The 88714-nt window shown below is 61.0% G+C and carries 87 protein-coding genes, 1 tRNA gene and 2 pseudogenes (1 of these 90 only partly in view); 56 read left to right on the top strand and 34 right to left on the bottom strand.

Going from position 1 to position 88714, the window contains the following annotated elements:
- Together CI807_RS14220 and CI807_RS14225 are read right to left on the bottom strand one after the other, a co-directional pair.
- Positions 1–174 carry the start of a peroxiredoxin gene (locus CI807_RS14220; RefSeq protein ID WP_016975173.1) on the bottom strand. The gene continues 300 nt to the left of window position 1, outside the view, so the window shows 174 of its 474 coding nt (coding positions 1–174); its start codon is at positions 172–174; the stop codon falls past the left edge of the window.
- Positions 175–184: 10 nt separating this feature from the next.
- Positions 185–745, bottom strand: a complete 561-nt coding sequence (locus CI807_RS14225) for a glycine cleavage system protein R (RefSeq protein WP_003189463.1) — start codon at positions 743–745, stop codon at positions 185–187.
- A 273-nt stretch (positions 746–1018) separates the two neighbouring features.
- Between CI807_RS14225 and dapA the strand changes: the two genes are divergently transcribed.
- The 5 genes from dapA to CI807_RS14250 all read left to right on the top strand — a co-directional run bounded on the left by dapA (position 1019) and on the right by CI807_RS14250 (position 4708).
- Complete coding sequence (gene dapA, locus CI807_RS14230) at positions 1019–1897, top strand: 4-hydroxy-tetrahydrodipicolinate synthase (protein WP_016975174.1); 879 nt, start codon at positions 1019–1021, stop codon at positions 1895–1897.
- 17 nt (positions 1898–1914) lie between these two features.
- A complete protein-coding gene (gene bamC / locus CI807_RS14235; protein WP_095015083.1) occupies positions 1915–3030 on the top strand; it encodes an outer membrane protein assembly factor BamC in 1116 nt (371 codons plus the stop codon).
- Positions 3031–3034: 4 nt separating this feature from the next.
- Complete coding sequence (locus tag CI807_RS14240) at positions 3035–3793, top strand: MBL fold metallo-hydrolase (RefSeq protein ID WP_016975176.1); 759 nt, start codon at positions 3035–3037, stop codon at positions 3791–3793.
- A gap of 27 nt (positions 3794–3820) precedes the next feature.
- Positions 3821–4534 carry a phosphoribosylaminoimidazolesuccinocarboxamide synthase gene (purC, locus tag CI807_RS14245; RefSeq protein WP_028619348.1) on the top strand — a complete coding sequence of 238 codons (714 nt, stop codon included), beginning with the start codon at positions 3821–3823 and terminating at the stop codon, positions 4532–4534.
- Positions 4535–4618: 84 nt separating this feature from the next.
- Positions 4619–4708 (top strand) — tRNA-Ser (locus CI807_RS14250).
- 62 nt (positions 4709–4770) lie between these two features.
- Here the strand turns inward: CI807_RS14250 and CI807_RS14255 are convergent.
- Positions 4771–5997 carry an MFS transporter gene (locus tag CI807_RS14255; RefSeq protein WP_095015084.1) on the bottom strand — a complete coding sequence of 409 codons (1227 nt, stop codon included), beginning with the start codon at positions 5995–5997 and terminating at the stop codon, positions 4771–4773.
- Positions 5998–6279: 282 nt separating this feature from the next.
- Between CI807_RS14255 and CI807_RS14260 the strand changes: the two genes are divergently transcribed.
- Positions 6280–6534: a hypothetical protein gene (locus tag CI807_RS14260; RefSeq protein WP_016975185.1), complete on the top strand. Its 255-nt coding sequence runs from the start codon at positions 6280–6282 to the stop codon at positions 6532–6534.
- 142 nt (positions 6535–6676) lie between these two features.
- The gene (locus tag CI807_RS14265) at positions 6677–7291 is read left to right on the top strand and encodes a hypothetical protein (protein ID WP_095015085.1); all 615 of its coding nucleotides are present in this window, start codon (positions 6677–6679) and stop codon (positions 7289–7291) included.
- On the opposite strand, the gene CI807_RS14270 is transcribed toward CI807_RS14265, so the two are convergent.
- Positions 7281–8243, bottom strand: a complete 963-nt coding sequence (locus CI807_RS14270; protein WP_095015086.1) for a LysR family transcriptional regulator — start codon at positions 8241–8243, stop codon at positions 7281–7283. The two genes, CI807_RS14265 and CI807_RS14270, sit on opposite strands and share 11 nt — an antisense overlap.
- A gap of 158 nt (positions 8244–8401) precedes the next feature.
- On the opposite strand from CI807_RS14270, the gene CI807_RS14275 reads away from it, so the two are divergent.
- The 3 genes from CI807_RS14275 to CI807_RS14285 are packed head-to-tail and all read left to right on the top strand — an operon-like array spanning position 8402 to position 12004.
- Positions 8402–9721, top strand: a complete 1320-nt coding sequence (locus tag CI807_RS14275; protein WP_095015087.1) for an MFS transporter — start codon at positions 8402–8404, stop codon at positions 9719–9721.
- A 13-nt stretch (positions 9722–9734) separates the two neighbouring features.
- Positions 9735–10964: a Zn-dependent hydrolase gene (locus CI807_RS14280; RefSeq protein ID WP_095015088.1), complete on the top strand. Its 1230-nt coding sequence runs from the start codon at positions 9735–9737 to the stop codon at positions 10962–10964.
- Positions 10965–10975: 11 nt separating this feature from the next.
- Entirely contained in the window at positions 10976–12004 is a 1029-nt protein-coding gene (locus tag CI807_RS14285; RefSeq protein WP_095015089.1) for a histone deacetylase family protein, read from the top strand.
- Positions 12005–12050: 46 nt separating this feature from the next.
- Here CI807_RS14285 and CI807_RS14290 read toward each other — a convergent pair whose 3' ends face one another.
- The 3 genes and pseudogenes from CI807_RS14290 to CI807_RS14300 form a co-directional block, all read right to left on the bottom strand.
- Positions 12051–12923, bottom strand: coding sequence for a hypothetical protein (locus CI807_RS14290; RefSeq protein ID WP_095015090.1), 873 nt, complete (start codon positions 12921–12923; stop codon positions 12051–12053).
- 44 nt (positions 12924–12967) lie between these two features.
- Positions 12968–13284 (bottom strand): annotated as a pseudogene (locus CI807_RS14295) (type II toxin-antitoxin system RelE/ParE family toxin).
- Entirely contained in the window at positions 13281–13562 is a 282-nt protein-coding gene (locus CI807_RS14300; RefSeq protein WP_177409629.1) for a type II toxin-antitoxin system ParD family antitoxin, read from the bottom strand. Before CI807_RS14300 ends, CI807_RS14295 begins: the two are co-directional and overlap by 4 nt.
- A gap of 330 nt (positions 13563–13892) precedes the next feature.
- Between CI807_RS14300 and CI807_RS14305 the strand changes: the two genes are divergently transcribed.
- The gene (locus CI807_RS14305) at positions 13893–14795 is read left to right on the top strand and encodes a LysR family transcriptional regulator (RefSeq protein ID WP_095017547.1); all 903 of its coding nucleotides are present in this window, start codon (positions 13893–13895) and stop codon (positions 14793–14795) included.
- Here CI807_RS14305 and CI807_RS14310 read toward each other — a convergent pair.
- Positions 14787–15545: a substrate-binding domain-containing protein gene (locus CI807_RS14310; RefSeq protein WP_095017546.1), complete on the bottom strand. Its 759-nt coding sequence runs from the start codon at positions 15543–15545 to the stop codon at positions 14787–14789. The genes CI807_RS14305 and CI807_RS14310 overlap by 9 nt on opposite strands.
- Entirely contained in the window at positions 15545–16849 is a 1305-nt protein-coding gene (locus CI807_RS14315) for an MFS transporter (protein ID WP_016975196.1), read from the bottom strand. Before CI807_RS14315 ends, CI807_RS14310 begins: the two co-directional genes overlap by 1 nt.
- A 197-nt stretch (positions 16850–17046) precedes the next feature.
- On the opposite strand from CI807_RS14315, the gene CI807_RS31425 reads away from it, so the two are divergent.
- The 9 genes from CI807_RS31425 to CI807_RS14360 all read left to right on the top strand — a co-directional run bounded on the left by CI807_RS31425 (position 17047) and on the right by CI807_RS14360 (position 25089).
- Positions 17047–17193: a hypothetical protein gene (locus tag CI807_RS31425; RefSeq protein ID WP_177409578.1), complete on the top strand. Its 147-nt coding sequence runs from the start codon at positions 17047–17049 to the stop codon at positions 17191–17193.
- A gap of 147 nt (positions 17194–17340) precedes the next feature.
- Positions 17341–18063 (top strand): GntR family transcriptional regulator, encoded by a 723-nt coding sequence (locus CI807_RS14325; RefSeq protein ID WP_016975198.1) that lies wholly within the window; start codon positions 17341–17343, stop codon positions 18061–18063.
- A complete protein-coding gene (locus CI807_RS14330) occupies positions 18060–18848 on the top strand; it encodes an SDR family oxidoreductase (protein WP_095015093.1) in 789 nt (262 codons plus the stop codon). Before CI807_RS14325 ends, CI807_RS14330 begins: the two co-directional genes overlap by 4 nt.
- A 67-nt stretch (positions 18849–18915) precedes the next feature.
- Positions 18916–19848 (top strand): 3-keto-5-aminohexanoate cleavage protein, encoded by a 933-nt coding sequence (locus tag CI807_RS14335; protein WP_016975200.1) that lies wholly within the window; start codon positions 18916–18918, stop codon positions 19846–19848.
- A gap of 201 nt (positions 19849–20049) precedes the next feature.
- A complete protein-coding gene (locus CI807_RS14340) occupies positions 20050–20928 on the top strand; it encodes an SMP-30/gluconolactonase/LRE family protein (protein WP_095017548.1) in 879 nt (292 codons plus the stop codon).
- A gap of 73 nt (positions 20929–21001) precedes the next feature.
- Positions 21002–22324: an MFS transporter gene (locus CI807_RS14345; protein ID WP_095015094.1), complete on the top strand. Its 1323-nt coding sequence runs from the start codon at positions 21002–21004 to the stop codon at positions 22322–22324.
- 55 nt (positions 22325–22379) lie between these two features.
- Positions 22380–23696: an MFS transporter gene (locus CI807_RS14350; RefSeq protein ID WP_095017549.1), complete on the top strand. Its 1317-nt coding sequence runs from the start codon at positions 22380–22382 to the stop codon at positions 23694–23696.
- A 58-nt stretch (positions 23697–23754) separates the two neighbouring features.
- The gene (locus CI807_RS14355) at positions 23755–24678 is read left to right on the top strand and encodes a LysR substrate-binding domain-containing protein (protein ID WP_095015095.1); all 924 of its coding nucleotides are present in this window, start codon (positions 23755–23757) and stop codon (positions 24676–24678) included.
- Between the two features lie 48 nt (positions 24679–24726).
- Positions 24727–25089 carry a 5-carboxymethyl-2-hydroxymuconate Delta-isomerase gene (locus CI807_RS14360; protein WP_028619369.1) on the top strand — a complete coding sequence of 121 codons (363 nt, stop codon included), beginning with the start codon at positions 24727–24729 and terminating at the stop codon, positions 25087–25089.
- Between the two features lie 3 nt (positions 25090–25092).
- Here the strand turns inward: CI807_RS14360 and CI807_RS14365 are convergent, their stop codons facing one another.
- The 4 genes from CI807_RS14365 to CI807_RS14380 all read right to left on the bottom strand — a co-directional run bounded on the left by CI807_RS14365 (position 25093) and on the right by CI807_RS14380 (position 30560).
- On the bottom strand, positions 25093–26028 hold the full coding sequence (locus tag CI807_RS14365) for a LysR family transcriptional regulator (protein ID WP_095015096.1): 936 nt from the start codon (positions 26026–26028) through the stop codon (positions 25093–25095).
- A gap of 137 nt (positions 26029–26165) precedes the next feature.
- The gene (locus CI807_RS14370) at positions 26166–27353 is read right to left on the bottom strand and encodes a cyanate transporter (protein WP_095015097.1); all 1188 of its coding nucleotides are present in this window, start codon (positions 27351–27353) and stop codon (positions 26166–26168) included.
- A 142-nt stretch (positions 27354–27495) separates the two neighbouring features.
- Entirely contained in the window at positions 27496–28938 is a 1443-nt protein-coding gene (locus CI807_RS14375) for an aldehyde dehydrogenase family protein (protein WP_095015098.1), read from the bottom strand.
- Positions 28935–30560: a 5-guanidino-2-oxopentanoate decarboxylase gene (locus CI807_RS14380; protein WP_095015099.1), complete on the bottom strand. Its 1626-nt coding sequence runs from the start codon at positions 30558–30560 to the stop codon at positions 28935–28937. Before CI807_RS14380 ends, CI807_RS14375 begins: the two co-directional genes overlap by 4 nt.
- Positions 30561–30671: 111 nt before the next feature.
- Between CI807_RS14380 and CI807_RS14385 the strand changes: the two genes are divergently transcribed.
- On the top strand, positions 30672–31547 hold the full coding sequence (locus tag CI807_RS14385; RefSeq protein ID WP_095015100.1) for a LysR substrate-binding domain-containing protein: 876 nt from the start codon (positions 30672–30674) through the stop codon (positions 31545–31547).
- Between the two features lie 74 nt (positions 31548–31621).
- Here the strand turns inward: CI807_RS14385 and CI807_RS14390 are convergent, their stop codons facing one another.
- A complete protein-coding gene (locus CI807_RS14390) occupies positions 31622–32236 on the bottom strand; it encodes an NAD(P)-dependent oxidoreductase (RefSeq protein ID WP_095015101.1) in 615 nt (204 codons plus the stop codon).
- 33 nt (positions 32237–32269) lie between these two features.
- Complete coding sequence (locus CI807_RS14395) at positions 32270–33136, bottom strand: MBL fold metallo-hydrolase (RefSeq protein WP_095015102.1); 867 nt, start codon at positions 33134–33136, stop codon at positions 32270–32272.
- Positions 33137–33240: 104 nt separating this feature from the next.
- On the opposite strand from CI807_RS14395, the gene CI807_RS14400 reads away from it, so the two are divergent.
- Together CI807_RS14400 and CI807_RS31430 are read left to right on the top strand one after the other, a co-directional pair.
- Positions 33241–34146, top strand: a complete 906-nt coding sequence (locus CI807_RS14400) for a LysR family transcriptional regulator (protein ID WP_095015103.1) — start codon at positions 33241–33243, stop codon at positions 34144–34146.
- Positions 34147–34244: 98 nt separating this feature from the next.
- Positions 34245–34421 carry a hypothetical protein gene (locus CI807_RS31430; protein WP_016975214.1) on the top strand — a complete coding sequence of 59 codons (177 nt, stop codon included), beginning with the start codon at positions 34245–34247 and terminating at the stop codon, positions 34419–34421.
- On the opposite strand, the gene CI807_RS14405 is transcribed toward CI807_RS31430, so the two are convergent.
- Positions 34414–35292: a helix-turn-helix domain-containing protein gene (locus CI807_RS14405; RefSeq protein ID WP_095015104.1), complete on the bottom strand. Its 879-nt coding sequence runs from the start codon at positions 35290–35292 to the stop codon at positions 34414–34416. The two genes, CI807_RS31430 and CI807_RS14405, sit on opposite strands and share 8 nt — an antisense overlap.
- A 189-nt stretch (positions 35293–35481) precedes the next feature.
- On the opposite strand from CI807_RS14405, the gene pobA reads away from it, so the two are divergent.
- Positions 35482–36666, top strand: a complete 1185-nt coding sequence (gene pobA / locus CI807_RS14410) for a 4-hydroxybenzoate 3-monooxygenase (RefSeq protein WP_177409630.1) — start codon at positions 35482–35484, stop codon at positions 36664–36666.
- Positions 36667–36732: 66 nt separating this feature from the next.
- Positions 36733–38250 (top strand): MDR family MFS transporter, encoded by a 1518-nt coding sequence (locus CI807_RS14415; protein ID WP_095017550.1) that lies wholly within the window; start codon positions 36733–36735, stop codon positions 38248–38250.
- 2 nt (positions 38251–38252) lie between these two features.
- On the opposite strand, the gene CI807_RS14420 is transcribed toward CI807_RS14415, so the two are convergent.
- Together CI807_RS14420 and CI807_RS14425 are read right to left on the bottom strand one after the other, a co-directional pair.
- Positions 38253–39092 (bottom strand): cache domain-containing protein, encoded by an 840-nt coding sequence (locus tag CI807_RS14420; RefSeq protein ID WP_095015106.1) that lies wholly within the window; start codon positions 39090–39092, stop codon positions 38253–38255.
- 50 nt (positions 39093–39142) lie between these two features.
- Positions 39143–39916, bottom strand: coding sequence for a transporter substrate-binding domain-containing protein (locus CI807_RS14425; protein ID WP_095015107.1), 774 nt, complete (start codon positions 39914–39916; stop codon positions 39143–39145).
- A 431-nt stretch (positions 39917–40347) separates the two neighbouring features.
- Here CI807_RS14425 and CI807_RS14430 point away from each other — a divergent pair, with 431 nt between their 5' ends.
- The 5 genes from CI807_RS14430 (at position 40348) to CI807_RS14450 (ending at position 45005) form a co-directional block, all read left to right on the top strand.
- Entirely contained in the window at positions 40348–41718 is a 1371-nt protein-coding gene (locus CI807_RS14430; RefSeq protein ID WP_095015108.1) for a glutamine synthetase family protein, read from the top strand.
- 101 nt (positions 41719–41819) lie between these two features.
- Complete coding sequence (locus tag CI807_RS14435) at positions 41820–42419, top strand: class I SAM-dependent methyltransferase (RefSeq protein WP_095015109.1); 600 nt, start codon at positions 41820–41822, stop codon at positions 42417–42419.
- Between the two features lie 122 nt (positions 42420–42541).
- The gene (rnd, locus tag CI807_RS14440; RefSeq protein WP_095015110.1) at positions 42542–43675 is read left to right on the top strand and encodes a ribonuclease D; all 1134 of its coding nucleotides are present in this window, start codon (positions 42542–42544) and stop codon (positions 43673–43675) included.
- Complete coding sequence (locus CI807_RS14445; protein ID WP_033902606.1) at positions 43672–43965, top strand: YcgL domain-containing protein; 294 nt, start codon at positions 43672–43674, stop codon at positions 43963–43965. The genes rnd and CI807_RS14445 overlap by 4 nt, the downstream gene beginning before the upstream one ends.
- Before the next feature lie 107 nt (positions 43966–44072).
- Positions 44073–45005, top strand: a complete 933-nt coding sequence (locus CI807_RS14450; protein WP_095015111.1) for a D-2-hydroxyacid dehydrogenase — start codon at positions 44073–44075, stop codon at positions 45003–45005.
- Between the two features lie 35 nt (positions 45006–45040).
- Here CI807_RS14450 and CI807_RS14455 read toward each other — a convergent pair whose 3' ends face one another.
- Positions 45041–45625 carry a nitroreductase family protein gene (locus tag CI807_RS14455; RefSeq protein WP_095015112.1) on the bottom strand — a complete coding sequence of 195 codons (585 nt, stop codon included), beginning with the start codon at positions 45623–45625 and terminating at the stop codon, positions 45041–45043.
- A 154-nt stretch (positions 45626–45779) separates the two neighbouring features.
- On the opposite strand from CI807_RS14455, the gene CI807_RS14460 reads away from it, so the two are divergent.
- Together CI807_RS14460 and CI807_RS14465 are read left to right on the top strand one after the other, a co-directional pair.
- On the top strand, positions 45780–46229 hold the full coding sequence (locus tag CI807_RS14460; protein ID WP_003172524.1) for a YcgN family cysteine cluster protein: 450 nt from the start codon (positions 45780–45782) through the stop codon (positions 46227–46229).
- A gap of 12 nt (positions 46230–46241) precedes the next feature.
- Positions 46242–47462, top strand: a complete 1221-nt coding sequence (locus CI807_RS14465) for a hypothetical protein (RefSeq protein WP_095015113.1) — start codon at positions 46242–46244, stop codon at positions 47460–47462.
- Here CI807_RS14465 and CI807_RS14470 read toward each other — a convergent pair.
- From CI807_RS14470 to CI807_RS14480, 3 genes are all read right to left on the bottom strand, one after another.
- Positions 47459–47809, bottom strand: coding sequence for a DUF2892 domain-containing protein (locus CI807_RS14470; RefSeq protein ID WP_033902602.1), 351 nt, complete (start codon positions 47807–47809; stop codon positions 47459–47461). The two genes, CI807_RS14465 and CI807_RS14470, sit on opposite strands and share 4 nt — an antisense overlap.
- 68 nt (positions 47810–47877) lie before the next feature.
- Complete coding sequence (locus CI807_RS14475; protein WP_003189607.1) at positions 47878–48345, bottom strand: RNA methyltransferase; 468 nt, start codon at positions 48343–48345, stop codon at positions 47878–47880.
- A gap of 149 nt (positions 48346–48494) precedes the next feature.
- A complete protein-coding gene (locus tag CI807_RS14480; protein ID WP_016975230.1) occupies positions 48495–48869 on the bottom strand; it encodes a YajD family HNH nuclease in 375 nt (124 codons plus the stop codon).
- Between the two features lie 97 nt (positions 48870–48966).
- On the opposite strand from CI807_RS14480, the gene CI807_RS14485 reads away from it, so the two are divergent.
- A complete protein-coding gene (locus tag CI807_RS14485; RefSeq protein ID WP_095015114.1) occupies positions 48967–49887 on the top strand; it encodes a ParB/Srx family N-terminal domain-containing protein in 921 nt (306 codons plus the stop codon).
- 4 nt (positions 49888–49891) lie between these two features.
- Here the strand turns inward: CI807_RS14485 and CI807_RS14490 are convergent, their stop codons facing one another.
- Positions 49892–50572 carry a spermidine synthase gene (locus tag CI807_RS14490; protein ID WP_095015115.1) on the bottom strand — a complete coding sequence of 227 codons (681 nt, stop codon included), beginning with the start codon at positions 50570–50572 and terminating at the stop codon, positions 49892–49894.
- A gap of 78 nt (positions 50573–50650) precedes the next feature.
- On the opposite strand from CI807_RS14490, the gene CI807_RS14495 reads away from it, so the two are divergent.
- Positions 50651–50929, top strand: a complete 279-nt coding sequence (locus CI807_RS14495) for a hypothetical protein (protein WP_095015116.1) — start codon at positions 50651–50653, stop codon at positions 50927–50929.
- Here the strand turns inward: CI807_RS14495 and CI807_RS14500 are convergent.
- Together CI807_RS14500 and CI807_RS14505 are read right to left on the bottom strand one after the other, a co-directional pair.
- Positions 50926–51399, bottom strand: coding sequence for a cyclic nucleotide-binding domain-containing protein (locus CI807_RS14500; RefSeq protein WP_016975234.1), 474 nt, complete (start codon positions 51397–51399; stop codon positions 50926–50928). The genes CI807_RS14495 and CI807_RS14500 overlap by 4 nt on opposite strands.
- Before the next feature lie 68 nt (positions 51400–51467).
- Positions 51468–53510: a S9 family peptidase gene (locus CI807_RS14505; protein WP_095015117.1), complete on the bottom strand. Its 2043-nt coding sequence runs from the start codon at positions 53508–53510 to the stop codon at positions 51468–51470.
- 25 nt (positions 53511–53535) lie between these two features.
- Here CI807_RS14505 and CI807_RS14510 point away from each other — a divergent pair, with 25 nt between their 5' ends.
- From CI807_RS14510 to CI807_RS14520, 3 genes are read left to right on the top strand one after another with little or no spacing between them, the layout of a single operon-like run.
- The gene (locus CI807_RS14510) at positions 53536–54072 is read left to right on the top strand and encodes an MFS transporter (RefSeq protein WP_095015118.1); all 537 of its coding nucleotides are present in this window, start codon (positions 53536–53538) and stop codon (positions 54070–54072) included.
- 30 nt (positions 54073–54102) lie between these two features.
- On the top strand, positions 54103–54879 hold the full coding sequence (locus tag CI807_RS14515) for a class II glutamine amidotransferase (protein WP_016975237.1): 777 nt from the start codon (positions 54103–54105) through the stop codon (positions 54877–54879).
- Positions 54880–54890: 11 nt separating this feature from the next.
- A complete protein-coding gene (locus CI807_RS14520) occupies positions 54891–55433 on the top strand; it encodes a DUF2937 family protein (protein WP_095015119.1) in 543 nt (180 codons plus the stop codon).
- A 3-nt stretch (positions 55434–55436) separates the two neighbouring features.
- On the opposite strand, the gene CI807_RS14525 is transcribed toward CI807_RS14520, so the two are convergent.
- On the bottom strand, positions 55437–56354 hold the full coding sequence (locus CI807_RS14525; protein WP_038846225.1) for a LysR family transcriptional regulator: 918 nt from the start codon (positions 56352–56354) through the stop codon (positions 55437–55439).
- A 175-nt stretch (positions 56355–56529) separates the two neighbouring features.
- Here CI807_RS14525 and CI807_RS14530 point away from each other — a divergent pair, with 175 nt between their 5' ends.
- The 4 genes from CI807_RS14530 to CI807_RS14545 all read left to right on the top strand — a co-directional run bounded on the left by CI807_RS14530 (position 56530) and on the right by CI807_RS14545 (position 59522).
- The gene (locus CI807_RS14530; protein WP_095015120.1) at positions 56530–57270 is read left to right on the top strand and encodes a 5-oxoprolinase subunit PxpA; all 741 of its coding nucleotides are present in this window, start codon (positions 56530–56532) and stop codon (positions 57268–57270) included.
- Positions 57267–57971: an allophanate hydrolase subunit 1 gene (locus CI807_RS14535; RefSeq protein ID WP_095015121.1), complete on the top strand. Its 705-nt coding sequence runs from the start codon at positions 57267–57269 to the stop codon at positions 57969–57971. The genes CI807_RS14530 and CI807_RS14535 overlap by 4 nt, the downstream gene beginning before the upstream one ends.
- Positions 57968–58873 carry a biotin-dependent carboxyltransferase family protein gene (locus tag CI807_RS14540; RefSeq protein WP_095015122.1) on the top strand — a complete coding sequence of 302 codons (906 nt, stop codon included), beginning with the start codon at positions 57968–57970 and terminating at the stop codon, positions 58871–58873. The genes CI807_RS14535 and CI807_RS14540 overlap by 4 nt, the downstream gene beginning before the upstream one ends.
- Before the next feature lie 109 nt (positions 58874–58982).
- Positions 58983–59522 carry a hypothetical protein gene (locus CI807_RS14545; protein ID WP_095015123.1) on the top strand — a complete coding sequence of 180 codons (540 nt, stop codon included), beginning with the start codon at positions 58983–58985 and terminating at the stop codon, positions 59520–59522.
- Positions 59523–59556: 34 nt separating this feature from the next.
- On the opposite strand, the gene CI807_RS14550 is transcribed toward CI807_RS14545, so the two are convergent.
- From CI807_RS14550 to CI807_RS14560, 3 genes are all read right to left on the bottom strand, one after another.
- Positions 59557–60735 (bottom strand): VWA domain-containing protein, encoded by a 1179-nt coding sequence (locus CI807_RS14550; protein WP_016975243.1) that lies wholly within the window; start codon positions 60733–60735, stop codon positions 59557–59559.
- Entirely contained in the window at positions 60735–61580 is an 846-nt protein-coding gene (locus tag CI807_RS14555; RefSeq protein ID WP_003210690.1) for a MoxR family ATPase, read from the bottom strand. Before CI807_RS14555 ends, CI807_RS14550 begins: the two co-directional genes overlap by 1 nt.
- 99 nt (positions 61581–61679) lie before the next feature.
- A complete protein-coding gene (locus CI807_RS14560) occupies positions 61680–62756 on the bottom strand; it encodes a DUF748 domain-containing protein (RefSeq protein WP_095015124.1) in 1077 nt (358 codons plus the stop codon).
- 126 nt (positions 62757–62882) lie between these two features.
- Here CI807_RS14560 and cysK point away from each other — a divergent pair, with 126 nt between their 5' ends.
- Positions 62883–63857, top strand: coding sequence for a cysteine synthase A (gene cysK / locus CI807_RS14565; RefSeq protein WP_038846532.1), 975 nt, complete (start codon positions 62883–62885; stop codon positions 63855–63857).
- Between the two features lie 85 nt (positions 63858–63942).
- Complete coding sequence (locus CI807_RS14570; protein ID WP_095015125.1) at positions 63943–64878, top strand: aspartyl/asparaginyl beta-hydroxylase domain-containing protein; 936 nt, start codon at positions 63943–63945, stop codon at positions 64876–64878.
- A gap of 125 nt (positions 64879–65003) precedes the next feature.
- Here CI807_RS14570 and acnA read toward each other — a convergent pair whose 3' ends face one another.
- Entirely contained in the window at positions 65004–67745 is a 2742-nt protein-coding gene (acnA, locus tag CI807_RS14575; RefSeq protein ID WP_095015126.1) for an aconitate hydratase AcnA, read from the bottom strand.
- A 196-nt stretch (positions 67746–67941) separates the two neighbouring features.
- On the opposite strand from acnA, the gene rlmM reads away from it, so the two are divergent.
- Complete coding sequence (gene rlmM, locus CI807_RS14580; protein WP_016975248.1) at positions 67942–69018, top strand: 23S rRNA (cytidine(2498)-2'-O)-methyltransferase RlmM; 1077 nt, start codon at positions 67942–67944, stop codon at positions 69016–69018.
- A 27-nt stretch (positions 69019–69045) separates the two neighbouring features.
- Positions 69046–69297, top strand: a complete 252-nt coding sequence (gene tusA / locus CI807_RS14585) for a sulfurtransferase TusA (protein WP_095015127.1) — start codon at positions 69046–69048, stop codon at positions 69295–69297.
- 108 nt (positions 69298–69405) lie between these two features.
- On the opposite strand, the gene CI807_RS14590 is transcribed toward tusA, so the two are convergent.
- Positions 69406–70800, bottom strand: a complete 1395-nt coding sequence (locus CI807_RS14590; protein ID WP_095017551.1) for an MATE family efflux transporter — start codon at positions 70798–70800, stop codon at positions 69406–69408.
- A 140-nt stretch (positions 70801–70940) separates the two neighbouring features.
- Between CI807_RS14590 and pdxB the strand changes: the two genes are divergently transcribed.
- Positions 70941–72083, top strand: a complete 1143-nt coding sequence (gene pdxB, locus CI807_RS14595; RefSeq protein ID WP_095015128.1) for a 4-phosphoerythronate dehydrogenase PdxB — start codon at positions 70941–70943, stop codon at positions 72081–72083.
- A gap of 53 nt (positions 72084–72136) precedes the next feature.
- On the opposite strand, the gene CI807_RS31435 is transcribed toward pdxB, so the two are convergent.
- A complete protein-coding gene (locus CI807_RS31435) occupies positions 72137–72310 on the bottom strand; it encodes a PA1571 family protein (RefSeq protein ID WP_033902586.1) in 174 nt (57 codons plus the stop codon).
- Between the two features lie 248 nt (positions 72311–72558).
- Between CI807_RS31435 and CI807_RS14600 the strand changes: the two genes are divergently transcribed.
- Both CI807_RS14600 and CI807_RS14605 read left to right on the top strand, forming a co-directional pair.
- Positions 72559–74334: an ABC transporter transmembrane domain-containing protein gene (locus tag CI807_RS14600; RefSeq protein WP_177409579.1), complete on the top strand. Its 1776-nt coding sequence runs from the start codon at positions 72559–72561 to the stop codon at positions 74332–74334.
- A 63-nt stretch (positions 74335–74397) separates the two neighbouring features.
- Positions 74398–75165 (top strand): annotated as a pseudogene (locus CI807_RS14605) (Fic family protein); the annotation flags it as partial.
- Between the two features lie 85 nt (positions 75166–75250).
- Here the strand turns inward: CI807_RS14605 and CI807_RS14610 are convergent.
- Positions 75251–77179, bottom strand: a complete 1929-nt coding sequence (locus CI807_RS14610; protein ID WP_095015130.1) for a transglycosylase SLT domain-containing protein — start codon at positions 77177–77179, stop codon at positions 75251–75253.
- 213 nt (positions 77180–77392) lie between these two features.
- Between CI807_RS14610 and CI807_RS14615 the strand changes: the two genes are divergently transcribed.
- Positions 77393–79312 (top strand): ATP-binding cassette domain-containing protein, encoded by a 1920-nt coding sequence (locus CI807_RS14615; RefSeq protein ID WP_016975256.1) that lies wholly within the window; start codon positions 77393–77395, stop codon positions 79310–79312.
- Positions 79313–79483: 171 nt separating this feature from the next.
- Here the strand turns inward: CI807_RS14615 and CI807_RS14620 are convergent, their stop codons facing one another.
- Complete coding sequence (locus CI807_RS14620) at positions 79484–79924, bottom strand: universal stress protein (protein ID WP_095015131.1); 441 nt, start codon at positions 79922–79924, stop codon at positions 79484–79486.
- A gap of 105 nt (positions 79925–80029) precedes the next feature.
- Between CI807_RS14620 and CI807_RS14625 the strand changes: the two genes are divergently transcribed.
- The 7 genes from CI807_RS14625 (at position 80030) to CI807_RS14655 (ending at position 88558) form a co-directional block, all read left to right on the top strand.
- Positions 80030–80467, top strand: coding sequence for a hypothetical protein (locus CI807_RS14625; RefSeq protein WP_028619415.1), 438 nt, complete (start codon positions 80030–80032; stop codon positions 80465–80467).
- 596 nt (positions 80468–81063) lie between these two features.
- Positions 81064–83211: a fatty acid oxidation complex subunit alpha FadB gene (fadB, locus tag CI807_RS14630; RefSeq protein ID WP_095015132.1), complete on the top strand. Its 2148-nt coding sequence runs from the start codon at positions 81064–81066 to the stop codon at positions 83209–83211.
- Positions 83212–83240: 29 nt separating this feature from the next.
- On the top strand, positions 83241–84416 hold the full coding sequence (gene fadA, locus CI807_RS14635) for an acetyl-CoA C-acyltransferase FadA (protein ID WP_016975260.1): 1176 nt from the start codon (positions 83241–83243) through the stop codon (positions 84414–84416).
- A gap of 97 nt (positions 84417–84513) precedes the next feature.
- Complete coding sequence (locus CI807_RS14640) at positions 84514–84750, top strand: DUF1653 domain-containing protein (protein ID WP_028619417.1); 237 nt, start codon at positions 84514–84516, stop codon at positions 84748–84750.
- Positions 84751–84864: 114 nt separating this feature from the next.
- A complete protein-coding gene (gene topA / locus CI807_RS14645; protein WP_095015133.1) occupies positions 84865–87486 on the top strand; it encodes a type I DNA topoisomerase in 2622 nt (873 codons plus the stop codon).
- 206 nt (positions 87487–87692) lie between these two features.
- Entirely contained in the window at positions 87693–88214 is a 522-nt protein-coding gene (locus CI807_RS14650) for a DUF6586 family protein (protein ID WP_016975263.1), read from the top strand.
- A gap of 110 nt (positions 88215–88324) precedes the next feature.
- Complete coding sequence (locus CI807_RS14655; protein ID WP_016975264.1) at positions 88325–88558, top strand: hypothetical protein; 234 nt, start codon at positions 88325–88327, stop codon at positions 88556–88558.
- Positions 88559–88714: the final 156 nt, after the last annotated feature.

Genomic DNA, 88714 nt, shown 5'->3' on the forward strand with positions numbered 1-88714 from the left:
TGCCGCGTACTGGTCGCGGAACCCCTGGCCTTCGGTGGTGCAGCCGGGCGTGCTGTCCTTCGGGTAGAAGTAGATCACCACTTGCTTGCCCTTGAGGGCTGCAAGGCTGAAGGTCTGGCCGCTGGTGGCCTGGGCTTCGAAATCGGCTACGGGTTTGTCGATGACTACCGCCATGAAAACTTCCTTACATTGGGTTCTGTGGGCGCCATGGCTCGATCAGTGCGTCGAGGTTCAGGGCATCGGCGAAATCCAGGAACTGGTCGCGCAGCCAGCTGATCTGCACGCCGGCCGGCAAGGTCACGGTAAACGTGGCGTTCAGCATGGTGCCGCCGGTTTGCGGGGCCTGGTAGGTGTCGCAGGTCAGGTTCTCCAGCTCGACGTTGTGGTCGATGAAGAACTGGCACAGCTCGTTGACGATGTCCGAACGATAGGCCGAGCTGACGTACGCCACATAAGGCAGGGCCTGGGGACGATTCTCCAGGGCGGCACTGCGCACCACATTGACTGTGAAGTCATGCTTCTTGGCCAGGCCTGGCAGGCCGGTTTCCAGGCGCGCCAGGGCGTCCCAGGAGCCGGAGATCTGCAGGACCAGCGCGCTGCACTCGCCGTGGCGGGTCAGGCGGGAGGTCACGACGGCGCAGCGGTTTTCATGGCTGGCGCGGCACAGGACGTTGGTCAGCTCCATGGGGTTGGCGCCGAGGGCACTGATAACAAGGAATTGTTCGCGAACTGTGGGGGTGGACATGCAGCCTTCCTAAAACGATGAGCGGTCGATACTGTGCGGGCTGTATCGATCAAAGGATGAAGGGTAGCGAAAACCGTCGCCAAGGGATAGGAGGTGGCGTTTTCATTGCGTGATCGGCTCGATTTCACCGTGCTCCAAGGCAGGCTTTGGCCCAATGATGGCATTGCCCGTCGTTTAGTTGCGCCATAACGCATCCTCAGGCGGTACTTCGCTTGTGCAAGCATCTTGGCGCCAGTACCATTACGGCTCTCTTTTTCCGGCAGGAGCGGTTGCATGATTGCGGGCAGTATGGTGGCACTGGTCACACCCATGGATGCACAAGGTCATCTCGACTGGGACAGCCTGGGCAAACTGGTGGACTTCCACCTGCAAGAAGGCACCAACGCCATCGTGGCGGTCGGCACCACCGGTGAATCGGCCACCCTCGATGTGGAAGAACACATCCAGGTCATCGAATTCGTGGTCAAGCGCGTCGCGGGTCGTATTGCCGTGATCGCCGGTACGGGCGCCAACTCGACGCGTGAAGCGATCGAGCTGACCAAGAACGCCAAGAAGGCCGGCGCCGATGCCTGCCTGCTGGTGACCCCGTACTACAACAAGCCAACCCAGGAAGGCTTGTACCAGCACTTCCGCGCCATCGCCGAAGCGGTCGACATTCCGCAGATCCTTTACAACGTGCCAGGCCGCACCGCGTGCGACATGAAGGCCGAGACCGTGATCCGCCTGTCCACCGTGCCGAACATCATCGGTATCAAGGAAGCCACCGGCGACCTGCAACGCGCCAAGGACATCCTGGCCGGCGTGAGCAGCGATTTCCTGGTGTATTCCGGTGACGACGCCACCGCCGTAGAGCTGATCCTGCTGGGCGGCAAGGGCAACATCTCCGTGACCGCCAACGTGGCCCCGCGTGCCATGAGCGAAATGTGCGCCGCCGCCATTGCCGGCGACGCCGTGACCGCTCGCGCGATCCACGAAAAGCTGATGCCGCTCAACAAGACACTGTTTATCGAATCCAACCCTATTCCCGTGAAGTGGGCACTGACTGAAATGGGCATGATGCCGGACGGTATCCGTCTGCCGCTCACCCGTCTCAGCGAAGCCTGTCACGAACCGCTGCGACAGGCCCTGCGCCAGTCCGGCGTCCTGGTTTAATTGAGGAAGCACTACGCATGAAGCGATTGGCCGGACTTTCCGCACTTGCCTTGATTATCTCCAGCACCAGTGGCTGCGGTTGGGTTTGGGGCCCGGAAGGCTACTTCCGTGACCGCGGTAGCGATTACCTGGAAGCCCAACCTACCAAACCGATGGAATTGCCGCCGGGCGTCAACGTCGCCAAGCGCCTTGACCCGTTGCTGCCGATTCCGCGTAACGTCGCCGACGACACCACCAAGGGTGAGTACGTGGTGCCGCGTCCACAGCCAATCTCGGCCGTGGCGGATGCCAGCGACTACAGCCTGCAGAAGAGCGGTGATTCCCGCTGGATCGTGGCCCAGCGCCCACCTGCCGAAGTCTGGCCAGTGGCCGTGCAGTTCTTCCAGGACAATGGTTTCCGCATCGACGAGCAGCGCCCGCAGACCGGTGAATTCACCACCGCATGGCAGCAGGGCAGCGAGCTGTCCGCCACCATGGCCAAACGCCTGCAGGCCGGTGGTGTAGCCGCCGACAGCGAAGCCCGTGTGCGTGTGCGCATTGAGCCAGGCGTGCAGCGCAATACCAGTGAAGTCTACGTGGTCAGCGCCGAGCGTCCGGCCGGCAGCACCGCCAATGTTGATTTCACCAACCGTTCGGTCAACACCGGTGTCGACTCGGCACTGGTCGACGAGATGCTGGCCAGCATGAGCCGTATCTCCGAGAAGGGCGGTTCGGTTTCCCTGCTCGCCGCACGGGATTACGACACCCCGAGCCGCGTCAGCCTCAGCGAAGACGGCAGCGGCAACGTGGTGCTGAACCTGGGTGAAGACCTCGACCGTGCCTGGGCCAGTGTTGGCCGTGCATTGGAGCAGGGCCCTTGGCGTGTAGAAGACATCAACCGCAGCCTGGGCCTGTACTACATCAACGTGGCCGAAAAGGCCGAGCGTAAAGATGAAGAGCCAGGTTTCTTCAGCAAACTGTTCGGCAGCCAGCCGACCAAGGAAGAAATCGAGACCCGTGCCGAGCGTTACCAGGTTCGTTTGAGCAAGGTTGGCGAAAGCGTACAAGTGACCGTCGAGAAGAACATCAACACCGTTGCGCCCGCTGAAACAGCGCGCAAAGTGTTGGGCGTGATTCAGGACAACCTGGGCTGATCCGATGCGTTTTGCCGTTCTCGGCAGCGGTAGCCAAGGGAACGGCACGCTGGTCGCACATGACGACACGTATGTGCTGGTGGATTGTGGTTTCTCGTTAAAAGAAACCGAGCGGCGCCTGCTGCGCCTGGGGGTTCACCCCGCGCAGTTGAGCGCGATTCTGGTGACCCACGAACATGCCGACCACGTGCATGGCGTGGGTTTGCTGTCTCGGCGCTACAATCTTCCGGTGTACCTCAGTCGCGGCACCTTGCGCGGGATGCGCAAACCCATTGAACCCGCAGGTTTCCTGGCCGGTGGCGAGCAGCTGCAAATCGGTGCCTTGAGCATCGAGGTGATTGCCGTGGCGCACGACGCCCAGGAGCCGACGCAATATGTCTTCAGTGATGGTGAGCGACGCTTCGGCGTACTCACCGACCTGGGTTCCTACTGCGCCAAGGTGCTGGACGGTTACCGGAACCTCGATGCCTTGATGATCGAGTCCAACCACTGTCGGGATCTGCTGGCTCGCGGTCATTACCCCTACTTTCTCAAGCAGCGGGTGGGCGGCGAACTGGGACATTTGAACAACCACCAGGCGGCGTACCTGGTGTATGAGTTGGGCTGGCAAGACTTGCAACACCTGGTCCTGGCCCACCTGAGCAGCAAGAACAACCTGCCGCAGCTGGCCCGGCAATGTTTTGTCGACACCCTTGGGTGCGACCCGGACTGGCTGCAACTGGCCGATCAAGATTCAGGGCTCGACTGGCGACACATCGCCTAGCCCACCATTTAGCAAGCGGAGCCCATCATGGAAAAACGTGAAGAACTCTACCGCGGCAAAGCCAAGTCGGTGTACAAGACCGACGACGCCAACCGCCTGATCCTGCTGTTTCGCAACGACACCTCGGCGTTCGATGGCAAGCGCATCGAACAACTTGACCGCAAAGGCATGGTGAACAACAAGTTCAACGCCTTCATCATGCAGAAACTCGAAGAGGCCGGCATTCCGACCCAATTCGACAAACTGCTGGGCGACAACGAGTGCCTGGTCAAGAAGCTCGACATGATCCCGGTTGAGTGCGTCGTGCGTAACTACGCCGCCGGCAGCCTGGTCAAGCGCCTGGGCGTGGAAGAAGGCCTCAAGCTCAACCCTTACACCTTCGAGCTGTTCCTGAAGGACGACGCCAAGGGCGACCCGTTCATCAACGAATCCCACGTCGTGGCGTTCGGCTGGGGCACCGCTGAGCAACTGGCGCGCATGAAAGAGTTGTCCCTCAAGGTCAACGAGGTCCTGAGCAAACTGTTCGACGACGCAGGCCTGCTACTGGTGGACTTCAAGCTGGAATTCGGCGTGTTCCACGACGGCTCCATCGTCCTGGGCGACGAATTCAGCCCGGACGGCTGCCGCCTGTGGGACAAAGACACCAAGAAGAAGATGGACAAGGACCGCTTCCGCCAGGGCCTCGGTGACGTCATCGAAGCCTACGAAGAAGTCGCCAACCGTCTGGGCGTACCGCTTTAATCGACGCAAGCATCTGATAGCACGGAAAAAAATCTCGCTTCGAGCTTTGCTTTCCTGAGTCACGCTGTTATGATGCGCGCCGTTGGAGAGATGCCAGAGTGGCCGAATGGGACGGATTCGAAATCCGTTGTACCTTCACCGGTACCTAGGGTTCGAATCCCTATCTCTCCGCCATTACATAGAAAAAGCCCCGTCGCTGAATAAGCGACGGGGCTTTTTCGTTTCTGCTGTCTGGCTTAGGCAGGCTGCGCCGCCAAGCTGTTACTGACATTGCGCCCCAACACCAGCACCGTCACAAACCCCACACCCACCAACGCCGTCGCCAGGCTCAACAGCACCGAGCTGCCCATCTGGTCGACGATCCGCCCGCCAAAGAACGACCCCAGCGCAATGATCACCTGGAACAACGCGACAAACAGCGGCATACCACGTTCCACATCCTTGGGCGCTACGACGAACATCCAGATACTGGCGCAAGCCGGGAAGGCGCCGAAGGCGAAGCCCCAGAGTGCGATCAGCATGGCGGCGCCCGTCAGGCCGGTGGCGAAGTAGGGGAACAGGGCGGTGCTGGTGCCGATCATCAGCGCGACCAGCAGGAGGGTGTAGCGCACGCTGCGGTTGGCGGCGAAACCGGCAAAAATGTTACCCGCCACACCGGCTATGCCAAACATCAGCAGCAATGAGCCGATGGTTGGGCCATCGAAGCCGGAGCTGTTCTTGAAGAAGGGGGCGACGTAGGTGTACGCGGCAAAATGCGCCAGGCCGATCAACAGTACCGCGATCAAGCCGACCCGAGCCCGTGGGTTGATGAACAACGCCGGCAGGTCGCTGACGAGAATGGCTTTTTCCGGCTTGAGTATGGGGAGCAAGAGGACCTGTGCCAACAGCACTGGCAGGCCCACCAGCGCGGTGACCAGGAAGGTCATGCGCCAGCCCATCAGGCCGCTGAGCCAAGTGCCGACGGGCACGCCGAGTACGGTGGCCAGTGTCACGCCCATCATGATGATTGAAGTGGCCTTCGCCACGTCCACGCCCCTGGGGGCCAGGCGGCCGCTGAGGGCGATGGCCGTGGCCCAGAAACCGCCGATGCTGATGCCCAGCAATACGCGACCGAATAGCAGAAGGCTGAAATCACTGGCGAAAGCCACGACCATGTTGGCGATGATCATGATCAGCGTCAGGCCGATCAGTAGGTAGCGGCGATCCATAGCGCCAATGATCACTGACAGCAGAGGGGCGGCGAGCGCGGCCATGATGCCGGGCAGGGTGACCATCAGGCCTGCGTGGCCGGCACTGATGCCCAGGTCCGCAGCCACATCGTTGAGTACGCCCACCGGTAGAAACTCGCTGGTCACCAGGGCAAAGGCGCCCACGGCGACCGAGAGGATCGCCAGCCACTGCTGTTTGACGCTCTGTTGATTATGTTCGGGAAGGCCGCGGGGGGCCTGGCTGGCACTTGGCATGGTGTTGGGTTCCAGGGTGAACGTCGCCCGAAGCGAGGCGAGGGGGAAGGAAAGTGGAGGCGATTATAGGAATCAGCGCTGAAAATCGGGCAGGTGCTCGTTTCGATAGTAATCATCAGTGCTATCGATGCGACGCTCTAGCGCGCACTACGTGAGCCATACACCTTTCATTCAGCCTTCCCCAACGCTGCCTACAGGCAGCGCATTGCAGTGGCTCCGGCAACTGATTACTTTGTGGTAGCGCACTCGATCAGGCGCTTCCCACTGCAAAGGAATTGCATCATGAGCAAGAACACGAAAAAAACCTCCGGCAAGATAGCGGCTCTGGCGGCCAATACCCTCAATGATCCAGACGCTTCAGTCATTGCCAAAAGCCTTGCTGCTTCGGCGCTGGCTCAGCGCAGTACCGAGAAGCAGACGAGCGCTGAGCTGGAAGAAAAGGCGGGGAAAGTGCTTCAAAGCGACAAGTACAGTGAGGACACAAAATCCCTGGCCGCGTCGGTTCTCTCCCAGGCCAATAAAGAACGGGGAAGCTGAGTAAAAGGCTCACCCACATCGGACGCCCAGGCATGTCGACGGAATAAACACAGCGCCTCAACCGTTAACCCCATAGAACTGCCGACGCCCGTGCACCTGCTGGAGTTCTGTTCGGGGTTATCGATTGATTTGGGAGAGGTCCATGCTTGTTTATCGGAACACACTCAGCGAAGCGTTGCCGCTTCGTGAACGTCCGGGCGCGATCGGTTTGGTGTTGAGCCTGGAAGGCGCCCGCTACTATGTATTTGTCAGTCGGCAATCACGCGATCAGGTCGCCAACAGCGCTGTGGGCAATAAGCTGAGGGTCAGTGCGCAACTGCTCAAAGTCCCGCCATCCCCGCAGATACACCAGGCGAAGTACGCTGAATTGCTGCCCATTGCGCGGGACCTGGCAACGCAACGGGGGGTGGAGGCCGAAAGCCGGCATGCCGAAGAGTTGTTGATCGAGCACTTTGATGAATGCGTGCAAAATTTCGTCGCGTTGCGCGGTCGTCCGCCGGCAAAAGCCGAGGTGTTTCTGTCCCACTGTCCCTGCCAATCCAAAGACCCAGGCGCCAGCCCGGCGCGCATGCTTGCCGGCACCTATTACGAGGCCACCTGCAAAGCCAAGTTGATCAAGTTCTGCACGACCGGCACCCGTGCCGCGATTTCCTGGAAGGTGTATTACCAATTCGACATCGGCACATCGAAGCTCGATATCAATGAGAACCTCGGCAATCTAACCCTGTGCAAGCAGCCGGCGTTCATCAACTTTTAGCAACGTGCGCGCCGTGGTCAGCCAGGCGCGCGGTCAGGCTCTGAATAAACACGGTTTCTGCACGGCTCATCTTCTGCTCCCGATTCCACAGTAGATGAATGTCCACGTCCGTTATTCCCTCATCCGGTGGTAACCGCCAGAGCAGCCCGTTTTTCACATCTTCCGCGACGACATGGATCGGCAGGCAGCCCAGGCCGAAGCCGGCGATCACCAATCGCCGCACTTCTTCCAGGCTTGAAGACGACGCCACAATCCGCCCACTGAACCCTTGTTGATCCCGGAAAATCGTTAACGGCGAGAGCATCCCGCCAATCTGGTCGCTGGTAAAACTGACGAAGTTCTCAGATTGCAGGTCCCCCTCTGCCAAACCGATGCGCCCGAACAATGGATGGTGTCGCCCACAAAAAAACGCATAGCGCTGGCGCAGGAACAGGTGTTGTTCCAAGCGTGGCTGCGGCCGACGGTTGAGGCTCAGACCCAGGGTCGCGGTTTTTTCCAGGAGTGCGGCGACGATGTCCGAGCTGCGCATTACCTCGACTTCCAGGTCGACCCGAGGATGTTCACGATGAAACCCCGCCAGAAATTCATCGAAGGTGTCCGAATTGATGCGGCTGATCATCAGCAATCGCACTTTGCCGATTACCTCATCGCCCGGTTTTTGCAGGGCATTGCTCATCTGCGACACCTGGCCGTACATCTCGCCGGCGATGGCGAAGATCTGCTCACCGGCCTCCGTCAACACAAAGCGCGGACCACGACGGACGATGAGCTGGCAGTCGAGTTGTTCTTCCAGGCGCTTGAGCGCCTGGCTGATCGCCGGCTGGGTCAGGTGCAGGCGGGCGGCGGCGCGGCTGATGCTCAGCTCCTGGCCGATCACACGGAAAGTGCGCAGCAGGTTCCAGTCCAGGCGGTCGTTGAGCAAGGGATGAATGTCGCGGCGGGCTTCGGGCATGGCGCAGCTCGATAATAAGCAGGATTTATAATTGGAATAATAAATAGAAAATTGACTAATCATAGCCCCGCGACGATAAATCACCCTCAACAAGCGCCATCAGAGCGCATGCGTTCGACCTTTCTCCTGCCAAAAAAATAACCAAAGGAGCCAGCCCCATGAAGCCTTCCGCTTTGCCCCAGCCCCGCCGTGCTGCGGCCGCCGCTTTTATCGGCACCATGATCGAGTGGTACGACTTTTACATCTACGCCACTGCCGCAGCGCTGGTGTTTGGCCAACTGTTTTTCCCCTCCGAAGACAAACTCTTCAGCACCATGGCGGCGTTCGGCACCTTTGCCGTGGGTTTCTTCGCACGGCCGTTGGGCGGCATTGTGTTCGGGCACATCGGTGACCGGATTGGCCGCAAGAAATCCCTGGTGATCACCCTGGTGATGATGGGCGTGGTGACCGTGTGTATCGGTCTGCTACCCACCTATGCGCAGATCGGGGCCGCGGCGCCGGTGCTGCTGATCCTGCTGCGCGTAGTGCAGGGTATTGCCGTTGGCGGCGAGTGGGGCGGTGCGGTGTTGATGGCGGGCGAGCATGCGCCGAAAGGTCGCCGCAACTTCTTCGCTTCCTTCGCGCAATTGGGCAGCCCGGCTGGGCTGATCCTGTCGCTGCTCGCGTTCAGTGCGGTCACCCGTCTGCCGGAAGAAGAGTTATTGAGCTGGGGCTGGCGCGTGCCGTTCCTGGCCAGTGCGTTGCTGTTGGTGGTCGGCCTGGCGATTCGCCTGGGCGTGAATGAGTCGCCAGAATTTCTTGAAGACAAAGCCTTGGCGGAAAAAGCGCGGGCGATCAAGAAAGACCAGGCGCCTGTCATAGAGGTGTTGCGAACCGCCTGGCGCCCACTGCTGCTGTGCATCGGTGCCAACACCCTGGGCATTGCCGGCGTCTATTTCACCAACACTTTCATGATTGCCTACAGCACTCAGCAACTGGGCCTACCGCGTTCGCTGATTCTTGAGTGCCTTTTCTTTGTCGCCATCATCCAGTTCTGCGTCCAGCCGCTGGCCGCCTGGGTGGCGGAGAAGGTTGGTGCCACGCGTTTCCTGTGCGCAATGACGGTGCTGGCCATGGCTTCGCCTTATCCCATGTTCGTATTGGTCAGCAGTGGCCAGGCGCCGTTGATCATCCTCGGCATCGCCTTGGCGGTGGTGTGCATGGCCTCGTTTTATGCCGTGATCGCCGGCTTCGTCAGCGGCCTGTTTGAAACCCGCGTGCGCTACACCGCGATCTCCCTGGCCTACCAGGTTTGCGGTGCGCTGGCGGGTGGTCTTACGCCGTTGATCGGCACCTGGCTGGCCCACGAATACCAAGGCCAATGGTGGCCGATGGCAGTGTTCTACAGCTTGATCGCGGCGGTCTCGCTGGTGTGTGTGCTGGCGTTGTCGCGTCGGCATGCCACCGCCCACCGCCATGAAATGGCCCATAGTGTTTGATGGAGTGTCTGTAATGTTGAAGATCAATGGCGAGCGCCTGTGGGCCAGCCTGATGGCCATGGCCGAGATTGGCGCCACGGCGCGCGGCGGCAGTTGCCGCCTGGCCTTGAGTGGCGAAGACCAAGCCGGTCGCGAACTGTTCAGCCACTGGTGCACGGCCGCCGGGCTGACCCTGAGCGTGGATGCCGTCGGCAATCTATTCGCCCGTCGTGCCGGCACGGACAACGACGCGGCGCCCGTAATGATGGGCAGCCACCTCGACACCCAACCTGAAGGTGGGCGTTTCGACGGCGTCTACGGTGTATTGGCGGGTCTGGAGGTGATCCGTAGCCTTGACGATCATGGGATCCAGACACGCAAGCCACTGGAAATCGCGGTATGGACCAACGAGGAGGGCGCGCGTTTTACGCCAGCCATGCTCGGTTCGGCGGTATTCACCGGCACCCTGTCACTGGACAAGGCCCTGGCCACCGCCGATGTCGATGGCATCAGTGTGGCCGAGGCTTTGCGTGCTACCGGCTACAACGGCTCACGCCCCTTGGGCAGCGCGGTGGATGCGTATTTCGAAGCGCATATCGAGCAGGGTCCGATTCTTGAGGACAACGCCAAGAGCATCGGCGTGGTCACCGGAGGTCAGGCGATTCGCTGGCTGGATGTGCGCGTCGAGGGCATGGCCGCCCACGCCGGCACTACGCCGATGCCGCTGCGTAAAGACGCCTTGTATGGCGCCGCACAGATGATCCAGGCGTTGGAGAACCTGGCGGTGGATTTTGCCCCTGAAGGTCTGACCACCGTGGGTGAATTGAGCATCGCCAAATCGTCACGTAACACCATCCCTGGCCTACTGAATTTCACCGTCGATTTGCGTCACCACCGCGACAGCGATATCGACGCCATGGAGCAGCAGGTGCGCCGACAATTGCAGGCCATCGCCGAGCAACGCGGATTGTCCGTGACCGTAACCCCACACTGGATCAGCCCGGCCACACCTTTTGACGCCGACTGCGTTACCTGCGTGCAAACTGCTGTGGATGCCCTGGGTTACAGCCAGCAACGCATCGTCAGCGGCGCCGGCCACGACGCCATCCACCTGGCGCGCTATTGCCCGACAGCGATGATCTTCATCCCTTGCGTCGGCGGCCTCAGTCACAACGAAGCCGAAGACGTGTTGCCCGAGGATGTGCGCCAGGGCGCCGACGTATTGCTCAACGCCGTGTTGAAGCGCGCCGGCCAGGTTTGGTAAGGAGATTTTTTATGCGTACGTTTTTCCACCCCGAACAACTGCTGCATCATCCGCGCAGCTACTACTCCCGAGGCCAGATGCGCACGCCGCAGGAGGTTCCCGAGCGCGCTCGCAACCTGCTGTTGGCCGCGCAAACCTTGGGTTTCGACATCCAGCAGCCGCAGGACTACGGCCTCGATCCATTGCTGGCCGTACACGGTGCGTCCTACCTGGCTTTCCTGCAGGAGGCCCACCAACGCTGGAAGGAAATCCCTGAAGACTGGGGTGACGAAGTCATGTCCAACATCTTCGTGCGCGAGCCCAACGCCCTGCGCGGCATCCTTGCCCAGGCGGCGCGCTACCTGGCAGATGGCAGTTGCCCGATTGGCGAACTGACCTGGCGCTCGGCCTATTGGTCGGCCCAGAGCGCCGTTGCTGCCGCCAAGGACATTCTTGATGGCGCTCCGGCGGCCTACGCTCTCTGTCGTCCACCGGGCCATCATGCTCGTTACGATGCGGCAGGAGGATTTTGTTACATCAACAATGCCGCAGTTGCTGCACAAGCATTGCGCCAAGGTTTTCAGCGCGTCGCCGTGCTCGACACCGACATGCACCACGGCCAAGGCATTCAGGAGATTTTCTACGACCGCGACGACGTGCTTTACGTCTCGATTCACGGTGACCCCACCAACTTCTACCCTGGCGTTGCCGGCTTCGCCGAAGAGCGCGGTAGCGCAGCAGGTGAAGGCTTTAATCTCAACCTGCCAATGCCCCACGGTGCCAGCGAGGCGGTGTTCTTCGAAAAACTGGAACTGGCCTTGGCTGCGGTGAAAAACTTCTCGACAGATGTGTTGGTTCTGTCACTGGGTTTCGATATCTACGAGTTGGACCCGCAGAGCAAAGTCGCCGTTACACGTGAAGGGTTCGCACGGTTGGGTGAGTGCATTCGCGGGTTGGGATTGCCCTGTGTGATCGTGCAGGAGGGTGGGTATCACCTGGAGACGCTGGATAGCAATGCGCGGGCGTTTTTTAATGGCCCGCAGGCGTGGAAGCCGCGTTAACCTGTGAGCACCGCCTCAACCTATGGAGGAGGCGGTGGTGCGATGTTCACGGTAAGGATTTACCTGTGTCGGGTACTAGTTCCAACACCCGATCCCGCCCACCCTCGGCCAGCAGATAGGTCCCTCGACCGGTCGGCACAATCGACTGCGGCGCCTTCAGGAACGATAAGATCGTCCGTTGGTGCCCCAGCTTATCAATCAGCAACAACCTCGCCCGATGCGTGGAGTCCTCATTGACCCACAGCCCACGTTCGTCACACATCAAAAACGTCGGTTTGTTAAAGCCGCCCAGCACCACCGGATCACTTCCGTCTTCCGTCAGTTCACGTACCACACCTTTTTTCTTCTCGGTGTAGAGCATGCGCCCATCGGTGCAACGCACAATGGACTCGCCCTCCTGAAGCTGATCACGCAGTACGGTCAGGGACTGGTCGCTCCAGCGGTAACGCAATAGTCGTCCGAAAGGCTTGCGGTCCTCGATGGCATAGAGGTAGTCACCGTCATCCCACAGGCCCTGCACGCTTTCGCCTCTGAACAGTTCGGTGACGACACCGTCCTTGAGAAAACTCACGGGCAGGTCGGTGGACTCCTGGCTGAATACCCAACCACCGCGGGTGGCGAACAAACCATCGGGTTTGGACAGGCTGCTCACCACCACTTCACGGCTGCCATCCTTGAGGATGCGCACAATGCTGCCCTTGGTGTCATCGAGTTCCTGGCTGACCATCAACGAACCATCGGCCAGAGGCATCAGTGAAGCAGCCTTCGGCACATCGCGATGCAGTACCTGCACGCTCCAGCCGCTGGCTGCGCTGACAGGGTAGAAGCTTTGCCAGGCAAAGAACCCCAGGGTGGCGATGCACAACAGGCCGATTACCCAGAGCCCCGGCTTCAGTGCTCGGTGCGGAGCGCTGTTCATTCTTCCAACTGTCTTGTTCATTGATCACTCTTATTGGTAAGGGATTACTCCCCATCCCCCTGCAACAATGCTGTGTAGTCCTGCCCGCCGTAAAATAGCCCAGGATCGACACTGTTTCGTTATCGGAGTCCACCATGAATGCGATAACGGTGGTACGTCGATAGTGAGTGATGCGTAAGTGGCTCAGCAGGTCGTCACGTCGGCTGCCGCGCAAGGGAAACAGGCAAAGGTTTTCGCAGTAGCGGATGAGGTTGTCGATAAAGCGTGCAGCTACAACGGGGGAACCGGCATCGCTGATGTAGTCTTCAAGGGCGTCGAGTTGCGCCAACGCTTCAGGCGAAAAGGCTACCGCGTAACTCACGCTTTCCCGGTGCCTTTTCGTTGACGCTTGGCTGCCATGTGTTCTCGAACCTGTTCGACGGACAGCGCGCGCTCGGGCTCGGCCTTGAGGGCTGCCGCAGCTGGGATCACCTCGTCCCGCAGCCAGTCTTCCATGGCGCGATCACGGGCCAGCAAGACCCTCAGGCCGTCGCGGATCACTTCACTTTCGGATGCATATTCACCGGCCGCGACCTTGGCTTTGACCAAGGCAGCCATTTCGATTGGCAACGTAATGCTCATTTGCAGGGTTGAGCGCATGTGGAAGTTCGCCGAAGGAGGGTAGGATTCAATCCTACTTGACCACTGGCGTGATGCAAGAAGCAACTGATCGATGCCGATATCCAGCATCTCGTCGTCTGTCCAGAAGTAAGGGGTTTCCATGCGTGCTACATCTCCCGTTGTGAAGGTCAGGCCGCAAGTATTGACCCATTTCGACGATTGCGTGGCCGCAAAAAACCCAATAACCCACTGATATGTATGACTTCATATTTGTAGCAGGGTTATTACAACAAGCCGGTCCCAGCATGCATGGCGCGCCATCGGCTCCCATACGATAATGCCTGCCACCTCGACCACATTGGCCTTCCCGTGATCATCAACTTCGACCTCAACGACCTCCAAGCCTTCCGCGCCGTGGTAGACAAAGGCAGTTTTCGCGGTGCCGCCGAAGCTATCCGGATCTCGCAGCCGGCCCTCAGCCGGCGTATCGAAAAGCTTGAGACCGCCCTGGATGTGAAGCTGTTCGAACGCACCACGCGGCGCGTCAGCCTGACCATGGTCGGCCGTGCGTTTCTGCCTCAGGTCGAGCGCATGCTCGATGACCTCGACGTGGCGCTCATGGGCATCAGTAATGTCGCGTCCACACGCATGGGTAATGTCACCATCGCGTGCGTGCCGTCCACCGCGTACTATTTCATGCCCCACGTGATCTCCGAATTCCACAAGTTGTATCCGAAAATTCGCTTGCGGGTGCTGGATGCCAGCGCCGGTGAAGTGTGCAATGCCGTAGAAAGTGGCGAAGCGGATTTCGGCGTGAGTTTCAGCGGCAGCCTGGCCGATGAAGTGGAGTTCGAACTGCTGCTGCAGGAGCGCTATGTGCTGGCCTGTCGCCGCGATCATCCCCTGGCCCAGCGTGACAGCGTGACCTGGTCCGAAGCCTACGAACACGACTACATCACCGTGGACAAGACCTCTGGTAACCGCTTCCTGCTCGACCAGGCGTTGCGTGGCGTGCGGGTGAAAAAGCCGAGTATCTGCGAGACGCACCACGTAACGACGATGATCGGACTGGTGGAGGCGGGATTGGGGGTGGCGATGGTGCCCTCGATTGCCATGCCGGCGGGCGAGCACCCGATCCTGGTGAGTGTGCCGCTGGTGGAGCCGCAGGTGATGCGCAATGTGGGCTTGATAAAACGCCGCGGGCGGACCTTGCCGCCAGCGGCGCTGGAGTTGGAGCGGTTGGTGCGGGAGATGCCGTTTCGGTCAGCGTGACACCGAGTCCAGGCCGGTGGCTTGCACCACTGGTTGCGCCTGGGGCGACGCCAAGTACTGCAACAAGGCCTTGGCCTGTTCAGGGTGTTCGGCATTCACCGGGATACCGGCGGCGAACCGCGTCACCGATTGCACATCTTCCGGGATCTTGCCGACGTAGGTCACACCCGGCACCGGCAGCAATTCCGCAACTTGTTGCAGGCCCACTTCGTAGTCACCCTTGGCGACCTGTTCGGCCACCGGCAGGCGTTCGATCATGGTGCCCTTGGCGGGCATGCCGAGCTTTTTGAACAACTCCTTCTCGACATACACACCGCTGGCGCTGTCCGAGTAAGCCACGGATTTGGCTTTGCTCAGCGCGGCTTTCAGTTCGGCATCCGTACCGATTGCAGGTTTGACCGCTCCCGCTTTGACCACCAGGCCGATGCGCGAGTCCGCCAGTTCCACGCGGGAGGCCGGGTCGACCTTGCCTTGTTTGATCAGGTCATCCAGGGCGTAGCCGACCATGATCACCACGTCGGCGTGTTCGCCACGGGCGAGACGGTTGGGGATCGCTTCCGGCGCCTTGCCCATGGACGGACCGAGGATGGTGTCGAGGCTGTCACCGCTTTGCTTGGCGTACTGCGGACCAAGCAGTTTATAGGCGGCGGTGAAGCCACCCGATGTCATCACCTTGAGCTGTTCGGCCTGGGCCGACAGCGCCAGGGCGCCGAGGGCCAGGGCCGTCAGGGTCTTGAGCAACGGCTTGATCATGCCGCCTCCTGCATCACCTGGCCACGGGTGTTGGCGCGACGATACAGCGCCAGGGTCGAGCACAGCGCGCAGGCGGCGGCGAACATCATCCAGTAGGCCGGCGAGGCCTTGTCTTCGGTGATGTGGATGAACCAGGTGGAAATCGCCGGGGTAAAACCACCGAAAATCGCGGTCGCCAGGCTGTAGGCCAGGGAGAAACCTGCCACGCGCACTTCCACCGGCATGATTTCGGTCAGGGCCGGGATCATGGCGCCGTTGTACATGCCGTACAGGAAGGAGAACCACAGCAGGGTTTCCAGCATGTGGGCGAAGCTTGGTGCATTCACCACGTAGGACAGCGCTGGATAAGCGGTCAGAACCGTCAGCACGGTCATGGCGATCAGTACTGGCTTGCGACCAAAACGGTCGCTCAGCGTGCCGCCGATCGGTAACCAGACAAAGTTCGACACCGCCACCAGCAGGGTCACCAGCAGGGCGTCGGAAGTGCTCAATTGCAGCACGGTCTTGCCGAAGGTCGGCGCGTACACGGTGATCAGGTAGAACGCGGTGGTGGTCATCGCCACCATCAGCATTCCGCCGATCACCACGGTCCAGTTCTTCACCAGGGTGGCCAGCACTTCACGCATGGTTGGGCGATGCTTGCGGTTGGCGAATTCTTCGGTTTCCTGCAGGTTGCGACGCAGGATGAAGATGAACGGGATGATCACGCAGCCGATGGCGAACGGAATGCGCCAGCCCCAATCGGCTACCACGGCAGGTTCCATCCACACGTTCAGGCCATAACCCAGCGCGGCGGCGACCACGATGGAGATCTGTTGGCTGCCCGATTGCCAGCTGGTGTAGAAGCCTTTGCGGCCTGGGGTGGCCATCTCAGACAGGTAAACCGAGACACCGCCCAGTTCTGCGCCGGCCGAGAAGCCTTGCAACAGGCGACCCAGCAGCACCAGTAATGGAGCCCACAGGCCAATGGTGTGATAACCGGGCACCAGCACGATCAGCAGCGTGCCGCTGGCCATGATCGACAGGGTCACGATCAACCCTTTGCGACGACCCACGTCATCGATGTAGGCCCCCAGGATGATCGCGCCCAATGGACGCATCAGGAAGCCCGCGCCGAACACGGCGAAGGTCATCATTAATGACGCAAACTCATTAGCGGCAGGAAAGAACGCGGCAGCGATGTAGGTGGCGTAGAAACCGAACAGGAAGAAGTCGAACTGTTCGAGGAAATTGCCCGAAGTCACGCGGAAAACCGCACCCACTTTCGAGCGGGCAGAGTCGGGTCGGGTAGGGCTAGTCATGGTTTTGTGTCTCCAGCGTTCTTTTTAAAGTGCTTGTTTCGCCTAAGACCGAGAATAGTGGCTGACACATTTAGAAATGATAAGTGACAAATTTGGATAGATTGATGCGTGCTGACTATTAATTGGAGCGGCCGCCAAAGATCTTGTGCTGTTCTATGCTTGAAGGTGTAACCAATTCATACGGATGGGAGGCGGCCATGGGTAATGAACAGCAGAAGCATGATGAGCGGGAGCGGGAACAATCCCGCCGGCAGCGTGAGGAAGAAAAACCACAGACCTGGAAACATCCTGACGACGGCACGGAGCTTTCCGAGCGGGATCAGGAGCGTCCGCTCAAGCCCTGATCTATGCGCCGGTCAACATGCGACGTTAATGGGAGTTATCGATGTGTCATTCGAAAACTCCCACTTTTTTTGCCGGGAAACTATTTGACATATTTGATTTGTGATCACATATTGAGGCCATAAGAACGACAACACAGGTTTTGCCTCATGACAGATGGTCCGCTCCTCCTGCCCACCCTGCGCCAGGTGTCCCGCGATACCTTGCAAGACCAGGTCTATCGCCAGATCCGCGAAGCCTTGATGAGTGGCCGTTTCCAGCCTGGCCAGAAACTCACCATCCGCGGTCTCGCCGAAGCCCTGGGTTCCAGCCCGATGCCAGTGCGCGAAGCGCTGCAACGCCTCAGCGCCGAAAACGCCTTTGAAGTCACCGAAACCTCCCGTCTGCGTGTGCGCTTGATGACGGTCGAACGCCTGCGCGAAATCCGTGATGCGCGGGTCGCCCTCGAAGGCTTGCTCGCCGAAAAGGCGGTGCTGCTCCTGCAGAAAGCCGACCTCGATGAAATCACCGATCTCTGCCAGCAGATGCAACACGCCGCCGACGAAGTCGACGTGTCCCGCTACCTGTGGACCAACTTCGCGTTTCACCGGCGCATTTACGCCGTAGCCCAGGCCGAGTTGACCATGGCCGCCGTGGAAAACTTCTGGCTGCATATGGGCCCGTGCTTTGCGCTGGTCGCCCCGGATAAAGCTCACCTGCAACGCTCGATGGAGGCGCACACGCGCATCGTCGAAGCCCTCGCTGCCCGCGATGGCGCCGGCGCCCGCGCGGCGGTGACCGATGACATCATGCAGGCCGCCGATTCTCTGGCGCGCCTGCTCGTCAAGAACGACCGTTCGCGGTCGTCTGCTTCAGGAGGTAAACGTGCATGAGTGTCCTACAACGGCTGCAGCCCTATCCTGGGTTACGTGTGTTGATTTCCGGCGGGGCTGCCGGCATTGGCGAAGTGCTGGCGGCGGCGTATCTGGAAGCCGGTGCCCAGGTGCATGTGTGTGATGTGAGCGAGCCGGCCCTGGCCGCGTTCCGCGACAAATACCCAGGCACCGTCGCCACCCGCGCCGATGTCAGCGACGCCGCGCAGATCGAGGCGGTGTTCAAGGTGCAGCGCGAGCAGTTCGGCGGCCTCGATGTGCTGGTCAACAATGCCGGGATCGCCGGGCCTACCGGCGGGATCGATGCGATCAGCGACACCGAGTGGCAAGCCACCATCAATATCAATCTCACCGCGCAATACCGCTTTGCCCACCACGCCGTGCCGATGCTCAAGGAATCGTCCCACGGCCATATGCTACATATCGCCTCGGTGGCGGGGCGCTTGGGCTACGCGTGGCGCACACCGTACGCGGCGACCAAATGGGCGATCGTCGGCTTGATGAAATCCCTGGCCTCGGAGCTGGGCGAGAGCGACATCCGCGTCAACGCCTTGCTGCCAGGCATCGTCGAAGGCCCGCGTATGGACGGCGTGATTCGCGCGCGTGCCGAACAGGTCGGCGTGCCCGAAGCCGAGATGCGCCAGGAATACCTCAACAAGATTTCCCTCAAACGCATGGTCACCGCCGAAGACGTGGCCGCCATGGCGTTGTTCCTCTGTTCGCCCGCCGCACGCAACGTGACCGGCCAGGCGATCAGCGTCGACGGTAACGTCGAGTACCTGTAAGCCACGGAAGAACACATCGGGCTGTACCCAGGATTTTTTTCATAAGAATAAAAGTCGGAGATTCGTCATGTCCAAAAATCGTCCTGTCATCATTACTTGCGCCGTTACCGGTGCGATTCATACGCCGTCGATGTCACCGCATTTGCCGATCACCGCCCAGGAAATTGCCGACGCCGCCATCGGTGCCGCCGAGGCTGGCGCCGCGATTGTGCACCTGCATGCCCGTGACCCCAACGACGGTCGCCCTAGCCAGGACCCGGCGTTGTTCGCCGAGTTCCTGCCGCAGATCAAGGCCGCCAGCGACGTGGTGATCAACATCACCACCGGCGGCGCGCCGACCATGGGCGTGGAAGAACGCCTGCAGCCAGTGATGCAGTTCAAGCCGGAACTGGCTTCGCTGAACATGGGCTCGATGAACTTCGGCCTGTACGAAATGCTCAACCGCTTTACTGACTTCAAGCACGACTGGGAGCGGCCGTACCTGGAAGAAAGTGATGATCGGATCTTCCGCAACACCTTCCGTGACATCACCCACATTCTCAATTCCTGCGCCGAAAATCGCACCCGTTTCGAGATCGAGTGCTACGACATCGGCCACCTCTACACCGCCGCGCATTTCCTGGAACGCGGCCTACTCAAGCCGCCGTTGTTTATTCAGTCGGTGTTCGGCTTGCGTGGCGGTATCGGTGGGCACCCGGAAGATTTGGCACACATGCGCCGTACCGCTGACCGTTTGTTTGGCGACGATTACGTGTGGTCGATCCTCGGCGCTGGGCGTGGGCAGATTCCGCTGGCGACCATGGGCCTGTCCATGGGCAGCAACGCGCGAGTGGGGCTTGAGGATTCGCTGTGGGACGGACCGGGCAAACTGGCGGCGTCGAATGCCGATCAGGTCCGGCGCATTCGCACGGTGATCGAAGCGCTCGGGCACCGCGTCGCTACGCCGGATGAAGCGCGGGAAATCCTCGGGCTCAAGGGGCGCGATCAGGTCAACTTCTAACCCACAGCTGAGGTCGCGTCCTGGGTGTATTCACCGATCCACTGTAGGAGCGAGCTTGCTCGCGAAAAACTCCAAGACATCGCATTGCACCAGGCAGCACGCGTTATCGTTGATGTTTTTCGCGAGCAAGCTCGCTCCTACAAGGTGATATCCCATCAGGGCGCGACCGTCATCCCGCACAACAACAATAAGGGGATCACCATGCGTATCGAAGTGCTCGTCGACGTCAAGACCACCCTGGGCGAAGGCCCGGTGTGGGACGTCGAGCAACAACGCTTGTATTGGATCGACAGCGCCGACGGCCGCATCTTGCGCTGCACCGACGACGGTCGCGAGCTGCGGGCCTGGGACGTGGGCCAGAAAATCGGCTCCATGGCCCTGCGCCGTGACGGCGAGTCGGCCATCGTCGCCCTGCAAAACGGCGTGCACACCCTCGATCTCAGTAGTGGCGAACTCAAGCTGGTCGCTGATCCGGAACCGCACCTGCCCAACAACCGCCTCAACGACGGCAAGGTCGACCGCCAAGGCCGTTTTATCTTCGGCTCCATGGACACGTTGGAAGACAGCGCCAGCGCCAAGCTTTACCGCCTGGACGCCAACCTGAGCCTGCACACCCTGGACGAAGGCATCATCGTGTCTAACGGCCCGTGCTGGAGCCCATCGGGTGACACCTTCTACTTCTGCGACACCTGGTCCGGCGAGATCTGGGCCTACGACTACGACCTGGCCACCGGCAGTGTCAGCAATCGTCGCACCTTCGCCAAGGTCGATACCTCCGGCGGGGGCGCTGCCGATGGTTGCACCGTGGATGCCGAAGGCTGCCTGTGGCAGGCGCTGGTCTACGCCGGGAAACTGGTGCGCTACACCCCCGACGGCCACGTCGACCGCATCATCCAGATGCCGGTGAAAAAGGTCACCAGCCTGACCTTTGGCGGCCCGAACCTGGACATTCTGTTTGTGACCTCGATGGCCAAACCGCCGCTGCCGCGTTTTCCGGCAGACGGCCAGCAGCGCGGAGCGCTGTTCGCCATTACTGGGTTGGGCGTGCAAGGAATAGCCGAGCGACGGTTCGCCAGCTAGCGCGTGTGTGTGACAAGGCATATTCCTTCGCAACCTTGTGTCAGTGCGCGCCCTCGCGCGCCTGGAGAGGCCCATGGCAACTATAAAAAAAGCGTCCCTGCGCAGCATTCACCGGCATTCCTGGGTGTCGCTGCTGGTCTGCTGGATGATCTGGATCCTCAACGCCTACGACCGTGAGATCGTGCTGCGCCTGGGGCCGACCATCTCCAAGCATTTCGACTTATCCGCCGACCAATGGGGCACCGTGGCCACGGTGGTCATGTTGGCCCTGGCGCTGCTGGATATCCCCGGTTCGATGTGGAGCGACCGTTACGGTGGCGGCTGGAAACGTGCGCGCTTCCAGGTGCCGCTGGTGCTGGGTTACACCGCGATTTCGTTTCTGTCCGGCTTCAAAGCCTTGAGCGGCAACCTCGCGACCTTTATTGCCTTGCGCGTCGGCGTCAACCTTGGCGCCGGCTGGGGCGAGCCGGTGGGCGTGAGCAACACCGCCGAATGGTGGCCGGTGGAACGTCGCGGGTTTGCCCTGGGCGCGCACCATACCGGCTACCCGATCGGCGCGATGCTCAGTGGGATTGTCGCGAGTTTTGTCATTACGGTGTTCGGCGAAGAAAACTGGCGCTACGTGTTCTTCTTCGCCTTCGTGGTGGCGCTGCCGTTGATGATCTTCTGGGCGCGTTATTCCACGGCCGAGCGCATCACTGCACTGTACGTCGACATCGCCGCCAAAGGCATGACCCCGCCGGACAACGCGCCGGCCAGCCAAGTCAAAGGCGAGGCCTGGCGTACATTCCTTGCCACCTTGCGCAACCGCAATATCGCTCTCACGGCGGGCAACACCATGCTCACCCAAGTCGTATACATGGGCGTCAACATCGTGCTGCCCGCCTACCTCTACAACATCGCCGGGCTGTCGCTGGCCGAATCGGCGGGGATGAGCGTGGTGTTCACCCTCACCGGCATTCTCGGGCAACTGGTGTGGCCGTCGCTGTCGGACATCATTGGCCGACGCACCACCTTGATCATTTGCGGGCTATGGATGGCGGCGAGTGTGGGGGCGTTTTACTTCGCCAACACCCTGACATTGATCGTCGTGGTGCAACTGCTGTTCGGCCTGGTGGCTAACGCGGTGTGGCCGATCTATTACGCGGTGGCCTGCGACTCGGCCGAGCCGTCGGCGACGTCGACCGCCAACGGCATCATCACCACCGCGATGTTTATCGGCGGCGGCCTGGCGCCGGTGCTGATGGGCAGCCTGATCGCCATGGGCGGCGGCTGGACCACGCTGCACGGCTACACCGTGTGTTTCTTCGTGATGGCCGGCTGCGCCCTGGGCGGCGCGCTGCTGCAACTGTTTTCCCATCGCCCGCCGGCGCTGGTTGTGCAACTCGACTCCTAGAACAACACCGATGCGCCCCCCAGTCTGGCTGGCGGGGCGCCAAGAGGAATTGCCGATGACTACCGCCACTTCCGCCCGCACCCCGCAGGCGTTGAACAAACTGATGTTCGTCAAGTTGATGCCCTTGCTGATCATCGCCTACATCCTGAGCTTCCTGGACCGCACCAACATCGCCCTGGCCAAGCATCACCTGGACGTCGACCTGGGCATTTCCGCTGCGGCGTACGGGTTGGGCGCGGGGCTGTTTTTCCTGACCTATGCGCTGTCGGAAATCCCCAGTAACCTGATCATGCACAAGGTCGGCGCGCGATTCTGGATTGCGCGGATCATGGTGACCTGGGGCCTGATCTCGGCGGCCATGGCCTTTGTGCAGGGCGAGACCTCGTTCTACGTGCTGCGCCTGTTGCTGGGCATTGCCGAAGCCGGACTCTTCCCCGGCGTCATGCTCTACCTCACCTACTGGTTCAACCGCGAACAGCGGGCACGCGCCACCGGGTATTTCCTGCTTGGCGTGTGCTTCGCCAACATCATCGGCGGCCCGGTGGGCGCCGCCTTGATACGCATGGACGGCATGCTCGGATGGCACGGCTGGCAGTGGATGTTCATGCTCGAAGGCCTGCCAGCGGTGGCGTTTGCCTGGGTGGTCTGGCGCAAATTGCCGGACCGTCCGAGCAAGGCGCCGTGGTTGTCGGCCGAGGAAGCGCGTGGCATCGAACAACGCATCGCGCAGGAAACCGAAGAGGGTGCGGGCGAGGGCGGTCACTCGTTGAAAAACTGGCTGACCCCGCAAATCCTGCTGGCGATTTTTGTGTACTTCTGTCACCAGATCACCATCTACACCGTGATCTTTTTCCTGCCGAGCATCATCAGCAAGTATGGCGAACTGAGCACCATGAACGTCGGCCTGCTGACTTCGCTACCGTGGATCGCGGCGGCACTCGGTGCCTTGCTGATTCCGCGTTTCGCCACGACGCCCGGACGCTGCCGGCGGTTGCTGGTCACAGGGCTGCTGACCATGGCGCTGGGCCTGGGCATCGCGTCGATATCGGGGCCGGTGTTCAGCCTGCTCGGTTTTTGCCTGTCGGCGGTGATGTTCTTTGTGGTGCAGTCGATCATCTTTCTGTACCCGGCTTCACGCCTCAAGGGCGTAGCGCTGGCGGGCGGGCTAGGTTTCGTCAACGCGTGCGGGCTGCTTGGCGGGTTTGTCGGGCCGTCGGTAATGGGTGTGATCGAGCAAAGCACCGGCAATGCGATGAACGGCCTGAAGGTGATTGCGCTGGTGTTGGTGGTAGCTGCGCTGGCGGCGCTGCGGTTGCGCATGGGGCACGAGCCTGAGCGTGGCGCACAGGCCAGCGAAGCGTCCTACACGTAGACGCCAGCAACGCGGCTTTCTACACTGCGGCTTGTCTTGGGGAAAGGGGCAGGCGCCGATGAATCGCAATGAATTACGCAAGGCCGACATCAACCTGATGGTGGTTTTCGAAGCGCTGATGCTGGAGCGCAACGTGACGCGGGTGGCGGAGAAGCTGTTTCTCGGCCAGCCGACCATCAGCTCGGCCCTCAATCGCTTGCGTACTTTGTTTAATGACCCGCTGTTCATTCGCGTCGGCCACCGCATGGAGCCCACGGCGCGGGCCGAGGAAATCATCCAGCACCTGTCGCCGGCGCTGGACTCGTTGTCCTCGGCCTTGAGCCTGACCCACGATTTCGACCCGTCCATCAGCACCATGACCTTTCGCATCGGCCTGTCCGATGATGTCGAGTTCGGCCTGTTGCCACCGTTGCTGCGTTCCCTGCGCCAGGAAGCGCCGCAAGTGGTGTTTGTGGTGCAACATGTGGACTACTGGCGCATCCCGGATCTGCTGGCCTCTGGCGATATCACCGTCGGCATCACCCAGACCCGTGGCCTGCCGGCGAATGCCAAGCGCAAGCTGCTGCGCCATATCCGCCCGCGCATCCTGCGTGCCGATGCCTCGGAAACACCGCTGACCCTCGACGAATACTGCTCACGGCCCCACGTGCTGGTGTCCCACACCGCCAACGTGGCGGGGTTCGCCGATGAGTGGCTGGCAGAAATCGGCCGCAAGCGCCACGTGGTGCTGTCTGTGCCGCAATACAGCGCACTGCCGGCGTTGCTCGCCGGCACCGACCTGATCGCCAGCCTGCCGGACTACACCGCCGAGGCCATGGCCGTGACGGGCCACCTGTTCTGCGAGCCGTTCCCGTTCGAGACGCCGACCCTGGATTTGTCCATGGTCTGGCTCAGCCACGTGGACACCGACCCGGCCGAGCGCTGGGTACGTTCGCGACTGGAAGCGTTCATGAGTGATCGAGGGTTGGCGACCAAGGCCTGACTCCGTGGTATATCTAGGAATCTTCCTACGAAAGACTCGGAGCCCTACATGCCACACCTGCATCTGGAATACACCGCCAACCTGACGAACCTGGCCGTTGAGAAAACCCTGCTACGGCTCAACAACGTGTTGATGGTGTCTGGCCAGTTCGGTTCCGAATTCGATATCAAAAGCCGTGCGGTCAAGGTCGAGACGTTCCAGGTGGGCACCTCCCTCGACCCTCGCGGTTTTATCGCGGTGAAGCTGTCGCTGCTCAGCGGGCGGTCGCCGCAGGTCAAGAAGCAGTTGTCGGAAAGCCTGTTGGCTGCCTTGCAGGACCTTGGCGACTGGCCGGCAGGCGTACAGGTTCAGCTGAGTGTTCTGTTGGTGGATATGGATCGCGATTCCTACAGCAAGGTCGCAATCGGTTAAGCCCTACAACAAGCCCTGATCCGCACACACTTTGACCACTTGCTCGCGAAACCAGGTGTTGGCGCTGTCCTGCTCACTGGTTTCGTTCCACTGCATCTCCAGGGTGAACCCCGGCAAACCGTTCGGCGCTTCGCAATGGCCGAACACCGTGTTCGGCGCCAATAGTTTTTGCACGCGACGGGGCAAGGTGACGATGAATTCGGTGCCGGTGATCATCTTCAAGGCCGCGCTGTAGCTGTTGGCGCGGGCGATGACCTGGCGCTTGTGGGCCTGGCGCGCGAGCCAGCCGTCGATCATGTTGGTGTCGGAGGTCCACGGCGTAGGGAACACGTGGCGGCGTTCGACGAAGGACTGCAGGCTGAAGGCCGGCTCCCGGGGCGCCGAGCGTTTGTCGAACACGCACACCAAGTCGTCTTCGAGTAGCATCTGAGTGCGGAAGTCTTTGTGGGCACGGTGGAAGTTAGGGCCGAAACAGATCACCAGGTCGAGGCGACCTTCGCGCAGGTCGTCGGCGGGGATGTCGGTTTCCAGCTTCTGCACATTGACGATCACCGGCAGGTCGGCGCGGTCGAAGGTTTTCAACAGGCGCGGCAGGATCAACTGTTCGAAATACTCCGGCGCACACACGTTGAAGGTCACGGCCTTCTGCGTCGGATCGAACGCCTGGCCACCGGCGTGGCACAGGTTGATGCTTTCGAGGATTTTCTGCACATGGCCGTACATGGTGGTGGCCTTGTACGTCGGGCGCATGCCGGCGCGTGTGTTGATAAACAGCTCGTCTTCAAAACTGGTGCGCAGCTTCTTCAGGCTGTAGCTCACGGTGGACTGGCTGACAAACAGCGTTTCAGACACCTCGGTAACGCTGCTCTGGTCATAGACGGCGATAAACACCATCAAGTCCTGCATATCGAGCTTTCTGAGCAAGTTACTGTTTAGCATCGGTTTCGTCCGTAAACCCTTTGTACCGAACTCAGTACAAGACAGCACAAAAGCTTAACGGAACGAGCGTGCCAATAGAATGCTCTGTAGGGCGTTTCTATGTTTGGTGTGAGACAAATACTGTTTACAACACGACCTCAGCGGATATGTCGTGCGTAATGCTTTGGGTTGAAGCGCGTGACGATCAACAGCATCACTACGATCACTGCCGTGAGCGACCACCAGGACCATTCGAAGCTGCCCAGTTGATCGCGGATCATCCCGGCGATCAGCGGTGACAACCCGGCAATCAAGTAGCCGATACCTTGCACAAACGCGGTGAGGCCACCGGCGCGGCGCGGGTTGTCCAGGTGGTCGAGGGACAGGATCAGGCACATCGGGAACAGGCCGCCGATGCCCAGGCCGAGCAGGCAAGGCCACAGCAGGCTCAGGTGTTGCGGACTCAGGATCAGGCCGCAGAAACCGAGGATGATCAGCACCAGCAACACCGCGACAACGCCGCGTTTGTCCTGGCGACGGTTGGCGATGGCCGGGGTGATCAGGCCGGAGACGACTTCCATGGCGGTCAGGAAACCCAGCAGCAAGCCGGCGTTCTGTTCACTCCAACCCTGCTCCACGTAGTACGGCGCCAGCCAGGCGAGTACGCAGGTGTAGGAGGCGGTACCGAGGCCGAAGAATATCGCGAGCAACCAGGCGCGACCGTTACCGAAAAACGACTCCTGCGAAGCGCTTCCGGCGTGAGGCAAGGCTGGTAAAACCGAGCGCTGCGCGTACCAAAACACCAAGGCCAACAGCGCCAGCACCGCCCAGATCGCCAGCCCGATGCGCCAACTGCCGGTCTGCACCTGCACGAACGGTGCAAACGATGCGGCCAGCGCCGCGCCGCCCATGATCGCGGTGACGTACAGGCCCATGAACAGCGAGACATTGTCACTGAACCGCGATTTGATCAGCGCCGGCATCAGTGCCTGGATCATCGCAATCCCCACGCCGGCGGCGATGGCGCTGACAATCAACTCCAGCGCCGAGTCGAGGAACAGCCGCGACAGCGTCGCCAGGCCAATCACCACCAGTGACACCACGATGCTGCGGTGCTCGCCAAATCGCTTGGCCACGCCCATGCCGAAGAACATCGCCAAGCCCATGGCCATCACCGGCAACATGGTCAGCAACGCTGCACTGCTGAAACTCAAGGGCACCTCGCCACGAATCGAGGACAACAGGGGGCCGACAGCGGCCATCGACGGGCGCAGGTTGAGGGCGACCAGCACGACGCTGATCATCAGCCAGACGGCGGTGGTGGGTTTGGTTTGGACGGTTTCCATGGGACGGCCTTGAGTGAACAGGGGCGAATCAGGCCACGGGCGGGAAGAGGGGGCAAATGAGAAAGTCGCAGGGGCTATCTAAAAATTGCGGATGCCTTTGTGGCGAGGGAGCAAGCTCCCTCGCCACAAAGATTTTTATCGGCTAAAGGGACCGGATCACATGCTTGATCTCCTGAAACGCCGCCAACCCCCAAGGCCCCAACTCGCGGCCGAGGCTGCTCTGCTTGTAACCGCCCCACGCGGCCTGTGGGAAGATCACCTGCGGCGCGTTGATCCACACCAGCCCGGCTTGCAAGGCATTCGCCACCCGCTCGGCGGTTTCATGGCTGGCGCTGACCACACTCGCCACCAGGCCGAAATCGCTGTCGTTGGCCAGGGCAATGGCCTCGGCTTCGGAGGTGAAGCGTCGTACACAGAGCACCGGACCGAAGATCTCTTCGTTCCACAACGCGCTGTCCAGCGGTACGTCTGTGAACACGGTCGGGCGGATGAAAAAGCCCTTCGGCAAATCTGCCGGGCGTTCACCGCCACACAGCAAGCGTGCGCCATCTTCAACACCGCGCTGGATGTGCCCGAGCACGCGCTGATATTGCACGCGGTTGATCAACGCGCCCATTTCCACGTCATCGGCAAATGGGTCAGCCACGCGAATGCCTTCAGCCCGTGCCTGTACACGTTGCAGAAATTCATCCGCCAGGCTGTCAGCTACCAGCACGCGACTGGTGGCCGAGCACATCTGCCCAGCGTTGAAAAATCCACCACCACAGGCCAGTTCCACCGCCAAGTCCAGGTCGGCATCCGCCAATACCAGCAGGGAAGATTTGCCGCCCAGTTCCAGGCTCACGCCCTTGATGGTTTCGGCGGCGCGCTGCATCACCTGCACGCCGACGGCGTTGCTGCCGGTGAAGGAAATCTTCGCCACGCGGCGATCCGCCGCCAGTGGTGCGCCCACTTCCAGGCCCGTGCCGCACACCAGGTTGAACACTCCGGCCGGCAAGCCCGCCTCGGCGATAATCCGCGCCAGTTGCAACTCCGCCAACGGCGTCACTTCCGATGGCTTGAGCACCACGCAGCAACCGGCCGCCAGCGCCGGGGCGAGTTTCCACGCGGTGGTGACCATCGGAAAATTCCATGGCACGATCAGCCCGACCACGCCACACGGCTCACGGCGCAGGCGTGCGCTGAAGTCCGCGCTGGGCAATGCCACCGGGCTATCCTGGCTGGCATCCATCGCTTCGGCCACGCTGGCGTAATAGTCGAAGGTGGCGATCACATCGTTCACATCAATCTCGGATTCAAACAGCGGTTTGCCGTTGTTGCTCGACTGCAGGTGCATCAGCTGTTCGCGCTGCTCGCTGACGCCTTGGGCGATCTTGCGCAACAGCGCGGCGCGGTCGCGGCCGGTGCTTTTCGACCAGTCGATGAACGCGGCGCTGGCGGCGTCGACCGCCTCGGTGACCGTGCTCGCATCGCCGACGCTGACGTGGGCCAGGACGGCTTCAGTCGCGGGGTTGATCACCTCAAGCGAGGCCAGTCCGGCACGCCATGCCCCATTGATATACACACCGTTCAATGCCGCGCTCATGCCTCCACCGCCTTCATCCACAGCCCTTGGTCGACTTCAATCAGTGTCGGCCCTTGGCGATCAGCCGCAGCGCGTAGTGCCGCACGTAACGACTCAACCCCTTGAATGCTGTCGGCGGCGCAACCGAGTGCCTTGGCCACGCCGATAAAGTCCGGCGTGTAGATGTCCACGCCGACCGGCTCGATGGCGCGGTTGACCATGTATTTCTTGATCTCTTCATAGCCGTGGTTATTCCACAGCAGCACGATCACCGGCGTGCGCGCTTCCACCGCGCTAGCCAGTTCCGGCAGCGAGAATTGCAGGCCGCCGTCGCCGATCAGGCACACCACCGGCTGCCCATCGCCACGCCCCAGCCAGGCGCCGATGGCGGCAGGCAAGGCATAGCCCAAAGTGCCGTAGCCGGTGGACGAGTTGAACCAGCGGCGCGGGTGGTCGAGGTTCAGGGTCAGGTTGCCGCTGTACACCGGTTGGGTCGAGTCGCCCACCAGTACGGCGTTGGGCAATTCTTCGAGGACGGTATTGAGGAACAGGGTTTGCGCGCGGGTGGCGGCGTCCCAGCTCGGGGTCAGTTCTGCCCACAGGCGCGCTACGCGTTCAGTGCCCCACGCGCTGTTACGCGGTGGCAAGGGTTTGCTGCTCAGTTCGGTCAGCAAGGCCGCTGCGGCGATTTGTGCATCAGCCACCAAGGCCACTTGCGGCGGGTAGTTGCGCACGGTCTGGTCGGGGTCGATATCGATGCGCAGCAGCGCGCCGGGAATCTCGAAACCACCGGCGAAGGTCACGTCGTAGTCGGTTTCCGCCAGTTCGGTGCCGATGGCCAGCACCACGTCCGCTTCGGCCACCAGCGCGCGGGTGGCGACCAGGGTCTGGGTCGAGCCGATCAGCAGCGGGTGGTGGCCGGGCAGCATGCCTTTGGCGTTGATGGTCAGGGCCACCGGCGCGCCGAGCGCTTCGGCCAGTCGGGTCAGTTCCGGCGCCGCGTCGATGGCGCCGCCACCGGCCAGGATCAAGGGTTTCTTGGCGGCTGCGAGCAACTGGCTCATTTGCTTGACCGCCGACGGAGCGGCACCGGCACGGGCCACGCTGACCGGTTCACTGCCCAGCAAGGCGTCGGCATTTTCCACCAGCACATCCAGCGGGATCTCGATGTGGACCGGGCGCGGTCGCCCGGCCTGGAACAACGCAAACGCCCGCGCCAACACGCCGGGCAGCTCCGCCGCCGACATCAGGGTATGGGAGAACGCCGCCACGCCGGCCATCATCGCGCCCTGGTTCGGCAGCTCATGCAGCTTGCCGCGCCCGCCGCCCAATTGGCTGCGCGACTGCACGCTGGAGATCACCAGCATCGGGATCGAGTCGGCATAGGCCTGGCCCATGGCGGTGGTGATATTGGTCATGCCGGGGCCGGTGATGATGAAGCACACGCCGGGTTTGCCGCTGGTGCGCGCGTAACCGTCGGCCATGAAGCCGGCGCCCTGTTCGTGGCGCGGGGTGACGTGCCGGATGCTGGAACGGGCCAGGCCGCGATACAACTCCACGGTGTGCACGCCGGGGATGCCAAACACCTGGTCCACGCCGTAGCCTTCCAGGAGGTTGACCAATACTTCGCCGCAGGTCGCCATACAGATCGCTCTTATTGTTGAGGTAAGGCGTTATTGGACCGGCTGGCCCGTAGCGGCAACAATCGATAAAAAGTCATACTAGCCATGCTCTCACGTCATGGCTGCGCCTCGATGAAACGCCTCCCACCGCTGCCCGCGTTGCACACCTTCTGGGTCACGGCCCAGTGCTGCAACTTCACCCGCGCTGCCGACCAGTTGCACATCACCCAGGGCGCGGTGAGCCGGCAGATTGCCGGGCTGGAAAGTCATTTGGGCTATGCGCTGTTCCAACGCCAGGCGCGGGGTTTGAGCCTGACCGACGAAGGCCGCGAATGGTCACTGCGCGCACAGCAGGTGTTTGGCCTGCTTGGCGAAGCGGTGGAGCAGATCGGCAGTCGCCGCCAGACCTTGCAAATCAAGGCGTCCACCTGTGTGATGCGCTGGCTGCTGCCGCGCCTGATGCAGTGGCAAAAGGAACGCCCGGACGTGCCGGTGGAACTCACCACCACCGTGGCCTACACCGTGGACTTTCGCCGCGAGCAATTCGACGCGGCGGTGATCTATGCGCCCATCGCCGAGCAATCGGCCGAGGCGCGGCATCTGTTCGATGAACAGCTCACGCCGGTCTGCGCACCGGCACTGCTTGCGGGCTTGCACACACCGCAAGATTTGCAACAACAGGTCTTGCTGCACCCCACGCGGGATGAACGGGATTGGGCATTGTGGCTCAAGGCGGCGCAGACGCGGCTGGGCAATTTGAGCCAGGGGCATCATTTTGAAACGCTGGATCTGGCGATGACGGTGGCGTCCCAGGGTTCCGGCGTGGCGATTGGCGACAGTGCGTTGATTGGCGAGGATTTGAAGGCGGGGCGGTTGGTGATGCCGTTTGAACTGCGGGTGCCGACGGGGATGGGGTATTACTTGGTGTATCCGCCAGGCACCGAGCCTTCGGCTGGGCTTGAGGCCTTGATGAACTGGTTGGTCATGAACGCCAAATACCCCTTGTAGGAGCCGGGCTTGCCGGCGATGGCAATCTTATGGACGCTATCGCCGGCAAGCCGGGCTCCTACAAATGGGGGGTGTCAGTAACCGACAGTGAAACGCTGGCGCGAGTGCTTCGGCGATTCAACTTCGTCGATCAACGCAATCGCATAGTCAGCAAAACTGACCCAACTGCGGCCTTCACTGCTCACCAGCAAATCATCCTGACCCACCCGGAATTTACCGGTGCGCTCAGTCTCGACGAACTCCGCCGACGGCGACAGGAACGTCCAGTCCAGTTCCTTCTCCTGGCGCAGTGCGTCGAGAAACGCCGCACCCGCCGTGGCTTCAGCTTTGTATTCCTCAGGGAAACCCTCGCTGTCGATCACTCGACCGCCACCTGGCAGCAATAGCGAACCGGCACCGCCCACCACCAGCAGGCGTTTTACCCCGGCTTTCTTCACCGGCCCGATCACGGCGCTGGCGGGCAGGGTGGCGAAGTGCGCTGCGCTGATCACCACGTCGCTGCCACTCACCGCCTGTTGCAGGGCGTTGGCATCCAGGGCGTCGACTTGTTTAACGGTGACGCCAGGGCGCACAGCCAGCTTGTCGGTATTGCGTGCGATGGCGGTGACGGTGTGCCCACGACGCAGCGCTTCTTCCAGCAGTTGGCTACCGGCACGGCCAGTGGCACCAATGATTGCAATCTTGCTCATGACGTTCTCCAGTACGTTAGGGGTTGAAACGGTTCACCACTTCATTTCGCCCTTGGCGACTTTGGCGCTCAGTTCCAGCGAGCTTTCGTCGGCCAGGGTGGGGTAACGCTTTTTCATGGCTGCGATCAGGGCGGCAGAGTCCTTGGCCTTGGCGGTCTCGGCGTCGAAGGCCTTGATGTAGTCAGCGGTAAAGGCCACGGATTGCAGGGATGGCGTGCCCAGGTAGTGGCCAGGCACCACGGTGCGCGGCTTCAGTTGTTCAATGCGTTGCAGGGTGGCGAGCCAATCCTTGTGGGACTGCGCGCTCTGGGTGTCGGCCATCCACAGGTGGATGTTTTCGGAGACGACTACGCCACCGACCACGGCCTTGATCGACGGGATCCATACAAAGCTGCGATCCGGCTGTGGGCCGTCCAGGCCGATGACCTCCAGTGGCTGGCCTTCCAGGCTCAGGCTGTGGCCTTCAAGGACCTGCGGCACGATGGTTTTAGTCGGCTTGTCGGCACCCATTTTCGGGCCCCAGAACTCCAGCTTGCCGGCCACGGTGGCCTTGATGTGGTCGACCACCGGTTGCGGGGCCAGCACCTTGGCGTCGGGGAAGGCGGCGGTGAGGGTGTCGAGGCCGAAGTAGTAGTCCGGGTCGCCATGACTGATGTAGATGGTGGTGAGGTGCTTGCCGCTGGCGCGGATCTTCTGCACCAGTTGTTCGGCCTGGCCTTTACCGAATTGGGCGTCCACCAGGATCGCGTCCTTGGCGCCGCTGACCAGCACCGAGCTGACCGGGAAGATCGCGGCTTCGCCTGGGTTGTACACATCCAGCTTCAGGTCGGCCGCGGCCGCATGGGCGGCGAAGGCCAGGGCGGCGGTGGCCAGGGTCAAGCGCTTGAAGGTTGAGAACATCGGGCAGCTCCAGCATCGGTAAAGGATGCACAGAGCTTAGTTGCACAAAACCAGACTAAAAATGCGATGCTGGGACATAGTTTGTTTCTGAAAGTGGACAGATCATGGATCGTCTTCAAGCAATGCGCGTGTTTGTCACGGTGGTGGACCTGGGCAGCCAGTCCGCCGCCGCCGATCATCTGGACCTGTCGCGGCCGGTGGTGTCGCGTTACCTGGCGGAGCTGGAAGACTGGGTGGGTGCGCGTTTGCTGCACCGCACCACGCGCAAGCTCAGCCTGACGGCGGCGGGCAGTGAAACCCTGCCACGCTGTCGGCAATTGCTGGAATTGTGTTGCGACATGCAAGCCGCCGTCAGCGAGCCCGATGAAGCGCCTCGTGGTTTGCTGCGTTTGAGCGTCAGCACCTCGTTCGGCCAGGCGCAATTGGCCCAGGCCATTGCCGAGTACGTCAAGCGCTACCCGCTGGTGACGGTCGACTTGCAGATGCTTGACCGCACGGTGAACCTGGTGGACGAACGTATCGACCTGGCCATCCGCACCAGTAGCGACCTGGACCCCAATCTCATTGCCCGGCGCCTCACGGTGTGCCGCTCGGTAGTGTGTGCCTCGCCGGCCTACCTGCTGGAGCATCCGGCGCCGCAGAAGGTCGAAGACCTGGCGCGGCATAACTGCGTGACTCACGCGTATTTCGGCAAAAGCCTGTGGCATTTCGACCAGGCCGGTGAGCCTGTCTCGGTGCCGGTGCACGGCAATATCACCGGCAATGAGTCCAGCACCTTGTTGCGCGTGACGCTGGCCGGGGCAGGGGTGTCGTTGCTGCCCAGCTACGAGGCTGGCGATTACATCCGGCGCGGCGAACTGGTGCGCCTGCTGCCTGACGCCGAGCCACGACAGATGAACATCTACGCGGTGTACGCCTCGCGCAAACACATGCCGTCAGCGCTGCGCAGCTTGCTGGATTTCCTGGTGTTGCGGTTCCCGGAAGAGCCGGCGTGGGATGTCGGGCTCTAGGCTGGGATCAACCTGTTGAATGTCGTCCGATAATGGCAACTTGGCCTGGTTGACCTATGCTTTAGACAGCACCCTGTAGATCCGCAGAGGTCTGTGCCATGAGCATTAAAACCAGAAAGTACCTGATGATTTTCAGCCTGTGCGCCATTGCCAGCGCACTTTACGGGACCGCCGCCTACCGTGTGGAGCAAACACGTATGCAGCCGACCTTTGCGATCAGCTGTCATCAGGATCAATGCGTTCCCCGCACCGGCAGTTTCAGCGCGCTCAGGTAGCCGATGGTTCGGCTTTCAACTGCTCGCGAAACGCCTTGGGTGAGAACCCGACCCGTCGGCGAAACAGCCGAGAGAAGTTGGTGGGGTCGGAAAAACCCAACACCTCCGACATCTCATTGATGGTCATGCTGGTGTACGTCAGCAGGCGTTTGGCTTCGAGCAATTGGCGGTCATGCATGATCTGCAGTGCAGGTTGGCCGCCCAACTCCCGACACGTCCCGTTCAGGTGTGAGACCGAGATGCCCAGCTTGTGGGCAAGATCCTCGATCTTCGGGTGTTCGCGGTAATGCTGCTCGACCAACTGGGTAAAGCGCCGGAAGTATTCACGCCCCCGTGGCGCCCGTGGGTGACGGCGCTGGATGGCCTGGCGGCTGATCCATACCAGCAACACGCTGACCAACGCGTGCATCATCATGTCCCGTGCCGGTTGTTCATCGGCGTATTCATCCTGCAAGCGGGCGAACTGGCTGTTCAGGTAATCACTGTCTTTGCCCGCCGGGTAACTGCCGAGTGTCTGTAAACCGTCCACGGTGGTGCCCAACTGTGTTTGCAGGTGGCTGACCAACGGCGCCGAAAGCGTCACTACGTAGCCTTCGACGTCCTCAGGAAAACGGAACCCGTGCACGCATAAAGGCGGCAGGACTTGCAGGGTCGCTTCGTTCAGGGTGGTGCGCTGGCCTTCGATTTCCAACTGTGCCTGGCCTTTGTGCACGTAGAGCAACTGGCACAGATCCGCGTGCCGGTGGGGTTGGATTTCCCACTGGTATTCCCGACTGCGCCGGGAAATGGTTTCGCAGTGCAACAAATCGGGGGTGGGCCATTGCTGGTGTTCCCCGTAAAGCTTGAAGACCGGAATTGCGGTTTTGGTCATGGTTTCAACCCGATACTCGGAAGAGTGGTGCGGTAATCGCCCCGATTGGCAAAAAGCGCAGGCTTTGGCGCAGTTTTCACCTTCTTATGCCGCTCACTCAAGTGAAAAATGTCAGCAACAAGACCAATGACAACTCTTTCACCCGATCCGTTCGGGTGGAACTTGCGGGCCATAAAAATAATGAAAACGCTGAAAACCCAAGTCGCCATTATCGGCGCCGGTCCGTCCGGACTGTTGCTCGGTCAACTGCTGCACAACGCGGGGATAGAGACCCTTATCCTAGAGCGCCAGAGCGCCGATTACGTGCAAGGCCGCATCCGTGCCGGGGTGCTGGAACAAGGCATGGTCGACCTGCTGAGGCAGGCGGGTGTCAGTCAGCGAATGGATAGCGAAGGCCTGGTGCATGATGGTTTCGAGTTGGCGCTGAACGGTCAACTCACCCATATCGACCTCAAGGGCCTGACAGGCGGTCAATCGGTGATGATTTACGGCCAGACCGAAGTCACCCGCGACCTGATGGTCGCCCGTGCCGCCGCCGGTGCCACCACCCTGTATGAAGCGCGCAACGTGCAGCCTCACGCTCTCAAAAGTGATCGACCCTGGCTGACCTTTGAACATCAGGGCGAAGCTTTCCGCCTGGAGTGCGATTACATCGCCGGTTGCGACGGCTATCACGGCATTGCGCGCCAATCGATCCCGGCTGAATCGCTCAAAGTCTTCGAACGGGTCTACCCCTTTGGATGGCTGGGCATCCTGGCCGATACGCCCCCCGTTCACCCTGAGTTGGTCTACGCCAAGCACACGCGCGGCTTTGCGCTGTGCAGCATGCGTTCGCCAACGCGCAGCCGTTACTACCTGCAGGTGCCGGTGGAGGAGCCGATTGACGAATGGTCCGATGCACGCTTCTGGGACGAACTGAAAGCCCGCCTGCCCAGCCACCTTGCAGAAAACCTGGTCACCGGCCCATCTATCGAAAAAAGCATCGCACCGCTGCGCAGTTTTGTGGTGGAACCCATGCAGTACGGGCGCCTGTTCCTGCTTGGCGATGCGGCGCATATCGTGCCGCCGACCGGCGCCAAGGGCTTGAATCTGGCGGCCAGTGATGTGAGCACCCTGTACCGGATCTTGCTCAAGGTCTACGGCGAAGGGCGGGTGGATCTGCTGGAGCGCTATTCCGCCATCTGCCTGCGGCGGGTGTGGAAGGCCGAGCGGTTTTCCTGGTGGATGACCTCGATGCTGCATCAGTTTCCCGAGGCGGATGGTTTCAGCCAGCGCATCGCTGAGAGTGAGCTGGAGTACTTCATCCACTCCGAAGCGGGGCGCAGGACCATCGCAGAAAATTACGTCGGGCTTCCTTACGAAGCTATCGAATAGCCTGCTATCGTATCGAGCATTCCCGTGGGCCGCCTTTTCCCGCGGGCCCTGCTCGAAGGTCCTGCCGTGACGCACCTCAATCAGCCCGTTCCGCCGCTGCCCGCTGTGCGCAGCATTCTCGCCTCACTGATGATGGCGATCTTCCTGGGGGCGTTGGACCAGACCATTGTCGCCGTGTCCATGCCCGCGATCTCCGCCCAGTTCCATGACGTCAACCTGCTGGCCTGGGTCATCTCTGGCTACATGGTGGCGATGACCGTCGCGGTGCCGATCTACGGCAAGCTCGGCGACCTGTACGGGCGGCGGCCGATGATGCTGATCGGCATGGGTCTGTTCACCCTGGCCTCGCTGTTCTGCGGCATGGCGCAAAGCATGGAGCAACTGGTGCTGGCGCGGATCCTCCAGGGCATCGGCGCTGGCGGCATGATTTCGGTGAGCCAGGCGATCATCGGCGACATCATCCCGCCCCGTGAACGTGGCCGCTACCAGGGCTATTTCAGCAGCATGTACGCGGTGGCCAGCGTGGCCGGGCCGGTACTGGGCGGCTACATGACCGAGTACCTGTCGTGGCGCTGGGTGTTCCTGATCAACCTGCCTTTGGGCGCCGGCGCCTGGTACGTGGCTCATCGCACGCTGGTGGGGCTGCCGGTGCCGCAGCGCAAGCCGATCATCGATTACCTCGGCACTGTGCTGATGATCATCGGCTTGACCGCCTTGCTGCTGGGCATCACTGAAATCGGCCAGGGCCATCACTGGCGTGACAATCAGGTGCTGGGCTTGCTCGCCTGTGCGCTGGTGGCGTTGACGGTGTTTGTCTGGCACGAGCGTCGCGCGCGGGAGCCGTTGTTGCCAATGCATCTGTTCGCCAACCGCAGTGCGGTGCTGTGCTGGTGCACGATCTTTTTCACCAGCTTCCAGGCGATTTCCCTGACGGTGCTGATGCCGCTGCGGTATCAGACGGTGACCGGTTCCGGTGCTGACAGCGCGGCGTTGCACCTGCTGCCCTTGGCCATGGGCTTGCCGATGGGGGCTTATTTTGCCGGGCGCATGACCTCGGTGACCGGTCGCTATAAACCGATGATTCTCAGCGGCGCGCTATTGAGCCCCTTCGCGATTCTCGGCATGGCCCTGAGCGCGCCCCAGGCGGTGGGGCTGACGGCCTTGTTTATGCTGTTGTGCGGCATTGCGGCCGGCATGCAATTCCCGACCTCCCTGGTGGGTACGCAAAATTCGGTGGAGCAGCGCGATATCGGCGTGGCCACCAGCACCACCAACCTGTTCCGTTCCCTGGGCGGGGCGGTGGGGGTGGCGTGCATGTCGGCGCTGTTGCTGGCGCTGTTGCAGGATTCCAGCTTCGCCCACCTGGCCAGCGGCGCGCTGGTGGCCGAAGGCAGTTCCGGTAACGTGCTGCTCGACGGCCTCAACGCCGCCCCCGGCCCTGCGCAGGATGCCCTGCGCGGGGAGTTGGCGGTGACGTTCCGGCATTTGTTGATGGTCAGTGCGGCGGTGTCACTGCTGGGGCTGGCGGCGGCGATTGCGATGCCCAATCGGGTGCTACGTGGCCGTGAAGACAAGGCCACGTAGTCTCAAGGGCTGTAATAACCCACCGCCACCATGAAATGCCCGGCCTTGCGCACATACGCATGCTTGTTCTCGACCTTGTCGGTCACCGGGTTTTTCCAGCGGTATTTGTATTCGCCCTGATCCTGCTCGGCCATCAGCTTGAGGATCGGCTCGCCCACTGGCTTGCCGTCCGGGTCCTTGATCTTGCTGAAGTCGGTGTTGACCAGACGCAGGTTGGTGCCATGGGCTACATAACGTTGGGTATCGAGGTCCACCACGAACACATAAAGGTCGTCCTGCAGGAAACCACCCTGCAATGAGTTGATGGCCTTGAGTGTGCCGGTTTCATCCTTGAGCAAGGCGGTTGCCGCCTTGTTGCGCAGGGCCCGGGCCTGTTCCGGCGTGGCCCGTGGCAGGTAATAACCCACCGCGAGGATGCGTTCGCCCACACGCTGATAAAACACGTGCTTGTGTTCGACCTTGCCATCGTTCCAGTTCTGCCAACGATAGTCGGCCTGCTGGATGCCCTGGCCTTCCGGCACCTTCAGCGCATCCTTGAAGGACTGGCGCAAATCCGGCCCGAGGACTTCGGACACGTCACGGCCGATCAAGGCGGAGGAGGGGCCACCGCTGGCCAGCAGCACGCCTTGGGTATCGACCACGAACACATAGCGGTCTTGGTCGACGAATTCGCCCTGTCGGCTGAAAGCGGCAAACGCCTTGTCGCCGTTGCTTTGGTAGTAGTCCAGGGCTTTTTCCAGCAGCGCCTTGGCCGCCTGGGCGTCTTCATCCTGAGTCGTTGCAGCGTGCACCTGGCTGAAACACAACAGCAGCAGCCAGGTGAGTCGGAACACTACCTTCATTACCCATCCCTCGTTATTGTTGGTGTGACAACAGCGTAGACGGCTGTGGCTCAAGGCGCCGCCAACCACTGGCTAACGATAGCGTCATAGGCCCCGGTGGCCTGGCTCAGGTGCAGCCATTGATCGACGTAGCTTTTCCAGGCCACATCATCACGGGGCAACAGGAAGGCTTTTTCGCTGTACTGCATCTGCCGCTCGGGGTTCACCGCGCACAGCCCCGGCTTGAGCTTCTGCTGGTAACGCGCTTCGCTGGCGTCGGTGATCATCACATCGGCCTTGCCCGCCAGCAGTTCATCGAAGATGGTCACGTTGTCGTGCAGGCGGATCTGCGCCTGGCCCAAGTGGGCACGGGCGAATATTTCGTTGGTGCCGCCGGCCGGTTCGATTACGCGTACCTGGGGCTGGTTGATCTGTTCGACGGTCTGGTAGCGCTGCACATCGGCACAGCGCACCAACGGGATTTTGCCGTCGACGCCCAGGGATTGGCTGAAGAAGGCTTTTTTCTGGCGCTCCAGCGACACCGAAATCCCGCCCACGGCAATGTCACAGCGCTGGGCCAGAAAGTCCGGCATCAGGGTTTTCCAGGTGGTGGGCACCCATTGGATCTTTGCGTTGAGGCTCTTGGCCAGGGACTCGGCCATGGCGATGTCGATGCCTTCATAGCTGCCGTCGGCGCGCAGCGAGGTGTAGGGCTTGTAGTCGCCAGTGGTGCAAACGGTCAGCGTACCGCGCTGGAGCACCTGGTCGAGGCGTGAAGGCGCGGTGTCGGCCAGGGCGCTGGTGGCCAGACTTGCCAGTACACAGAGGGCGAAAGGAGCTTTCATGCGGTCGAGTCCTCGGGGCAGGGGGCTATTGTTTTTGTAGGAGCGAGCTTGCTCGCGAAAAAATCAAGCCGCCGAGTTTATCCTGACGGCCAGCGTTATCGTTAACGACCTTCGCGAGCAAGCTCGCTCCTACAGAGGTAGAGGGCGTGTGGATACGGCGAATGTTTAGCCAAGTCGCAACCAAACTCCGTCAACCCTGAATTTAATCACCTGTGCAGGCGTGTGACGCTGGCGGTTACCTCTAGCACTGTGATTCCTGCATGGACGGCTCCTCCGATACCCACCCCGCGACACTGCCGTCCGATCTCGCGTTCTGGGCCCTGTTCCACTGCCGACACGCACGCCCACCAGATAGCGCATTCCTACGTTGATCCATCCCCTGGATGGCGCGCACCTGCGCGCCTGCCTGACCCACACGTATGAGAATGCCCATGAGTGTCTTTGCCTGCCTGCACGAAGCCCAGTCCTTTCTTGAACAAAACCCGGACATCGAGATGTTCGAGCTGTTTATCCTCGACAACAACGGCGTGCCACGCGGCAAGTTGCTGCACCGCGATGAGTTGCTGGCGGTGTATGAAAGCGGCCGGCCGTTGCCCAGTACCATTCTTGGCCTGACCATCAATGGCGACGACGTGGAAAACTCCGGGCTGGTGTGGGAGGTGGGTGATATCGATTGCCGCGCCTACCCGATCAGCGGCAGTTTGCAGCGCATGCCGTGGCGCCTGATTCCGACGGCGGCCGTGCAAGTCAGCATGCACCCCACCGAAGGCCTGCCCGCGACCGTCGCCGATCCCCGGCATTTGCTGGCCAAGGTGATCGACGGGCTCAAGGCTGACGGTTACTACCCGGTGATGGCGGCGGAGCTGGAGTTCTACCTGCTCGACCAGAAACCCGACAGCAACGGCCGCCCGCAGCCGGCGCGGGATGTGGACGGCGGGCGCCCGCGCTCGACTCAGGTCTACGGCCTGCGCGAGTTGGAACAGATCGAACCCTTCCTCGCTGACCTTTACAGCGCCTGCAAACTGCAAGGCATCCCGGCGCGTACGGCCATCTCCGAATATGCGCCGGGCCAGGTGGAAATCACCTTGGACCACCGCGCCGACGCCCTGCAAGCCATGGACGAAGCGGTGCGTTACAAACGTTTGGTCAAGGGTGTGGCGCATAAACACGGGATGACGGCTTGCTTCATGGCCAAGCCGTTCGACGACGTGGCCGGCACCGGCATGCACATGCACGTGAGCCTGGCGGATGCCGAGGGCAATAACTTGTTCGCCAGCGAAGCCACCGACGGCACGCCGCTGTTGCGCCAGGCGGTGGGCGGCATGCTCAGCACCTTGCTCGATTCCTTGCTGATGTTCTGCCCCAATGCCAACTCCTATCGCCGCTTTCAGACCAACAGCTACGCCCCGCTGGCCGCCACTTGGGGCGTGGACAACCGCACCGTCAGCCTGCGCGTGCCGGGCGGGCCAGCGAGTTCTCGACATATCGAGCACCGAATCTGCGGTGCCGACGCCAACCCTTACCTGGCCGCTGCCGCGATTCTGGCCGGCATCCATCGCGGCATCCGCGAACAGCGCGACCCCGGCGCCCCGGTAGAAGGCAATGGCTACGCCCAGGCCAAGGAGTTGCTGCCTACCGACTGGTTGACCACCCTGCGCGCCCTGGAAGGTTCGAGCTGGGCGCGGGACGCGTTCGGCAGTGAATTCCTCGACGTGTACCTGGCGGTCAAGCGCGCCGAATACCGCCAGTTCATGGGCGAAGTGGGCGAGCAGGATTGGCGCTGGTATTTGCATCAGGCGTGATCGGCGTTTCGGTGGTGAGCGTTTCGACCTTTTTTTGACATTGCACTGGTTAAGCTGCGCATCAAGGTCGTTCACTGCCGTTCCACCCATATGAGCCCGCGATGTTGCCACAGCCACCATCCTCCATCGAGATTGAATACGCCGAGCGCTGTGACCGCGAGCACGCCAGGGTCTGCGGCGATGCACGCCCGCCAGGGCTGCGGCAGCGCTTGGCGTCGTGGCGCGACGAGCGGATGGTGCGCCAGGCGCTGAAAGTCTCCGGTGAACCGGGGTTGGTGTTGGACCTGGCCTGTGGCTCGGGGCGCTTCTGGCCAGTGTTGGCCGAACACGTCAACCGGGTGATCCTGGCGTCGGACAACTCCCAGGACATGCTCGACCATGCCCGCAGCCATCACCCGGCGTCCTTGCTCAAACGCGTCAAGACCTTCCAGGGCTCGGCGTTCTCTATCAGCTTGTCGGCGAATGCGGTGGATTGCATTTTCTGCCTGGAATTGTTTCGCCATGTGCCCAGCAGTGAAGGGCGCTTGGCCCTACTGCGCGAGTTCCACCGGGTCAGCCGCGACACGGTGATTGTCTCGGTCAACTCTCGTACCGCCGTCGAAGATGAGTTCCGCCAGGCGGGCTTCAAGGTCCTGCATCATCAGGAATTCATGCCGGGCTCAAGCCAGTGGCGGGTCTACGTGCTGCGTAAGAGAGGATAAGCCCCGCCTGTAGGACTATTCTTTAGCTCCTGTCTGAGTTTTCATGGTTGCCTGTGCACTGCGGATGCTCGCTAGCCCCTTTCGCGATATATACTGCGCGCCATTCTTCAAGGGAGAGCCGTGTGGCCATCGATATTCACTGGATCTGCGACAACGATAGCCTCGGCCAGCATTGCGCCGAATGGCAGCAGTTGCCATTCGTCGCCCTCGACACCGAATTCATGCGGGTCGACACCTTTTATCCCATTGCCGGGCTGATCCAGATTGGTGATGGCGTGCGCGCTTACCTGATCGATCCCCTGACCATCGACAACTGGCAACCCTTGGCCGCCTTGCTGGAGAACCCGGCGGTGATCAAGGTGGTGCATGCCTGCAGCGAAGACCTGGAAGTGTTGCTGCGCTTGACCGGCAGCCTGCCAGTGCCGTTGTTCGACACCCAGTTGGCCGCCGCTTACCTGAACCTTGGTTTCTCCATGGGCTATTCGCGCCTAGTGCAAGCCGTGCTGGATATCGAGCTGCCCAAGGGCGAGACCCGTTCGGACTGGCTGCAGCGCCCCTTGTCCGAGACGCAAGTCAGCTACGCCGCCGAAGACGCGGTGCACTTGGCCGAGGTTTACACCCGCCTGCGTCCGCAGCTGTCGGACGACAAGTACGCCTGGGTGCTGGAAGACGGTGCGGAGCTGGTCGCCAACCTGCGCCGTGAAGTCGACCCCTACGAGGTGTACCGCGACGCCAAGCTGGCCTGGAAACTGTCCCGCGCCCAACTCGCCGTACTGCGTGAACTGTGCGCCTGGCGCGAGCAGCAGGCCCGGGCTCGTGACCTGCCGCGCAACCGCATCATTCGCGAACACTCGTTATGGCCCCTGGCCAAATCCCAGCCGGATAACCTCGCCGCCCTGGGCAAGATCGAAGACATGCACCCGCGCACCGTGCGTCAGGACGGCCAGTTCCTGCTGGACCTGATCAAGCGTGCCGGCAGCGTGCCGATGGACCAATGGCCGCCTGCCGTTGCCGAACCGTTGCCGGTGGATGCCGCCGCGCTGATCAAGCAACTGCGCGCCCTTGGCCAGACCGAAGCCGAACGCCTGGAGATGGCGCCGGAACTGATGCTGCGCAAGAAAACCCTCGAAGCCCTGGTCAAAAGTGGCTACCCCGATGGGCCTTATAAATTGCCAGACTCGCTGCGTGGCTGGCGCCGCGAGTTGATGGGCCAGGCGCTGCTTGACAGCCTGGCTACCGCCGGAGAACAGCCTTGAAACGTATCTGCTCCATCTACCGCAGCCCTAAACGCGCCGGCATGTACCTTTACGTCCTGAAAAGCGATGCCCTCGAGCGCGTGCCTGAAGGCCTGCTCACCGTATTCGGCAAGCCGGTACATGCGTTCAACCTGGTACTGACGCCTGAACGCAAACTGCAACAGGAAGACATCGTGCAGGTGCTGGAAAACCTCGACAAACAGGGTTACCACCTGCAAATGCCGCCGCCCGAGGACGAGTACATCGAACACTTGCCCGAAGAACTGCTGCGCCGCAACGACCCGATGTGATCGACCGGTGCTCCGTCCGGGGCACTTGCTTCAATGGAATCGTATAAATGGGCGGTGGCCGTAAGGATGCGGGCAGCCGTCCGTACTGTTTTTGAAAGGTTTTATGCATGCGTGTTCTGATTGCTGAACAGGATCACCCGCTCTACGCCCAATTGCTCGGCGAAGCGGCACCGGACCTTGAAGTGCTGACCAGCGGCGACTCGGCAGAACTGTCGCGCCTGGCCGCCGATTGCCCGGTCTGGCTGGGCCAGCCGGACCTGCTGGCGACGCTGCTGCGCCAAGGCCATCATCCGCAATGGCTGCAATCGACCTGGGCCGGCATCACTCCGTTGCTGGCTGAAGGCTTGCCCCGCGACTATCGCCTGACGCGTGCGGTGGGCATTTATGGCCAGGTCATGGCCGAATTCGTGCTCACCTATATGCTCGGCCATGAACGCGAAGTACTGGCGCGCCTGGTCAGCCAGGTCGAACGCAAATGGGACAACCGCATGGGCCAGAGCCTGGCGGGGCGCAAGGTACTGATCGTCGGCACCGGCGATATAGGCCAGAGCGTTGCCGAGTTCCTGGTACCGTTCGGCGTGAAGCTGTACGGCATCGCCAGTTCCGCTCGGGAACAGGCACCGTTTATCCAAGTGGCCGGGCTCGACGCACTGGGTCGCCTGGTGGGCGAGGTGGACTACGTGATCAACCTGCTGCCCAACACGCCAAGTACCCATGACCTGTACGATGCGGCGCTGTTCAAGCAATTCAAGCCGACCGGGTTGTTTATCAACGTTGGGCGTGGTGTGTCGGTAGTGGATGCGGACCTGGTCGAGGCCTTGAAAGAAGGGCATCTGGCCGGTGCGGTGATTGATGTATGCCGCCAGGAGCCGTTGCCCCAACGTCATCCGTTCTGGACCGCCTGGGGGCTGTTGCTGACTGGCCACAGCTCGGCGCCGACGTCACCGGCATTGATGGTGGAACTGTTCGTACAAAATGTGCGGGCGTATCAGGCCAAGCAAGCATTGCGTGGAACCGTGGATTTCGAGCGCGGTTACTGATAGCAGAGGAGCCGGCATGCCGGCTCCTCTCGGCATTACAGGCTGAAATCACCTTCTGAGACCAACTCGCTCAACGGACGGCGCGGGCTTGGCGCCTCACGACCTTGCAGGTACTCCGGCAAGCTCGACTTGTCCCCCAGCTTGCCGATCGCCACGGCGGCATGCAGGGCATAACCTTCCGGGATTTTCAGCTCTTTGCGGGTCAGCTCCTGGTCGAAGCCGGCCATGCCGTGGGAGTGCCAGCCGCTGAGGCTGGCTTGCAGCGCCAGGTGGCCCCAAGCCGAGCCGGTGTCGAAGGTGTGCCACAGGGCCGGGGTTTCTTCCGTAGCGCCGGGGGCGGTGAAGTCGGTTTTCGACGCGATGATCACCAGGGCCGACGCATGCTGCGCCCAGTTGCGGTTGAATTCATTCAGCAAACCCAGGAAACGCTCCCAGTCCGGCGTGTCGCGTCGCGCGTAGAGAAAGCGCCAAGGCTGCGAGTTGTAGGCGGACGGCGCCCAGCGCGCGGCTTCGAAGAAACTCAGCAGGGTCTCCTTGGAGATGCTCTCGCCGGTGAAGGCGCGGGGCGACCAACGGTCGGTGAACTGGGTGTGGATCGGATAATCGGCAACACGTGTCATGGAGCAGTTCCTGATCGTCAATTCGGCGCTCAAAACTACTGCGCGGCCACTAGACTGACAAGTGTTGTTACACCGCCAGTCGTAAGCGCTTGGCCCCAGGGGCCTTGGGCACTAGACTGGCGGCCTTTTCACCTACCGATACTGATGTAGAGCCATGGCCGCCAAAGTCGAACCTTTCTGGATACGCAAAACCCTTGAGCACCTCGACCAGGAGGAGTGGGAGTCGTTGTGCGACGGCTGTGGCCTGTGCTGCCTGCAAAAGCTTGAGGATGAAGACGACAACAGCGTCTATTACACGCGGATCGCCTGCAAACTGCTCGACCTGAAAACCTGCCAGTGCACCGACTACCCCAACCGTCGCGCGTCAGTGCCGGATTGTATCCAGCTCACGCCGGGCCAGGCCGACCAGTTCAAATGGTTGCCGCCCACCTGCGGCTATCGCCTGGTCAGCGAACGCAAGGACCTGCCGCTGTGGCACCACTTGGTCTGCGGCGACCGCGATGCCGTGCACCACGAACGCATTTCCCAGTCCGGGCGCATGCTTAGCGAAGGCAGCGTGCCCGAAGACGACTGGGAGGATTACCTGATTTTCCGCGCAGGCTGACAAGGAGTGGGTATGAGGGGGGCAATCAAGCTGGCGGCATCGTTGGTGTTGCTGACGCTGAGCACATCGGCGTGGTGCGCGAAGAAAGTCGACCTGGATTATCACGTCAAACTGTTGCCCCAGAGTGATCAGGCCGAGGTGCGGGTGAGTCTGTCCCAGGGCTCGGCGGTGCGCAGCCTGAACTTCGACCTTGGTGCCGAGGGTGACTACAGCGACTTCAAGGCCGACGGCCAGTGGAGCGTCACCGAGCATCGCGGTCTGTGGCAACCCAGCGCCAACAAAGCCAGCCTGACCTACCGCGTACGCCTCACCCATGCACGCAAGGCCGGTATCTATGAAACGCGGATGACGCCGAGCTGGGCGTTGTTTCGCGGCGAAGACCTGGTGCCGACGGCGAAACTGGACCAGCAAGACGGCGTCGAGTTGGTCTCACGCCTGGTGTTCGAACTGCCAGCCGGCTGGAAAAGCGTTGAAACCGCTTGGCCGCGCATCGGCAAGTACAAATTTCGCATTGATAACGTCTCCCGCCTATTCGACCGGCCCACCGGCTGGATGCTCGCCGGCAACCTCGGCAGCCGTCGCGTGCGCCTGGGCGAGACGGAAGTCACCGTGGCCTCGCCCAAGGGCCAGGCCATGCGCCGCATGGACGTGCTGACGTTGCTGACCTTCGTCTGGCCCCAAGTGGAAGCGGCCTTCCCGCGTCATCCGGCCAAGCTGCTGGTGGTGGGCGCCAGCGACCCGATGCGCCGTGGCGCGTTCTCGGCGCGGGATTCGGTCTACCTCAACAGCCGCACGCCGCTGGTCAGCGAAAACGGCAGCAGCCCGTTGATACGTGAAGTGGTGCAGGCGATCGGGCGCTTCAATGATCACGACGCCAGCGACTGGATCAGCGAAGGCCTGGCCGAGTACTACGGCATCGAACTGGTACGTCGGGCCGGTGGTATCACCGACGAACGGTATCAGGCGATACAGGCGCGATTGAACAAGGAAGGCAAGGACGTGACCAGCCTGCGCGGCGAGCAGGTCAGCGGTGCGACGGTGTCACGGGCGGTGGTGGTGTTGCAGGAACTGGACCGCGAGATCCGTGTGAAGACTCACAACAAACGGTCATTGGATGACCTCGCGCAGGCGGTGATGCGTGCCAACAGCATCACCACCGCGGAGTTTGTGCAACTGGCTGAGAGCATCATCGGCGAGTCGTCGGTGGTGCTGGACAACAAGCTGCTGCGTTAGCCGGTGGTTTTGGTGGCCTTCTCGGCCGCGACTTCGGCCTTGGTCTTCAGATTCTTCAGCTCGGCCCCGGCGCGTTCGATCTTGGTGCGCACCGTGTTCATTTCCTGGCGGCCCTGTTCCAGCTTGTCCTTGAGCGAGCTGTGCCCGGTAAAACCACGGGCCAGCGCCACGCCGCCGATCGCTACCTGGATCAAACCGAAAATCCCGCCACGGCGCAGGCCTTTGCCGACCATCATCACGCCACCGGCCACCGAGCCGATGCGCTCCCAGCCGTGCACGTTCTGTGTGGGCTGGGTCTCGAAAGGCGTGTGTTCGATGATAGGTCGCAAGGTTTTGCTGTCGCTCATGATCTGTCTCCAACGAGGGCTATTGATAAGTAGCTGACTGCCCGCAGGCGCCGGATGTTCCCGAAAGATCAGTACTTGGGGCCCGAACGGGTGTTGTTGCCCTTGGCCAGACGGTCGTAGAGCACCACGTTGACGGTAGCGGCAAGGTTCATACAGCCGGTGGTCGGGATGTAGACCACGTCTTCGCACCAGTCGCGGATCTCTTTATCCAGCGACCCGTCTTCCGGGCCGAAGATGTACAGCGCGCGGTCGGGGTGGGTGTATTCGGGCAGGGGGCGAGCGCCTTCCACCAGCTCCACGGCGACAGGAATGCAGCCCAAGGGCAGGATCTTTTTCAGGTCATCGATGCCGATCAGCGGAATGTCGTGGTGGACTTTCTTGGTGTCGGTGATGAAGTCCCGCGCGCGCTCGTAACGCACGCCGGTGTAGAACACCGAGGCCACGCCGTAGCAGCCGGCAGCACGCATGACCGAGCCGACGTTTTCGGGGGATTTGGGGTTGTACAAACCGATGCAGCTGTAGCGTTTATTGCCCACGGGGAAGGGTGCCTTGGCGAAAAAGACCGCAGTATAACTGTAGGAGCGAGCTTGCTCGCGAAGAACTCGAGGTCACCGCGTTCATACTGAATGCACGCGTTATCGTTGACGATCTTCGCGAGCAAGCTCGCTCCTACAGAGAGGGAGGGTCAGCTGTCTTTTTTCATCAACCCTGCCAACGCCGCAAACGGGTTATGCGTGGCCTTGGCAATCGTCGGGCTGCTGGTGGAGCCGTCGCCGAAGTATTGCTGGTCGGTATACCGCGAGTGTTCGTTGTCGTGGCAATACAGGCACAACAATTCCCAGTTCGAACCGTCCTGGGGATTGTCATCATGATTGTGGTTTCGATGGTGTACGGTCAGCTCACTCAGGCGTTTGCCGGCAAACTCACGGGCGCATCGGCCACACACGTGGGGGTACATTTTCAAGGCTTTGTCACGGTAGCCCATTTCCCGGTCGCGCTGGGCATCGGCAAGGATGCGATCCAGCTTGGCGGTGTGGGAGGGCGGGTTGGTCGAGCTCATCATGGCTCCTGGCTATTTGGGGGTTCACGGATAGGTTTGATTCTAGCCGCTCGCGATGCAAATAACCGCTTCACTTTACTCATAAGGACTGAAACTCATGCGTCTGCATTCATGGACTGTTGCACTGTTGTTGTGTGGGCTCACGGCCCAAGCCCAAGCATTCTCTACACCCCAACCCGGCCAGGTGATCGAGGTGGCCCTCGACCAATTGCACCCGACCCAGGCCGTGGTGGGATTCGACCAGATTTACTACAGCCTCGGCCTGTTCGCTGACAAACCCGCCAAGGTCTTTGATGAATACTGCGAAACCAACGGCCAGGGCGAAGCCGACAACGTGCCCAAGGGTGCAGACCTGCACAAACCGGCGAGTTTCAACTGCAAGGACCCGGTGGGCACCCATCCCGACGACATGAAAACCGTGGTGGTGGGCCCCGGCGGCCAGTTGTACCTGACCGACGGTCACCACAGCTTCACCACCTTGTGGGAAGTCCCCGGCGGCGGGCCTCGCTTGAACATGTGGGTCAAGGTCACCGACGACTTCAGCGACAGCCCGACCTTGGCCAACTTCTGGCAGCGCATGCAGGCCGCACGCAAGGTCTGGCTCAAGGACAATCAAGGCCAGACCCTGCCGCCCGAGCAACTGCCGGCGCACCTTGGCTTCAAGAACCTGCAGGACGACACGTTCCGCAGCCTGGTGTATTTCACCCGCAAGGCCGCGTATGGCAAGCCTGAGGCTGGCGAGATCGCGCCGGAGTTCCTGGAGTTTTATTGGGGCAATTGGCTGCGTACTCAAATTGACCTGGGCAAGTACAATCTGAACAAGAAGGGTGGCTACAAGGACGCCATTGAGGCCGTGGCCAAGCGCATGGTCAGCCTGGCGCCGGGCTCAAAGGTCGGCGATAGCGGTTTCACCGCCCATCAACTGGGCGGCATGACCAAACTCGACCGCAGTGAGCTGGAAAAGACCTTCGACAAAAAAGTCCCGTATGTGATCGATTACCGCAATTCCCTGCGCTAACCGATCACACCTTCTGCGCAATCCAGATGGTGTGTCGGGTGCCCTTGTTGCCATGGGCAAACACCTGCACTTCCTCGGCCTTGAAACCGGCCTTGCGCAGTTTGTCGCTGAACAGCTTGTCCGCGCTGGCCGACCACACGGCCAGCACGCCTTTGGGGCGCAAGGCCTTGGCGCAGGCGGCCAGGCCACCGGCGGAATAGAGCCAGCTGTTGGCCTTTTGCGTGAGGCCTTCGGGGCCGTTGTCCACATCCAGCATGATCGCGTCAAAGCCCTGGGGCTCGGCTTGCAGCACCTTGGCCACGTCTTCCAGGCGGATCACCGTGCGCGGGTCCAGCAACGGCCGGCCGGATTTTTCGCCCAGCGGTCCACGGTTCCACTCCACAACGCCGGGCACCAGTTCTGCCACGACCACTTCAGCACTCTTGCCCAGGTGCTTGAGGGCTGACGCCAGGGTAAACCCCATGCCCAAGCCACCGATCAACACCCGTGAGTCCGCACGCCCGGCGACTTTGCGGCAAGGGATCTCCGCCAACGCATCTTCGGAACCGTGCATGCGCGTGTTCATCAACTGGCCGCCGTCACCACCCTGAATCTTGATGACGAAATCTTCACCGTATTCGAACAGGCACAAGGCACCGCCGTTGTCGGGGATCGGGGTGGTGTCCAGCAGAACGAAACGTTTCATGGAAATCTCATTGGGAAGGGCATTCTTGCGCGGTTGGGAGTAGCCTAACGGCATTCCGGTCAGGCCATGGAGCCATCGATGAAGTGCAGCATTCTAACGGTCATTGTGTTGAGCGCGCTCGCCTCTGGTGCGGCGCACGCTCAGGAGTTGCAAACCGTGCCGGTCGCGCCCGCCCCAACGCCAGGCGCGCCGGGCACCCCGACGCCGACGTTGTACCCGCAAGTCACCCCACCGACCGTGCCCAAGACCAACGGCTCGCCGCCCTTGGTGCCGATCGTGCTGCCCACGCCGCCCAAGGACCAGACGGTGCCCGGCCTGCTGCAGAATGACAGCAAGCCGAAGACGCCGGGCGGCTAAAACTGTTGCGAGAGTAATTGCCCGTCGGCCATGCGCAGGCGCTTGGACAGGGCGATGGCAATCGCGCGGATGATCTTGGCGGCGACTCTGGGCGCTTCGTTGAGCATCTTTTCCAGGGAATCCTTGCCCAGGTTCAACAGCACGCAGTCACTGGCCGCCATGCAACTGGCCGAGCGTCGCTCGCCGTCGAGTACCGCCATTTCGCCAAAGGCCCGGCCGCTGCGCAGGGTGGCGATGGTCAGGCGTTGGCCGTCGTGGTTGGTTTTTTGCACCGCCACCTGGCCGCTGTGGAGGATGCACATGAAGGTGCCGGCATCGCCCTCGAGGAAAATCACCTCATCGCGGGCAATGCTGCTGATATTGAAATAGCCGGCGGCGACGTGAAAGTCTTCCGGCAACAGCGGGTCGAACAGGCCGCAATCCATGAGCATGTCGCGGATTTCGGTATTCATTAGCGTCGGTAGTGCCATGGCTGCAATCTTGGTCCATCAATCAGTATGCGGTCCTGTGTTCAGACAGGACCGCCATACGAAGTTCCTTAAACCAGCCCCAGCGCCCTGAACACAAAGCCATATTCGAGTGCTACGTCACGTAATCCCTGGTAACGACCGCTCATGCCACCGTGGCCGGCGCCCAGTTCGGTCTTGAGCAGCAGCAGGTTGTCGTCGGTCTTGGTGTCGCGCAGCTTGGCCACCCACTTGGCGGCTTCCCAATATTGCACACGGCTGTCGTTGTAGCCGGCGATCACCAACAGGTGCGGGTAGGCCTGGGCGCGAACGTTTTCGTAGGGCGCGTAGGCCTTGATGCGCTCGTAGACGTCCGGTTCTTCCGGGTTGCCCCACTCGTCGTACTCGGTGATGGTGAGCGGCAGCTCCGGGTCGAGCATGGTGTTGAGCACGTCGACGAACGGCACTTCGGCAATCGCCGCCTGGAACAGCTCCGGGCGCTGGTTGAGCACCGCGCCGATCAACAGGCCGCCGGCGCTGCCGCCGCTGATTGCCAGTTGTTTGGAGGTGGTCAGGCCCCCAGCGATCAAGTGTTCGGCGCAGGCGATAAAGTCGCTGAAGGTGTTCTGCTTGTGTTCCTGCTTGCCGTTGCGGTACCAGGCCTCACCCAGCTCGCCGCCGCCGCGCACATGGGCGATGGCAAACGCCACGCCTCGGTCCAGCAGGCTCAGGCGTGCATGGGAGAACCACGGGTCCAGGCTCGAACCATAGGCGCCGTAGCCGTACAGGTACAGGGGCGTTGTTTTACCCAGCTGGTCGCGCTTGACCACCAGGCTGATCGGCACCTGGGTGCCATCCGCCGAGGTGGCCCACAGGCGCTGGCTCACGTAATCGTCGGCATTGAACACGCCGAGTACCGGGGTTTCCTTGAGCACCTGTTGCGCGCCACTGGCCAGTTCCAGCTGACGCACCTGGGCCGGGCGGTTCAGGGCTTCGTAACGCAGGCGGATCTTGTCGCTGACAAACTCCAGGCTGTTCTGTACGTAGAGGCTGTAGGCGGCGTCAGGCAATTCCACGCGATAGGCCGGCAAGCCCTGCGGGTGCACTTCGATCACCGGCAGGCCACCGATGCGCAGGCTCAGGGTCATGGCATGGGTGTTCAGGCTCACGCCGTCGAGCATCACCTCATCGCTGTGGGGGATCAGGTTCTGCCATTCAGCTTGTGTCGGCACGTCGCCAATGTCGGTCGCCACGAACAACGCGTAGTTGATGCCATCGCGGTTGCTGCGGATAAACCAGGTCCACGCGCCATTCAACTGGCCGTGGTCGACATCGTATTCATGGTCTTCGACCCGGGGCGCCAGGCAGGTGAAGTCTAGGTGCGGCTGATCGGCGTCCAGCGCCCAGACTTCGCTGGTGGTCTTGCTGCCGAGGGACAGCAGCAACTGGCGCTCGGAGCTGGAACGGTAGCAATGCAGGAAGAAACGTCCGTCGGGTTCATGGAACACTTCCTGCGCCGCCGTGCCGTCCAGGCGATAGCGATACAGTTTGTGCGGGCGGTGGGTGTCGTCCAGTTCGCCAAAGAACAGGGTCAGGCTATCGTTGGCCCAGGTCATGCTGCCGTCGCAGTCTTCAAACGCCAGTTCGCTGACTTTGCCGGTGGCCAATTCCTTCACGTACAGGGTGTAGATCTCTTCACCGCTGGTATCGAGGCTGTAGGCCAGGCGCTGGTGGTCGGGGCTGATGCTGAACGCGCCGAGGGAGAAGAAACCGCCATTGGCCAACACGTTCGGGTCCAGCAACAACTCTTCGCTGCTGTCGTCCACCTGATTGCTGTCGTCGGCCGGGCGGCGGCAGCGGTAGTGGCGGGCGTATTCGTCACCGGCGGTGGTGCGGGTGTAATACAGATACGGGCCCCACGGTGACGGCAGCGACAGGTCGGTTTCGAGAATGCGGCCCTTGATCTCCTCGAACAGGGTTTCGCGCAGCGCTGCCTGGTCGGCGAGTTGCGCTTCCTGCCAGGCATTTTCGGCCTTGAGGTAATCGAGCACCTCAGCGCTGTCGCGTTCTTGCAGCCAGGCGTACGGATCTGGACCTTGGGCCTTGCGGGCAATCGGAGCGGTCGATGTAGGCATGGGATTATTCTCTATCGGGCGGACGGTGGCAGGCTTTGCAGCCGCGACACGCAAAAGCCGTTATCATAGCCGCCTGTTTGCCAACCTTGCCATGGACACCATGACCGAGAACGACTATCTGACCGCTTGGGGCCTTTACGCCTTCGCCGCTTTGGGCTGCCTGTTGGTGTGGTGGCGCATGACCCGCTGGATCTGGCGCTGGCTGCGCGAGCCGCTGCAATTGCTGATGGCGGTGCTGCTGTTCAGCCCGACCATCGTCGACCCGGTCAAGACCCAGTTCGCGCCGGCCGTGGCCATCACCGCCCTGGACCTGGTGCTCAAGGTCGGCAATAACGCCTGGCGGGCCATTTCCGATCTGTTCATGTACAGCATGATCGCCTTTGGCGTGTACCTGGTGTTTGTGCTGATCCGCTGGCCTATCGAGCGCGCCGCCAAGGCCCGCCGTGAGCGCAAGGCCGCCGCGGATGCCGCCTTGGCCGCCGAACCGGATCAAGACGACGATGACATGCCTTTGCGCCGTCCTGCACCCGTGAGCGGTCTGCGCGTCGAACCGCGCCTTTAACGTTGTCCGCCCTGTTGCGAGAGCCCTGGCATGTGTGAATTATTGGGCATGAGTGCCAACGTCCCCACCGATATCGTGTTCAGCTTCACCGGGCTGATGCAGCGCGGTGGGCGCACCGGTCCCCACCGTGACGGTTGGGGCATCGCGTTCTATGAAGGCCGTGGCCTGCGCCTGTTCCAGGACCCGGCCGCCAGCAGCGAATCGGAAGTCGCGCTGCTGGTGCAGCGTTACCCGATCAAGAGCGAAGTGGTGATCGGCCATATCCGCCAGGCCAACGTCGGCAAGGTCAGCTTGGCCAATACTCACCCGTTCGTGCGCGAACTGTGGGGCCGCAACTGGTGCTTTGCGCATAACGGCCAGTTGGCCGACTTCAACCCCCGCGCCACCTTCTACCGCCCGGTGGGCGATACCGACAGCGAAGCGGCCTTCTGCGATCTGCTGAACCGCGTGCGCGAAGCCTTCCCGGAGCCGGTGGACATTGAAAAAGTCCTGCCTGACCTGATCGCCGCCTGTTCCGAATACCGCAGCAAAGGCGTGTTCAATTGCCTGCTCAGCGACGGCGACTGGCTGTTTTGCTATTGCTCGACCAAGCTTGCGCAGATTACCCGTCGCGCTCCGTTTGGACCGGCACGCTTGAAAGATGTCGACGTGATCGTCGATTTTCAGGCCGAAACCACGCCCAACGACGTAGTGACCGTGATCGCCACCGAGCCTTTGACCGACAACGAAAACTGGACCCGCTACGAACCGGGCCAATGGAGCCTGTGGCGACGTGGTGAATGCGTCAGCCAGGGCATCACCGAGTAAGGATATCGACCATGTTGCTCAGTTATCTGCGGTTGGTGCTGTTTGCCATTGGCCTGTTGGTCGGCGTGCAAGTGCCGGGGTTCATCAACGACTACGCCAAGCGCGTCGAGGCTCATCTGATCGAGGCCCAGACCGGCCTCAGCGGGTTTGAAAGCACTGCGCGGCAGTTCTTCAATGGCGACTTGAAGGCATTGGTCGCGCATTACCGCGCCAGTGATGACCCGGTGTTCCAGAGCGACGCCAACAGCCTGGGCGCCATGCTTGACCGCCAGGTAGCCTTGGACAAGCAATTCCAGGCCATGCAAGGCCCGTGGTACATCCGCGCCCTGCAAGTGGCGGTGGCGGCGGACTCGGATATTCGCCAGGAAACCTGGAACGGCTACAGCTACCAGATCCTGCTGACACCCGAGGCCATGGGCTGGGGGCTGGGCGGGGCGATGCTGTTGTCGTTCGGCCTGGAGTGCCTGTTCCGTCTGATCGACTGGGTGGTGTTGGGCGGCAAGCGCCTGCGCCAGAGCCGGCCGATCGAAGAGCGTGATCTCAAAGGGCTCTGAGCCTCAAGGGTGAGCGAGCACCATCCGCTCCTCACCCACTTCCTCTGCATACCGTGCCACCACTTTCTGGCACAACCCCACAATCTCCTCCACCAACTCCACCCCCACGCGCCACGACACCACCACCTGCAAGTTCGGCAGTTTCTGCGCCATTGGCAGCATCACCAATTCACCGCGCGCCAGTTCTTCGCTGACCAGCACCGGCGGCAGCGCGCCAATGCCAAAACCATCGCGCAGCAAACGGGTGATGGCCGACACCGAATTCACGCAGTTCATGCGTGGCGCGGCCACGCCGTTGGCTTGCATCAGGCTGATCACGTCCTGGTGCGGGTGGGAGTTTTTCGAGTAGGTGATGATGCGCTCCTGGGCCAGTTCGGCCAGGGAGGCGTAGTCACGGTTGTAGATCGACTGGCTGGCGACGATCCAGGCCATGGGGTGGCTGCACAACTCCAGGCTGCGCACGGTTTCGAGGCGCAGCAGGTCGGTTTGCAGGATCAGGTCGAGGAAGCCTTTTTGCAGCTGATCGCTGAGGTTCAGCGCGGTATCGGCGACCAACTCGATTTCCACCAGCGGGAAGTGGTCCATCAGTTCTGCGACCAACGGGCTGAGCCAGGTGTGGATCACCGTGTCCATCGCGCCGATGCGGATGCGCCCGACTTTGCTGCTGGTGGTCTCCAGGGACTGCTTCAGGCCCTGCATGGTCACCATCATCTGCTCGGCATAATCGAGCACCTTCAAACCTTCCGGGGTCAGGCTCACGCCGCGTGAGTCGCGCAGAAACAGCTTCACGCCCAACTCGCTTTCCAGCACGGCAATGCGGCTGGAGATCGACGCCTGGGTGGTGAACAACTTCTCGGCGGTCAGGCGGAAACTCTTGAGCTTGGCCACCCAGACGAAGGTTTCGAGGAACTTCAAATTCATGGGATCAACTTTTTCTTATGCATGGATCGGTTTTTATTAGTTGGACGCCGCACCGGGCCAGCGCCAAAAATCGAGCCATTCCACGATAAGCGTCGTAGGGGGGTCAGGACAAGTTGCGAGTTCTGTGTAAAAAATCCCACACTACAAAAAAATAAAGCCTACAGGAGCGACCAGCGTGAGCCGCCTTCTACTGAATTGCGACATCGGCGAAAGCTTTGGCAACTGGACCCTGGGTCTGGACGCCGAGGTCATGCCGTTCATCGATTGCGCCAATGTGGCCTGCGGCTTCCATGCCGGCGACCCGAGCATCATGCGCAAGACCGTCAGCCTGGCGCTCAAGCATGGCGTGCAAGTCGGTGCGCACCCGGCGTACCAGGATCTGCAAGGTTTCGGCCGGCGTTCCATGGCCTACACCCCCCAGGAAATCCAGGACCTGCTGCACTACCAGATCGGCGCCCTCGACGGCATCTGCCGGGCGCAAGGTGGGCGGGTCAGCTACGTGAAGCCCCACGGCGCGATGTACAACGACATGATGGCCAACCCGGCGCAATTGCGCGCGGTGATCCAGGCTGTGGCGGCCTACGGCGAACTGCCGCTGATGCTGCTTGCCACCCGTGACAACAGCGTAGCGCAGGCCTTAGGCGACGAGTATGGCGTCACCCTGTGGTTTGAAGCCTTTGCCGACCGCGCCTACGACAATAAGGGCCACCTGGTCTCGCGGCAGTTGCCCGGCGCCGTGCACCACGATGCCGACACCATCCTGCAGCAAGCCCTGACCATTTCCAGGGGGGAAGCGCTGACCGCCAGCGACGGCAGCTCGCTGGTCCTGCAAGCCAACACCCTGTGCGTGCACGGCGACAACGCCAGCTCGGTCGCCGCCGTGCAGCGTATCCGCGAGGCATTGAAGTCAGCATGAAGCCTCGGATTGAAGTGGTGGCCATCGACTGCCTGATGGTGCGTCTGTTTGATGCAATCGCCGAAGCCAACATGCCGTGGATGCTCGCCGCCACCCAGCGCCTGCGCAGCGGTTTCGGCGCGGCGTTGGTCGACCTGGTGCCGTCCTACACCACCTTGATGGTGCATTACGACCTCGGCGCATTGAATCCAGCCCAGGCACGGGAATTGATTGACCAGGCCCTGACCGACCTGCAACCGCAGACCCAGGGCAGCGGCCAGTGCCATGTGCTGCCGGTGTGGTACGACCTGAGCGTCGGTCCCGAGCTGACCCTGCTCAGCCAGCGCAGCGGCCTGGCCATCGACGACGTGATCCGCCGCCACAGTGCCCACGAATACCAAGTGTTCGCCCTCGGCTTCGCCCCCGGTTTTGCCTTTATGGGCCTGGTGGATGAAATCCTCGCTGCGCCACGCCTCAACACCCCGCGTAAACGCGTAGCGGCGGGCAGTGTCGGCATCGCCGAACGGCAAACCGCCGCCTATCCGGTGGTCTCGCCGGGCGGCTGGAACCTGATAGGCCGCACGCCGGCCAAACTCTTCGATCGTGAGCGAGACGGCTACAGCCTGATGCAACCGGGTGACACGGTGCGCTTCGAATCGGTCGATCACGCCGAATTCATCACACTGGGTGGCGATGACACGCCGTTGGAGGCGCAGGCATGAGCCGCTTGATCATCGAGGCCAGCACACCGCTGTGCCTGTTGCAGGACGCCGGCCGTTTTGGCGTGCGCCACCTGGGCGTGACCCAGGGCGGCGCGCTGGATTGGGTGTCGATGTCCTGGGCCAACTGGCTGCTGGGCAACGCGCTGGACGCGCCGGTGGTGGAAATCACCCTGGGCGGTTTTACCGTACAGGCGGAGGATTATTGCCTGCTGGCCCTCGCCGGTGCTGACTTGGGGGCTTACATCGACGAACGCGCCATCAGCCCCGGACGCAGTTTTATCCTGCAAAAGGGCCAGCGTTTGCGTTTTACCCAGCCATTCAATGGCGCGCGGGCTTACTTGGCCGCGCCGGGCGGGTTCGATGCGCCGGACGTGTTGGGCAGTTGCGCCACCGTTGTGCGTGAAGAACTGGGCGGCGTGGACGGTTTCGGCAAGGCGTTGGCCGAAGGCGGGCGCTTGGCTTATTCCGGCGTCGGCGGCGCAATGAAGGTGCTGAGCGATCCAGGCCTGGCCAGGGCCACTTTGGACGTGATCGTCGGCGCCCAGATCGGCCAGTTCAGCGGGCAAAGCCTGTTCGATGCGTTCAACACCGAATGGACCCTGGACAGCCGCGCCGACCGCATGGGCATGCGCCTGCTGGGCACGCCGTTGCAGTATCAGGGGCCGTCACTGATCTCCGAGGGGATTCCCCTGGGGGCGATCCAGGTGCCGCCGGATGGGCAGCCGATTGTGTTGCTCAATGACCGGCAGACCATTGGCGGTTACCCGCGCCTGGGCGCGTTGACGCCGTTGTCGCTGGCGCGGCTGGCGCAGTGCCTACCGGGGGAGACGGTGCGGTTGGCGCCGGTGGTGCAGGAGACTGCGCACCGGCAGCATGTGGCGTATTTGCAGCGGTTCATCTGAGCGCTGAGGCAATAGGGGATAGATCCCACACGGTTTGAGTCCACCGCCGTATTGGTTCTCAAGCACGCACATGGAACTCTTCGTCGTTCATTTACGATAAGGATTCAACATGCGCTACATGAAGGTCTACGGACAGGACGTACTCGATAACGATGTGCCCGACGTGGTTACGCTTGAATTTCACGACGATACCCTCGCACCGACGCTCGTTCATCAAGCCACAACCTTCGATATCACCGATGACGGGAAACTGGACTGGGTGATCGCCGATGATGTGAACCAGTACGGCGTGATCGACGCTGTCGATCGTGCACAAGCGATTGAACTGGCTCAGCTGTTTCTGGCGTTCAACTGGTTTAGCCTCGACGAGCCGTTTGATAAGTACTTGAAAGTATTTGCCCGGGATTTTGATGGAAACGGTAAGCCAGACACGGTGCGTCTGCATTTTCATCAAGGCGAGGGAGCACCGACCGATGAGACCGTTGCTTACACTGCGGCAGTTTATGCCGATGGCAATGGTCTCGGCGGCGTTTCGATCAACCAGGACGTCAACAATGACCGTAAGGTCGACAGTAAAGACGCCCAACTGGTCAAACAGTTCTCTGCATTGTTCCTGAAGTTAGGCTGGATTGACGCCGAGAACTGCTGATTGCAAGGCTGTAGCCGCAGCACGCGGCTACAGGCTACTTAGAGAGAAAGCGCATCCCTTCTTCCAAGCCGCGCAACGTCAGCGGATACATCTGATCCTCCACCAACTCCCGCACAATCCCCGTCGACGCCGTATACCCCCACGTGTCCTTCGGATACGGGTTAATCCAGATCAGCTTCTTGTACTTGGCCATGAAGCGCTGCATCCACACATAGCCCGGCTCCTCATTCCAATGTTCGACGCTGCCGCCGGCCTGGGTGATCTCGTACGGCGCCATCGACGCATCGCCGATAAAGATCACTTTGTAATCGGCGCCGTATTTGTGCAGCAAATCCTGGGTCGAGGTGCGTTCCGAGGTGCGGCGCTGGTTGTTCTTCCACACCGATTCGTACACGAAGTTATGGAAGTAGAAGTACTCCAAATGCTTGAACTCGGTCTTGCACGCGGAGAACAGCTCTTCGCAGATCTTCACGTGGGCGTCCATCGAGCCGCCGATATCGAACAACAACAGCAGCTTGATGGTGTTGCGCCGCTCCGGGCGCATCTGGATGTTCAGCAAGCCGGCATCGCGGGCGGTGTGGTCGATGGTGCCGTCGATGTCCAGCTCTTCCGCCGCGCCCTGGCGCGCAAATTTGCGCAGGCGGCGCAGGGCGATCTTGATGTTGCGTGTGCCCAGTTCAACCTGGTCGTCGAGGTTCTTGTACTCGCGCTGGTCCCACACCTTAACGGCCTTGCCCTGGCGCTTGCCGGCGTCGCCGACGCGGATGCCTTCCGGGTTGTAGCCGCCGGAGCCAAACGGGCTGGTGCCGCCGGTGCCGATCCACTTGTTGCCGCCGGCATGGCGTTCTTTCTGTTCTTCCAGGCGTTTCTTGAATTCCTCGATGAGTTTGTCGAGGCCACCAAGAGACTGGATCTGCGCGCGTTCTTCATCGGTCAGCGAACGTTCGAATTCCTTGCGCAGCCAGTCTTCGGGGATCAGTGCTTGCAGGTGGTCGTCGAGTTTTTCCAGGCCATTGAAATAAGCGCCGAAGGCCCGGTCGAACTTGTCGAAATGCCGCTCGTCCTTCACCAGGATCGCCCGGGCCAAGTAGTAGAACTCGTCCATATCGGCGAAGGTCACGCGCATTTTCAGCGCGTTGATCAGGTCGAGCAGCTCGCGCACCGACACCGGTACCTTGGCGGCACGCATCTCGTTGAACAGGTTGAGCAGCATCAGCGATTACCGCGACGGCTCATGAACGCCAGACGCTCCAGCAACTGCACGTCTTGCTCGTTCTTCACCAACGCACCGGCCAGCGGCGGGATGGCTTTGGTCGGGTCGCGTTCGCGCAGCACGGCTTCGCCGATGTTGTCGGCCATCAGCAGCTTGAGCCAGTCCACCAGTTCGGAGGTGGAGGGTTTTTTCTTCAGGCCGGGCACTTTGCGCACGTCGAAGAACACGTCCAGCGCTTCGCTGACCAGGTCTTTCTTGATGTCGGGATAGTGCACATCGACGATTTTTTGCAGGGTGGTGCGGTCGGGGAAGGCGATGTAGTGGAAGAAGCAGCGACGCAGGAAGGCGTCCGGCAGTTCTTTTTCGTTGTTGGAAGTAATGATGATGATCGGGCGTTTCTTGGCCTTGATGGTCTCGTCGATTTCGTAGACGTAGAACTCCATCTTGTCGAGTTCTTGCAGCAGGTCGTTGGGGAACTCGATGTCGGCCTTGTCGATTTCATCGATCAGCAGGATCACCCGCTCTTCGGATTCGAACGCTTCCCAGAGCTTGCCCTTCTTCAAGTAGTTGCGCACATCGTGCACCTTGTCCACACCCAGCTGCGAGTCGCGCAGGCGGCTCACCGCGTCGTACTCGTACAGGCCCTGATGCGCCTTGGTGGTGGACTTGATGTGCCAGGTGATCAGCTTGGCGCCGAAGGACTCGGCCAATTGCTCGGCGAGCATGGTCTTGCCAGTGCCGGGCTCGCCCTTGACCAGCAGCGGCCGCTCCAGGGTGATGGCGGCGTTGACGGCCAGTTTCAGGTCATCGGTAGCCACATAGGCCTGGGTGCCTTCGAACTTCATCGGTGTTTCCTCGCATTCATCAATGCCCGGACTATACCGCGCAGCCCCGGCGACTGTGAACGCAGGCGGCTTATTCAGTCTCTGAATGACCAGTCACGATCAATCCGCCGACGGCTTGGGTTGTTCATAGCGCGCATTGAACGCCTGGATGAAGCCATTGCGCAAAATCGCCAAAAACGCGGAGAACGCGCTGGCATTTTGCTGGTGCACGCTGCCACTGAGTTCAACACGGGTGGCGAACTGGTTTTTCGCCTGGTTTTTCAGCACGGTTTCACTGGCGCCGACCACGGCCTCCCAGATCGAGCGGAAGATGTTCTTGTCTTTGTTTTCCACGTCCTGTTGCCAATCAAACACTTCGACGTCGCGCAGCAGCGGCTTGATATAGCCGGTCAACTGGCCTTTTTCCGCCTGGGCTTCGATCACTACGTCGCCGGTGCCAGCCTTGAAATCGAATTTGCCGTAGGCCGAGGCGAAGTCATTCATGCGCTTGAGTTGCAGATCCTTGGCGCGAAAACGGAATTCGAAGTTCTCGAAATTGCTCAGCGGGTCGAAGGTGGCGGTGGCTTCCAGCGGCGCCTGGCCCTGAAGGAGCGCCTTGCCCTCGAAGCGAGCGTCGCGCTTGCCTTTGACGTCGACCACGTTGGTCAGGTTATAGAAGCTGGCGTTGACCTCGGTGGCGTTGATGTTGACCGGTGGTTTGGAACTGAAGTTGTGGAAGGCGATCTTGCCGTCTTCGATGCGCACTTCGTCGAGGGTGATGGGCGCCAGCTTGCTCAATTGCTCGCGCCAATCGGTGCCCTTACCGGTCTGGGACGCCTGCTTGTTGGCGCCGCCGTCGACGAAGTTCACTTCGGGGTTGATAAAACGCACCTTGGCCACCACCGCATGGTCGTACCACAGCGAGTGCCAGCTCACCGCCAGGTCGATCAGCGGCGCCTTGACGAACGGTACGGGCACTTTGCCGTCGACCTTGATGATCTCCAGACCGTTGATCTTGTAGGCGCCGCGCCACAGGGCCAGGTCCACATCGGCCACCTGGCCACGGTAGTCGCCCATGTTGGCGAGCTTTTCATTCAGATAGTTACGCACCAGATAGGGCAGGGCGATGCTCAGGGCGACAAGTACTACCAGTAATCCGGCGACGGTCCATAGTGGCCAGCTGTAGCGACGTTTCATGGTTCAGTCCTCCTTGCTCGTAGGAGATTGACTACTGTGACGCGCGCAACGTTCCTCCGACTGGACGCTTCGCGGCACGAGGCATACCCTTGTGGCCTTCCAGAAGACCGCCCAATAGGACCCGTCATGAGCCGCATCTTTGCAGACAACGCGCACTCCATCGGTAACACGCCCCTGGTTCAGATCAACCGGATCGCACCGCGTGGTGTGACCATCCTGGCCAAGATCGAAGGGCGTAACCCAGGCTACTCGGTGAAGTGCCGCATTGGCGCAAACATGATCTGGGACGCTGAAAGCACCGGCAAACTCAAGCCGGGCATGACCATTGTCGAACCCACCTCCGGCAACACCGGCATCGGCCTGGCATTCGTCGCCGCCGCCCGCGGCTACAAATTGCTGCTGACCATGCCGGCCTCCATGAGCATTGAGCGACGCAAGGTACTCAAGGCCCTCGGCGCCGAGCTGGTGCTGACCGAGCCGGCCAAGGGCATGAAGGGCGCGATCGAGAAAGCCGGCGAAATCGTTGCCAGCGACCCCGCCACCTATTTCATGCCAGCCCAGTTCGAAAACCCGGCCAACCCGGCGATCCACGAGAAAACCACCGGTCCGGAAATCTGGAATGACACCGATGGCGCCGTGGACGTGCTGGTGGCGGGGGTAGGCACCGGCGGCACCATCACGGGTGTGTCGCGCTATATCAAGAACATTGCGGGCAAACCGATCCTGTCGGTGGCGGTCGAGCCGATTGTGTCGCCGGTGATCACCCAGGCGCTGGCCGGTGAAGAGATCAAGCCCAGCCCGCACAAGATCCAGGGCATCGGCGCAGGGTTCGTGCCGAAGAACCTTGACCTGTCGATGGTTGACCGCGTGGAGCTGGTGACCGACGACGAATCCAAGGCCATGGCCCTGCGCCTGATGCAGGAAGAGGGGATTCTGTGCGGTATCTCCTGCGGCGCCGCGATGGCCGTGGCGGTGCGACTGGCAGAGAAACCGGAGATGCAGGGCAAGACCATTGTGGTGGTTTTGCCGGACTCAGGTGAGCGCTACCTGTCGAGCATGCTCTTCAGCGATTTGTTTACCGATCAGGAAAACCAGGCTTGATGTGTGTCAGCACTGACACCTTGGGCCTTCTGCATACTGGCCCAAGTGTTTATGATGCCCGGCGCATTTTTTCAGGAGTTGCTGCATGACCTTTTCTTTAGCGGCCAAGCTGTCGGTGTTGTTGGTGTTTATCGGCAGCACACTGTACGTGCACCTGCGCGGCAAGGCGCGTTTGCCGGTATTGCGTCAGTTCGTCAACCATTCGGCGCTGTTCGCCCCGTATAACGCCTTGATGTACCTATTCTCGGCCGTGCCGTCCAAGCCATACCTGGACCGCAGCAAGTTCCCGGAACTGGATGTGCTCAAGGACAACTGGGAAGTGATCCGCGAAGAGGCCATGCACCTGTTCGACGAGGGTTACATCCGCGCGGCCGAAAAGAACAACGACGCCGGCTTCGGCTCGTTCTTCAAGAAGGGCTGGAAGCGTTTCTACCTCAAGTGGTACGACAAACCCCTGCCGTCGGCCGAGGCGCTGTGCCCGAAGACCGTGGCGCTGGTGAGCAGCATTCCGAACGTGAAAGGCGCGATGTTCGCGCTGTTGCCGGGCGGCAGCCACCTCAACCCGCACCGCGACCCGTTCGCCGGTTCCCTGCGTTATCACTTGGGTTTGTCCACGCCGAACTCCGACGACTGCCGCATCTTTGTCGATGGCCAGGTCTACGCCTGGCGTGACGGTGAAGACGTGATGTTCGACGAAACCTACGTGCACTGGGTCAAGAACGAAACCGAGCAGACCCGTGTGATCCTGTTCTGCGACATCGAGCGCCCCCTGAGCAACCGCTTTATGACCCGCGTCAACCGTTGGGTCAGCAAGCAATTGGGGCGCGCCACTGCGCCGCAGAACCTGGATGACGAGCGCGTGGGCGGGATCAACCAGGCGTACGCCTGGAGCAAGACCTTCAGTGACAAGTTCAGCGGCGTGGTCAAGCAGTGGAAGCGCAAGCATCCGAAGGCTTACCGGATTGCGCGGCCGGTGCTGGCGGTGGTGGTGCTGGTGTTGTTGTGGAAGTGGTTGTTCTGATCAGAACACGGTAAAAAATGTGGGAGCGGGCTTGCTCGCGAATGCAGTCTGTCAGTCATAGATGTTTTGACTGATCCATCGCATTCGCGAGCAAGCCCGCTCCCACATTTGTTTTGCAGTGTTACTTAAGAGGCGATCAGCTGGCGAAGCACATAATGCAAGATGCCCCCGGCCTTGAAGTATTCCACCTCATTGAGCGTATCGATCCGGCACAACACCTCCACCTTCTCGCTGCTGCCATCCTCCCGCGTAATCACCAGCGTCAGGTTCATCCGCGGCACGATCTCCACGTCAGTCAGCCCGAGAATGTCGATCTTCTCCTTGCCGGTGAGCTTGAGCGTCTTGCGGTTCTGATCCAGCTTGAACTGCAACGGCAGCACGCCCATGCCCACCAGGTTGGAGCGGTGGATCCGCTCGAAACTCTCGGCGATCACCGCCTTGACCCCCAGCAGGTTGGTGCCCTTGGCTGCCCAGTCACGGCTGGAGCCGGTGCCGTATTCCTGGCCGGCGACCACCACCAAGGGCGTGCCCGAGGCCTGGTACTTCATCGACGCGTCATAGATCGCCATCTTCTCGCCGGTGGGAATGTACAGCGTATTGCCGCCTTCCTCGCCGCCGAGCATTTCATTGCGGATACGGATATTGGCAAAGGTGCCACGCATCATCACTTCATGGTTGCCCCGGCGTGAGCCGTAGGAATTGAAGTCGCGCGGTTCCACGCCTTGTTCACGCAGGTAGCGACCGGCGGGGCTGTCGGTCTTGATATTGCCGGCCGGAGAGATGTGGTCGGTGGTCACCGAGTCGCCCAGCAGCGCCAGCACGTTGGCACCTTTGACGTCTTTGATGACTGGCAGAGGCCCGGCAATGTCGTCGAAGAACGGCGGATGCTGGATATAGGTCGAATCCTTTTGCCACACGTAGGTGGCGGCCTGTGGCACTTCAATGGCTTGCCACTGCTCGTCACCTGCAAACACCTCGGCGTATTCCTTGTGGAACATACTGGTGCTGACCTGGGCCACGGCATCCGCGATTTCCTTGCTGCTGGGCCAGATGTCCTTGAGGTACACCGGCTTGCCGTCTGGGTCATTCCCCAGCGGTTCACTGCTGATATCGATGCGCACGGTGCCCGCCAAGGCATACGCCACCACCAGTGGCGGCGAAGCCAGCCAGTTGGTTTTTACCAGCGGGTGCACGCGGCCTTCGAAGTTGCGGTTACCCGACAGCACCGACGCCACCGCAAGGTCGGCTTTCTGGATGGCTTTTTCGATCGGCTCGGGCAGCGGGCCGGAGTTGCCGATGCAGGTGGTGCAGCCGTAACCCACCAAATCAAAGCCGAGCTTGTCCAGATACTGGGTGAGGCCCGCCGCTTTGTAATAGTCGGTAACCACTTTGGAGCCTGGCGCCAGGGAGGTCTTGACCCAAGGCTTGCGTGTCAGGCCTTTTTCCACGGCCTTTTTCGCCACCAGCCCGGCCGCCATCATCACGCTGGGGTTGGAGGTGTTGGTGCAGGACGTGATCGCGGCGATCACCACCGCGCCGTTTTTCAGGCGATAGGTCTGGCCGTCGTATTCATAGTCGGTTTCGCCCACCAGGTCGGCATTGCCTACGGCAACCCCGCCACCGCCTTCGCTTTCCAGGCGGCCCTCTTCTTTGTTGGTGGGTTTGAATTGCAGGTCGAGGAAGTCGCTGAACGCCTGGCCGACATTCGGCAGCGCCACACGGTCCTGCGGGCGTTTCGGCCCGGCCAGGCTAGCTTCGACGCTGCCCATGTCCAGGGCCAGGCTGTCGGTGAACACCGGCTCCTGGCCCGCGTTGCGCCACAGGCCCTGGGCTTTGGTGTAGGCCTCGACCAGCTTCACGGTTTCTGCGGGACGGCCGGAGAGGCGCAGGTAGTCCAGCGTCACTTCATCCACGGGGAAGAAGCCGCAGGTGGCGCCGTATTCCGGGGCCATGTTGGCGATGGTGGCGCGGTCGGCCAACGGCAGGTCGGCCAGGCCGTCGCCGTAGAACTCGACGAATTTACCCACCACGCCTTTCTTGCGCAGCATCTGGGTGACGGTCAGCACCAAGTCAGTGGCGGTGATGCCTTCCTTCAATTTGCCGGTGAGCTTGAAGCCGATCACCTCCGGGATGAGCATCGACACCGGCTGGCCGAGCATGGCCGCTTCCGCTTCGATCCCGCCCACGCCCCAGCCGAGTACGCCCAGGCCGTTGATCATGGTGGTGTGGGAGTCGGTGCCGACCAAGGTGTCGGGGAAGGCGTAGGTGCGGCCGTCTTCGTCCTTGGTCCACACGGTGCGGCCGAGGTATTCGAGGTTGACCTGGTGGCAGATGCCGGTGCCCGGTGGCACCACGCTGAAGTTGTCAAAGGCGCTCTGGCCCCAGCGCAGGAAGGCGTAGCGTTCGCCGTTGCGCTGCATTTCGATGTCGACGTTTTGCTCAAAGGCGTCGGCGTTGCCGAACTTGTCGACCATCACCGAGTGGTCAATCACCAGGTCCACGGGCGATAGCGGGTTGATGCGCTGCGGATCGCCCCCGGCCTTGGCCACGGCGGCGCGCATGGCGGCCAGGTCGACCACGGCGGGGACGCCGGTAAAGTCTTGCATCAAAACTCGGGCGGGGCGGTACTGGATCTCACGGTCGGACTGGCGTTCCTTGAGCCAGGCGGCAATGGCCTTGAGGTCGGCGCCGGTGACGGTCTTGTTGTCTTCCCAGCGCAGCAGGTTTTCCAGCAGCACCTTTAGCGACATCGGCAGCTTGTCCAGGTCACCCAGGCTCTTGGCGGCTTCGGGCAGGCTGAAGTAGTGGTAGGTTTTGCTGTCTATTTCAAGGGTCTTAAGGGTTCTCAGGCTATCAAGCGATGACATGACACGACTCCTTATGGTCCGCACGGCTACGGACCTGACGGGACGAACAGAGCTATCAACTTAGCCCTGTTTTCATTAGCAGGCTAATAACTGGACTCTATCGTTAAGTCCAAGGTTCCGAACTCCGTTATCATGCGCGGGTTTTCATGACAGGCATTGCGACAGCGCAACGTCAGTTGATTCACTTGGAGAGTTGATGAACACCCTTTTTATGCACTGCCGCCCGGGTTTTGAAGGCGAAGTCTGTTCCGAGATCGCGGACCTCGCCGCGCGCCTGAACGTTTCCGGCTACGCCAAGGCCAAGACCGGCAGCGCCTGCGCCGAATTTGTCTGCACCGAAGAAGACGGCGCCCAGCGGCTGATGCACGGCCAGCGTTTTGCCGAGCTGATCTTCCCAAGGCAGTGGGCGCGCGGGGTATTCATCGACCTGCCGGAAACCGACCGCATCAGCGTGATTCTCGCCCACCTGCGCGAATTCCCGGTGTGCGGCAGCCTGTGGCTGGAAATGGTCGATACTAACGACGGCAAGGAACTGTCCAACTTCTGCAAGAAATTCGAAGTGCACCTGCGCAAAGCCCTGCTGAACGCCGGCAAGCTGGTGGACGACCCGAGCAAGCCGCGCCTGCTGCTGACCTTCAAGAGTGGCCGCGAAGTGTTCATGGGCCTGGCCGAGTCGAACAACTCGGCGATGTGGCCGATGGGCATTCCGCGTTTGAAATTCCCCCGCGAAGCGCCCAGCCGTTCGACCCTCAAGCTGGAAGAGGCCTGGCACCACTTCATCCCCCGCGACCAGTGGGACGAGCGCCTGCACGGTGATATGACCGGCGTGGACCTCGGCGCAGCGCCCGGCGGCTGGACCTGGCAGTTGGTCAACCGTGGCATGCTGGTGACCGCCATCGATAACGGCCCGATGGCCGAAAGCCTGATGGACACTGGCTTGGTGCAGCACTTGATGGCCGACGGTTTCACCTTCGTGCCCAAGCAGCCGGTGGACTGGATGGTCTGCGACATTGTCGAAAAACCGGCGCGTAACGCTGCGCTGCTGGAAACCTGGATCGGCGAGGGGCATTGCCGCGAGGCAGTGGTGAACTTGAAGCTGCCGATGAAACAGCGCTACGCCGAAGTGAAGCGCCTGTTGGAACGCATCGAAGACGGTTTCAAGGCGCGCGGCATCCGTGTGGAGATCGGCTGCAAGCAGCTGTACCACGACCGCGAGGAAGTGACCTGCCACCTGCGTCGGTTGGTGGATGTGAAGAAAACCAAGGCCCGGTAGACTGGCGGCCAGTTCCAGGAGTAGATCATGAGCGATATTTTCGACAGCGCCGTCGACGGCACCCTAGACGCAACAGGCTTGAATTGCCCGGAACCCGTGATGATGCTGCACCAGCACATCCGCGACCTGGCGCCCGGTGGCTTGCTCAAGGTGATCGCGACCGACCCGTCCACGCGCCGCGATATCCCCAAGTTCTGCGTGTTCCTTGACCACGAACTGGTGGATCAGCAGGAGCAGGCCGGTACGTACCTGTACTGGATCCGCAAAAAAGCCGACTGATCACTCGATGTACTGTAGGAGCGAGCTTGCTCGCGAAAATCCTCAAAGACAACGTGGCGCACCTGGGTTAACGCGGCGCTCTCGGGTTTTTCGCGAGCAAGCTCGCTCCTACAGATGTGCCTTGTCGGCGCGGATACGACGGCGTGCACTGCGCGCCAGGCGCACCAGCAACATCCCCGCCGCACAGCTCAGGCCCACGATCAGCCCTTGCCACAAGCCGCTTGGGCCGCTCGGCTCGCCCAGCCAATTCGTCAGCCCCAGGGCGTAACCCACCGGCAGGCCAACGCCCCAATAGGCGAACAAGGTCAGTACCATCGTCACTCGGGTGTCCTGGTAACCACGCAGTGCGCCGGCCGCCGTGACCTGGATCGAGTCGGAAAACTGGAACAGTGCCGAGAACACGATCAGCGTCGAAGCCAAGTGGATGACCACCGGGTCCGGCGTATAGATCGCCGCAATCTGCTCGCGAAACAGCAGCATCAGGCTGCAGGACAGACAGGCGTAGGCCAATGCCGTGCCCATGCCCACCCCGGCGGCGAAGCGTGCTTCACGCGGTTCGCCACGCCCCAGGGCCTGGCCGACTCGCACAGTGACGGCCATGCTCAGGGAGTAGGGGATCATGAACACCAGGGAGCTGACGTTCAGCGCGATCTGATGACCGGACACCACTGTGGCTCCCAAGCTGCCCAGCAGCAGGGCAATCACCGCAAAAATGCTCGACTCGGCAAAGATCGCCACGCCAATCGGCAGGCCAATGCCCAGCACACGCTTGATCACCGGCCATTGCGGCCAGTCGAAGCGCTTGAACAGTTCGCTGCTCTGGTAGGCCGGCCCCCAGCGGGTCCAGGCGGCCAGGCCAAGCATCATCGCCCACATCGAAATAGCCGTGGCCCAGCCGCAGCCTACGCCGCCCATGGCCGGCAGGCCGAGGTGACCGTAGATGAAGATGTAGTTCAGCGGAATGTTCAGCGCCAGGCCGAAGAGGCCCATGACCATGCTCGGCAGCGTGCGACCCAGGCCGTCACTGAAGCAGCGCAGCACGTAATAGAATGCAATGGCCGGCATACCGGCGGCGATGCCATGCAGGTAACCCATGGTGGGCGCGATCAGGTCCGGCTCAACCTTCATTGCATGCAGGATCGGCTCGGCGCAGAGCAGCAGCAGTGAGCCGATGATGCCGACCACCAAGGCCAGCCACAATGACTGGCGCACCAACGGCCCGATCTCACTGTATTGGCCCGCACCGTAGCGTTGGGCGACTTTCGGCGTGGTGGCCAGCAGCGTACCGCTCATCAGCAGGTAGACCGGAATCCAGATCGAGTTGCCCAGGCCCACCGCCGCCAAGTCTTGGGGGCTGACGCGGCCGGCCATCACCGCATCGACAAAACTCATCGCAGTGGTGGCCAGTTGGCCGACCATGATCGGCAGGGCGAGCGTCAGCAGGCCGCCGACTTCCCGGCTGATGCGGGCGGGGCGGCTGAGGGTGGCAGAGGCAGTGTTCACGTACAGGTGTCCAATAAAGGGATGCGCAAGGACCGCGGATTCTACGCTTTGACGCATTGGTCAGGAAAAATCCTGTGTTAGGGATTTGTAAGCGCGGGCCGCGATCCCTGTACACTGCGGGTCCGCGAAAGGAGCCTGCCATGCTGATTGTTGCCGACGAAAATATTCCGCTGCTCGATGCATTCTTCCAGGGATTTGGCGAGATTCGCCGCGTGCCCGGCCGTTCCATCGACCGCGCCACGGTCGAACAGGCTGATGTGTTGCTGGTGCGCTCGGTGACCAACGTCAACCGTGCCCTGCTGGAGGGCACGCAGGTGCGCTTTGTCGGCACCTGCACCATCGGCACCGATCACCTGGACCTCGACTACTTCAGGCAGGCCGGCATCCAATGGTCCAGCGCCCCCGGTTGCAATGCCCGTGGCGTGGTGGATTATGTGCTGGGCAGCCTGATGACCCTGGCTGAAATCGAAGGTGCCGACCTCACTCAGCGCACCTATGGCGTGGTCGGGGCCGGTGAAGTCGGCGGGCGGCTGGTCAAGGTGCTCAAGGGCCTGGGCTGGAACGTGCTGGTGTGTGACCCGCCACGGCAGATTGCCGAAGACGGCGATTACGTCAGCCTGGAGCAGATCATCGAGCAGTGCGATGTGATCAGCCTGCACACGCCGTTGACCAAGTCCGGCAATGGCTCCACCTGGCACCTGTTCGACCGCCAGCGGCTCAACCAGCTCAAGTCCGGCACTTGGCTGATCAACGCCAGCCGTGGCCCGGTGGTGGACAACGCCGCCCTGCGCGAGGTGTTGCTGGCGCGCGAAGACCTGCAAGCGGTGCTGGATGTATGGGAGGGCGAACCTGAAGTGGACGTGGACCTGGCGGACCTGTGCGTGCTGGCCACGCCGCACATTGCCGGCTACAGCCTGGATGGCAAGCAACGCGGCACGGCGCAGATCTATCAGGCGTTCTGCGCGCACCTGGGGCAGGCGCCGAGCATTCAGTTGAGTGATTTGCTGCCGCCGCCGTGGTTGGCCGAGGTGCAGTTGAATGCGTCCACCGACCCGGCCTGGGCGCTGGCGACCCTGTGCCGCAGTGTGTACGACCCACGCCGTGATGATGCGGATTTCCGGCGTAGCCTGGTAGGAACGGTTGAAGAGCAGCGTAAGGCGTTTGACATGCTGCGCAAGCACTACCCGGAGCGCCGCGAGATTGATGGCTTGAAGGTGCGGATCAACGGTGAATCGGCGGTGCTATCGAACATCGTCGAAGCATTGGGCGCCGTGAGCGTTTAGACCCCCATAAAAAACCCGGCCACCTGGGCCGGGTTTGCAAGAGCGTCGGCGCTTCAGCCTTGCTGGGCAGGCTTGACCAGTTTTTCGTCCAGTTCGCGGCAGGCTTGCTGGATCATTTCCTCGGTGATCGTCACTTCCTCGCCCTTGGCGTTGATATACGAGCAAGGCAACTGCTGTGGCTGACGGATCACGTTAACATTGGCATCGCTGCTGTTCTGCAAGGTCATGGCCTGTCTCCTCATCAGGTTGTGTACCTACTTAACTTCTTAACTCTAAGCCGCCCGCGTGACCAGGCTGTTACAACTCCATTCAAAGCCACCAGTTCGAACACCCAGTCCACCAGAAACCGATACAAATTTCCAGCCAAGGGTTAGACCGATAGCCTCTAGGGGTAGGTATCGGCGGGCATAATTAACCTGACTCATTGTTATTTGCCCAAGTTCCCCCAATGTTGAGGACAGGTTCCTCACTGGTGATGCCCTCCATGTTCTCAGTCCGTCAACGCCGCGCGATCCGCCTGGCCAGCCGCTTCATCGCGCCCTACCGCTGGCAGGCGCTCGGCGCCCTGTTGGCGCTGATCGTCACGGCCGGTATCACCTTGTCCATGGGGCAGGGCATTCGCCTGCTGGTGGACCAGGGTTTCATGACTCAATCCCCACACTTGCTCAACCAGTCCATCGGCCTGTTCATGATCCTCGTATTGGGCCTGGCGGTGGGCACGTTTGCGCGGTTCTACCTGGTGTCGTGGATCGGTGAGCGGGTGGTGGCGGACATCCGTCGGCAAGTGTTCAACCATTTGATCTACCTGCATCCAGGCTTTTACGAGAACAATCGCAGTTCGGAGATCCAGTCGCGGCTGACCACCGACACCACGTTATTGCAGTCGGTGATCGGCTCATCGCTGTCGCTGTTCCTGCGCAATGCCTTGATGGTCATAGGGGGCATCGTGTTGCTGTTTGTCACCAATCCCAAGCTCACCAGCATCGTGGTGGTGGCGTTGCCGTTGGTGCTGGCCCCGATACTCATCTTCGGCCGCCGGGTGCGCACCCTGTCGCGGCAAAGCCAGGACCGCATCGCCGACGTAGGCAGCTATGTGTCCGAGACCCTCGGCCAGATCAAGACCGTGCAGGCCTACAACCACCAGGTGCAGGACGAGCAGCGTTTCGCCGTGACCGTGGAAGACGCCTTCACCACTGCGCGCAAACGCATCACCCAGCGCGCCTGGCTGATTACCCTGGTGATCATGCTGGTGCTCGGTGCCGTGGGTGTGATGCTGTGGGTCGGCGGCATGGACGTGATCAGTGGGCGCATATCCGGCGGTGAGCTGGCGGCGTTCGTGTTCTACAGCCTGATCGTCGGCAGCGCCGTCGGCACCCTGAGCGAAGTGCTCGGTGAGTTGCAACGCGCTGCCGGCGCCGCTGAGCGGATTGGCGAGCTGTTGCAGTCGAGCAACGAAATCCAGGCGCCCGTCGCCGGGACGGTGCAACTGCCTGAGCGGGTCAGCGGGCGCATGGAACTGCAAAACCTGCGGTTTTCTTACCCTTCACGGCCCGATAGTTATGCTGTCGACGGCCTGAACCTGACCATCAACCCCGGTGAAACCCTGGCGCTGGTGGGCCCATCCGGCGCAGGCAAATCGACGATTTTTGACTTGCTGCTGCGCTTCTACGACACCCAGCAAGGCCGCATCCTGCTCGAAGGCCACCCGCTGACCGAACTCGACCCCATGGACCTGCGTCGTCACTTCGCCCTGGTGTCCCAGAGCCCGGCGCTGTTCTTCGGCAGCGTCGAAGACAACATCCGCTACGGCAACCCGACCGCCACTCGGGAACAGGTCGAAGCCGCTGCTCGCATCGCCCATGCCCACGACTTCATCCTGCAAATGCCCGACGGCTACCAGACTCACTTGGGCGACGGCGGCATGGGCCTCTCCGGCGGCCAACGCCAACGCCTGGCCATCGCCCGCGCGTTGTTGGTGGACGCGCCGATCCTGCTGCTCGACGAAGCCACCAGTGCCCTGGATGCCCAGAGTGAACACTTGATCCAGCAAGCGCTGCCGCAGTTGATGCAAGGGCGCACTACCCTGGTGATCGCCCATCGACTGGCCACGGTGAAGAACGCCGACCGGATCGCGGTGATGGACCAGGGCAAGTTGGTGGCTGTGGGCACGCATCAGCAGTTGATTGCGAGCAATGCGTTGTATGCGCGATTGGCGGCGTTGCAGTTCAGTGATGGAGCGGATGTGGATTGAAGCTGCGAAAAACCGAGCCCTTGAGGCATCATGTGGTCTTTCGTTATTGAACTGGATGAGGACATGAGCCGTTATCAACCTCCGTTGACCCTGACTACAAAGATGCTCGGCCTGGTAGCCGATATCAGTGAGCAGATAGGTCAACTATCAGTCGGTGATGATAATCGTCAGACACCTCAACTCAGACGCGGCAATCGAATTCGCACGATTCAGGCTTCGTTGGCCATTGAAAACAACACCCTTAGTGTTGAGCAAGTCACCGCCGTACTGGAAGGTAAGCGAGTGCTGGGCTTACCTCGGGAAATCCAGGAAGTACGTAATGCATTTGCGGCGTACGAGAGCATGCCGCAGTGGAGTGCGGGCGATCGTGTCGACCTGCTCAAGGCGCATGAACTGCTGATGTTTGGGTTGATCGACGATGCGGGTCGGTTCCGACAGTCAGGCGTTGGAATTTATCGAGGTGAGCAGTTGGTGCACATGGCTCCGCCCGCCAGTCGTGTTACGCATCTGGTTGATGACCTGCTGCAATGGCTGGCGGTTTCGGATTGGCACCCTTTGATCGCCAGTTGTGTGTTCCATTATGAGTTTGAGTTTATTCATCCATTCGCAGACGGGAATGGGCGGATGGGTCGGTTATGGCAAACGCTGATGCTCAGTCAGTGGCGTCCTGTCTTGGCTTACCTGCCAGTGGAAGCGGTGATTCGGGAACAGCAGGATGACTACTACGCCGCACTGTCGGCCGCCGATCAGCAAGCCGAGGCGACACCTTTTGTTGAATTTATGTTGCAGGCGTTGAGCCTGGCTTTGACTGAAGCATTGCAAAGCGAGCGTCCGGTCGCCCCATAAAAAATGCCCGCATCTCTCAATGCGGGCATTTCTCTTGAAGCTTCAAACTTAACGCTTGAAGCTGCCCTTGTTACTGATCATCAAAATACCGCTCATGCCAATCCACCAGCGGCTGTGGTGAATTGAGCTTCTGCCCGTAGATCACCGAATAAGACAGCACGTTCTGCACATACTGGCGGGTTTCGTCGAACGGGATGCTTTCCACCCACACGTCGAAACTCAGGTGGTCTGCGCCGCGCAGCCACTGGCGTACACGGCCGGGGCCGGCGTTGTAGGCGGCGGAGGCGAGCACGCGGTTGCCGTTGAACTGGCTGTGCACCTGGCTCAGGTAGGCGGCGCCGAGCTGGATGTTTTTGTCCGGGTCCAGCACTTGGGCCGGGGAGGCGAGGGGGATGCTGAACTTGCGCGCGGTTTCCTTGGCGGTGCCGGGCATCAGTTGCATCAGGCCGCTGGCGCCGACGCCGGAGCGGGCGTCGTCCATGAAGGCACTTTCCTGGCGGGTAATCGCGAATACCCAACTGGAATGCAGGCCGCGCACCTTGGCTTCACGCACCAGGGTGTCGCGGTGCGCCATTGGGAAGCGGATGTCCAGGTCATCCCAGTACTGCGCCTGGCTGATGGTGCGGATCGCCGGGAAGTACCACTTCATGTCGTAGGCCAGCCTGGCCTGGGCGACCATCTCGTCACGGTTGAAGTGACGGCTCACGTGGTACCACTCACGGCGGCCATCCACGATCTGGCCACGGGCGTAGAATTCCAGTGCACGGCGCACGCCCGGCGTGTTGCGCACTTTGTTGACCAGCGCCTGGCTCATCAGTAGCGGTTTGTTCTTCAACTGATACGGGGCTTTGGAGCGATCTGCCGCAAGGAAGCCGTAGAAGTCACGCTCTTGTGCCAGATTCTTGTACAGGACCAGCGCTTGCGGGTTCTTCGGCTCGGCCAGCTCCAAGCTGCGGGCCTGCCAGTAGCGCCAGCGGTTGGTGGTCGCCAAGTCCTGTGGGAGTTTGCGGGTCAACTGGTAGGCATCTTCCCAACGTGCCAGGCGCAGCAGCAAGCGCAGGCGCCATTCGGAGACGGTGTTGTCGCGCAACTCGGGATCGTACTTTGTCATCACTTCAAGGGCGCGGGGGTCATAGCGCTTGGCCAACGTCAGGCCGATTTCCCGGGCGATCGACACTTTTTCGTCACGGGAGAAGTGCATGCTGCTGGCGTAGCCGTCGAGCAGGGCCATGGCCTTGTCCGGATCCTGGCGGGCCAGGCGACGCAAGCCCAGGCCCACGGCGTCCGACATGGCCTCGGTAGCCGGCAGGAAGCGTGATGGGTCGCTGAGCATGTCGGGCTTTTGCGCCACGTCCACCATCAAGCGGCCTTGGGCGCCGAGGGTGGGCAGGGTTTTCACCAGGCTGTTGGCGAGCGCGTAGTTGCGCGCTTCGGCGGCGAGTTTGGCGCGGTCCCAGATCTTCTGTTCGGTGAGCTGGCCGTCAGCCGCCCATTGGCCGAAGGTGGCATCACAGGCGGCCGGTTGGGATTTACCGGTCATCCAGAGTTTTTCGGCGGTCTTGTAGCCTTCGGCTTTCAGATTGTGGGTGAGCTGGTACTGGCCCTGCAGGCAGTCCAGCTCAACGAAATTGAGCTTGGCGTCGTAGTACTTTTCAAAGGTCTGCCAATCGCCACGCTCGGCCAGCCAGCGCAACCAGCGCAGCTTCATCCAGTTGGCCTGGGGCAGGTCGCCGTTTTTGGCGAGGAACTGCTCGATTTCCTGGTTGCTCGCGGTTTTCAGGCGCGCCGTCAGTTCGTCGTAGGCCAGGTAAGGCGTCAGCGGGTAGTCGGCCAGGGCCTGGCTGTATTGCATGTAGGGCCCGGTATCGCCCTTGGCCAAGGCGCGTTTGGCTTCATCGTAATATTGACGTTGGGTGGTGAGGTCCACGGCCTGGGCGGATTGGACGGCGGTGGCGGAAAGAAGCAGACAAGATAAAAAGTTGAAAAGGCGACTGCGCATGAGACGTCCGTGCAGAGAAATCACGACTAGCATCGGCACCGCCGACACTGATTGCCCCTAGCTTAGCCTTTTGCCCGACACTGACGAAAGCTTTGCCGGGCGGTTCGTTCAAGTTCGTAGCAAATGTCCTACAGAACGTGTCGGCAGCGAAAATGCCAGCCGCATCCCACCCCTAACTCAGGTAGAATGCGCGCCCAGTTTTTGGAGAAGCGTATGACCCTGCTCAAATTCAGCGATGTGTCCCTTGCTTTCGGCGCTATGCCGTTGTTGGACAAGGTGTCCTGGCAGATCGCCCGTGGTGAGCGGGTGTGCATCATCGGCCGCAACGGCACCGGCAAATCCAGCATGATGAAGCTGGTCAAAGGCGACCAGAAGCCCGATGACGGCTCCGTATGGCGCGCGCCGGGCCTCAAGATCGGCGAATTGCCGCAAGAATTGCCGGTGGCCGACGGACGGACAGTGTTCGACGTGGTTGCCGAAGGCCTCGACGGCGTCGGCGCACTGCTCGCCGAATACCATCATTTGGCGCAGAACTGCGTCACCGAAGATGACCTGAACAAGCTGATGCACGTTCAGCAAGATCTCGAAGCCCGTGATGGCTGGCGCTTGCAGCAACTGGTCGACAGCACCTTGAGCCGCCTGCAACTGCCGGCCGACAAGACCCTCGCCGAGTTGTCCGGTGGCTGGCGTCGCCGCGTGCTGCTGGCCCAGGCCCTGGTGTCCGAGCCGGATCTGCTGCTGCTCGACGAACCGACCAACCACCTGGACATCGGCGCGATTGCCTGGCTGGAAGAGGCCCTCAAGGAATTCCAAGGCGCCGTGCTGTTCATCACGCACGACCGTTCCTTCCTGCAAAACCTGGCGACCCGCATTCTTGAGCTGGACCGTGGCGGCCTGATCGACTGGAACGGCGACTACGCCAGCTTCCTGGTGCACAAGGAAGCCGCGCTGGCCGCTGAAGAAACCGCCAACGCGCTGTTCGACAAGAAGCTGGCCCAGGAAGAAGTCTGGATCCGCCAGGGCATCAAGGCCCGTCGTACCCGCAACGAAGGCCGCGTACGCGCACTGAAAGCCCTGCGTGTAGAGCGCAGCGAACGCCGCGAGCGTACCGGCAAGGCGAATATCCAGCTGGACACCGCCGACAAGTCGGGCAAGCAAGTGATGGTGCTGGAGAACGTCAGCTTCCATCACCCGGACGGCCCGTTCCTGATCAAGGACTTCTCCATGGTCCTGCAGCGCGGCGACCGTATCGGCCTGCTGGGCGCCAACGGCACCGGCAAGACCACCTTGCTCAAGCTGATGCTCAGCGGCCTGCAGCCGACCAGCGGCACCGTGGAAGAGGGCACGCGCATTGACGTGGCCTACTTCGACCAGTTGCGCCATCAGTTGGACCTGGAAAAGACCGTGATCGACAACGTTGCCGAAGGCCGCGACTTTATCGACATCGACGGCCAGAGCCGCCACGTGCTCAGCTACCTGGGCGACTTCCTGTTCAGCCCGCAGCGTGCACGTACCCCGGTGAAAGCCTTGTCCGGTGGCGAGCGTGCGCGCCTGCTGCTGGCCAAGCTGTTCAGCAAGCCGGCCAACCTGCTGGTGCTCGATGAACCGACCAACGACCTCGACGTGGAAACCCTCGAACTGTTGGAAGAAGTGCTGCTGACCTTCAACGGCACTGTGCTGATGGTCAGTCACGACCGGGCATTCCTCGACAACGTGGTCACCAGTACCCTGGTCTTCGAAGGTGAAGGCAAGGTGCGTGAATACGTCGGTGGTTACCAGGACTGGCTGCGCCAGGGCGGCTCGCCGCGCCTGTTGGGCGTGACCGAGAGCAAGTCCGGCAAGGCCGACTTGAACTCCGCGGTGGTGGCCCCAGTGGCGGCGGCTGCGCCGGCTGTAGAGGCGGCTCCGGTGGGCAAGAAGAAGCTCAGCTACAAGCTGCAGCGTGAGCTGGAAGCCTTGCCGGGTGATATCGAGGCCAAGGAACAGCAGATTGCCGCCGTCGAAGCGGACATGGCTGACGCCGGTTTCTACCTGCGTCCGGCGGCTGAAACCGCCAAGGTCATCGCCTCCCTGGAGAAACTGAACCAGGAGCTGGAAGTACTGGTTGAGCGTTGGGCCGAGTTGGATGCCTGAGTGAATCCAGTGCATTAAAAAACCCGGTGCTCATCTGATGAGCACCGGGTTTTTTATATGAAATGCGCTTCAACTGTAGGAGCTGGCTTGCCAGCGATTGCATTCTATCAGCTGATATATGTGCTGGCTGACACTCCGCTATCGCTGGCAAGCCAGCTCCTACAGGGGGATTTATGAGGCTTTGACCAGCTTGACGGCCAGCACATCGCACGGCGCACCGTGCAGCACATCATTGGCGGTGGAGCCGAGCAGCAGCGCCAGCCCGTGACGGCCATGGCTGCCGACCACGATCAGGTCACAACCCTTTTCCTTGGCCAGATGGTGGATTTCCTGGCGCGGTTGGCCGTAGGTGAGGTGGCAGTCTTCCTTTTTCAAGTGCGGGTATTTGAGAATCAAACGGTCCAGGCGCTCCTTGGCTTGGTCAAATTGCTGTTGCTGCAACTGGGAAAGATCCATCGGCACGTCACCGCCAAAGGCCATGGCCATGGGCTCGACGATATGCACCAGCGACAGTATGGCGCCATTGGCCAATGCTGACTCCTGCGCGCGCTTGATCACTGGATCGCACTCTTCGGTCAGATCGACAGCGACCAGAATATGTTGGTAGGGCATGAGGCGTTCCTCCAAGGGACTGCAATATGTTCAGTATGGCTGCTTTCAAGCGGATGGGGTTGCGTCAGGTCAAATCCGCTCATCTAGAAATTCGGGAGTACACATATGACGGTCTGGATAGTGGTGTCAATCCTTGTGGTGGTTCTGAGCCCTCTGGCATGGCTGCGCCCGTCGCGCCATCAGAGTGGGCGCATGGCCCTACGCATGGAGGCACGCCGCATTGGCCTGGCCATGCAGTTGTCGCCCCAGGAGTGGCCGCATTGGCTCAAGCAAGAGCCGCCGAGCCCCTGTGCGCAGTATTGCCGACCACGGCGCGGCAGCACGCCGGCGATCTGGAGTTATTGGCAGCTGGAGCCCGGGGTCTGGGTGAATCAGTGGCGTGAAGTGTGTGTCGATGAAAAGTTGTTGCCGCATTTTGCGACACTGCCGGACAACGTCTACAAAGTTGAAGCCGATAAGCAAATGATCGCCTTGTATTGGGGCGAGAAGGGCGAGGCGAGCGTGTTGAAGGCTATCGATACGCTGCTCAAGGCCCTGGCCTGAAAACCGCATTCTGTAGGAGCGAGCTTGCTCGCGAAAAGCCCGAGGGCGTCGCATTAACCCAGATGCGCTGCGTTATCGTTGACGATATTCGCGAGCAAGCTCGCTCCTACAGAAACGCTGGGCAATAAAAAGCCCGACATCATCATCGGGCTGGAGTTGGCCAGGCAGGCCGGTAATTTTCGTGTTCCCTGCGTCGGATGTTCATCCAGGCGCGGTACGGTTGTCGCTAGCGTAGCGGCATATCCCGTTCTGTACAGCCCTTTCCCACATCTTTTCCCTTATTGATTTCGTGAATAGCTGAATATTGACGAGTCGCAGGCTTAGGGTTGGGGTTCTGAAATGACTGGAAAGTCGCGTTTTTCCTAGCCTTTCGAGCGATTGACAATTGCCCGGAATTGGATGAAGGTGGCGTACCCAAATCAAACGGGCGTATGAATTGAGCGTTTGTCTGTCAGACCGCTCATACAGAATCCCGACTATCGCATTGGCGGGTGTGCCTGGCGGATTGGCGTGAACATTGGCGAATTCGTCAATGTCCAACCAGAGGCCAGCGTCCAATGTGTACTGTTCAGCTTCCATATCGTGGAGATCAGTTGATGATTTACGAAGGTAAAGCCATCACGGTTAAGGCTCTTGAAAGTGGCATCGTCGAACTGAAATTCGACCTCAAGGGTGAGTCCGTCAACAAGTTCAACCGTCTAACCCTGAATGAATTGCGTCAGGCCGTAGACACCATCAAAGCAGATGCTTCGGTCAAGGGCGTGATCGTTTCCAGCGGCAAGGACGTGTTCATCGTCGGCGCTGACATCACCGAATTCGTCGACAACTTCAAGCTGCCCGATGCCGAGCTGGTGGCTGGCAACCTCGAAGCCAACAAGATTTTCAGCGATTTTGAAGACCTCAACGTACCGACCGTCGCCGCGATCAACGGTATCGCGTTGGGCGGCGGCCTGGAAATGTGCCTGGCGGCAGACTTCCGCGTCATGTCGGCCACGGCCAAGATCGGCCTGCCTGAAGTCAAGCTGGGCATCTACCCAGGTTTTGGCGGTACCGTGCGCCTGCCGCGCCTGATCGGTGCCGACAACGCCATCGAGTGGATTGCCGCTGGCAAGGAAAACCGTGCTGAAGACGCGCTGAAAGTCGGTGCTGTCGACGCTGTGGTTGCCCCGGAAAAACTGGCCGAAGCCGCATTGAACCTGATCAAGGGCGCCATCAGCGGCGAATTTGACTACAAGGCCAAGCGTCAGCCGAAGCTGGAAAAACTCAAGCTCAACGCCATCGAACAAATGATGTCGTTTGAAACCGCCAAAGGTTTCGTGGCTGGCCAGGCCGGTCCGAACTACCCGGCACCAGTTGAAGCGATCAAGACCATCCAGAAAGCCGCGAACTTCGGTCGCGACAAAGCTCTGGAAGTGGAAGCGGCTGGCTTCGTCAAACTGGCGAAAACCTCCGCAGCCCAGAGCCTGATCGGCCTGTTCCTGAACGATCAGGAACTGAAGAAAAAGGCCAAGGCCTACGACGAAATCGCCAAGGACGTGAAACAGGCTGCCGTACTCGGCGCCGGTATCATGGGCGGCGGTATCGCCTATCAGTCGGCGTCCAAAGGCACGCCGATCCTGATGAAAGACATCAACGAGCACGGCATCGAGCAAGGTCTGGCAGAAGCCGCCAAGCTGCTGGTCGGCCGCGTGGACAAAGGTCGCATGACCGCCGCGAAGATGGCTGAAGTGCTTAACGGCATTCGTCCTACGCTGTCCTACGGCGATTTCGGCCACGTCGACCTGGTGGTCGAAGCGGTTGTCGAGAACCCGAAGGTCAAGCAAGCCGTACTGGCCGAAGTGGAAGCCCAGGTTAAAGACGACACCATCCTGGCGTCCAACACCTCGACCATTTCCATCTCGCTGCTGGCCAAGGCCCTCAAGCGTCCGGAAAACTTCGTCGGCATGCACTTCTTCAACCCGGTGCACATGATGCCGCTGGTGGAAGTGATCCGTGGCGAGAAGTCCAGTGAGCTGGCCGTTGCCACCACCGTTGCCTACGCCAAGAAAATGGGCAAGAACCCGATCGTGGTCAATGACTGCCCGGGCTTCCTGGTCAACCGCGTGCTGTTCCCGTACTTCGGCGGCTTCGCCAAGCTGGTCAGCGCCGGTGTGGACTTTGTGCGCATCGACAAAGTCATGGAAAAATTCGGCTGGCCAATGGGCCCGGCGTACCTGATGGACGTGGTCGGCATCGACACCGGCCACCACGGTCGCGACGTGATGGCTGAAGGCTTCCCGGACCGCATGAAAGACGACCGTCGCTCGGCGATCGACGCGCTGTACGAGGCCAAGCGCCTGGGCCAGAAGAACGGCAAGGGCTTCTACGCCTACGAGGCCGACAAGAAGGGCAAGCAGAAGAAAGTGGCCGACCCGTCGGTGCACGAAGTGCTGGCTCCGGTCATCTACGAACAGCGTGAGGTGTCGGACGAGGACATCATCAACTGGATGATGATCGCCCTGTGCCTGGAAACCGTACGTTGCCTGGAAGACGGCATCGTCGAGACCGCCGCCGAAGCCGATATGGGCCTGGTGTACGGTATTGGTTTCCCTCCATTCCGTGGTGGTGCGCTGCGTTACATCGATTCGATCGGTGTGGCCGAGTTCGTTGCCCTGGCTGATCAATACGCTGATTTGGGCCCGCTGTACCACCCGACCGCGAAGCTGCGTGAAATGGCCAAGAACGGCCAGCGCTTCTTCGGTTAAGTGCCCAGACGACTAGAGCGAGAATATTTATGAGCTTGAATCCAAGAGACGTCGTGATCGTCGACTTCGGTCGTACGCCGATGGGCCGCTCCAAGGGCGGCATGCACCGCAACACCCGTGCCGAAGACATGTCGGCACACCTGATCAGCAAACTGCTGGAGCGCAACGTCAAGGTCGACCCTAACGAAGTCGAAGATGTGATCTGGGGCTGCGTCAACCAGACCCTGGAGCAGGGCTGGAACATCGCGCGCATGGCGTCGCTGATGACCCAGATCCCGCACACCGCCGCGGGCCAGACCGTGAGCCGCCTGTGCGGTTCGTCGATGAGCGCGCTGCACACCGCCGCCCAGGCCATCATGACCGGCAACGGTGATGTGTTCGTGGTTGGTGGCGTGGAGCACATGGGTCACGTCAGCATGATGCACGGCGTTGATCCTAACCCGCACATGTCGCTGTACGCGGCAAAAGCCTCGGGCATGATGGGCCTGACTGCGGAAATGCTCGGCAAAATGCACGGCATTACCCGCGAAGCGCAGGACGCGTTCGGCCTGCGCTCCCACCAGCTCGCCCACAAGGCGACCGTGGAAGGCAAGTTCAAGGATGAAATCATCCCGATGAACGGCTACGACGAGAACGGTTTCCTGAAACTGTTCGACTACGACGAAACCATTCGTCCGGACACCACCCTGGAAAGCCTGGCCGCGCTCAAGCCTGCCTTCAATCCAAAGGGCGGCACCGTGACAGCCGGTACTTCGTCGCAAATCACCGACGGCGCTTCGTGCATGATCGTGATGTCGGCGCAGCGTGCCCAGGACCTGGGCATCCAACCGCTGGCCGTGATCCGTTCGATGGCTGTGGCAGGTGTGGACCCGGCAATCATGGGCTATGGTCCAGTACCGGCCACACAAAAAGCCTTGAAGCGCGCGGGCCTGACCATCAACGACATCGACTTCTTCGAGCTCAACGAAGCTTTCGCCGCACAGGCCCTGCCAGTGCTGAAAGATTTGAAAGTACTCGACAAGATGAATGAGAAGGTTAACCTGCACGGCGGCGCGATTGCCCTGGGCCACCCATTCGGTTGCTCCGGTGCGCGTATCTCCGGCACTTTGCTTAACGTGATGAAGCAAAATGGCGGCAACCTCGGGGTTGCAACCATGTGCATTGGTCTCGGCCAAGGCATTTCCACCGTCTTCGAACGCGTATAAGCGTTGGGTTGACGGAAGCCGGGGCCCAGTGCCCCGGTTTTTGTTTTTGGGTGGTTTTGTATTTTTTTTTTAACAAATTTTGTAAGGGGGCCAGAGCATGAAAGTCGAACCAGGGCTCTACCAGCATTATAAAGGTCCGCAGTACCGTGTTTTCAGTGTGGCGCGCCACTCCGAGACCGAAGAAGAAGTGGTGTTCTACCAAGCACTGTATGGCGATTACGGCTTTTGGGTGCGCCCGTTGAGCATGTTTGTGGAGACCGTCGAAGTTGACGGCGAGCAGGTCCCGCGCTTTGCTTTGGTCCAGGCCGAACCCAGTCTTTTTTCAGGGCAATAACGGCAGGTCGCGCAGAATGCTGCGCTTGACCTCACCTTGTTGCCACTATATATAGCGTTGCCGCGACAGGCGCCAACTGCCTTTCACTTCTCGAATTCAGGAATTTTCCGATCCATGGGCAAATCGCTGGTCATTGTGGAATCCCCGGCTAAGGCCAAGACCATCAACAAGTACTTGGGCAACGAGTACGTGGTGAAGTCGAGTATCGGCCATATCCGAGACCTGCCCACCAGCGGTTCGGCTAGCGCCAGCAAGGAGCCTGCCGCCAAGCGCGGCAAGGCGGCTGCAGGCGAAGGTCCGGTGCTCACCCCTAAAGAGAAAGCGCGCAAGCAGCTGGTCTCGCGCATGGGTGTGGACCCGGATCATGGCTGGAAGGCCAAGTACGAAATCCTTCCAGGCAAGGAAAAGGTCATCGAAGAGCTGCGCCGGCTCGCCAAGGATGCTGACACCATCTATCTCGCGACGGACTTGGACCGCGAAGGGGAAGCCATTGCCTGGCACCTGCGGGAAGCCATCGGCGGCGACGACAGCCGCTACAAGCGTGTTGTGTTCAACGAAATCACCAAGAAAGCCATCCAGGAAGCCTTCTCCAAGCCGGGCGAACTGGACATCGACCGCGTCAACGCCCAACAGGCCCGTCGTTTCCTCGACCGCGTCGTGGGCTACATGGTCTCGCCGCTGCTGTGGGCCAAGATCGCCCGTGGCCTGTCGGCCGGTCGTGTGCAATCGGTTGCGGTAAAGCTGGTGGTGGAGCGTGAGCGCGAGATCCGTGCGTTCATCCCCGAAGAGTACTGGGAAGTCCACGCCGACCTCGGCACTGCCAAGGGCGCCAACGTGCGCTTTGAAGTGGCCCGCGAGAAAGGCGAGGCCTTCAAACCGCTGAACGAAGCCCAGGCCATGGCTGCGCTGGAAAAGCTCAAGGCGTCCAGCTACAGCATCGTCAAGCGTGAAGACAAACCGACCAGCAGCAAGCCGTCGGCACCGTTCATCACCTCCACCCTGCAACAGGCCGCGAGCAACCGCCTGGGCTTCGGTGTGAAGAAAACCATGATGATGGCCCAGCGCTTGTACGAAGCCGGCTACATCACTTACATGCGTACCGACTCCACCAACCTGTCGGTGGACGCGGTCGCGATGGCGCGTACCTATATTGAAGAAGAGTTCGGCAAGAAGTACCTGCCGGAGAAGCCGAACGTCTACAGCAGCAAGGAAGGCGCACAAGAGGCTCACGAAGCGATTCGTCCTTCCGACGCCAACACCACGCCTGCCAAGCTGAGCGGCATGGAGCGCGACGCTGAGCGCCTCTACGAGCTGATCTGGCGCCAGTTCCTGGCTTGCCAGATGCTGCCGGCGCAATACCTGTCCACCACCGTGACGGTGGCGGCTTCCGACTTCGAGCTGCGTGCCAAGGGCCGTATCCTCAAGTTCGACGGTTACACCCGGGTGATGCCGCAAATCGCCAAGCCTGGCGATGACGACGTGCTGCCGGACATGGCCCAGGGCGACACGCTCAAGCTGATCCAACTCGATCCGTCCCAGCATTTCACCAAGCCGCCGGCGCGTTATTCGGAAGCCAGCCTGGTAAAAGAGATGGAAAAACGCGGTATCGGTCGTCCGTCGACCTATGCAGCGATCATCTCGACCATTCAGGACCGTGGCTACGTTGCGCTGCACAACCGTCGTTTCTACTCGGAAAAGATGGGCGACATCGTGACCGAGCGCCTGTCCGAGAGCTTCTCCAACCTGATGGACTACGGCTTCACGGCCGGTATGGAAGAGAACCTCGATGACGTGGCCCAGGGCGAACGCGACTGGAAAAACGTGCTGGACGAGTTCTACGGCGACTTCAAGAAAAAGCTTGAAGTAGCCGAAAGCCCTGAACACGGCATGCGCGCCAATCAGCCGGTGATGACCGACATCCCATGCCAGACCTGCGGTCGGCCGATGCAGATTCGTACGGCGTCCACTGGCGTGTTCCTCGGTTGCTCGGGCTACAGCCTGCCGCCGAAAGAGCGCTGCAAGGCCACCGTGAACCTGGTGCCAGGTGATGAAATTGCCGCCGATGACGAGGGTGAGTCCGAGTCGCTGGTACTGCGTGGCAAGCACCGTTGCCCGATCTGCAGCACGGCGATGGACGCCTACCTGCTGGACGAGAAGCACAAGCTGCACATCTGCGGTAACAACCCGGATTGCAACGGCTACGAGATTGAAGAGGGCACCTACCGCATCAAGGGCTACGAAGGTCCGAGCCTGGAATGCGATAAGTGCGGTAGCGAGATGCAGCTCAAGACCGGCCGTTTCGGCAAGTTCTTCGGTTGCACCAACCCGACCTGCAAGAACACCCGCAAACTGCTGAAAAGCGGTGACGCCGCGCCGCCGAAGATGGACCCGGTGAAGATGCCCGAGCTCAAGTGCGAGAAGGTCAACGACACCTACATCCTGCGTGATGGCGCTTCGGGGTTGTTCCTGGCGGCCAGCCAGTTCCCGAAAAACCGCGAGACCCGTGCACCGTTGGTGCTGGAGATCGTGCCGCACAAGGACGAGATTGATCCGAAGTACCACTTCCTGTGTGAAGCGCCGAAGAAGGACCCGGATGGTCGCCCAGCCGTGATCCGTTACAGCCGCAAGACCAAGGAGCAGTACGTGCAGACCGAAGTGGACGGCAAGCCTACCGGCTGGAAAGCGTTCTACGACGGTGGCAAGTGGAAGGTCGAGGATAAGCGCCAGGGCGCTTGATCAGCTAATCTGCCAATGACAAAGGCCGCCTTCACAGGCGGCCTTTTTTTGCTGTAGAAGCGAGGGGGGCGCCTAGCCCTTGCTCGCGAAAATCGTTAACGATAACGCGGGAAGCCAGGTACATAATGGCGTCCTTAGGTTTTTCGCGAGCAAGCTCGCTCCTACACAGCCAGCATTACGCCTCTTTCGTTGTGGAGATTGCCGTCATGGCCAACGAACTCTATACCCGTACCAATCAGAAAATTTACTTCGCGGGTCTATCCCTGGAAGCCCTTGGCCGCGCCGAGGAAGGGAAAGAGATGAATGCCATCGCGCTGGTCCAGGCGGGGCGTGAAGCAGCGTTGTTTCACCTGTACGGCGCCTTGCTGGGTTTGTGCCATGAAATCGCCGGGTTTTACCGCCTGCCTCAGGCCGGTTCACCCCGTGCGGAAATGATCATGAATCGCGAAGTGCTGGACGCGATGGCCATTCCTGAGCTGGCCGAACTGGTTGAAATGGCTCAAAGCCCGGACAGTTGGGTGGCGCGTTTGCTCAAGGCGCATGCGGATATGTTTCAGCCACCGCGTATTCCGCATGTGCCCAAGGGCGATGTGACGCAGCCGCTGATCGTGGCGGTTGCGGTGGAAGAGGAAGAACCCAAGCCGTTGAGCCGTGAAGAGCTGGAGGGCTGGCGTCAGGAACTGAAAAAGATGGCGCTGCGCTTTCGCGAAGGTCTCAACGAGTGCTGAGCATTTCGTAGGCGACCATTCATCAAGCTGTCAACAAACCTGTTCAGATCCTCTGCGGGGCTGGGTGGATGACTGATATAATCCCGGCCTTTCGTGGAGAACAGACTTTTATGCCAACGTCCTTTCTAGAAATTGTTGAGTTGCCTGACGGCCGAATCGAGCTGCGCCGGGCTGAGGACGAGGGTTCTCTGGTCATCCTGGATTTTTCCGAAGATGCCAAGCAGTTCCTGCAAGGCCAGCACGTGGAAGTGGCTAAAGCCATGTTGAGCGTGGGCGTGCAGATGGCCGGTCGCCTGGCGGAAGGCGAGCCGGAGAAAGACGAGGGGCCGCGGGTTCTTCACTGAGTTCTGAAGAGGGCCGATGTGGTTAAAGTGGCTTCTGTGGCGAGCGGGCTTGCCCCGCGTTGGGCTGCGAAGCAGACCTAAATAGATCTAATACGGTATATCAGCTATTCCACAGTGCTTGGTTTTGGGGCTGCTTCGCAGCCCAACGCGGGGCAA

The organism is Pseudomonas sp. NS1(2017), from assembly GCF_002269425.1.
In the GTDB taxonomy this organism is placed as follows: domain Bacteria; phylum Pseudomonadota; class Gammaproteobacteria; order Pseudomonadales; family Pseudomonadaceae; genus Aquipseudomonas; species Aquipseudomonas reactans.

Excerpts from the sequence above, each read along its gene's own strand:
- CI807_RS14640 (WP_028619417.1), top strand. The coding sequence starts at position 84,514 with ATGAAAGTCGAACCAGGGCTCTACCAGCATTATAAAGGTCCGCAGTAC.
- CI807_RS14380 (WP_095015099.1), bottom strand. The coding sequence starts at position 30,560 with ATGGCGACCTGCGGCGAAGTATTGGTCAACCTCCTGGAAGGCTACGGC.
- CI807_RS14255 (WP_095015084.1), bottom strand. The coding sequence starts at position 5,997 with ATGCCAAGTGCCAGCCAGGCCCCCCGCGGCCTTCCCGAACATAATCAA.
- acnA (WP_095015126.1), bottom strand. The coding sequence starts at position 67,745 with ATGTCATCGCTTGATAGCCTGAGAACCCTTAAGACCCTTGAAATAGAC.
- fadA (WP_016975260.1), top strand. The coding sequence starts at position 83,241 with ATGAGCTTGAATCCAAGAGACGTCGTGATCGTCGACTTCGGTCGTACG.
- CI807_RS14350 (WP_095017549.1), top strand. The coding sequence starts at position 22,380 with ATGACTACCGCCACTTCCGCCCGCACCCCGCAGGCGTTGAACAAACTG.
- CI807_RS14620 (WP_095015131.1), bottom strand. The coding sequence starts at position 79,924 with ATGCCCTACCAACATATTCTGGTCGCTGTCGATCTGACCGAAGAGTGC.
- tusA (WP_095015127.1), top strand. The coding sequence starts at position 69,046 with ATGAGCGATATTTTCGACAGCGCCGTCGACGGCACCCTAGACGCAACA.
- CI807_RS14260 (WP_016975185.1), top strand. The coding sequence starts at position 6,280 with ATGAGCAAGAACACGAAAAAAACCTCCGGCAAGATAGCGGCTCTGGCG.
- CI807_RS14390 (WP_095015101.1), bottom strand. The coding sequence starts at position 32,236 with ATGAGCAAGATTGCAATCATTGGTGCCACTGGCCGTGCCGGTAGCCAA.
- CI807_RS14340 (WP_095017548.1), top strand. The coding sequence starts at position 20,050 with ATGCGTATCGAAGTGCTCGTCGACGTCAAGACCACCCTGGGCGAAGGC.
- rlmM (WP_016975248.1), top strand. The coding sequence starts at position 67,942 with ATGAACACCCTTTTTATGCACTGCCGCCCGGGTTTTGAAGGCGAAGTC.
- CI807_RS14500 (WP_016975234.1), bottom strand. The coding sequence starts at position 51,399 with ATGGCACTACCGACGCTAATGAATACCGAAATCCGCGACATGCTCATG.
- CI807_RS14240 (WP_016975176.1), top strand. The coding sequence starts at position 3,035 with ATGCGTTTTGCCGTTCTCGGCAGCGGTAGCCAAGGGAACGGCACGCTG.
- CI807_RS14395 (WP_095015102.1), bottom strand. The coding sequence starts at position 33,136 with ATGTTCTCAACCTTCAAGCGCTTGACCCTGGCCACCGCCGCCCTGGCC.
- CI807_RS14365 (WP_095015096.1), bottom strand. The coding sequence starts at position 26,028 with ATGCTAAACAGTAACTTGCTCAGAAAGCTCGATATGCAGGACTTGATG.
- CI807_RS14285 (WP_095015089.1), top strand. The coding sequence starts at position 10,976 with ATGCGTACGTTTTTCCACCCCGAACAACTGCTGCATCATCCGCGCAGC.
- CI807_RS14375 (WP_095015098.1), bottom strand. The coding sequence starts at position 28,938 with ATGAGCGCGGCATTGAACGGTGTGTATATCAATGGGGCATGGCGTGCC.
- CI807_RS14525 (WP_038846225.1), bottom strand. The coding sequence starts at position 56,354 with ATGAATTTGAAGTTCCTCGAAACCTTCGTCTGGGTGGCCAAGCTCAAG.
- CI807_RS14345 (WP_095015094.1), top strand. The coding sequence starts at position 21,002 with ATGGCAACTATAAAAAAAGCGTCCCTGCGCAGCATTCACCGGCATTCC.
- CI807_RS14315 (WP_016975196.1), bottom strand. The coding sequence starts at position 16,849 with ATGACTAGCCCTACCCGACCCGACTCTGCCCGCTCGAAAGTGGGTGCG.
- CI807_RS14355 (WP_095015095.1), top strand. The coding sequence starts at position 23,755 with ATGAATCGCAATGAATTACGCAAGGCCGACATCAACCTGATGGTGGTT.
- CI807_RS14550 (WP_016975243.1), bottom strand. The coding sequence starts at position 60,735 with ATGCTGCTCAACCTGTTCAACGAGATGCGTGCCGCCAAGGTACCGGTG.
- CI807_RS14465 (WP_095015113.1), top strand. The coding sequence starts at position 46,242 with ATGAGGGGGGCAATCAAGCTGGCGGCATCGTTGGTGTTGCTGACGCTG.
- CI807_RS14420 (WP_095015106.1), bottom strand. The coding sequence starts at position 39,092 with ATGAAGGTAGTGTTCCGACTCACCTGGCTGCTGCTGTTGTGTTTCAGC.
- CI807_RS14570 (WP_095015125.1), top strand. The coding sequence starts at position 63,943 with ATGACCTTTTCTTTAGCGGCCAAGCTGTCGGTGTTGTTGGTGTTTATC.
- CI807_RS14655 (WP_016975264.1), top strand. The coding sequence starts at position 88,325 with ATGCCAACGTCCTTTCTAGAAATTGTTGAGTTGCCTGACGGCCGAATC.
- CI807_RS14470 (WP_033902602.1), bottom strand. The coding sequence starts at position 47,809 with ATGAGCGACAGCAAAACCTTGCGACCTATCATCGAACACACGCCTTTC.
- CI807_RS14600 (WP_177409579.1), top strand. The coding sequence starts at position 72,559 with ATGCCCTCCATGTTCTCAGTCCGTCAACGCCGCGCGATCCGCCTGGCC.
- CI807_RS14460 (WP_003172524.1), top strand. The coding sequence starts at position 45,780 with ATGGCCGCCAAAGTCGAACCTTTCTGGATACGCAAAACCCTTGAGCAC.
- CI807_RS14290 (WP_095015090.1), bottom strand. The coding sequence starts at position 12,923 with ATGAACAGCGCTCCGCACCGAGCACTGAAGCCGGGGCTCTGGGTAATC.
- CI807_RS14335 (WP_016975200.1), top strand. The coding sequence starts at position 18,916 with ATGTCCAAAAATCGTCCTGTCATCATTACTTGCGCCGTTACCGGTGCG.
- CI807_RS14275 (WP_095015087.1), top strand. The coding sequence starts at position 8,402 with ATGAAGCCTTCCGCTTTGCCCCAGCCCCGCCGTGCTGCGGCCGCCGCT.
- CI807_RS14505 (WP_095015117.1), bottom strand. The coding sequence starts at position 53,510 with ATGCCTACATCGACCGCTCCGATTGCCCGCAAGGCCCAAGGTCCAGAT.
- CI807_RS14400 (WP_095015103.1), top strand. The coding sequence starts at position 33,241 with ATGGATCGTCTTCAAGCAATGCGCGTGTTTGTCACGGTGGTGGACCTG.
- CI807_RS14435 (WP_095015109.1), top strand. The coding sequence starts at position 41,820 with ATGTTGCCACAGCCACCATCCTCCATCGAGATTGAATACGCCGAGCGC.
- CI807_RS14535 (WP_095015121.1), top strand. The coding sequence starts at position 57,267 with ATGAAGCCTCGGATTGAAGTGGTGGCCATCGACTGCCTGATGGTGCGT.
- CI807_RS14495 (WP_095015116.1), top strand. The coding sequence starts at position 50,651 with ATGAAGTGCAGCATTCTAACGGTCATTGTGTTGAGCGCGCTCGCCTCT.
- CI807_RS14450 (WP_095015111.1), top strand. The coding sequence starts at position 44,073 with ATGCGTGTTCTGATTGCTGAACAGGATCACCCGCTCTACGCCCAATTG.
- CI807_RS31430 (WP_016975214.1), top strand. The coding sequence starts at position 34,245 with ATGAGCATTAAAACCAGAAAGTACCTGATGATTTTCAGCCTGTGCGCC.
- CI807_RS14270 (WP_095015086.1), bottom strand. The coding sequence starts at position 8,243 with ATGCCCGAAGCCCGCCGCGACATTCATCCCTTGCTCAACGACCGCCTG.
- CI807_RS14490 (WP_095015115.1), bottom strand. The coding sequence starts at position 50,572 with ATGAAACGTTTCGTTCTGCTGGACACCACCCCGATCCCCGACAACGGC.
- CI807_RS14280 (WP_095015088.1), top strand. The coding sequence starts at position 9,735 with ATGTTGAAGATCAATGGCGAGCGCCTGTGGGCCAGCCTGATGGCCATG.
- CI807_RS14610 (WP_095015130.1), bottom strand. The coding sequence starts at position 77,179 with ATGCGCAGTCGCCTTTTCAACTTTTTATCTTGTCTGCTTCTTTCCGCC.
- CI807_RS31425 (WP_177409578.1), top strand. The coding sequence starts at position 17,047 with ATGGGTAATGAACAGCAGAAGCATGATGAGCGGGAGCGGGAACAATCC.
- CI807_RS14650 (WP_016975263.1), top strand. The coding sequence starts at position 87,693 with ATGGCCAACGAACTCTATACCCGTACCAATCAGAAAATTTACTTCGCG.
- CI807_RS14625 (WP_028619415.1), top strand. The coding sequence starts at position 80,030 with ATGACGGTCTGGATAGTGGTGTCAATCCTTGTGGTGGTTCTGAGCCCT.
- CI807_RS14300 (WP_177409629.1), bottom strand. The coding sequence starts at position 13,562 with ATGCGCTCAACCCTGCAAATGAGCATTACGTTGCCAATCGAAATGGCT.
- CI807_RS14455 (WP_095015112.1), bottom strand. The coding sequence starts at position 45,625 with ATGACACGTGTTGCCGATTATCCGATCCACACCCAGTTCACCGACCGT.
- CI807_RS31435 (WP_033902586.1), bottom strand. The coding sequence starts at position 72,310 with ATGACCTTGCAGAACAGCAGCGATGCCAATGTTAACGTGATCCGTCAG.
- CI807_RS14330 (WP_095015093.1), top strand. The coding sequence starts at position 18,060 with ATGAGTGTCCTACAACGGCTGCAGCCCTATCCTGGGTTACGTGTGTTG.
- bamC (WP_095015083.1), top strand. The coding sequence starts at position 1,915 with ATGAAGCGATTGGCCGGACTTTCCGCACTTGCCTTGATTATCTCCAGC.
- dapA (WP_016975174.1), top strand. The coding sequence starts at position 1,019 with ATGATTGCGGGCAGTATGGTGGCACTGGTCACACCCATGGATGCACAA.
- CI807_RS14480 (WP_016975230.1), bottom strand. The coding sequence starts at position 48,869 with ATGAGCTCGACCAACCCGCCCTCCCACACCGCCAAGCTGGATCGCATC.
- CI807_RS14485 (WP_095015114.1), top strand. The coding sequence starts at position 48,967 with ATGCGTCTGCATTCATGGACTGTTGCACTGTTGTTGTGTGGGCTCACG.
- CI807_RS14615 (WP_016975256.1), top strand. The coding sequence starts at position 77,393 with ATGACCCTGCTCAAATTCAGCGATGTGTCCCTTGCTTTCGGCGCTATG.
- cysK (WP_038846532.1), top strand. The coding sequence starts at position 62,883 with ATGAGCCGCATCTTTGCAGACAACGCGCACTCCATCGGTAACACGCCC.
- pdxB (WP_095015128.1), top strand. The coding sequence starts at position 70,941 with ATGCTGATTGTTGCCGACGAAAATATTCCGCTGCTCGATGCATTCTTC.
- fadB (WP_095015132.1), top strand. The coding sequence starts at position 81,064 with ATGATTTACGAAGGTAAAGCCATCACGGTTAAGGCTCTTGAAAGTGGC.
- CI807_RS14370 (WP_095015097.1), bottom strand. The coding sequence starts at position 27,353 with ATGGAAACCGTCCAAACCAAACCCACCACCGCCGTCTGGCTGATGATC.
- CI807_RS14540 (WP_095015122.1), top strand. The coding sequence starts at position 57,968 with ATGAGCCGCTTGATCATCGAGGCCAGCACACCGCTGTGCCTGTTGCAG.
- CI807_RS14560 (WP_095015124.1), bottom strand. The coding sequence starts at position 62,756 with ATGAAACGTCGCTACAGCTGGCCACTATGGACCGTCGCCGGATTACTG.
- CI807_RS14425 (WP_095015107.1), bottom strand. The coding sequence starts at position 39,916 with ATGAAAGCTCCTTTCGCCCTCTGTGTACTGGCAAGTCTGGCCACCAGC.
- CI807_RS14520 (WP_095015119.1), top strand. The coding sequence starts at position 54,891 with ATGTTGCTCAGTTATCTGCGGTTGGTGCTGTTTGCCATTGGCCTGTTG.
- CI807_RS14225 (WP_003189463.1), bottom strand. The coding sequence starts at position 745 with ATGTCCACCCCCACAGTTCGCGAACAATTCCTTGTTATCAGTGCCCTC.
- CI807_RS14360 (WP_028619369.1), top strand. The coding sequence starts at position 24,727 with ATGCCACACCTGCATCTGGAATACACCGCCAACCTGACGAACCTGGCC.
- CI807_RS14430 (WP_095015108.1), top strand. The coding sequence starts at position 40,348 with ATGAGTGTCTTTGCCTGCCTGCACGAAGCCCAGTCCTTTCTTGAACAA.
- CI807_RS14325 (WP_016975198.1), top strand. The coding sequence starts at position 17,341 with ATGACAGATGGTCCGCTCCTCCTGCCCACCCTGCGCCAGGTGTCCCGC.
- CI807_RS14265 (WP_095015085.1), top strand. The coding sequence starts at position 6,677 with ATGCTTGTTTATCGGAACACACTCAGCGAAGCGTTGCCGCTTCGTGAA.
- CI807_RS14515 (WP_016975237.1), top strand. The coding sequence starts at position 54,103 with ATGTGTGAATTATTGGGCATGAGTGCCAACGTCCCCACCGATATCGTG.
- CI807_RS14405 (WP_095015104.1), bottom strand. The coding sequence starts at position 35,292 with ATGACCAAAACCGCAATTCCGGTCTTCAAGCTTTACGGGGAACACCAG.
- purC (WP_028619348.1), top strand. The coding sequence starts at position 3,821 with ATGGAAAAACGTGAAGAACTCTACCGCGGCAAAGCCAAGTCGGTGTAC.
- CI807_RS14385 (WP_095015100.1), top strand. The coding sequence starts at position 30,672 with ATGAAACGCCTCCCACCGCTGCCCGCGTTGCACACCTTCTGGGTCACG.
- CI807_RS14555 (WP_003210690.1), bottom strand. The coding sequence starts at position 61,580 with ATGAAGTTCGAAGGCACCCAGGCCTATGTGGCTACCGATGACCTGAAA.
- CI807_RS14545 (WP_095015123.1), top strand. The coding sequence starts at position 58,983 with ATGCGCTACATGAAGGTCTACGGACAGGACGTACTCGATAACGATGTG.
- topA (WP_095015133.1), top strand. The coding sequence starts at position 84,865 with ATGGGCAAATCGCTGGTCATTGTGGAATCCCCGGCTAAGGCCAAGACC.